At 64.2% G+C, this 115,343-nt stretch carries 99 protein-coding genes and 1 riboswitch (1 of these 100 running past the window's edge); of the genes, 39 read left to right on the forward strand and 60 right to left on the reverse strand.

Annotated features, from left to right (window positions below; translation table 11 throughout):
- Window positions 1–239 precede the first annotated feature (239 nt).
- Window positions 240–995 (forward strand): ArsR/SmtB family transcription factor, encoded by a 756-nt coding sequence (locus AC1DJB_RS16575; protein ID WP_078106162.1) that lies wholly within the window; start codon window positions 240–242, stop codon window positions 993–995.
- A 27-nt stretch (window positions 996–1,022) separates the two neighbouring features.
- Here AC1DJB_RS16575 and AC1DJB_RS16580 read toward each other — a convergent pair whose 3' ends face one another.
- Complete coding sequence (locus AC1DJB_RS16580; protein ID WP_441433311.1) at window positions 1,023–1,376, reverse strand: GNAT family N-acetyltransferase; 354 nt, start codon at window positions 1,374–1,376, stop codon at window positions 1,023–1,025.
- A gap of 113 nt (window positions 1,377–1,489) precedes the next feature.
- On the reverse strand, window positions 1,490–2,314 hold the full coding sequence (locus AC1DJB_RS16585; RefSeq protein ID WP_113990616.1) for a pullulanase X25 domain-containing protein: 825 nt from the start codon (window positions 2,312–2,314) through the stop codon (window positions 1,490–1,492).
- Between the two features lie 293 nt (window positions 2,315–2,607).
- Between AC1DJB_RS16585 and AC1DJB_RS16590 the strand changes: the two genes are divergently transcribed.
- On the forward strand, window positions 2,608–3,321 hold the full coding sequence (locus AC1DJB_RS16590) for a hypothetical protein (RefSeq protein WP_441433312.1): 714 nt from the start codon (window positions 2,608–2,610) through the stop codon (window positions 3,319–3,321).
- Window positions 3,322–3,382: 61 nt separating this feature from the next.
- Here the strand turns inward: AC1DJB_RS16590 and AC1DJB_RS16595 are convergent, their stop codons facing one another.
- The gene (locus AC1DJB_RS16595) at window positions 3,383–4,405 is read right to left on the reverse strand and encodes an adenosine deaminase (protein WP_059388098.1); all 1,023 of its coding nucleotides are present in this window, start codon (window positions 4,403–4,405) and stop codon (window positions 3,383–3,385) included.
- A 142-nt stretch (window positions 4,406–4,547) separates the two neighbouring features.
- Here AC1DJB_RS16595 and AC1DJB_RS16600 point away from each other — a divergent pair, with 142 nt between their 5' ends.
- Together AC1DJB_RS16600 and AC1DJB_RS16605 are read left to right on the forward strand one after the other, a co-directional pair.
- Window positions 4,548–5,453 carry an MSMEG_6728 family protein gene (locus tag AC1DJB_RS16600; protein ID WP_284989727.1) on the forward strand — a complete coding sequence of 302 codons (906 nt, stop codon included), beginning with the start codon at window positions 4,548–4,550 and terminating at the stop codon, window positions 5,451–5,453.
- Window positions 5,454–5,471: 18 nt separating this feature from the next.
- Window positions 5,472–5,876: a DUF1622 domain-containing protein gene (locus tag AC1DJB_RS16605; protein ID WP_307054045.1), complete on the forward strand. Its 405-nt coding sequence runs from the start codon at window positions 5,472–5,474 to the stop codon at window positions 5,874–5,876.
- Between the two features lie 202 nt (window positions 5,877–6,078).
- Here AC1DJB_RS16605 and AC1DJB_RS16610 read toward each other — a convergent pair whose 3' ends face one another.
- From AC1DJB_RS16610 to AC1DJB_RS16625, 4 genes are all read right to left on the reverse strand, one after another.
- Window positions 6,079–7,392: a sensor domain-containing phosphodiesterase gene (locus AC1DJB_RS16610; RefSeq protein ID WP_441433313.1), complete on the reverse strand. Its 1,314-nt coding sequence runs from the start codon at window positions 7,390–7,392 to the stop codon at window positions 6,079–6,081.
- Window positions 7,393–7,558: 166 nt separating this feature from the next.
- The gene (locus tag AC1DJB_RS16615) at window positions 7,559–9,997 is read right to left on the reverse strand and encodes a Tex family protein (RefSeq protein WP_441433314.1); all 2,439 of its coding nucleotides are present in this window, start codon (window positions 9,995–9,997) and stop codon (window positions 7,559–7,561) included.
- Between the two features lie 108 nt (window positions 9,998–10,105).
- Window positions 10,106–10,543, reverse strand: coding sequence for a CBS domain-containing protein (locus AC1DJB_RS16620; protein WP_284989722.1), 438 nt, complete (start codon window positions 10,541–10,543; stop codon window positions 10,106–10,108).
- Window positions 10,544–10,675: 132 nt separating this feature from the next.
- Window positions 10,676–11,134, reverse strand: coding sequence for a nucleoside deaminase (locus AC1DJB_RS16625; protein ID WP_441433315.1), 459 nt, complete (start codon window positions 11,132–11,134; stop codon window positions 10,676–10,678).
- 79 nt (window positions 11,135–11,213) lie between these two features.
- Between AC1DJB_RS16625 and AC1DJB_RS16630 the strand changes: the two genes are divergently transcribed.
- From AC1DJB_RS16630 to AC1DJB_RS16640, 3 genes are all read left to right on the forward strand, one after another.
- A complete protein-coding gene (locus tag AC1DJB_RS16630) occupies window positions 11,214–11,606 on the forward strand; it encodes a GntR family transcriptional regulator (protein ID WP_307054041.1) in 393 nt (130 codons plus the stop codon).
- Window positions 11,607–11,939: 333 nt separating this feature from the next.
- Complete coding sequence (locus AC1DJB_RS16635) at window positions 11,940–12,206, forward strand: DUF5808 domain-containing protein (protein WP_441433316.1); 267 nt, start codon at window positions 11,940–11,942, stop codon at window positions 12,204–12,206.
- A 90-nt stretch (window positions 12,207–12,296) separates the two neighbouring features.
- Window positions 12,297–15,962 carry a TM0106 family RecB-like putative nuclease gene (locus AC1DJB_RS16640; RefSeq protein ID WP_441438450.1) on the forward strand — a complete coding sequence of 1,222 codons (3,666 nt, stop codon included), beginning with the start codon at window positions 12,297–12,299 and terminating at the stop codon, window positions 15,960–15,962.
- 38 nt (window positions 15,963–16,000) lie between these two features.
- On the opposite strand, the gene AC1DJB_RS16645 is transcribed toward AC1DJB_RS16640, so the two are convergent.
- The 12 genes from AC1DJB_RS16645 to AC1DJB_RS16700 form a co-directional block, all read right to left on the reverse strand.
- Window positions 16,001–16,834 (reverse strand): triose-phosphate isomerase family protein, encoded by an 834-nt coding sequence (locus AC1DJB_RS16645; RefSeq protein WP_441433318.1) that lies wholly within the window; start codon window positions 16,832–16,834, stop codon window positions 16,001–16,003.
- Window positions 16,785–18,134 (reverse strand): MFS transporter, encoded by a 1,350-nt coding sequence (locus AC1DJB_RS16650; RefSeq protein WP_059388113.1) that lies wholly within the window; start codon window positions 18,132–18,134, stop codon window positions 16,785–16,787. Before AC1DJB_RS16650 ends, AC1DJB_RS16645 begins: the two co-directional genes overlap by 50 nt.
- Window positions 18,135–18,215: 81 nt before the next feature.
- On the reverse strand, window positions 18,216–18,983 hold the full coding sequence (locus AC1DJB_RS16655) for an SDR family NAD(P)-dependent oxidoreductase (protein ID WP_306962219.1): 768 nt from the start codon (window positions 18,981–18,983) through the stop codon (window positions 18,216–18,218).
- Window positions 18,984–19,006: 23 nt separating this feature from the next.
- Window positions 19,007–19,996: a 3-hydroxyacyl-CoA dehydrogenase family protein gene (locus tag AC1DJB_RS16660; protein ID WP_284989716.1), complete on the reverse strand. Its 990-nt coding sequence runs from the start codon at window positions 19,994–19,996 to the stop codon at window positions 19,007–19,009.
- Between the two features lies 1 nt (window position 19,997).
- Window positions 19,998–20,480, reverse strand: a complete 483-nt coding sequence (locus AC1DJB_RS16665) for a ribose-5-phosphate isomerase (RefSeq protein ID WP_441433319.1) — start codon at window positions 20,478–20,480, stop codon at window positions 19,998–20,000.
- Window positions 20,477–22,216, reverse strand: coding sequence for a dihydroxyacetone kinase subunit DhaL (gene dhaL, locus AC1DJB_RS16670; RefSeq protein WP_441433320.1), 1,740 nt, complete (start codon window positions 22,214–22,216; stop codon window positions 20,477–20,479). Before dhaL ends, AC1DJB_RS16665 begins: the two co-directional genes overlap by 4 nt.
- Window positions 22,217–22,220: 4 nt before the next feature.
- Window positions 22,221–23,252: a sugar phosphate isomerase/epimerase family protein gene (locus AC1DJB_RS16675; protein WP_441433321.1), complete on the reverse strand. Its 1,032-nt coding sequence runs from the start codon at window positions 23,250–23,252 to the stop codon at window positions 22,221–22,223.
- A 283-nt stretch (window positions 23,253–23,535) separates the two neighbouring features.
- A complete protein-coding gene (locus tag AC1DJB_RS16680; RefSeq protein ID WP_284989712.1) occupies window positions 23,536–24,234 on the reverse strand; it encodes a GntR family transcriptional regulator in 699 nt (232 codons plus the stop codon).
- A gap of 132 nt (window positions 24,235–24,366) precedes the next feature.
- Window positions 24,367–25,437 carry an alkene reductase gene (locus tag AC1DJB_RS16685; RefSeq protein WP_441433322.1) on the reverse strand — a complete coding sequence of 357 codons (1,071 nt, stop codon included), beginning with the start codon at window positions 25,435–25,437 and terminating at the stop codon, window positions 24,367–24,369.
- Between the two features lie 89 nt (window positions 25,438–25,526).
- Complete coding sequence (locus tag AC1DJB_RS16690; RefSeq protein ID WP_441433323.1) at window positions 25,527–26,462, reverse strand: hypothetical protein; 936 nt, start codon at window positions 26,460–26,462, stop codon at window positions 25,527–25,529.
- A gap of 6 nt (window positions 26,463–26,468) precedes the next feature.
- Complete coding sequence (locus AC1DJB_RS16695; RefSeq protein WP_441433324.1) at window positions 26,469–27,107, reverse strand: DUF6318 family protein; 639 nt, start codon at window positions 27,105–27,107, stop codon at window positions 26,469–26,471.
- A gap of 232 nt (window positions 27,108–27,339) precedes the next feature.
- Window positions 27,340–29,091 carry a purine-cytosine permease family protein gene (locus AC1DJB_RS16700; protein WP_441433325.1) on the reverse strand — a complete coding sequence of 584 codons (1,752 nt, stop codon included), beginning with the start codon at window positions 29,089–29,091 and terminating at the stop codon, window positions 27,340–27,342.
- Between the two features lie 234 nt (window positions 29,092–29,325).
- Between AC1DJB_RS16700 and bioB the strand changes: the two genes are divergently transcribed.
- Genes bioB through AC1DJB_RS16730 form a run of 6 tightly spaced genes read left to right on the forward strand, consistent with a single transcriptional unit; the run spans window position 29,326 to window position 34,891 of the window.
- Window positions 29,326–30,354 carry a biotin synthase BioB gene (bioB, locus tag AC1DJB_RS16705; protein ID WP_441433326.1) on the forward strand — a complete coding sequence of 343 codons (1,029 nt, stop codon included), beginning with the start codon at window positions 29,326–29,328 and terminating at the stop codon, window positions 30,352–30,354.
- Window positions 30,351–30,602, forward strand: a complete 252-nt coding sequence (gene bsaP / locus AC1DJB_RS16710; protein WP_441433327.1) for a biotin synthase auxiliary protein BsaP — start codon at window positions 30,351–30,353, stop codon at window positions 30,600–30,602. Before bioB ends, bsaP begins: the two co-directional genes overlap by 4 nt.
- A complete protein-coding gene (locus tag AC1DJB_RS16715) occupies window positions 30,599–31,909 on the forward strand; it encodes an adenosylmethionine--8-amino-7-oxononanoate transaminase (protein ID WP_441433328.1) in 1,311 nt (436 codons plus the stop codon). Before bsaP ends, AC1DJB_RS16715 begins: the two co-directional genes overlap by 4 nt.
- Before the next feature lie 8 nt (window positions 31,910–31,917).
- Window positions 31,918–33,093, forward strand: coding sequence for an 8-amino-7-oxononanoate synthase (locus AC1DJB_RS16720; RefSeq protein WP_441433359.1), 1,176 nt, complete (start codon window positions 31,918–31,920; stop codon window positions 33,091–33,093).
- Window positions 33,090–33,770: a dethiobiotin synthase gene (gene bioD / locus AC1DJB_RS16725; protein ID WP_441433329.1), complete on the forward strand. Its 681-nt coding sequence runs from the start codon at window positions 33,090–33,092 to the stop codon at window positions 33,768–33,770. Before AC1DJB_RS16720 ends, bioD begins: the two co-directional genes overlap by 4 nt.
- Window positions 33,767–34,891 (forward strand): cytochrome P450, encoded by a 1,125-nt coding sequence (locus tag AC1DJB_RS16730; protein WP_441433330.1) that lies wholly within the window; start codon window positions 33,767–33,769, stop codon window positions 34,889–34,891. Before bioD ends, AC1DJB_RS16730 begins: the two co-directional genes overlap by 4 nt.
- Here AC1DJB_RS16730 and AC1DJB_RS16735 read toward each other — a convergent pair.
- Together AC1DJB_RS16735 and AC1DJB_RS16740 are read right to left on the reverse strand one after the other, a co-directional pair.
- Window positions 34,875–35,132, reverse strand: coding sequence for a hypothetical protein (locus AC1DJB_RS16735; RefSeq protein ID WP_332601659.1), 258 nt, complete (start codon window positions 35,130–35,132; stop codon window positions 34,875–34,877). The two genes, AC1DJB_RS16730 and AC1DJB_RS16735, sit on opposite strands and share 17 nt — an antisense overlap.
- Window positions 35,133–35,134: 2 nt before the next feature.
- Complete coding sequence (locus AC1DJB_RS16740) at window positions 35,135–36,544, reverse strand: glycosyltransferase family 2 protein (protein ID WP_441433331.1); 1,410 nt, start codon at window positions 36,542–36,544, stop codon at window positions 35,135–35,137.
- Between the two features lie 277 nt (window positions 36,545–36,821).
- On the opposite strand from AC1DJB_RS16740, the gene AC1DJB_RS16745 reads away from it, so the two are divergent.
- A complete protein-coding gene (locus AC1DJB_RS16745; RefSeq protein ID WP_059388124.1) occupies window positions 36,822–37,289 on the forward strand; it encodes a very short patch repair endonuclease in 468 nt (155 codons plus the stop codon).
- On the opposite strand, the gene AC1DJB_RS16750 is transcribed toward AC1DJB_RS16745, so the two are convergent.
- From AC1DJB_RS16750 to AC1DJB_RS16810, 13 genes are all read right to left on the reverse strand, one after another.
- On the reverse strand, window positions 37,231–37,467 hold the full coding sequence (locus tag AC1DJB_RS16750) for a PLDc N-terminal domain-containing protein (protein WP_084784400.1): 237 nt from the start codon (window positions 37,465–37,467) through the stop codon (window positions 37,231–37,233). The genes AC1DJB_RS16745 and AC1DJB_RS16750 overlap by 59 nt on opposite strands.
- A gap of 91 nt (window positions 37,468–37,558) precedes the next feature.
- Window positions 37,559–38,749, reverse strand: a complete 1,191-nt coding sequence (locus AC1DJB_RS16755) for a 5-methylcytosine restriction system specificity protein McrC (RefSeq protein WP_476910586.1) — start codon at window positions 38,747–38,749, stop codon at window positions 37,559–37,561.
- 91 nt (window positions 38,750–38,840) lie between these two features.
- The gene (locus tag AC1DJB_RS16760; RefSeq protein ID WP_284989699.1) at window positions 38,841–41,075 is read right to left on the reverse strand and encodes an McrB family protein; all 2,235 of its coding nucleotides are present in this window, start codon (window positions 41,073–41,075) and stop codon (window positions 38,841–38,843) included.
- A 143-nt stretch (window positions 41,076–41,218) separates the two neighbouring features.
- Window positions 41,219–43,150, reverse strand: a complete 1,932-nt coding sequence (locus AC1DJB_RS16765) for a DUF5107 domain-containing protein (RefSeq protein ID WP_441433332.1) — start codon at window positions 43,148–43,150, stop codon at window positions 41,219–41,221.
- A gap of 151 nt (window positions 43,151–43,301) precedes the next feature.
- A complete protein-coding gene (locus AC1DJB_RS16770; RefSeq protein ID WP_441433333.1) occupies window positions 43,302–44,042 on the reverse strand; it encodes a copper homeostasis protein CutC in 741 nt (246 codons plus the stop codon).
- Window positions 44,043–44,094: 52 nt separating this feature from the next.
- A complete protein-coding gene (locus tag AC1DJB_RS16775) occupies window positions 44,095–44,511 on the reverse strand; it encodes an acyl-CoA thioesterase (protein WP_307054017.1) in 417 nt (138 codons plus the stop codon).
- Window positions 44,512–44,537: 26 nt separating this feature from the next.
- Window positions 44,538–46,634: an ABC transporter ATP-binding protein gene (locus AC1DJB_RS16780; protein ID WP_441433334.1), complete on the reverse strand. Its 2,097-nt coding sequence runs from the start codon at window positions 46,632–46,634 to the stop codon at window positions 44,538–44,540.
- Window positions 46,631–48,364: an ABC transporter ATP-binding protein gene (locus AC1DJB_RS16785; protein WP_284751458.1), complete on the reverse strand. Its 1,734-nt coding sequence runs from the start codon at window positions 48,362–48,364 to the stop codon at window positions 46,631–46,633. Before AC1DJB_RS16785 ends, AC1DJB_RS16780 begins: the two co-directional genes overlap by 4 nt.
- Before the next feature lie 273 nt (window positions 48,365–48,637).
- Window positions 48,638–50,623, reverse strand: coding sequence for an MDR family MFS transporter (locus AC1DJB_RS16790; protein WP_441433361.1), 1,986 nt, complete (start codon window positions 50,621–50,623; stop codon window positions 48,638–48,640).
- 65 nt (window positions 50,624–50,688) lie between these two features.
- Window positions 50,689–51,171, reverse strand: a complete 483-nt coding sequence (locus AC1DJB_RS16795; RefSeq protein WP_059388130.1) for a MarR family winged helix-turn-helix transcriptional regulator — start codon at window positions 51,169–51,171, stop codon at window positions 50,689–50,691.
- Window positions 51,172–51,366: 195 nt separating this feature from the next.
- Complete coding sequence (locus AC1DJB_RS16800) at window positions 51,367–53,097, reverse strand: thiamine pyrophosphate-binding protein (protein WP_441433335.1); 1,731 nt, start codon at window positions 53,095–53,097, stop codon at window positions 51,367–51,369.
- A complete protein-coding gene (gene speB / locus AC1DJB_RS16805; RefSeq protein ID WP_441433336.1) occupies window positions 53,094–54,167 on the reverse strand; it encodes an agmatinase in 1,074 nt (357 codons plus the stop codon). Before speB ends, AC1DJB_RS16800 begins: the two co-directional genes overlap by 4 nt.
- Window positions 54,168–54,349: 182 nt before the next feature.
- Window positions 54,350–57,010 carry an exo-alpha-sialidase gene (locus AC1DJB_RS16810; RefSeq protein ID WP_441433337.1) on the reverse strand — a complete coding sequence of 887 codons (2,661 nt, stop codon included), beginning with the start codon at window positions 57,008–57,010 and terminating at the stop codon, window positions 54,350–54,352.
- 280 nt (window positions 57,011–57,290) lie between these two features.
- Between AC1DJB_RS16810 and AC1DJB_RS16815 the strand changes: the two genes are divergently transcribed.
- A complete protein-coding gene (locus AC1DJB_RS16815; protein WP_441433338.1) occupies window positions 57,291–59,279 on the forward strand; it encodes an APC family permease in 1,989 nt (662 codons plus the stop codon).
- Window positions 59,280–59,354: 75 nt separating this feature from the next.
- Here AC1DJB_RS16815 and AC1DJB_RS16820 read toward each other — a convergent pair whose 3' ends face one another.
- The 3 genes from AC1DJB_RS16820 to AC1DJB_RS16830 form a co-directional block, all read right to left on the reverse strand.
- Window positions 59,355–59,696, reverse strand: a complete 342-nt coding sequence (locus AC1DJB_RS16820) for a P-II family nitrogen regulator (protein ID WP_059388134.1) — start codon at window positions 59,694–59,696, stop codon at window positions 59,355–59,357.
- Entirely contained in the window at window positions 59,693–61,108 is a 1,416-nt protein-coding gene (locus tag AC1DJB_RS16825) for an ammonium transporter (protein WP_441433339.1), read from the reverse strand. The genes AC1DJB_RS16820 and AC1DJB_RS16825 overlap by 4 nt, the downstream gene beginning before the upstream one ends.
- Window positions 61,109–61,378: 270 nt before the next feature.
- Window positions 61,379–61,954 carry a helix-turn-helix domain-containing protein gene (locus tag AC1DJB_RS16830; protein ID WP_059388136.1) on the reverse strand — a complete coding sequence of 192 codons (576 nt, stop codon included), beginning with the start codon at window positions 61,952–61,954 and terminating at the stop codon, window positions 61,379–61,381.
- A 303-nt stretch (window positions 61,955–62,257) separates the two neighbouring features.
- Between AC1DJB_RS16830 and AC1DJB_RS16835 the strand changes: the two genes are divergently transcribed.
- Together AC1DJB_RS16835 and AC1DJB_RS16840 are read left to right on the forward strand one after the other, a co-directional pair.
- Window positions 62,258–63,790: a sodium:solute symporter family protein gene (locus AC1DJB_RS16835; RefSeq protein WP_059388137.1), complete on the forward strand. Its 1,533-nt coding sequence runs from the start codon at window positions 62,258–62,260 to the stop codon at window positions 63,788–63,790.
- Window positions 63,791–63,871: 81 nt separating this feature from the next.
- A riboswitch (SAM riboswitch) is annotated at window positions 63,872–63,991 on the forward strand.
- Between the two features lie 14 nt (window positions 63,992–64,005).
- A complete protein-coding gene (locus AC1DJB_RS16840) occupies window positions 64,006–64,326 on the forward strand; it encodes a hypothetical protein (protein WP_059388138.1) in 321 nt (106 codons plus the stop codon).
- 25 nt (window positions 64,327–64,351) lie between these two features.
- Here AC1DJB_RS16840 and AC1DJB_RS16845 read toward each other — a convergent pair whose 3' ends face one another.
- Window positions 64,352–64,540 carry a hypothetical protein gene (locus AC1DJB_RS16845; protein ID WP_059388139.1) on the reverse strand — a complete coding sequence of 63 codons (189 nt, stop codon included), beginning with the start codon at window positions 64,538–64,540 and terminating at the stop codon, window positions 64,352–64,354.
- A gap of 267 nt (window positions 64,541–64,807) precedes the next feature.
- Between AC1DJB_RS16845 and AC1DJB_RS16850 the strand changes: the two genes are divergently transcribed.
- Window positions 64,808–65,995 (forward strand): VIT1/CCC1 transporter family protein, encoded by a 1,188-nt coding sequence (locus AC1DJB_RS16850; RefSeq protein WP_306962162.1) that lies wholly within the window; start codon window positions 64,808–64,810, stop codon window positions 65,993–65,995.
- 47 nt (window positions 65,996–66,042) lie between these two features.
- Window positions 66,043–66,963: a matrixin family metalloprotease gene (locus tag AC1DJB_RS16855; RefSeq protein WP_370872719.1), complete on the forward strand. Its 921-nt coding sequence runs from the start codon at window positions 66,043–66,045 to the stop codon at window positions 66,961–66,963.
- Between the two features lie 101 nt (window positions 66,964–67,064).
- Here AC1DJB_RS16855 and AC1DJB_RS16860 read toward each other — a convergent pair whose 3' ends face one another.
- Together AC1DJB_RS16860 and AC1DJB_RS16865 are read right to left on the reverse strand one after the other, a co-directional pair.
- Window positions 67,065–68,018 (reverse strand): polysaccharide deacetylase family protein, encoded by a 954-nt coding sequence (locus AC1DJB_RS16860; protein WP_441433340.1) that lies wholly within the window; start codon window positions 68,016–68,018, stop codon window positions 67,065–67,067.
- An 11-nt stretch (window positions 68,019–68,029) separates the two neighbouring features.
- Window positions 68,030–69,541, reverse strand: coding sequence for a purine-cytosine permease family protein (locus AC1DJB_RS16865; RefSeq protein ID WP_306962159.1), 1,512 nt, complete (start codon window positions 69,539–69,541; stop codon window positions 68,030–68,032).
- A gap of 109 nt (window positions 69,542–69,650) precedes the next feature.
- Here AC1DJB_RS16865 and AC1DJB_RS16870 point away from each other — a divergent pair, with 109 nt between their 5' ends.
- Window positions 69,651–71,138 carry a PucR family transcriptional regulator gene (locus AC1DJB_RS16870; RefSeq protein ID WP_441433341.1) on the forward strand — a complete coding sequence of 496 codons (1,488 nt, stop codon included), beginning with the start codon at window positions 69,651–69,653 and terminating at the stop codon, window positions 71,136–71,138.
- A 42-nt stretch (window positions 71,139–71,180) separates the two neighbouring features.
- Here the strand turns inward: AC1DJB_RS16870 and purU are convergent, their stop codons facing one another.
- Genes purU through glyA form a run of 7 tightly spaced genes read right to left on the reverse strand, consistent with a single transcriptional unit; the run spans window position 71,181 to window position 79,979 of the window.
- Complete coding sequence (purU, locus tag AC1DJB_RS16875) at window positions 71,181–72,089, reverse strand: formyltetrahydrofolate deformylase (protein ID WP_059388142.1); 909 nt, start codon at window positions 72,087–72,089, stop codon at window positions 71,181–71,183.
- 2 nt (window positions 72,090–72,091) lie between these two features.
- Window positions 72,092–73,483, reverse strand: a complete 1,392-nt coding sequence (locus AC1DJB_RS16880; RefSeq protein ID WP_441433342.1) for an L-serine ammonia-lyase — start codon at window positions 73,481–73,483, stop codon at window positions 72,092–72,094.
- Window positions 73,483–74,118, reverse strand: coding sequence for a sarcosine oxidase subunit gamma (locus AC1DJB_RS16885; RefSeq protein WP_441433343.1), 636 nt, complete (start codon window positions 74,116–74,118; stop codon window positions 73,483–73,485). Before AC1DJB_RS16885 ends, AC1DJB_RS16880 begins: the two co-directional genes overlap by 1 nt.
- Window positions 74,111–77,056 carry an FAD-dependent oxidoreductase gene (locus AC1DJB_RS16890; protein WP_441437974.1) on the reverse strand — a complete coding sequence of 982 codons (2,946 nt, stop codon included), beginning with the start codon at window positions 77,054–77,056 and terminating at the stop codon, window positions 74,111–74,113. Before AC1DJB_RS16890 ends, AC1DJB_RS16885 begins: the two co-directional genes overlap by 8 nt.
- A complete protein-coding gene (locus AC1DJB_RS16895; protein WP_059390258.1) occupies window positions 77,053–77,367 on the reverse strand; it encodes a sarcosine oxidase subunit delta in 315 nt (104 codons plus the stop codon). The genes AC1DJB_RS16890 and AC1DJB_RS16895 overlap by 4 nt, the downstream gene beginning before the upstream one ends.
- Before the next feature lie 24 nt (window positions 77,368–77,391).
- Window positions 77,392–78,612, reverse strand: coding sequence for a sarcosine oxidase subunit beta family protein (locus AC1DJB_RS16900; protein WP_078106196.1), 1,221 nt, complete (start codon window positions 78,610–78,612; stop codon window positions 77,392–77,394).
- A complete protein-coding gene (glyA, locus tag AC1DJB_RS16905; RefSeq protein ID WP_284989680.1) occupies window positions 78,609–79,979 on the reverse strand; it encodes a serine hydroxymethyltransferase in 1,371 nt (456 codons plus the stop codon). Before glyA ends, AC1DJB_RS16900 begins: the two co-directional genes overlap by 4 nt.
- A gap of 153 nt (window positions 79,980–80,132) precedes the next feature.
- Between glyA and AC1DJB_RS16910 the strand changes: the two genes are divergently transcribed.
- Window positions 80,133–80,804, forward strand: coding sequence for a GntR family transcriptional regulator (locus tag AC1DJB_RS16910; RefSeq protein WP_441433345.1), 672 nt, complete (start codon window positions 80,133–80,135; stop codon window positions 80,802–80,804).
- Between the two features lie 375 nt (window positions 80,805–81,179).
- Here AC1DJB_RS16910 and AC1DJB_RS16915 read toward each other — a convergent pair whose 3' ends face one another.
- Complete coding sequence (locus AC1DJB_RS16915; RefSeq protein ID WP_059388145.1) at window positions 81,180–81,461, reverse strand: hypothetical protein; 282 nt, start codon at window positions 81,459–81,461, stop codon at window positions 81,180–81,182.
- Entirely contained in the window at window positions 81,446–82,297 is an 852-nt protein-coding gene (locus AC1DJB_RS16920; RefSeq protein WP_332601675.1) for a hypothetical protein, read from the reverse strand. The genes AC1DJB_RS16915 and AC1DJB_RS16920 overlap by 16 nt, the downstream gene beginning before the upstream one ends.
- A gap of 410 nt (window positions 82,298–82,707) precedes the next feature.
- Here AC1DJB_RS16920 and AC1DJB_RS16925 point away from each other — a divergent pair, with 410 nt between their 5' ends.
- The gene (locus AC1DJB_RS16925; RefSeq protein WP_332601676.1) at window positions 82,708–84,363 is read left to right on the forward strand and encodes a hypothetical protein; all 1,656 of its coding nucleotides are present in this window, start codon (window positions 82,708–82,710) and stop codon (window positions 84,361–84,363) included.
- Window positions 84,364–84,410: 47 nt separating this feature from the next.
- The gene (locus AC1DJB_RS16930; RefSeq protein ID WP_307052812.1) at window positions 84,411–84,950 is read left to right on the forward strand and encodes a hypothetical protein; all 540 of its coding nucleotides are present in this window, start codon (window positions 84,411–84,413) and stop codon (window positions 84,948–84,950) included.
- 207 nt (window positions 84,951–85,157) lie between these two features.
- Here AC1DJB_RS16930 and AC1DJB_RS16935 read toward each other — a convergent pair whose 3' ends face one another.
- Window positions 85,158–85,895: a VOC family protein gene (locus AC1DJB_RS16935; protein ID WP_441433346.1), complete on the reverse strand. Its 738-nt coding sequence runs from the start codon at window positions 85,893–85,895 to the stop codon at window positions 85,158–85,160.
- A gap of 105 nt (window positions 85,896–86,000) precedes the next feature.
- Here AC1DJB_RS16935 and AC1DJB_RS16940 point away from each other — a divergent pair, with 105 nt between their 5' ends.
- Window positions 86,001–86,825 carry an IclR family transcriptional regulator gene (locus AC1DJB_RS16940; protein ID WP_441433347.1) on the forward strand — a complete coding sequence of 275 codons (825 nt, stop codon included), beginning with the start codon at window positions 86,001–86,003 and terminating at the stop codon, window positions 86,823–86,825.
- Here AC1DJB_RS16940 and AC1DJB_RS16945 read toward each other — a convergent pair.
- From AC1DJB_RS16945 to AC1DJB_RS16960, 4 genes are read right to left on the reverse strand one after another with little or no spacing between them, the layout of a single operon-like run.
- Entirely contained in the window at window positions 86,822–87,463 is a 642-nt protein-coding gene (locus AC1DJB_RS16945) for an MBL fold metallo-hydrolase (protein WP_441433348.1), read from the reverse strand. The two genes, AC1DJB_RS16940 and AC1DJB_RS16945, sit on opposite strands and share 4 nt — an antisense overlap.
- Window positions 87,460–88,548 (reverse strand): S-(hydroxymethyl)mycothiol dehydrogenase, encoded by a 1,089-nt coding sequence (locus tag AC1DJB_RS16950; RefSeq protein ID WP_441437973.1) that lies wholly within the window; start codon window positions 88,546–88,548, stop codon window positions 87,460–87,462. Before AC1DJB_RS16950 ends, AC1DJB_RS16945 begins: the two co-directional genes overlap by 4 nt.
- Window positions 88,549–88,608: 60 nt before the next feature.
- A complete protein-coding gene (locus AC1DJB_RS16955) occupies window positions 88,609–89,745 on the reverse strand; it encodes an aromatic ring-hydroxylating oxygenase subunit alpha (protein ID WP_284989676.1) in 1,137 nt (378 codons plus the stop codon).
- A gap of 44 nt (window positions 89,746–89,789) precedes the next feature.
- Window positions 89,790–90,986 carry an NAD(P)/FAD-dependent oxidoreductase gene (locus AC1DJB_RS16960; protein ID WP_441433350.1) on the reverse strand — a complete coding sequence of 399 codons (1,197 nt, stop codon included), beginning with the start codon at window positions 90,984–90,986 and terminating at the stop codon, window positions 89,790–89,792.
- Window positions 90,987–91,218: 232 nt separating this feature from the next.
- On the opposite strand from AC1DJB_RS16960, the gene AC1DJB_RS16965 reads away from it, so the two are divergent.
- The 10 genes from AC1DJB_RS16965 (at window position 91,219) to AC1DJB_RS17010 (ending at window position 105,485) form a co-directional block, all read left to right on the forward strand.
- Window positions 91,219–91,569, forward strand: coding sequence for a bifunctional 3-phenylpropionate/cinnamic acid dioxygenase ferredoxin subunit (locus AC1DJB_RS16965; RefSeq protein ID WP_306962126.1), 351 nt, complete (start codon window positions 91,219–91,221; stop codon window positions 91,567–91,569).
- Between the two features lie 50 nt (window positions 91,570–91,619).
- Window positions 91,620–94,127 carry a GcvT family protein gene (locus AC1DJB_RS16970; protein WP_441433351.1) on the forward strand — a complete coding sequence of 836 codons (2,508 nt, stop codon included), beginning with the start codon at window positions 91,620–91,622 and terminating at the stop codon, window positions 94,125–94,127.
- Between the two features lie 56 nt (window positions 94,128–94,183).
- Window positions 94,184–95,932, forward strand: coding sequence for a choline dehydrogenase (gene betA / locus AC1DJB_RS16975; RefSeq protein ID WP_306962123.1), 1,749 nt, complete (start codon window positions 94,184–94,186; stop codon window positions 95,930–95,932).
- Window positions 95,929–97,449, forward strand: coding sequence for an aldehyde dehydrogenase family protein (locus tag AC1DJB_RS16980; RefSeq protein WP_476910584.1), 1,521 nt, complete (start codon window positions 95,929–95,931; stop codon window positions 97,447–97,449). Before betA ends, AC1DJB_RS16980 begins: the two co-directional genes overlap by 4 nt.
- Window positions 97,446–98,480, forward strand: a complete 1,035-nt coding sequence (locus AC1DJB_RS16985; protein WP_059388152.1) for a quaternary amine ABC transporter ATP-binding protein — start codon at window positions 97,446–97,448, stop codon at window positions 98,478–98,480. Before AC1DJB_RS16980 ends, AC1DJB_RS16985 begins: the two co-directional genes overlap by 4 nt.
- Window positions 98,480–100,513: an ABC transporter permease gene (locus AC1DJB_RS16990; protein ID WP_441433352.1), complete on the forward strand. Its 2,034-nt coding sequence runs from the start codon at window positions 98,480–98,482 to the stop codon at window positions 100,511–100,513. The genes AC1DJB_RS16985 and AC1DJB_RS16990 overlap by 1 nt, the downstream gene beginning before the upstream one ends.
- Before the next feature lie 38 nt (window positions 100,514–100,551).
- Entirely contained in the window at window positions 100,552–101,526 is a 975-nt protein-coding gene (locus AC1DJB_RS16995) for an ABC transporter substrate-binding protein (protein ID WP_307052805.1), read from the forward strand.
- Window positions 101,527–101,951: 425 nt separating this feature from the next.
- Window positions 101,952–103,247: an MFS transporter gene (locus AC1DJB_RS17000; protein WP_253257232.1), complete on the forward strand. Its 1,296-nt coding sequence runs from the start codon at window positions 101,952–101,954 to the stop codon at window positions 103,245–103,247.
- Window positions 103,248–103,279: 32 nt separating this feature from the next.
- Window positions 103,280–104,536 carry an aminopeptidase P family protein gene (locus AC1DJB_RS17005; RefSeq protein ID WP_441433353.1) on the forward strand — a complete coding sequence of 419 codons (1,257 nt, stop codon included), beginning with the start codon at window positions 103,280–103,282 and terminating at the stop codon, window positions 104,534–104,536.
- 121 nt (window positions 104,537–104,657) lie between these two features.
- Entirely contained in the window at window positions 104,658–105,485 is an 828-nt protein-coding gene (locus tag AC1DJB_RS17010) for an IclR family transcriptional regulator (RefSeq protein WP_059388157.1), read from the forward strand.
- Between the two features lie 51 nt (window positions 105,486–105,536).
- Here AC1DJB_RS17010 and AC1DJB_RS17015 read toward each other — a convergent pair whose 3' ends face one another.
- A complete protein-coding gene (locus tag AC1DJB_RS17015; protein ID WP_441433354.1) occupies window positions 105,537–106,670 on the reverse strand; it encodes an LOG family protein in 1,134 nt (377 codons plus the stop codon).
- Between the two features lie 63 nt (window positions 106,671–106,733).
- Between AC1DJB_RS17015 and AC1DJB_RS17020 the strand changes: the two genes are divergently transcribed.
- The 5 genes from AC1DJB_RS17020 to iolB all read left to right on the forward strand — a co-directional run bounded on the left by AC1DJB_RS17020 (window position 106,734) and on the right by iolB (window position 110,332).
- Window positions 106,734–107,513 (forward strand): gamma-glutamyl-gamma-aminobutyrate hydrolase family protein, encoded by a 780-nt coding sequence (locus tag AC1DJB_RS17020; RefSeq protein ID WP_441433355.1) that lies wholly within the window; start codon window positions 106,734–106,736, stop codon window positions 107,511–107,513.
- Between the two features lie 127 nt (window positions 107,514–107,640).
- The gene (locus AC1DJB_RS17025; RefSeq protein WP_216363150.1) at window positions 107,641–108,045 is read left to right on the forward strand and encodes a cupredoxin domain-containing protein; all 405 of its coding nucleotides are present in this window, start codon (window positions 107,641–107,643) and stop codon (window positions 108,043–108,045) included.
- Between the two features lie 10 nt (window positions 108,046–108,055).
- Entirely contained in the window at window positions 108,056–108,505 is a 450-nt protein-coding gene (locus AC1DJB_RS17030) for a hypothetical protein (RefSeq protein ID WP_306962110.1), read from the forward strand.
- A 175-nt stretch (window positions 108,506–108,680) separates the two neighbouring features.
- Window positions 108,681–109,421 carry a GntR family transcriptional regulator gene (locus AC1DJB_RS17035; RefSeq protein ID WP_059388160.1) on the forward strand — a complete coding sequence of 247 codons (741 nt, stop codon included), beginning with the start codon at window positions 108,681–108,683 and terminating at the stop codon, window positions 109,419–109,421.
- Window positions 109,422–109,438: 17 nt separating this feature from the next.
- On the forward strand, window positions 109,439–110,332 hold the full coding sequence (gene iolB, locus AC1DJB_RS17040; protein WP_307052800.1) for a 5-deoxy-glucuronate isomerase: 894 nt from the start codon (window positions 109,439–109,441) through the stop codon (window positions 110,330–110,332).
- A 199-nt stretch (window positions 110,333–110,531) separates the two neighbouring features.
- On the opposite strand, the gene AC1DJB_RS17045 is transcribed toward iolB, so the two are convergent.
- The 5 genes in view from AC1DJB_RS17045 to AC1DJB_RS17065 are tightly spaced (at most 35 nt apart) and all read right to left on the reverse strand, a layout consistent with a single transcriptional unit that may run on beyond the window.
- Window positions 110,532–111,572 (reverse strand): Gfo/Idh/MocA family oxidoreductase, encoded by a 1,041-nt coding sequence (locus tag AC1DJB_RS17045; RefSeq protein ID WP_059388162.1) that lies wholly within the window; start codon window positions 111,570–111,572, stop codon window positions 110,532–110,534.
- The gene (locus tag AC1DJB_RS17050; protein WP_441433356.1) at window positions 111,569–112,387 is read right to left on the reverse strand and encodes a TIM barrel protein; all 819 of its coding nucleotides are present in this window, start codon (window positions 112,385–112,387) and stop codon (window positions 111,569–111,571) included. The genes AC1DJB_RS17045 and AC1DJB_RS17050 overlap by 4 nt, the downstream gene beginning before the upstream one ends.
- A complete protein-coding gene (locus tag AC1DJB_RS17055) occupies window positions 112,387–113,490 on the reverse strand; it encodes a Gfo/Idh/MocA family oxidoreductase (protein WP_476910585.1) in 1,104 nt (367 codons plus the stop codon). Before AC1DJB_RS17055 ends, AC1DJB_RS17050 begins: the two co-directional genes overlap by 1 nt.
- Before the next feature lie 35 nt (window positions 113,491–113,525).
- Window positions 113,526–114,566, reverse strand: a complete 1,041-nt coding sequence (locus AC1DJB_RS17060) for a Gfo/Idh/MocA family protein (RefSeq protein ID WP_441433357.1) — start codon at window positions 114,564–114,566, stop codon at window positions 113,526–113,528.
- On the reverse strand, window positions 114,566–115,343 hold the 3' portion of the coding sequence (locus tag AC1DJB_RS17065) for a Gfo/Idh/MocA family oxidoreductase (protein ID WP_441437971.1). Its footprint extends 218 nt past the window's final position; the window shows 778 of its 996 coding nt (coding positions 219–996); the start codon falls outside the window, past its right edge — the gene reads right to left on this strand; the stop codon is at window positions 114,566–114,568. The genes AC1DJB_RS17060 and AC1DJB_RS17065 overlap by 1 nt, the downstream gene beginning before the upstream one ends.

The following is a 115,343-nucleotide window of genomic DNA, read 5'->3' on the forward strand; positions in this document are numbered from 1 at the left end:
ACCCACCCTGCTCTGCAGCCACCACCACCACGTCATCCACAAAGAACACTGGACCATCACCCTGGACAACGGCACCGCATGGTTCAAACCACCACCCCACCTCGACCCCCGCCAAACACCCCGACGCAACCACCACTTCAGACCCACCCGGACTTAAACCCGCCCACGCAGGAAATACGCCGGACCCAGTCCGCCAAAATCCGTTGACATGTGACCAAATGGTCACCTATTCTGAATGCATGGACGCCGTCTTCAAGGCACTTTCCGACCCCACCCGCAGGGATCTGCTCGACGAGCTGTTCCGCGAGGACGGGCAGACACTCAGCGCGCTTGAAGCACGGTTCGACATGACCCGTTTCGGGATCATGAAGCACCTCAAGATCCTTGAGGAAGCCGGGCTGGTTGTGACCCGCCGTCGTGGTCGCGAAAAGCTCCACTACCTGAATCCGGTACCCATCAGGCTCGTCCACGACCGCTGGGTGAGCAAATATGCAGAACCATGGGCCGCTGCGTTGAGCGACCTCAAGACCAGATTGGAAAGTCCCGTGGAAAAGATCTTCGAAATCTACATCAAGACCACTCCGGAGCGGCTCTGGGAAGCCATCACGGACAGCGACACCCGCAGCAAGTACCAGTTCGGCAACACCCACACTGCCGACTGGACGCCGGGCGGCCACTACGAGATGCACAATCCCAAGGCGAACGGAATGGTCCTGGGCGAAGGCGAAAACGTGGAAGTCGATCCCCCGCGCCGGCTCGTCCAGACCATGCGCGCGCTCTGGGGTGAAGACGTCAAAGCCGAGGGCACATCACGCGTCACGTGGGAGATCGAACCGGTCGGCGATTCCTGCCACCTGACCGTCACCCACAGCGACCTCCGCGAAGGCGGCAACGACCAGATCTACGGCGGTTGGCCGATGATCCTCTCCGGCCTCAAGACCTGGCTGGAGACCGGCGAAGTCCTGACGACTCCCGGTTCATTGATGTATTCGTGAGGCTCGACGGCGGCGCGACCCGCCGCTTTAGGCCCTGGCAGCGGGGACGAGGGCCGCGTTGAGGTACTCCAGGTGCGCCAGCGTCGGGGCAGTAACGTTCGCCGCGTACTCCGGGTGCTTGGTGAGGAACTTCTTGATGAAAGGGCACACCGGCACGATCCCGAGTCTCTCGCTCATGGTCTCGTTCAGGGCCACTTCGGCGAGCCTGCCCGCAAGCCCTTGTCCACCGAACTCCTCGTTGATCACGGTGTGGTAGAAGATCCGCTGCGGGGACCCGCCGTCGTCGTACGCCTTGTACGCGGCCTTCCCGATTACATGGCCGTCAACGAGCACCTCAAAGCGTTCGCGGTCAACGTTGTGGCGGAAAGTGGCATCGGTCATCGCTAGCTCCTCGGTTAGGTTCTGTTGACCTACCCTAACCTCGGAGCCTGGGCGCTTGTTCCCGCGTTTTCTCCAAGTCGCATGTGGACTTGGAGAAAACGTGGGAGAACCGGCTAAGCCGTGACGATGTCGCGTGTGGCGTGGTCGTACGTGAAGGTGACCTTGCCGCCGTCGTGCTTTAGCTCGTGGTTGGCACCGTCACGTGCGCCGAACGCGCCGTAGTTCTCGTCCCACGATCGGTTCAGCGCGATCTTGTACGTGTAGAAACCGGCAGGCAACGTGGCGGCGAGGGTCCACACCTTGCGACGGGCGTTGAACTTCATCTGCACCTCGTCGTATTGCGGAGCCCAGTCCTCAGGCGCGCCGAGAATCGTGTTGAAGTCACCAGCGATCGCGACGGCGGACGGCTGCTCGAGCTTCTCGACGGCGGCAGCCGCTTTGGGTGCTGCAGCTTTCTTGGGCGTTGCCTTGGCGGCGGGGGCCTTCGTTGCTGCAGCTTTGGCAGCAGGTGCCTTTTCCACTGCGGGAGCCTTCTTGGCCGCGGTCTTCCTGGCGGGAGCCTTCTTGACGGGAGCCGTGGGAAGCGGGGTATCTGCCGGGACGGGGATGCCCTCAGTCAGCGCCGTGACGAACTCGTCCGGCTTGGCGAAAGCGACCGTGGCACGCAGGCCGTCGTCGGTGATGGTCCAGCCTGAACGGCCCTTGACGAGCCAGCCGGCCTTGACCAGCTTCGCGGTCTCCGTCGTCAGGCTCTTATGGCCGCGCGGAATGCCTCCACTGAGCAGCTCACTCTCACGCTCATCCAGCGGGACACGGACAATCGCTTCTGCCAGGATCTCGCCGGCATTCAACGACTTCTCGGACCACGTTCCCTCAGCCAAGACGTCCAGGACGGTCTTGAGACGGGCACTGCTTTTTTCGACGGTGGACTTGGCCACTGGGTCTCCTTCAACGGCGAACATTCCTTCAGCAGTCTGCCAATGTTCTGTAAATTCTGGCGACTGTTCTTGGTAAACACCGTGTGTCGTGACCCACTATTACGCCCAAACGCCGGCAAGTGATGGGCGGCTCTCGGGTACCGGCCGGTAGCTGGCGCTTGGGGTACCCTCGAGGGCCTCCGGAGAGCCCCGGCTAGAATCCGCTTCCTTCCGAGCGGCGCCGTGTGCGCCGATATCCACAACCTTGCTCCTCGGCGGGCATATCCCCTCAGGAATCGGCTAGCTTAAACCCCATGGGGAAAAAGCCTATGCAAGACGAAAACGAGCAATGGACTGCCCGCGACGAGGCACTTTGGACCACCGCGGAATTGGCAGTCCTCACGATGCGCGGCCAGTTGGGGCAACGTCAGCACCTTCCAGTACCGTTCGCCCTTCGGCTGGGCGGACCCGAGGAGAGGATCGTTGCACATGGAGGGTTTCAGCTGCTCTCCTGGCATGCACCCGGTGACGGTAGTTACGCCCACAGCCACGGAATGATGGTTGCCACCGGAAGAGGTGGACTGGCCATGATGGCCGGTTTCGCCGCCGCGCAGGCTATTGGCAACGCATCACGACGCCGGCAGGCAGCTGAAATGGCCCAGCCGCGTTGGGTTCCAATCGACCACGGGACGGTCGCCGTGAGCAACTTTGGGTTTTACCTTCACTCCCCCACTGGCATCCATGCCTGGAACTGGCACAGCATCCATATGGCCTCATTGGTGGGTCCAGGGCAGCTCAGCATCGACGGAGTTTCGGAGAATGGCCCGATCAAGTGGATCCTTCACTCTGATTGGGCCGAACTCGTCTTCATGCTCTGGGCGTCCGTCTGTAATCCGACCCATCCCCAGATGACCGACCGGACATGGCTCCCCCAGGATTGGATGACCAAAGCCATGGTGCATGCAATGAGCAATCAAGGCTATCCAACTCACTTCGCGTTTCAGGAAGTGGTCCGGGAACTTCGATAGGGCTGGTGGGCCGACAGCGAGGGCTTAGCTCCGCGCAGCGCGGTGATCGACCCGCGACCGACTAATTGATGGCAGCCTTCTCCCACTCCGAAACCTCGGCCAGCAGCTCAGCCTTCCGGGCCTCGTCCGCGAACGACGAACGCACCGAGTTCGCGGCCAGGCGTGCCCGGTCCGCAATGGACAACCGGTGCACGGCGACAAGCTGCTCGAAGTTGTCGTCCACATAGCCGCCAAAGTACGCGGGATCGTCCGAGTTCACGCTGACATTCAGCCCGGCTGCCAACATCGCAGGCAAAGGGTGATCAGCCAAGGTGTCCACCGCGCGCAGCCGGACGTTGGACAAGGGACACACGGTCAACGGAATCTGGCCTGCCACCAACCGTTCCACCAGAGCCGTATCTTCCATGCAACGGATGCCGTGGTCGATCCTCTCCGCGCCGAGCAGATCGAGGGCCTCGTAAATATACGAAGCCGGGCCTTCCTCGCCCGCGTGCGCGATCCGTCGCAGTCCGGCCTCCGCCGCGCGGCGGTATAGTCGCTCGAACTTCGACGGCGGATTGCCCACCTCAGCCGAGTCCAGGCCGATGCCGGCAATCGGCGCCTTCATGGTTAGAAGCTGCTCCAAAACCTCCAGCGCAGATTCCTCGGACATGTCCCTCAAGAACGCGGCAATCAGGAGCGTCGAGACGCCGAAGTCCTCTACCGACGTCGCGAGCGCGGACGCCACACCGTTCACGCACGTCTCGAGGGCCACGCCGCGCGAGATGTGCGCCTGCGGATCCATCATGACCTCGACGTGCCGCACGCCACCGGCCGCGGCACGTGCCAAATAGGCCCTGGTCATGTCCGCGAAATCCTGCTCGGTGCGCAACACGGCCATGTTGGCGTAGTACAGATCAAGGAATGACTGCAGATCCGTGAACTCGTACCTTGCGCGCAGCTCGTCCAAATCCGCGTACGGAAGCTCAATCCCGTTCCGTTCCGCGAGCGCGAAAATCAGCTCGGGCTGAAGCGTCCCTTCGATGTGTAGGTGCAGTTCGGCAACCGGAGGTGCCGCCGTCGTCGATTCGCCAAAAGTTTCCACTCGACAAGACTAGGACGAATACTGGACGCGCCCCATCTGAGCGCCCGGCAAACAGCGATCAAAGGGCGCCAATAACACGAGCGAGGGGAAGGCCACACCGCGTCAACTTGGATCTACGCCGTTCGGCCCCCAAACTGAAAGGATGCAGACCTTCCTCCCGTTCCCCGATTTCAAGCAAAGTGCTGCCGTCTTGGACACCGCAAGGCTTGGCAAGCAGCGTGTCGAAGCACTGCAGATCCTTCGCGCACTGGTGATCCCCGAGTTCGGCCGGCCCTCCCACCCCGCTATCCGCATGTGGATGGGCTACGTTCCCGCGCTCACCCTCTACGGCCTGGCCATGGTGGACGAATGGGTCGCCCGCGGCAATCCGGACAACACCCGCGCCAGCATCACCGAGTTCGCACCCCAGGCAGCCCACCCGGACTACGCCTCCAAGATTCCGATGCCGCCGTGGCTGGGCGACGCCGATTTCCACCTGAGCCACCGCTCCAAGCTGCTCCAAAAGGAGCCCCGCTTCTACGCCGAGCTCTTCCCGGACACTCCGAACGACCTCGAGTACCTCTGGCCCGAGCCCAGCCACGAGTTCATCCCCGAAGACCCCTACGACGACTTCATCTGGGTGCTTCGCGCTCCGGTGGGCGACGTCGAACCCGAGAAGATCGACAAGGTGGGGATGCCGGCAGCAGGCAAGGCGAAGGCCGCGAACAGTGAGGGCGACGGCTACCAATTCGTTTATGCCTCGGAAACGTCCCGCCGTCCGGGCAAGACCGCCCGCAAGGCCCCGAAGCAGCTGGTGAAGAAGCCCACGCGCAATCGCCAGCGCCAAGATGAGGCCTTCCGGACGCTCCCCGGCAACACGCCAGTTCTCGTCCCCATCGAGGGCGGCGCCAAGTTCGCCTTGGGGAAGATCCATGGCCGCCCCATCACTTTGGAAGACGGCCGTTTCGGCCGCAACTTCGAGGTCACCAAGATCATCGACCGCACGGACTTCGACTACCCCGCGTTGCTGCAGGATCCTCGGGCGTTCTTCCCGATCCCGGCACCCTAGCCCGGCACAAGGGGACTCATGGATTTCCAGCAAATCATCGAGGCTGTCGGCCGATACATGGACTTTGCGGGAGTCGCGGTGATGGTTGTAGGCGCCATCGCGTCGATCCCCCTTGCCCTGCGCGGCTACAAGCCCAAGCGCCTGCCGGCGAGCTCGGCGCCGCTTTCGGTGTACCGCTCCTACAGGCAGCTCCTGGGACGCTCCATCCTGCTAGGCCTCGAATTTCTGGTGGCCGCGGACATCATTCGTACAGTCGCAGTCACCCCCACCTTTGAGAGCGTGGGGGTCCTGGCGGTCATCGTGCTGATCCGGACGTTCTTGAGCTTCTCCATCGAGCTTGAGATTACCGGGCGTTGGCCGTGGCAGAAGGCTCCCGCTCCCTCCCCGGACTCCGGAGCCCATCCGACATCACCGGCTTCGTGACACACGAGTAGGCGCCGGAGAAGCTACTTCCCCAACCGTGCCGCTCTTGCTTGGGACGAATGAGAACAGTTTCATCGGAGATGCCCGCTTGGCCCTTTGGTGAATACTCTGGTTCCCGATGAGTGCCAGCTCAGGCCATCCCTAACGCAACTAACTCGCAGTAGGTGTCGTTCTCAAGCCTCAAAGCGACAACAAATGCGAGTTAGTTGGGCGCCTCACCCCACCGTGCCCAGTCCTCTGGCCGCACCGAGGGCCGCCCGAGAAGGTAGCCCTGCCCGGCGGTCATGCCGAGCTCCGCCACCGCGCTCAACTCAGCTTCGGTTTCGATCCCCTCGGCGACCAAAGCTGCCCCGATTTCCTTCGCGAAGCCGACCATGGCCGCCCCCAAGGCCCGTTGGCCCGGGTCAGTATCGATGCCAGCAATGATTTCCCTGTCCAGCTTGATCACATCAGGCTTGAGCAACAGGACGTGGCGCATGGAAGCAAAACCCGCACCGGCGTCATCAACTGCGATCCTTAAGCCGCGGCAGCGCAAAGGTGCAAGTGCCGCTGCGAGGGGACCATAGTCAACAACGTGGTGGCGTTCCGTCACCTCGAGCACGATCCGGCTGGTCGATATTCCAGAGTGCTCGAGAGTATCGGAGAGTCTCGCGTCCAGGCATGCCCGGGGTGAGAGATTCACGGAAACCGACAACGAGAGTGGCAGCCCCTTCGCAGCCGCAAGTGCGGTCTCGAGGGCAAGAATCTCAAGCTCAACGTCCAGTTCGACAGCCGTAGCCTCAGCGAACATCACCTCCGGGGAAATATCCGGAGAGCCCGGGAACCGGGTCAAGGCTTCAGCCCCAACGATTGAATCTGATTCCAGGGAGCGGATGGGTTGGAATGCCGTCATCAAGGAACGCCCGGCGAGCACCGCCTCGACCCGGCTCCTGATCTCACCGGTAGCCAGCGTGTCCGCCCTCCCGGGGTCAAGCGCCCTGCTGGTTCCTTCGAAACCAGCAGGGCGTCCCGCGGCGTCGCGAAGCGTTCTTCCGGACACCTCCACCAGAACCCTGCTGCCGTCCTTGTGGCGGCACACGGCGTGAAGTCCGGACCAGCCCGCGGCAGCGTCCTCGGTGGAAGCCCTTCCTTGCAGGGCGTCGGCCAGATCATCAGGGTCAATGATCAGCCGGAAATGCCTGCCTAGTAATTCTGAAGGCTCGTATCCGGTCAACTCCACGCCCGCCGGGCTGGAGAAGGTGAAGCGCCCGTCAGGTCCTATGGCCCACAACCACTCCCGGCTGGTGGTCAGCACCGTATCCATCAAGCGCGTGGTCCGGGACGCTTCAGCCCGCTCCCGGAGCTGCTGGCGTACCAAGGAAAACGATGCGAAAACCACAAGCGGCACCACGAGCAACGAAAAAACGTCCGCAATCCAGACCGGCCATCCCCAGGCCTCCCAAGAGTCATCGCCGAAGAGGTACGGCAGGCCCACCGCCAAGGCAACACACAACTCCATGGCGAAGATGGCGTACAACCACCATCGAGGCCTGAACGTCCGTGTCCTCTTCCTTTGCCCGCGCGTTCGAAACATGGCCCCCCCTGGCACAGGCTAACGCTTCTGATCTCCTACATGATGCCACTCATGCTTCAGGAATCGGCAGCATTGCTTCGAAATCACCGCAGGGGATAGGCGGCCGTGGCTACTTCCCCAGCCCGGCCCGGCGCAACGCTTCCGCCATGGCCGTGTTGACCGGCGCTTGAGGAGCCGCCTTCGCGGGGGCCGCCTTCGCCGGGGCCCCCTTCGCGCCCTGTCCGGCCTGCGGTGCCGGACGCCGCTCGCCGCGCTCGCCACCACGCGGGCCGCGGTCACGCCCGCCGCCCCGGGCACCGGAGCCACCGCGCGAACCGGAGTCACCTGGGGTGCCGGGTTCGTCGTCGAGCCTCAGAGTCAGCGAAATCCGCTTCCGCTCCGGGTCTGCCTCAAGGACCTTCACGCGGACGACCTGTCCGGACTTCACGATCTCCCGGGGATCGGACACGAACTTGTTGGCCAGCGCGGACACGTGGACCAGGCCGTCCTGGTGCACTCCGACATCCACGAAAGCCCCGAACGCCGCCACATTGGTGACCGTGCCTTCCAGGATCATGCCGGGTTTGAGGTCGGAAATCTTCTCGATGCCCTCGGAGAACGTCGCTGCAGCGAAGGCCGGGCGGGGGTCGCGGCCCGGCTTCTCGAGCTCGGACATGATGTCGCGCACGGTGGGCAGGCCGAACGTCCCATCCACGAACACCTGGGGATCGAGCGATGACACGGCAGCTCCACGCGCGGCGGCCACGATCTTCCGGGCCACCGAATACGCTTCCGGGTGGACGCTGGACGCGTCGAGCGGTTCCGCTCCCCCGGTGATCCGCAGGAAGCCCGCACACTGCTCAAATGCTTTCGCACCCAGCCGCGGCACCTTCTTGAGGTCGGCCCGCTTGGCAAAGGGGCCGTTCTCATTGCGGTACGCAACGATGTTCTCGCTCAGGAGCGGCCCGACGCCGGCCACCCGGGCCAGCAGCGCGGGCGACGCCGTGTTCACGTCCACGCCCACCGCATTCACGCAGTCTTCGACGACGGCGTCCAACGAACGGTCCAGCTTCGCCGCCGTGACATCGTGCTGGTACTGACCCACACCGATCGACTTCGGCTCGATCTTCACCAATTCGGCCAGCGGATCCTGCAAACGTCGTGCGATGGAAACGGCCCCGCGCAGGGACACGTCCATGCCCGGCAGTTCCGCGGCCGCGAGCGCGGACGCCGAGTACACCGAGGCGCCCGCCTCGGACACCACGAGCTTCTGCAACGTGGGACCGCCGGACGCAGCCAGCGACTTGATGAGCTGCACCGCGAGCTTGTCCGTCTCGCGCGACGCCGTGCCGTTGCCGATCGCCACGAGTTCGACGCCGTGCTGCCGCGCCAAGCGCTCCAGCGTCACCAAGGCCTCGTCCCACTTCTTGGCCGGGGCGTGCGGATAGATGGTATCGGTGGCGACGACCTTGCCGGTACCATCGACGACGGCCACCTTCACGCCCGTACGCAGTCCCGGGTCCAGGCCCAGCGTTGCGCGGTTTCCGGCCGGGGCTGCAAGGAGCACATCGCGCAGGTTAGCGGCGAAGACCCGCACGGCTTCATCCTCGGCTTGAGCGAACATGCGGCCGCGCAAGTCGTTGCTCAAACGGTCCAGGATCCGCGAGCGCCAGGCGATCTGTGCCGTCTGCACAAGCCACGCATCGGCGGCCCGGCCACGCTCGGCGACCCCGAGGCACTTGGCCACAGCGTTCTCGTAGCGGCCGCGAGCGGCGGCCAGGGCGTCGTCGTCGGCTGGTTCTGCCTCGGCGAGATCAAGCTCCAGGACGCCGTCGTTCTCGCCACGCAATAGCGCGAGTACGCGGTGGCCGGGCATGCCGGAAGGCACTTGGGAGAACTCGAAGTAGTCCTTGAACTTCTGCCCCTCGAGTTCCTTTCCCTTCTTCACACGCGAAACCATCCGCCCTTGAGTCCACAAGCGCTCGCGCAGCGCTTCGGCGAGATCGGGATCTTGGGAGACCCGCTCCACGAGGATCGAGCGCGCACCGGCGAGCGCCGCGGAGGCGTCGTCGATGGAGTGCTCGGCGTTGAGGTACTTCGCGGCCTCGCGCTCAGGTTCGAGCTGCGGGTTCGCGAGAAGCGCCTCGGCAAGCGGCTCGAGGCCGGCCTCGCGGGCGATCTGCGCTTTGGTGCGGCGCTTGGACTTGAAGGGAAGGTAGATGTCTTCCAGCCGCGACTTGGTGTCCGCCCCGACGACGGCGGCCTCCAGTTCGGGAGTCAGCTTGCCTTGGGCGGCGATCGCCTCAAGCACCGTTCGACGGCGGTCCTCCAGGTCCCGCAGGTACCGGAGCCGTTCCTCGAGCTCGCGCAACTGGGTGTCATCGAGCGTCCCGGTGACTTCCTTGCGGTACCGGGCGATGAAGGGGACGGTGGATCCGGCGTCGAGCAAGTCAACCGCGGCCTTGACCTGCCAGGCCTTCACACCGAGCTCTTCGGCGATCAGTGCGTAGATGGCGGCGTCTGCCGACTGGGGCTGTGCTGACGGGCTTTGGGGAAGATGGGTCACCATGACATTTTGCCTTACGGGGTTCGCCGTGGCTAAAGACGGAGCGGAGTACCGCACACGGAAGCGCCACGGCCGGCGGGCCGTGACGCTTGATGGGTGCGAAAGTTGCGGTTAGCCCAGTTGCGCCATGGGGGTCTTGGCGGAGATGTGCTCCACCAATTCGCCTACGCGCTCCTCGGTGTAGTTGCGGGCGATGTCGCCCTGGCTGATGATGCCCACCAACTTGTGGTCGGTGATGACCGGAAGGCGCCGGATCTGGTGCTTTTCCATCAGGTCGATAGCTGCGTCGATGCTGGCGTCGGCATCGATCCAGATCGGCGTGCCCTGGGCGAGATCTGCCGCAGTGAGCCGGTCAGCATCCAGTCCCTCAGCAACGCACCTGACCACAATGTCGCGGTCAGTGATGAATCCTTTGAGTCTTCCATCGTTGCCGCAAATGGGCAGCGAACCGACGTCCAGATCGCGCATCAGGACAGCCGCGTCACGCAGCGACTGCTCTTCTTTGACGCACTGGGCATTGGTGGTCATGAATTCGCGCACAACACTCATGAGTCCTCCTTGATCGATTGGGTATCGACGCGGACCCCCGGCACCGACGCCGATGCTGTCAGCCTACGCTTGGGCCTTGGCTGTGGCCAGATGCCGTTTGATTCGCCGGGTTTCCCGCTGCTCGCGCCGGTCTTATTCGGCGATGTCCTCGGCCCACAGTTCCGGATTCCCTTCCTGGAACGTGCGCATCATGTCCACGCACCGCTGGTCATCGAGGACCACAACCTCTACGCCCCGGGACCGCAGCAGCTCGAATTCGCCGCCGAAGGTGCGGGCCTCCCCCACCACCACGCGCGGGATTTTGAACTGGATGATGGTGCCCGTGCACATGGCACACGGAGCGAGGGTCGTATAGAGGGTGGTGTCCCGGTAGCTCTTCTGCCGGCCGGCTGCGCGGAGGGCCGACATTTCCCCGTGGGCGATGGGATCGCCGTTCTGGACACGTTCGTTGTGCCCGCTCGCGATCACCAGCCCACCACGGGCGAGAGCTGCGCCGATGGGAATGCCGCCTTCGCGAAGGCTCTTTTGGGCTGCCTGGTACGCGGCTTCGAACGCGGGATCTTGGGCGGCTTGGGCGTCAGACTTGGTCATTCGGAGCCTGCTTTCGGGGAGGAGGGGATTTTCCGCTAGTTGTTCTATAACTTATATAATAAAGACGGAGGTGGGAGTCATGATCCTCAACGTAGACCTGGCCAGCGACGTGCCGATCTACCAGCAGCTGCGGGACCAAATCGTGGAGGCAATCGCCGACGGCGTGCTGGTCGAAGGCAGTTCGTTGCCGGCCACCAGGACCCTCGCTGCGGACTTCGGGATCAATTTCCACACCGTGAACAAAGCCTATGACCTGTTGCGCCAGCAGGGCCTGATCCAGCTCAACCGCAAGACCGGCGCGGTGGTGACCCCGGCGGTCGCGGACCCGCCGTTCGACGCGGAGTGGACGGCGAGGGCACGGACCCTGCTCGCCGAAGCCGTCGCCCGCGGACTTTCGGCCGAGGAAGTTCTCACGTCCTGCCGGTCGATACTCGATTCATTTGGAACCACGCAGCCAGAGGAAACACCATGACCGTCGCCATAGTCCTGAGCTCCGCGTTGGCGGCACTGGTGCTCGCCATCGCGCTGGTCCTGCCCGCGATCAACAGCCCGACGGTGCCTTTCGGGGTCCGGGTACCGGCCCGGCGTGCCGAGGACCCTACAGTGGTCAGGCAGACCCGCATCTATCGCTGGCGGGTTCTCCTGAGCGGTATCGTCGCCATCGGGGTCTGCCTTGCCATTTATGGCGTGACCGGCGAAACGTTGCTCTTGCCGCTGTCCGTGCTGGTGCTCGTCGGTGCCTGGTATGGCTGCTTCTTCCTTGCCAACCGCGAGATCCGGGCCGCGAAGGCCGCCGGAGGTTGGTATGAGGGAGCGCACCAAGTCATCGCGGTGGATACCGAACTGCGGACCGATCCACCACGGTTTCCCTGGCTCTGGCTGGCGCCGGGAGGACGACAAATACTGGCGGAGCGGCTTGTTCTACGTCAACCGCGAAGACCACGCGCTCATGGTTCCGCGGCGCTTCGGCCTGGGATGGACCCTCAACTTCGGCAATCCCAGGGCAGCCATGATCCTGGCCGGCGTGGTCGCGCTCATCGGCCTGGTGATCACCATCCGCTTCAGCGGCTGACCCCCACTGCCTTGGTCCCTTGCCGGGGCTGCCTTACTGTCGGACCGCACTGATAGCTTGGCATCATCAGCTCAACGGTCTGGGGGCACGGTGTTTTTTCTCGATTCAGAAGATGCAGGGCAAGCGCAGGACCTGGTGTTTTCCGCCAGCGACCTCGTCACGGCCTCCACCTGCGAGTACCAGTTGCTGCGCAAGTTGGACGAGAAGCTGGGCCTCTCGCAGAAGCCGGCCTTCGACGTCGACGAAATGCTGGAGCGCACCGCCGCGCTCGGCGACGTCCACGAGCACAGGGTGCTGGACCGTTTCGTGGCCGAGTTCGGCACCTGGGATCCGCTCACGCGCAAGGGCGTGTTCGACGTCGTTCCCGCCGAAGCGATGGACCGCGCCACCTTGCAAGCCAAGCATGCGGAATCGATCGAGGCTTTGCGATCGGGCGCGGATGTGGTCTTCCAAGCCGCGTTCTTCGACGGCCAGTTTCACGGACGGTCCGATTTCCTCGTCAAGCAGCCGGATGGCAGCTACACGGTGTACGACACCAAGCTCGCCCGCCACGCCAAGGTCACGGCCCTGCTGCAATTGGCTGCCTACGGCGATCAGCTGCTCAAGGCGGGAATCACACCGGCCCCGGATCTGACCCTTGTCCTCGGGGCTACGATTCAGCGGGAGTCTGCTGGATCGGACGGCCGGGGCGGCTTCGACTACGTGCACACCGACCACCGGCTCGCCGACGTCTTGCCGGTCTTCCGCGAACGCCGGGACCGCTTCCTCGCTTTGACGGACACGCACCGATCGCGGCTGGAGCCTATCGAATGGGGCGCGCCCGGAGTCACCGCATGCGGCCGCTGCGACTACTGCAAAGAACAAGTGCGCCTCCACCGGGACCTGCTGATGGTGGCGGGCATGAGAATCACGCGGCGCAAGAAGCTCATGGAAAACGGCATCTTCACCATTGATGCCCTCGCCCAGATGCCCGACGCCGCCGATTCCGCGACGCGGCGCCTGCAGGAACAGGCCCGACTACAGACCAGAACAGCCACCCCCGATGGCACCGTCACGTACACCGACAAGACCGGCGCAGCCAAGAGCATCAGCTATTCCGTTCTCGAGTCCAACTCCTTGGCCCGGCTCCCCCGGCCGGACGCGGGAGACATCTTCTTTGACTTCGAGGGAGACCCCCTGTGGCAGGACCCGGTAACGGGCCGCTGGGGACTGGAGTACTTGTTCGGGGTGATCGAAAATCCGGCCGAGCCGGGCGGAACTCCCGTGTTCAAGCCGTTCTGGGCACACTCCCGGGCTGAAGAACGGCAGGCGTTCATCGATTTCCTCGACTACGTGGAAGAACGCCGCATGAAGTATCCGGACATGCGGATCTACCACTACGCGGCCTATGAGAAAACAGCGCTGCGGAACCTGTCTGTCATCCATACCGTTGGCGAAGCCGCCGTGGACAACCTCCTCCGCGAAGGCGTGTTGGTTGACCTCTACGACACCGTGCGGCACAGCATCCGTATCTCCGAAGACTCCTACAGCATCAAGAAACTCGAGCCCCTGTACATGGGCGAACATTTGCGCTCGGGTGACGTGACCGACGCCGGGGCCTCCGTGGTTGCCTATGCCAACTACTGCACGGCCAGGGACGCGCACCGCGAAGAGGAAGCGGCAACGATCCTGGCGGGCATCTCCGACTACAACGAATATGACTGCCTCTCCACTCTGGAACTGCGGAATTGGCTGCTGGGCCTGGCAGCCGAACGCTCCATTGAACCCGGTTTTCCGGGTACCTCGGGACCCGGGCTACCCGCGGAGACCGAGCCGGACAAGTACCAGGCCGCGCCCGAGGAAACAGCCCTCCTCGAGTACCTTGCCGACTTGCCGGACGATGCCCTCCGCTCCGACAACAACAGGGCGGTGGCCTTGGTGGCGGCCGCAGTCGGCTTTCACCGGCGTGAGGACAAGCAATTCTGGTGGGGACACTTCGACCGCCTGGACCGGCCAGTCTCCGAATGGGAGGACACCAGGGACTGCTTCATCGTGGAGGGCGGCGACGTGCTGGAGGACTGGGCCAAGCCGACGCCCCGAAGCAACCCGGCACGGAAGGTAAGGCTGTTCGGCCACGCAGCCGATGGCTCCGGTTTCGCGCCCGGCAAGAAGTACTTCCGGATGTACGAGCCACCCGTGCCGGAGGCTTTCGACGGTAAGGCAGTCAGCGCCCTGGGCAGGTCGGGAATGTCCGGCACGGAGGTGACCGAGGTCGGCGATCCAGAGGGCCTCGATGACGGCGGCCTGCTTTCAGGTCCCGACGACGGCGCTTCGGATGCCGTGACCATTTCGGAGCGGCTGCCCAAGGGTGCCGAGGAATACTCCCAGCTTCCCATGGCCCTGACGCCCGATGCTCCGGTCAACACCGACGGGCAGAGGAAGGCCTTGAGCGAACTGGCCATCAGGGTGCGTTCCAGTCTGCCGTCGTGGCCCAAGGATCCGGCGCTGGACCTGTTGCGCCGCGTCCCACCGAGGCTGGCCACGCTTGCGGAACTGCCCGCCGTCGGGCCTGGCGACGATGCATATGTGGACGCCATCACCGCCGCCGTGTCGGATCTTGACCAGTCATATCTCGCTGTCCAAGGCCCGCCGGGAACGGGCAAAACCTACGTTGGTTCGCATGTTGTCGAGCGCCTGGTGCGTGCGGGCTGGAAGGTAGGGGTTGTTGCGCAGTCCCATGCCGTCGTCGAGAACATGCTGCACGCCGCAGTGAAGGCCGGGGTGGATCCTTCGCTCATCGCCAAGGAAATGAAGCATGACGACCCCGTTCCCTGGGACCAGCAGGCCAAGGACGACATTGAGCGGCTGCTTGGATCGCGGGGAGGCTGCTTGGTAGGCGGCACGGCATGGACCATGACGGGCCGCACCGTTCCTCCGGGATCCCTGGACTTGCTGGTGATCGACGAAGCCGGTCAGTTCTCGCTCGCCAACACCCTCGCCGTGAGCCGGGCAACGAAGCGGCTCCTGCTCCTTGGCGACCCCCAGCAACTTCCCCAGGTCACCCAGGGCAAGCACCCGGAACCCGTCGATGAATCCGCTCTCGGCTGGCTGGCCCACGGCGCGCACACGCTGCCCGCAAAGCTCGGCTACTTCCTGGCGACGTCGTGGCGCATGCACCCGGATTTGTGCGCCGCGGTATCGGAACTGTCCTACGATGGTCGGCTGCATTCAGCACCGGCTGCTTCCAAGCGGCGGCTCTCCGGAGCTCGGGCCGGCGTCGAATGCGTCTACGTCCCGCACGGCGGCAACTCCACCCAGTCTCCCGAGGAAGCCGCGGAGGTAGTCCGGCAAGTCAGGGCGCACCTCGGGCTGGCTTGGCTGGACCCCCGGGAATCAACCGAGGAGCAGCCGCTGGCCGAAAAGGACATCCTCGTGGTGGCTGCCTACAACGCCCAGGTCCAGCTCATTCAGCACGAACTAAGGGCAGCCGGACTTCGCGGTGTGCGGGTGGGGACCGTGGACAAGTTCCAGGGGCAGGAAGCTCCCGTGGTGATTGTGTCCATGGCTGCGTCCGCAGCCGCCGAGGTGCCGCGCGGCATGGAGTTCCTGCTCTCGCGCAACCGGATCAATGTGGCGGTGTCGCGCGGTCAGTGGCGCGCCGTCGTCGTTCGCTCACCGGAGCTGACAAACTACCTGCCGACCCGGCCGGAAGGGCTGGAGCAGCTGGGCGGCTTTGTGGGCCTGTGCCAGCGTGGAGACCCAACTGACTGGCAGTAGTTGTCGTTTTGAGGGCTGAAAACGACAACTACTGCGAGTTAGTTGGGCAATCCCAGGGCCTCGGGCAAGCCCAGCGCCTCGTCCAGCCGCAGCGCCTCATCCAGTACCGCCCCGAAGTTCGCGGCGTCGTGGGCGAAGCGGCCTAGGAAGAGGCCTGACACGCCCCGCAGTTCGGGCAGGAGACCCGGTTTGGCCGAGCCACCGTAAATGATCGGCAGCCCGGCGAGGCCAAGTTCGGCGAGCAAGTCCCGGAGATGGGCGACGACATCGGACACGTAGGCTGCGCCGGCTGGCTCGGCAGCGCCGATGGCCCACACCGGTTCGTACGCAATAACCAGGCGGGCGGCGGTCGCCCAGTCGTCCCGGACGGCGGCAGAGATCTGCCGGAACACGAACGACGCCGACACCGCCGGATCGGCGACGGCCTCCTCGCCGACACACAGCAGCGGGGTCAACCCTGCCTCCACGGCGGCCCGGACCTTCAACGCGACCACGGCGTCGTCCTCGGCGAAGTGCCGGCGTCGTTCAGCGTGTCCGATCTCCACGAGCCGCACACCGAGCTCCGCCAGCAACGACGGTGACACTTCCCCCGTCCATGGACCCTCGGCCCAGCCGCAGTTCTGCGCACCCAGGTGGACAGGAGAGCCGTCCAGAATCCGGGCCGCCTCAGGCAACATGGGGAACGACGGGATCACAAACGGGACCACCCGCCCGGCCACGAGGGCCGGACGGGCGTCCACTTCGCTTCGGAGTTGCTCCAGCCAAGACATGCTGTGCCGGTACCCCATGTACATCTTGGTGCTGACCCCGATGTACAACGGGCTACTTGTCCAGGAGATCGTCGGCCTTGTTCCTAAACGCCCGGGTGCCATACATCATGGCGGCCGCCAGGAAGGGCAGGATGCCGAGCGCATAGACCCCGGCGGATCCGGTGGGGTCCGCCGTGGCGCTGTTGACCGCGGTCCGAAGGATCGGGGCCACGAAGCCGCCCAGGTTGCCCAGCGAGTTGATCAGGCCGATGCCCGCCGCGGCTGCCGAACCCGCAAGGAACGCCGTAGGGTAGGCCCAGACCACCGGCCCGACGGCGAGGAAGCTACAGACCGCGAGGGTGATGAAGATCAGTCCGAGGACCGGCTGGTGGTTGGTGCCGGCCCATGCCGAACCGAGGATGCACACACCGGTGGAAACGAACAGCACCGTGCCGAACATGCGGCGCTTGGCTACGGTGTTGGCGGCCCGGCCAATCAGGTAGCAGGAGAAGATGCCAAAGAACCACGGCACCGCGATCAGGAGCCCGACGGCGAGGCCCACCTTCTGGCCTGTCAGCGAGGACACCTGCTGCGGGAGGAAGAAGGTCACGCCGTAGACGGCGATCTGCAGGCAGAAGTAGATGAGGGTGAAGTACCAGACGCGGCCGTTGCGCATCGCAGCGAAGACTCCCCGCGGCCCGGTTTCATCCTTGACCGTGTCTTCCTGCGTCATGATCTCCTTGAGCGCGAACTTCTCGTCGACGTTGAGGAACTTGGCCTTCTCCGGCCCGTTGATCAGGAAGAAGAACGCCGCAACGCCGGCGAGTACCGCCAGGATGCCCTCGGTGAAGAACATGACCTGCCAGCCACGGACGCCAGGAAGCTGGTCGCCGATGTTGATGAGCCAGCCGGAGAGCGGGTTGCCGATCATCTGGGAGAACGGCTGGGCGAGGTAGAAGATCGCGAACATCTGCACGCGCACCTTGTTCGGGAACCACTCGGCCAAGTACATGATGACGCCGGGGAACAGGCCCGCCTCCGTCACGCCGAGCAGGAACCGCAGGATCACGAAGGACGTCTCACCCTGCACGAACGCAAAGCAGGCAGAGACGATGCCCCACGTGATCGCGATGCGTGCGAGCCAGACCTTCGCGCCGACCTTCTTGAGCAGCAGGTTGCTGGGGATTTCAAAGATCGCGTAACCGATGAAGAAAATACCGGCACCGAGCGCGAACGCCCCGGCCGAGACGCCTTTGTCGGCGCCGAGTGCAGCTTCGGCGAATCCGACGTTGGTGCGGTCGAGGAAGGAAACCACATAGAGGATGACCAGCATCGGCATGAGCCGGAAGGCAGCCTTGCGGATCGCCGATTTCAGGACCGGCGAATCCAGCATCTCCTTCGTGGACGTTGTTACAGCGGACATCGAAACTCCTCGTTGAGTAATCAGTGTTGAGAAATCAGTGTTGAGTAGTCAGGGTTTGGGCAACGGTGGTGGAGCCGCGCTTTAGTGCATGTACAAACCGCCGTCGACATTCAGCGTCTGGCCCGAGATGTAGCCGGAGTCTTCGCTGATGAGGAAGGCGATGGCGGCGGCGATGTCCCGCGTGGAGCCCACGCGGTTCACCACGAGGTCCTTGGTGAGTTCGTCCTTGCGTTCCTCGCTGAGGGTGCCGCCCATGATGTCGGTGTCGATGGGGCCGGGAGAGATGGCGTTGACGGTGATGTCGTATTCCCCCAGTTCGCGCGCTGTGGCGCGGGTCAAACCGATGACGCCGGCCTTGGCCACCGAATACGGGGTCTTGGAGAACGTCCCGCCGCCGCGCTGGGCGGAAACAGAGGAGATGTTCACGATGCGTCCGATCCGGTTCCTGACCATGGATTCGGCCACGCGGCGGGTGGCGAAGTGGACGCCGTTGAGGTTGATGTTCAGGACGCGGTCCCATTCAGCGGGCTCGAGTTCCAGGTACGGAACCGGTGAGCTGACGCCGGCAACGTTGGCCAGTGCGACGATCTGCGGCAACTCGGCCTCGAGGGTGTCGATCGCCGACCGTACCTCGGCTTCGGAAGCCACGTTGGCGCCGACGCCGTAGGCCTGGACTCCATATTCGGCGGCGATTTCCTTGGCGGTGCTCTTGCAGAGGGCGTCGTCGAGGTCGATGATGCCGATATTCCAGCCCTGTGCTGCGAGGTAGTTGACGGTGGCCCGGCCGATGCCGCGCTCGGAGACAGCGCCGGTGACGATTGCGGTGCGTTCTGCGGGGAAGGTGCTCATGGGTATTCTCCTGTGAATGTGGGCTAGTTGATCGGTGCCGGGCCAAGCTCATCAAGGAGCTTCTGCATGGCCACGTAGGCCTTGTTCCGGTAAGCGATGAGTTCGGGCGTGCGTTCCGCCGGGACGTTGAGGAAGCCCGCGCCGGTCTTGGTGCCCAGCTTCCCCGCCTCCACGAGGTCGCTCAGGATCTTCGGGGTCGCGAAGCGTTCCGGGAATCCGGTCTGCAGGGATTTGTAGCAGAAGTTGTAGACGTCCAGTCCGGCCATGTCCGCGATCGCGAATGGGCCAAAGAACGGCAAGCGGAAGCCGAACGTCGTACGGACCAGGGTGTCGACGTCGTCCGCTGTTGCGATCCCCTGCTCCACCAACTGGGCGGCCTCGTGGAAAAGCGCGTACTGAAGCCGGTTGAGCACGAAACCGGTGACGTCCTTGACGACGGCGGTTTGCTTGCCGGCCGCGTGGACCAGTTCGCGGGCCGCAGCCACGGTCTCCGGCGTGGTGCCGGCGTGGGGGATGATCTCGACGCCGGGGATGAACGGCGACGGGTTGGAGAAGTGCACTCCCAGGAATCGCTCGGGGCCGACAACGGCCTCGGCGAGATCGGCGATGGAAATGGTAGAGGTGTTGGAGCCGATCAGCGCGTCGGGACGGGCGGCCGCGCTGATGCGGGCCAGGGTCTGGTGCTTGATGTCGAGGACCTCGGGGACGGCTTCTTCGATGAAGTCGGCGTCCGCCACCGCCTCTTCGATGTCCTTGGCGGCCCACAGATTGGCTTTCAGGATTGCCGTGGAACCTTCCGGAAAGAGACCTGCGGCCACGAATTCGTCCGACTCCACCAGCAGGCGGTCGTAGTTCTTCTGCGCGATTTCGGCGGACACATCCGCCAACGCCACGCGCGCTCCCCCGAGGGCCAGGACCTGCGCGATCCCGCCGCCCATGTAACCGGAGCCGACGACGGCGATCTTCCGGGCCGCGCTTCCGTCGCCTGTGGCGCTGCTTGCTGATTCAGTCATGTCACACTGCCTTTGTGTAATCGGGCTCGTAGGAGCAAATGGCGTCCACCTTGGCGGCGGAAGATGATGTTTCGTCGAAGTGGTGGCCCAGCCATTCGCCCACCAGTTTCTTGGCCAGTTCCAAGCCAATCACCCGCTGTCCCAAGGTCAGGATCTGGGCGTTGTTGCTGAGGACCGAGCGTTCCACGGAGTAGCTGTCGTGCGCGGTGACGGCCCGGATTCCGGGAACCTTGTTGGCCGCGATGGCCACGCCCAGGCCCGTGCCGCAGATCAGGAGGGCGCGATCTGCCTCGCCCTCGGCAACTTTGCGCGCTGCATCCACGGCAACGTGCGGGTAGGCCGTGGAGTCGTTGGCGCCTACGCCCACGTCGGTGACCGACGCCACCCGGGGATCGGCCTCAAGCAGCGCCATGAGTGCCTGCTTGTATTCGACGCCCGCTTCGTCATTGCCGACGATGATCCGCCAGCCCTCTGATGTGCTCATGCTTGAACTCCGTTTCCTGCCGGGGACGCCAGCTGCGCGTCGATATGTTGTGAGATCCTCGCCGTGATCAGCCCGAAGGAGACCGCTCCGGGATCGGGGTGGCCCAGGCTCTTCTCCGCGAGCGGACGGGCCCTGCCCTTGAGCGGACGCAACCGCGCCGTGTCAGCTGCCGCGGACTCGGCCGCCGCAGCAGCAGCCGCGAGGGCCCGGTCAACCGGGGCTCCGGCGTCGAACTCTGTGAGGAACGCATCCCGGAACGGCAGCAGCGCGTCCACCATGGTCTTGTCGCCGGGCTCGGCCTTGCCGAGTTCCGTGATCGCGTCCACAAAGCCAGTGACAGCGGCCGCGGCATCCTCGCCCGAGTAGCCTGCTTTGTTGCCGAGCGCCTGTCCGGCCGCAATGATCGCCGAGCCCCACAGCGCGCCCGAGGTACCGCCGGCGCGTTCGCTCCAGGCCTCCCCCGCCGCCGTCAGGACCCGACCCACAGAGGCTCCGCTTGCCGCCTCTGCTGCGCTGAATGCCGCTTCAACGCCGCGTCGCATACCGATGCCGTGGTCGCCGTCGCCGGCAATCGCGTCCAGCTTGCCGAGCTCTTCTTCATGTTCGACGACGACGTCCCGCACCTGGGCGAGCACGTCTACGGCCTGCCGGCCGAGTTCGGCAGCGGCCGCGGTGGGCTGCTCGACGTCGGACTCGTCCACCGCGGTGACGCTCGCCAAGTTGCGGGGCGGGCGGGGCGCGAGGTTGCCCTTGCCGAACGCCGGAGTGTCCGCGGGTGCTGCCCAATACTGTTCGAGCTCCTCGTCCAGCCAGAGCAGCGTGAGTGAAAGACCGGACATGTCCAGGCTTGTCACGAGCTCGCCGCACTCGGGTTCGACTACCGTGAGGCCAGCCTTGCCGAGGAGCTTTTCGATCTTGCCGAAGAGCAGGAAGAGTTCGTCGTACTTGACCGTGCCGAGGCCGTTGACAAGAGCCACCACGCGGTCTCCGGCGTCGTCCGGTTTGTCGTTGAGGAGCTTGGAGACGAGCAGTTCGGCGAGCTCGGAAGCGGTGGGCATTTTGTGCTCGGAAATGCCCGGTTCGCCGTGGATGCCCAGGCCGAGGGACATCTGGCCGGCCGGAACGTGGAACAGCGGATCCGAGGCGCCTGGGAGTGTACAACCGTCGAAGGCCACCCCGAGCGAACGCGTGCGGTAGTTCGTTTTGATGGCCAAGCGCTCGACGGCGTCCAGGTCCAGTCCCGCTTCGGCCGCGGCCCCGGCGATCTTGAAGACCGTGAGGTCGCCCGCGATCCCGCGCCGCTTTTCGATCTGGTCCAGCGGCGCGCTGGCGATGTCGTCGGTAACAGTCACGGTGCGGGTTTCGATGCCTTCGGCGTTGAGCCGCAACTGGGCCTGGCCGAAGTGCAGCACGTCGCCGGCGTAGTTGCCGTAGCTGAGCAGGACTCCGCCGCCCGCGTTGGCTGCTTTGGCCACGCGATACACCTGGCCGGCCGCCGGGGAAGCGAACATGTTGCCGCACGCCGAGGCAGTTGCCAGGCCCGGTCCCACCAGTCCGGCGAAAGCAGGGTAGTGTCCCGAGCCGCCGCCCACCACAAGGGCAACTTGTCCGGCGGGGACTTCGGTGGAACGGACCACTCCGCCGTCCACCCGGGCAACATAGCCGCGGTTGGCGGCGACGAATCCGTCGAGGGCATCGTCCGCGAAGTCTGCGGGGTTGTCGAAAATCCTTGTCATGATCCTAGACACCAGCCAGCTGGGAGGTTGCTGGCTGGGTGGAGCCGGTCCGGCCGGAAGGCTGCTGCCGGCCCTGGGCTACCTGGCTCTGGCCGAGGACGTAGTTCTCTGTCTTCGGAAGAACCTGCCGCCGGAGGTATTCCTGGTTGCTCGCCGTGACGCTGAGCCCGTCGCCGCCGTAGTGCTCGGTGCACAAGATGCCCTGGAAGCCTACCGACAGCGCGAGTTTGAAAGCCTCGCGGTAGTTGATCAGGCCGCTCTCCATCGGCGCAGGCATGGTGATGTAGCTGTCCCGGGCCACGTCTTCGTCGCGGATGTAGTTCTTCATGTGCCAGTAGTTGGAGTACGGCAGGGTCTTGGCCACCATCTCGCGCCAGTCCTCGATGGGACGGTGGAGGCGGATGAGGTTGCCAAGGTCCGGGTTGAGGCCAACGTTGTCCAGCCCGATGTCCTGGACCAGCCGGACCGAGGAATCGGCGGTGCCGAGGTAGGTGTCCTCATACATTTCCAGGGAGAGGAGGATGCCGGCTTCCGCGGCGTGCTCACCGAGTTCCCGCAAGCGGGCGACCGCCTTGCCCCAGGCTTCCTTGTCCCCCGCCGGATCCTTGTAGCCTTCCACCGTCCAGAACCACAGCTGCTTTTGCTGCTCGGCGGTGATGGCCTGGTGGAGTCCGAAGGAGACAACCTCGCAGCCGAGTTCGGCTGCGGCATCGATGGTCCGGTGGCTGTACGCCAGGTTCTCGGCCCAGTCGCCGGTGTGGATGATGCTGCGGCGGATAGCCGAGATGACCGGGATGCCAATGCCAACGTGCTCCGCGGTCTGCTTGAACTCGGCGAGGCGTTCCTTGCTGAGGTCGCCCGGGCGGACCCAGCTGTCCGTGAGGTCTGCGTTGGCAAACCCTGCGTCCTTGACTTCCTGCAGGACCTCGGCCCAAGCGGAAGCGTCGGCGTCGTTGATGTGCTGTCCTGTGGCGTCGGTGCCGGGGAACTGGAGCAAGGCCGCAGTGATGGGCCAGGTTTCGGCGGTGTAAGCCATAGTTTTCACTCCTTCGTGGAATCCTGTTTCCTATAGGATTTACTATTCAGGCAAGGCTGTCAACATATTTATTCGGACTTCCGTGGGCTGGCCCCGCCTCTTCGCACCCTAGCTCCGCGTCATCAAAGATCCTATATGTCTTACATATGTTTGTGAAGTGGGTCACCGGAACGCCGCGTTCGCCGCGCACGCAGAAGGCCCGCCGTTAGGCGGGCCTTCGGGGTCTGGCGGCGTCGAGTCGCCGTCCTGGATCGCCGTCGGACTCGGCTTGGGCGGCGGGAGATCAGTCAGCGGGTGCGTCGGCGATGGCCCGGGCGCGGACCTTGTGCACGTGGTCGGCCATGGCGGCCGCGGCCTGTTCCGGGTCACCGCTCGCCAGCGCGTCGAGCACTGCTTGGTGTTCCGCAATGGCCTGGTCTGCGTCGGTGATGCCCACTCCCCCGAACAGCCGGAACCGCTGGACCTGGCCACCCAGCGCGGCGTAGGCAGCAAGCATGAATTGGTTGCCGGACTGCTCGGCGATCAGCTTATGGAAGCGCTCATCGGCGTCGAGATAGTCCCGGAATTCCACGAAAGACGGGCCTCGAGGAGCAGTCTCCAGGTCCTTCACAGCCTCCCGCAAATCCGCCAAACCCTCCGGGGTAATCCGGCTGCACGCCAAGCGCGCATTCACCGGCTCAATCGCGAGCCGGGCCTCCATGAGTTCGGCAAAATCCTCGCGCGTGAAAACCGGGGCCACCCTGTACCCCTTGAGGGCAACCCGGCGGACCATGCCTGTGTGCTCCAGCCGCGCCAGTGCCTCGCGCACCGGCGTAGGCGAAACGTCCAATTCCCGCGCCGTCCCGTCGATGCTGACCGCGGCTCCCGGTTCGAGCCGGCCGTCCATGAGCCACGCGAGAAGTTCCTCATACACGTGGTCGGCGAGAACCTGGCGGCTGACGGGCCGGCCGGGGGCGCGGTCCCGGGAGGAAGCGAGTTTCATAGACAAATCCTATAGGAATGGTCTCTTTGTGGCGGCTTCGGACGCCCTATGCGGACTCTGAAGCCTCGCGCGCACGGTTAAACCCCGACGGCGGCACCTTTCGCAGGTGCCGCCGTCGGGGTTTCGGGGGTTCTAGTTGGCGTAGAACGGGTAGTCGGTGTACCCCTTGGCGCCTTCGCCGTAGAACGTGGACGGATCCGGTTCGTTGAGCGGGAGGCCTTCACGCCACCTGCGCGCAAGGTCCGGGTTGGCGATGGCCGGGCGTCCGACCACGACGGCGTCGGCATGGCCGTCGGCCACGAGCGCCAGAGCTTCATCCCGGGTGGTCACTACACCGAAGCCGGTGTTGACGAGGAAGGTGCCGTTGAAGCGCTCGCGCAGGTCCTGGACGAGCTCACCCTTGGGATCATGGTGGAGGATGCTGAGGTACGCGAGGTTGAGCGAGGCGATGGTGTCCACCAGGACTTCATAGGTGGCGCGGACATCCGTGGGGTCGGTCTCGGCGATTCCCTGGACCGAGTGCTCAGGGGAAATCCGGATGCCGACCCGGTTGGCGCCCAAGGCTTCTACCACCGCGTTGACGGTCTCGATCACAAAGCGTGCACGGTTTTCCGGCGAACCGCCGTAGCTGTCAGTGCGGACGTTGGTGTTGGGTGCCAGGAATTCGTGCAGCAGGTAGCCATTCGCCGAGTGGAGTTCGACGCCGTCGAATCCTGCCTCGACGGCGTTCCGGGAAGCTGTGACGATTTCCTGGATCACCGAGGGGAGTTCATCGGTACTCAGTTCGCGGGGCACCGGATAGGGCTTCTTGCCGTTCGGAGTGCGGACTTCGCCGTCGATGGCCACGGCACTGGGTGCCACGATCTCGTGACCGCCGGCGATGTCCGAGTGGGAAACGCGGCCACCGTGCATGACTTGGGCGAAAATCCGGCCACCCTCGGCATGGACGGCGTCCGTTACCTTCTTCCAGCCCGCGATCTGTTCCTCGGTGACGAGGCCGGGCTGTCCCGGGTAGGACTGCCCTGCCGGCGTCGGGTAGGTGCCCTCGCTGACGATCAGCCCGAGGGAAGCACGCTGCCGATAGTGCTCCGCGACCAGCGGACCGGGAACGCCTTCGATGCCCGAACGGAGGCGGGTCAGCGGCGCCATGACCAAGCGGTTGGGAATTTCAATCTCGCCGAGAGTCAAAGGGGAAAACAACATGGGCAGTGCCTTTCAAACGGGAACAGGTCCACTGGGGGCAACTGCCGCGCGCCTGCAACTATTCCTGTTGAGACGCGGATCACACGCCCTTAGGGAACGCCCGGGCAGCCTTCGCCCCGCGGATTCACGATGCAGTTGTCGGCGTAGTTGCGCGTGATCGACCTCCAGACGCTCACCTTCTGGGACGGCGACGCAAATTGTCCTGTGCCGGGAATCGGCATGTCCGGACCGCCGTTCACGGAGTAGGTGCCGCGGAAGGTGGTGGTCAGGGAGATCTGAAAGTCACCGGTCTGTTGATACACGTGGCTTGTTCTGGTCTTTTGGCCCCATTCGGACTCCGGAAGCGGCCCGCCAGCAAACGGTGTCGGCCCGAGGCTGCTGCCGTCCCCGTAGGCATAGGTGTACTCCATGGGGGTTGCGACTATGTGGACTCGCTGGCCGAGGATCGTGACATCGAATTGCTGCTCAACGGCGTCCGCGAAGATGTTTGTTTCAGCGCCCTTGAGCGTGTGCGGGCTTGGTTGAGCGGTAAGGCTAGCCGGTTTGATGGGAAGGTTGCGGAAGTCGCTCTCGATTCTCGCTGCAATCCTCTCCAAGACATCTTCGGGCTTTTCGTCGTACAGGCACGACGGACCGTTGTTACCCGATTTCCAGTCGACCCACGTGGGATTTGAAAGCGCTCTGGGCGCTACCTTCCAGATGACGGGCGTTCCGGACTTCCCACCGGGCTCGCGGGGCGGGCACTGCACTTGACCGGGAAGGCACTTCTTGTCCAAGGCATTCTCGTCAACCTGGCATTGGAGCTCTGCCTTGTATTGGTTGGGGTCGTCGCTGACAAAGTTTGGCGGGGCGAGCATGAATTCGCCGGTCTGGGGGTCACGGATCCACCTAACCAGGACCTCGATTCCTCTTTTTTGAAATCCCGCAGATACAGGATCGTCCTGTGTGGCGGCCGCGCGTTCGATCGGGGCGACCAAACTGACCACAAGTACCAAAACCGGAACTGCCCAATATCTCGGTTTCATTGTGTTCTACTGGATCAGTCCGAGGTCTGAGACTTTCCAAGCGTCTGATTCGAAAACTGCAATCATGACTGTTGCCGAGTTAGATGGAGGCGTTGGAGGCTGGCTAATGCTTCCATCGGCTTCGAAGTAGTCGATTTGGTCCTGGATAGTTTGAATCTCCACCTGCTGAGAAGGTGCATCCGGTTTGTATAGCGCCCTAATTGATGGTGTCGTCATCTTGCCGCCGACAAGCCATCGTCCTTTGGAGTATCCGGAATCTAGCCCTTTTTTGAGACTTGCACGGAAGACGCATTGAGAAGCGGTCTTCGGCGACCAGTGTTCAGTGTCCCCAGTCTCATAGGCATATGAAAGCGCCTGGAACCAGTACCTCGCAAACGCCTCCACGCCTTCCTTCGTGTTCGCCTTCGCGGCCTCCGGCAACACGGGAACCGGGACGTTCTCAGCTTTCCCCTTGGCGTCCGCGGGTTTGTAAACAGCCGTCGAGGTCGGAGAGGGAGCACCAGTGACGCTGGCTGAAGCTGAAGCAGAATCTGTAGGCGACGCAGACTGCGGCTGGGTAGTGTTCCCGCACGCAGTCAGCGTCAACGCCGTGCCAAGGCTGACAATCATGAAAAAGCGAGCAGAAACCGAGGTGCGTGGAGTCATGGTTTGCTATCCCCAAATAGTTTTCAAGACTAAACGTTTCCAAAAAGGGTAGCTTAATTGCCCGTCGTGGCGGGAAAGTTATCCACAGGCTCCGGTTCATTACACACGATCGCTTCACCAGCGCGGCCCACCACAGGCCCACCACAACAAACACAAACCAAAGGCCCCGACGACGGGACCGCGGCCAGGCCGCCCATCCGTCGTCGAGGCCTATGGGACCTTGAGCACCCGCCTACTTTTGGGCCGGCAGGACCAACCCGCCCGACTTATCCGTCGACAAAGCGAGCGAAGAGATGAACTGCGGCTCGCCGTCGGGCCCGTCCTGGGCCGAGCGGACCATATCCGGGCGCTCGAACTCCAGTCCGGTCACGTGGCACAGCAGCTTGGCGTCGCTCGGGTTGCCGTCGGCGTCGAACATCGGCAGATCGATTCCGTCGTCGGAGCGGCGTAGGTAGTACTTCCCGCGGGTCAACACGGCCAGCGCTGGCGGCAGCACAAGCGCCAGCCCAACGGCGAAGATCGGCGAATATGGCTGCACAGCTGAACCGAAAGCGCCGAAGAACACCGCAATCGAGACAACGGCCGAAACCAACATCGAGATAAAGCCCACCGGGTTGACGGCGTAAAGCATGCCTCGGCGGAATTCGGGAACCTTGGGCGAAATCTTGAGCAAATACTTGTTGATGGCAATATCGGACGCAACGGTAACCACCCATGCCATGGCGCAATTCGCGTAGAACCCAAGGATGGTGTTCAGGAACTCGAACATGTTCGCTTCCATCAGCACCAGCGCAATCACCAGGTTCACCACCACGAACACCATGCGCCCCGGGTAACTCTTGGTGATACGCGTGAAGCTGTTGGTCCACGCGAGCGAGCCGGAGTAGGCATTGGTCACGTTGATCTTGATTTGCGAAATGACCACAAGCACCACGGCCAAGGTCATCGCCAGCCAAGCCGGCATCATTTCCTGGTACACGCCAAGGAATTGATGCACCGGCTCGTTGGCATGCGCGGAGGCGGCTGGATCCAGGGTCGCAATCAGGTAGATGGCAATGAACATGCCCACGATCTGCTTGATCGCGCCGAAAATCACCCAGCCCGGCCCCGCCAGGATCACGGCACGCCACCAAGCACCACGGTTCTCGGCGGTCTTGGGAGGCATGAAACGCAAATAGTCAATCTGCTCCGCGATCTGCGCCATGAGCGACAGGCAGACACCCGCGGCCAGCATCACGGAGGCCAGGTTGGTGCCTTCAGCGCCGGATTTGCCCGTGAACGCGAAGAATTCCCCGATGCTGTCCGGGTGCGAAATCACCAAATACCCCACGGGAACCACCATGAGCAGGAGCCACAAAGGAGTGGTCCACACCTGCAACTTGGACAAGGCCTTCATCCCGTAAATCACCAAGGGAATCACAATAAGCGTGGACGCCGCATAACCGAGCCACTGCGGGATGCCCAGCCCAAGTTCCAGGCCTTGAGCCATGATGGAACCCTCAAGCGCGAAGAAGATGAACGTGAACGTCGCGAAAATGACGTTGGTGACCACCGAGCCGTAATAGCCGAATCCGGAACCCCGCGTGATGAGGTCAAGATCAATGTTGTACCGGGCCGCGTAGTAGGCCAAGGGAAATCCGGTGGCGAAAATGACCACGGCCGCCACGACGATTCCGAAAATAGCGTTCACGGTGCCGTACGAAATACCGATGTTCGCACCGATCGAGAAATCAGCCAAATACGCGATTCCACCGAGCGCACTCGTCGCCACCACACCCGCACCCCATTTGCGGTAGGACCGTGGCGCGAACCTGAGGGTGTAGTCCTCCAGGCTCTCCTTCGCTGCGCTCATCGCATCGGCATTACCAGCCGTGCGGCTCCCTGCGCCTAGCGCCTCCGAAGGTTCGACGACGGCGACCCCCACCGGGGAGCCACCCGCCGTCAGGGGTTCAAGCACTTGCGTTGTCTTCGAATCGTCAGTCATCCCCGCAACTTTCCTCGTCTCGACATCTTTCCCCGATGAACATGGGCTCGACGCTATCGGCGGGATGGAACCACGGAGTCACCACGATGTTTCCGCGCTGTAACTTATCCAGCGAGTTGGACGCCAAGATTGCGGCTCCGGGTTTGTGGACGTCCAACAAAATCGCGGTCCCGCAGGCCCACTACCGTCGTGAAGGAACGCACCATCCCCTGCAAGTAACGGCCGAGGAGCATCATGACCACCCAGCCAAACCCAAGGCGTACGTCCACCTATCCGATTCTGGAAACAGCCCGCGAGCAAGTCCTCGCGAAAGGCGAAGGACTCAGCGAAGCCCAACTGCTCGAGATCCTCGAGCTCCCGGACGAGGCCATTCCCGAAGCCCTGCAGCTTGCCCACGAAGTCCGCCTGGAGCACTGCGGCGAGGACGTCGAAGTGGAGGGAATCATCTCCATCAAGACCGGAGGATGCCCTGAGGACTGCCATTTCTGCAGCCAGTCGGGATTGTTCGACAGTCCGGTCCGGGGCGTCTGGCTCGACATCCCCGAGCTCGTCAAGGCCGCCAAGGAAACCGCCGCCACCGGGGCCACCGAGTTCTGCATCGTCGCAGCCGTCCGAGGGCCGGACATCAAGCTCATGAACCAGATCAAGTTCGCGATCGACCGCATCAACGCAGAAGTGGACATCAACATCGCGTGCTCGCTGGGCATGCTCACCCAGCGCCAAGTGGACCAACTCGCCGAATGGGGCGTCCACCGCTACAACCACAACCTCGAAACCGCGCGCAGCTACTTCCCCGAAGTCGTCACCACGCACTCCTACGAGGAACGCCTCGACACTTGCAACATGGTCAAGGCGGCCGGCATGGAACTGTGCTGCGGTGCCCTGATCGGCATGGGCGAAACCACCGCCCAGCGCGCCGAACTCGCCAGCCAGCTCGCGGCCCTCGAACCCCACGAAGTCCCGCTGAACTTCCTCAATCCGCGCCCGGGAACGCCCCTCGAAAACCAAGGAATCATGGACGGCAAGGACGCCCTCCGCGCAATCGCCGCGTTCCGCCTCGCCATGCCGCGGACCGTACTGCGTTACGCCGGCGGACGGGAACTGACCCTGGGCGACCTCGGAACGCGCGAAGGCCTCATGGGCGGCATCAACGCCGTGATCGTCGGCAACTACCTCACCACACTCGGCCGACCCGCCGACGCCGACCTCAACCTCCTCGTGGAGCTGAACATGCCCATCAAGGAACTCCAGAAGTCGCTGTGAGCACTGTTGAGACGGCATGCTTCTGCGGGCACTGCGGCGGACCCGCCACGCAAGCCGGACCCGCCATGCAGAGCGACCCGGTACCCCAAGGTGAGCGCCCGACGTCGGACGCCCACCTGGGCTGCCAGCAGCGCCTCGCGATGGAGCCTCCCCGCTATTGCGCTGTCTGCCGGCGCCGCATGAAAGTCCAGGTCACGCCGCTCGGCTGGACCGCTGAATGCTCGCGCCACGGCCGGGTTACGCCATGAGCGTCATCCAGCGTGACCGGGCAAGCCTGTGGCATCCCTACGCTCCGGCGTCGGGGACGCTGCCGTTGTGGGAAGTCGAAGACGCCGACGGCGTGACGCTGCGGCTCCGCGACGAAACCGGCCAACGCCACGAGGTGCTCGATGCCATGTCCTCCTGGTGGTCGGTCATCCACGGGTACCGGAATTCCGTCCTGGATGGCGCGGCGAAGCGCCAACTAGCTACGTTCAGCCATGTGATGTTCGGTGGCCTCACCCATGAACCCGCCGTCGAATTGGCCGAACGGCTGGTCGCCATGGCCCCTTCCGCGGCGGATCGGCCGAGGTTGGAGCGGGTTTTCCTGGCGGATTCTGGATCGGTGTCCGTGGAGGTGGCGCTCAAGCTCGCGGTACAGTTCCAGACTGCGTCGGGGTTCCCCAAGAGGCAACGCTTCCTCAGCATCCGCGGCGGTTACCATGGCGACACCTTCGCGGCGATGGGGGTCTGCGACCCCGTCGACGGCATGCACTCGGCCTTCCCCGGGCTGCTCGGAGCCAATGTGTTCGCCGCGAGGCCACCCGCCGCGGGCGCGCCGCCCGAGGAAATCGCGGAATGGCAGGCGTGCACCGAAGCCCTCGCCCAAGAACACGCCAACGAACTGGCCGCGATCATCGTGGAACCCGTGCTTCAAGGCGCCGGCGGCATGTTCGTTTACGCCGCCGCATGCCTGCGCATCCTCCGCGACATCGCCGATCGGCACGGGATCCTCCTGATCCTCGACGAGATCGCCACCGGTTTCGGCCGCACGGGCGAGCTCTTCGCCGCGCAGCATGCAGGCGTGGTTCCAGACATCATGTGCGTCGGCAAAGCCCTCACGGGCGGTTACCTCACGCTCGCGGCGATGCTCTGCACGGGCGAAGTGGCGGCCCGCGTTTCGAACGGCGGTGCCGGCGCCTTGCTGCACGGACCGACGTTCATGGGCAATCCGCTCGCGTGTTCCGTGGCCAATGCGAGCCTGGGAATTCTCGACGGCGGCGGGTGGCGCAGCGATGTGGCCCGGATCGGCTCGGGCCTGGCGGCCGGCCTCGAAGCTGCAAATGCGTTCGACGCCGTCAAGGACGTCCGCACCATCGGCGCCGTGGGCGTCATCGAGTTGAACACGGAAGTGGACGTCGCCGCAGCGACGAGTGCCGCCGTCGGGCATGGAGTGTGGGTGCGGCCGTTCCGGACCCTTGTTTACGCGATGCCGCCCTACATCAGCACCGCCGAGGAGATCCGGCGGATCGCAGAGGGTATGGTGGCGGCCGTGGCCGAGGTGCACGGGCCATGAGCAGGTCAATGACCGCGTGGTTGGAACAGCAGGCCGCGGTCCGCGAGCGCCGCGGCCTCGTCCGTTCGCCCTTGACGCGCCTCGGTCCGGACGCTGCGGTGGACCTGGCGAGCAACGACTATCTTGGACTCGCGACGGACCCGAGGCTGGCAGAGGCCGCCCGCGAAGCGATTGGCCGTTGGGGAACCGGTGCCACGTCCTCGCGGCTGGTTGCCGGTACCACGGCGCTGCACCTCGAGCTCGAATCCGAGCTCGCGAGCCTCACCGGCATGGAATCCGCGTTGGTCTTCTCGTCCGGATACTTGGCGAATCTAGGGGTCACTACGGCGCTCGGCGGCCCCGGGACGCTCATCGTGGCCGACGAGCATTGCCATGCTTCGCTGATTGACGGTTTCCGCTTGAGCCGTTCGAGGGTGGCAACGGTCCCGCACAACGACCTCAGCGCAACCGAGCACTGTCTGCGGACCCGTACAGAGCCCAGGGCCCTGATCGCCGTCGAGTCCATCTACAGTGTCTTCGGCGATGCCGCCCCGCTCCCCCGGCTGTTGGCGCTGGCCGAAGAGCACGACGCGGTGCTCCTCGTGGACGAAGCCCATAGCCTCGGCGTTTCGGGCCGTGGCGCGTTCGAGGGCCACGGCGCAGTGGCCGGAACGGATCTCTCGGGCCACCCCAACGTGGTGCTGACTGCGACCCTTTCCAAGTCGCTCGGCAGCCAAGGGGGTGCCGTGCTTGGCAGCGCGCTGCTCCGCGAGCACCTCGTCAACCGGGCCCGCAGCTTCATCTTCGACACCGGGCTCGCACCGTCGTCCGCGGCGGCCGCGCTGGCCGCCGTCGGGATCATCCGCACTGAACCGTGGCGTGCGGCGGCAGTTCACCACAACGCCGCCAGCCTCAGCGCCGGACTGGCGACGGTGCAACGTGAGCCGGGCATCGCCGTCGTGCCCGTTGGCGCGCCGCTTCAGACGGCAGGTGCCGTTCAGTCCGTTCCCATGCCCTCCGCTGCGGCCGCACTTGCGGCGAGCCAGGCGGCGCACGGGGCGGGTGTCCGCGTCGGCTGCTTCCGCCCGCCCTCGGTGCCCGACGGCGTCTCGCGCCTCAGGCTGACGGCCCGCGCCACCCTCACTCCCCGCGACATCGACTACGCGTGCGCAACGTTGCGCCGCATCCTGGAGGAAATGCCATGAAACTGCCACCCATAGTGCTGGTCACCGGAACGGACACCGGCGTCGGCAAGACCGTCACGACGGCGGCGCTTGCGTCCGCGCTGCAGGCGGACGGTCGCTCGGTGGCCGTGTACAAGCCGTGCCAGAGCGGCGCCGTGACGGGCGATTCCGATTGCGCCGAAATCACCCGCTTGGCCGGACCGCTCACAGCCGAGGCCGGCGTCGTGCTCCAAGAACCCCTCGCCCCGGTGCCCGCGGCCGCGCTGGACGGCGTCACGCTGCCTCAGCTTGCGGCATATGCCGCGCGCGTCCGCGAACTTGCCGGCACGCATGACCATGTTCTCGTGGAGGGTGCCGGCGGTCTCCTCGTGGAGTTGGACCCCGACGGCGGCACGCTGGCGGATCTGGGCAGCCGCCTTGGCAGTGACGCGACTTTTGTGGTGGTTGCCCGCCCCGCGTTGGGAACCCTGAACCACACGGCGCTGACGCTCGAAGCCCTGGAACGCAGGGATTTGGCTGTGCATGGAGTGATCCTGGGAACCTGGCCGGACGACCCGGGCGTGCTGGAACACGGCAACCGGGCGGCGCTCGGCACGTTGCGGCCGCTTCTTGGGGTGCTCCCCGAGCGCGCCGCGGACCTCCCACCGGTGACGTTCCGGGCGGCGAGTGTGCACTGGCTGAGCGGGGCTTGGTCATGAACACCACTACTGCCGGCGCCCAGACGTGCCCGTATCTGGTGCTGCGGGATCCCGCGGCTGTGCGGGAAGTCCTGCACCGCCCGGAAGACTTCAGCCCGGCGAATGCCCTCATCGCTGTGACACCTTTGTCCGGACCATCGTTGCGGGTCCTGCAACGCGCCCGCTTCGCGCTGCCGCCGGTGCTGGCCAGCAATGACACGGCTTCCCACGCTGGCATTCGCAAGGTGGTGGCCGGGTTCTTTACCCCGGCAACGGTGGGTGCTTTTGAGCCGCGCATCCGCGGCATCGCGCGGGATGCCGCTGCCGCCGCTGTTGGCCTGCTGGAAACGGGTGGGCAAGCGGATCTGGTGCAGGCCGTGGCAGCGTACCCGCCGGCGATCGTGATGTTGGAGCTTCTGGGACTCCCTGTCCGTGATCTTCCGGAGCTAAAAGCCTGGAGCCTGGACTCTCTCGAGCTCTTCTGGGGCTGGCCGGATCCCGAGCGGCAACTGGAACTGGCGCACAGCGCGGTCGGGTTCTACAGCTGGCTGCGGGAACTCGTCCTCGAAGCCGTGGCATCCCCCGGACGCAATCTCTTTCGCTCCTTGGCGGAGCACGGCCTCAGCACGCCGGAGATCTGTTCCCTCGGCTACTTCCTGCTCATCGCAGGGCAGGAAACCACCACCCAGCTCATCAGCACGGCGCTATTCCGGCTTGCCGAGGGATCAGTGGGCTTTGACTGGAAAAACGCGGCCTCCGGAACCACTGCACGGGACCTCATCCGGCACGTCCTGGCTACGGAATCCTCCGTTCCCACATGGCGCCGGGTTGCCGCCCAGGACACAGTGCTCGACGGCGAGCGCGTCCCCGCCGGTGCCGAAATCCTCCTGGAACTCACGGGCAACCACGCGTCATCCGGCCGGGCTTCGGCGGCCCACGAGCAGGGTCCCACGGCCTACGGGCTGGCCTTCGGCTCAGGGATTCACCGTTGCCTTGGTGCGAAGCTCGCGGAACTGGAGGCCGCCGTCGTCGTGCAGGAAACCGCGGCAGCGATGCAATGCGTCCGTTTGGCAGAGCCGAACCCCGAGTGGCTGCGCCTGCTGTCCTTCCAAGCTCCGCGGACGGTCAGCGTCGGGATTTGAGGAAGTCGGTGGCTTCGTTCACGGCCGGCGCATCGGGGTGGATGCTGCGGGTTTCCGATCGCTGGTTCCGGATGCGAACCCAATCGCCGGGGTGCAGTTTCGGCAAGATTTTGGCGATGGCCAGCGCGCCATACATCAACGTATTAATCGCGACGAAGGTCGCCAAGACGGCAAACCAATCGGAATGCAGAATTCCCTCAGGAAACAAAATTCCGGTGGGAAGGGAGGCGGAAATAGCCATGATTACCCTGCCTTCGATGGTTCGCCAGTTGGTGAATGGTTGAGGTGTTTCCAGGTGGCTTGCCGGGCGAGGGAAATGTCGATGATTCCCTTGACGTAGACCACGTTGAGGAACATATCGAAGAACAACTCCGGAAAGAGCGTGACTGCCAAGAGGCGTGCCCGCCAGCCACCCTTCCACACGGTGACGACGCGTTCGATGGAGAAGACGACGCCGATTCCCAGCCAGAACGGGAACCAGACCCAGTTGTCCAGGGACAAAACCATAAGGAGGATCAGCAGGAGGTAGGCGCTGAGGGCAATCACTCCGTAGCCAATGCCGAACTGCTGCGCCCAGTAGCGGAGCGTCTGGGGTGTGGCCCCGTAAGCCCCAAGGTTTTCCAGGGCACCCCGCTGCCAACGGAGTCGTTGCGCCCACAAGGTGCGGAAATTCGGCATCAACTCGGTGACCACGGTGCATTGCATGGGGGAAATCATGAGGCCGCCGAGGGATTTCAAGGCAATCGTGAGCTCATTGTCCTCGGTCAACGATGCCGTGTCGTAAACGTCTCCCCGAATTCCCGGGATCGATTCGCCCCGGCTCTGGGCAACAGTGCGCAAGGCACGGGGACGGAAAAGCGAGGCCGTCCCGGTCAGCACAAAAACGCGGCCACGCCGTCGTCCGATTTCCCGGGAATACCGGATATATTCGTTGCGCTGGAATTGGCCGACAATTCCGTGTCCCTCTTCCCCGTAGAAAAGACCACCTACAGCCATCAGTGCCCGGTCATTGCTCATCCGCGCAACCGCGACTTCCAGGAATCCATCGTCAAGGCGGGTGTCGGCATCCATGACCATGACGACGTCGTTATCGCCTTGGCCTGGTAGCAGCCACTTCAGTGCCTGGTTGAGTGCGCCGGCCTTCTTCTTCGTGTTGTCCACCGATTCGAAGACCTCAACCCCGGCCTCGCGGGCAAGCGCAATAGTTGCATCCGTGCAGTTGTCGGCAACCACAACCACGCGTTCCGGGCGGTGCGATTGGGACAAAAGCGAAGACATGGTGGCGGGCAGCGAGGCTTCTTCATTGTGCGCAGGGATCAAGACGGTCACCGTGACCGGGCCAGCATACACACCGCGGGTTTCGGCCATGACGATCTTTGGCGCCAGTGGTGTCCGGGGATGCGCGGAGCGGCGTGATCTGTTGGCAATGCGCTGCTCCAGCACAGCCACGCCAGCGGATAGCAGAAGGGCAAAGGCTATGGCCACGAGAATCACGCGGGGCTGCGGCGCCACTGAATCGTAGAGAATCCTCCAGACACCGAGGACAATCCCCTCAGCCCGCGATTCGACCGCTGAATTCCCTGTCGAGGCAATAGCGAACCACAAGAGGGCCGCTGCACCGCCGACTGTTACCGCGATCACAATGCCGACCATGCGCTGAAATATCCCTCGACCCACCGGCGAATGCTATCAGTCGTTCGCGGCGCGAGGCCGACGCTCGCTCACATCATGGGCATTTCCGGCCGACCCTCGCTCACAAACAAGCCCTTTCCGGCCAACGCCCGCTCACAAACAAACCCTTTCCGGCCAACGCCCGCTCACATCATGTGATCGAGGGTTCTAGTTTTGGGCGCCATACGTGAGCGGGCGTCCACGGAAAAACCCACATACGTGAGCGAGCGTTGGAGGGGGTGCTGCGTAGACTGAGGATATGGGCGAGAGCCGCGACCTGCTGACGCCTGAGCAACGCAGCCTGAACATGTCCAAGATCCGGGGCAAGAACACCAAGCCCGAGCTCTTGGTCCGTCGGCTACTGCATGCCAAGGGTTACCGCTACCGGCTCCATGGCCGGGCTGCGGGCGGGAAATTGCCAGGCAGCCCGGATCTCGTGTTTGCCGGCCGGCGCAAGGTGATTTTCGTGAACGGATGCTTCTGGCACTTCCACGATTGCAAGGCAGGCCAGCACTCACCGACCGGCAACGCGGATTTCTGGGCAGCCAAGCGCAACCGCACCCGGGAGCGCGACGCCGGACAGCGCGAATTGCTGAGGGCCTCGGGATGGGAGGTTCTCACCGTGTGGGAATGCGAACTGCGGGACCGTTCGGCTTTGGAGAGTCAGCTCACGCAGTTCCTCGACGGCGGCCGAACAGGAAGTAGCTCAGCGGCCCGAAGAAATTGATGAAGCTTGCAGCCCGCCAAACAGCTTTGTTCCCCCTGATCTGGGCCGCGGGGGTCTTGGAAATGCTACGCTGTGCCGCGATGAGCAACGCCATCTGTCCCGCACCCATCACAAGCACGCCTACCCGCTGCCCCGGAGTCATGTCCTTCCAGGACTTCTTCTTTTTCTTGCCGTGCATGATGCCTCCATCTGCAGTGACTTGCCCTCTCAGGCTAGTCTGCCGGCCGCCCGGACGGAACAGGACGGAACAGGACGGAACCGGATGCCCCTCATAGCCGAGCCTGGCGCACCACTTCGCCCCAGGACTGCTGGGCCAGGTCCGTGACGGCGGCAAGGATCTCCGCCGGTGGCCGCGACAAGTCCAGCGGGTACTCCACAATGTCGATATCCGTGTTGAGGATCCGTCGCAGCTTCATCTCGCCCTTGCCCGCGTAGACCAGCCACGCCGTGGGCACTTGCAACGCCGTGCAGTAGGCCAGGAGTTGATAGTGGTCCGCGTTGAGCGATGCCCCGGAATCGGTGGCCGAGGCGTATTTCGAGTCGTACACCACCACGGGCCGGCCACCCAGGAAATGCACGGCGTCGGGGCGCACGGTGAGCCGGTCCGAATCCCGCACAGCTTCGTTGAGGGTGGCGCCGTATTGAAGCCGCATTTCACCCGGATGTGCCCGCATGGCCGCCCGCAAAGCCACACCCACGAATTCCTCAAACACAGTGGACATGTCCACTACAAACGAGGCGGTCTGCTGCTTCCCCTCGCCCGCTTCCGCAGAGGCATTCCGCAGGATGAGCTCGGCCAAGCGGAGGACAGGGTGGTAGCGGAGGTTCATCCGGTTGGCCTGCCACTTCGGCAGCGGCGCTCCGGACTGCAGCCGCGTGACGGCGTCGAGCTTTCCCTTGAGCTGCCGCAAGCGGCTCAGGACGTTTTGCCGCACGCCGGGAACCTTGCCCATCCGCTCAAGGGCGGCACGGAGAATGCGGTTCTCGGCAATGTCCTCGGTGAATTCGTCGTAGGAGACTTCCAGCGGTACCAGCATTCCGGGGCGCCGGGAGATCTGGTCCGAGATCCGGATACGGCCCTTGACCGTCCGGAGCGACTCGTCCACAGTGAGATAGCCCTGCAGCGGACCTCGGCTGAGCGCCCGCTCCGCCAACTGGGCGAGGGACTCGGCCAGGGCGCTCCACAGGTCCTTGTGCTCGACGGCGGCCACGGAATCCTCGCGGAATCCTTGGTCCCCGGCGTAGATGAGGAGGAAGAGGAGCCGACTCAAGCCAAGGCGGTCCTTGGGCCGCACGTCGATTTGGACGGTGGGCGTCCGCACCGACCCCACCTTGCCCACAGGCTCGATGCGATAGAGCCCCATCCCCATCGCCGAGGCCTTCGCGAGTCCGCTCGAGTTGAGCAGGGCGGCCGTGTCCGGATCAAGCTTATCCACGATGCCACCGGAGAGCTCGTCCATGACGATGTGCCGCACCGCCGGTGCCTTGGTTGAAGCGCGGACCGCAGGCTTTCCAATGCCCGGGGGGCGGGCCGGCCGCGGTGGCGCGGTCTTAGCGGACCGCAAGTCGACCCAACAACTGGTCCAGCCCGAAGCGCTCCTCCAGCTGGGCCCGGTTCAACTGACCGTGGTAGTGCTCTTCCAGGAGTGGCATGAGTTCGTACTTCCAGATCCGGCGCAGCCCTGCGGGGTTCTGGGCCGCGTTCTTCATGAAGTAGGAGGGACCGATCATCAGGTCCCGGTCCCAATCGTCGATGGAGTCGTTCAAGGCGTCAAGCAGGTCCGCGTTGAGGGTGTCCAGGCCGCGGGCCGCGAGGAACCGCCGGAGCGAACCGCGGATCGGTTCCACCTTCGGATGCAACTCCACGAATGCGAAGCGGCGGCGGATGGCCGCGTCCATCATGGCGATGGAGCGGTCCGCCGTGTTCATGGTGCCGATGATGTAGAGGTTGTCCGGCAGGCTGAACGGTTCGTTGGGGCTGTACTGGAGGTAGATGCGGTCGTCACGGTATTCCAGCAGGAAGTACAACTCACCGAACACTTTCGCCAGGTTGGCCCGGTTCATCTCGTCGATGATGAGGAAGTACGGCTTGTTGGAGTTCCCGGGCTTCGCTGCTTCTTCCGCGAGTCGACGCAACGGTCCGGCCACCAACTTGAACGAAACCTGGCCGTCGTCGGTCTTGTCCGGCCGGTACCCCTCGAAGAAGTCCTCATACGCGTAAGACGGGTGGAACTGCACCAGCTTGACGCGCTCATCGGTGCTGTCGCCCGCGAGCTCGGCCGCCAAGTGCTTGGCGAGGTAGGTCTTTCCCGTTCCCGGAGGGCCGTAGAGCACCAATTGGCGGTTCTCCTCCAGGAGTTCGGCGATCTCCTTGAGCGGCTCGAGCTCCATGTGAAGGGACGCTGCGAACTCTTCCGTGAGGGGGCGGAACCCTTCAATCACGGGCTCGACGACGGCGTCCGGGGCGGCGGTTTCCTCGCCGTCGGACTCCGCTTCGGCCGGCAGGAGGGACTGCAGAGACTGGATGACCCTTGTAACGTCCACGACGATCCCCGACGTGGAGAGTTGGCGCTGGACGTGCCGCGGAGCCTCGGCAATCGGGTGGGTCTCATCGAACCAACGCACTTTACGGCGGAGCCGACGGTTGTCCTCATTGTGTTCCGGCTCGCCCAGGACCACTCCGATCCTGATGGCCCCGGAATTCTGGAACAGCGCGAGGTCGCCGGGCTTCATCACAGTCAGGAACGCGAAAACGGCAGTCTTGGTGTCCTCCCGCTCCACGTAGCCGAGGTGCTTGTAGTCCTCGTCCACGGCGTGCTGGACCACCCCGGCCGTCACCCCGGGAGTGAGTTCGCGGAGGTGTTCGACGTCGAGCGTCGCCTTTTCCTCGTCCCGCCACGCGGCGAGGAGCTCGGCGGAGTCCTGGTGCGTGCGCAGCAGCCACGCCCGGCGGCCAGGATCTCCCACTTTGCGCCACTGGCTGACGAGCTGGCGGTCGTACCAATCGATGCGCTGGCCGGCCTGTTCGTCCAGGTGAAGCCGGATGCGGTGGACATCCGCGGTGATGTCGGCTTCCGTTTCGCCGTGGGCACCGCCAACGAGCGAGGCGAAGGCGTCCCTGATTTCGCGCCGCTCAACGTCCGCGACCACGGGCTCGAAGTAACTGGGCCACGCCAAGTATTCGATGCTGCGCCGGATGGCCGGCTGGTCCTCGGGGGTTGCCGCCGCGAGTTCGTGGAATTTCAGCGGGTCCTTGAGGGCTTTGTTGATGCTCGCGTTGGACTGGCCATCGACGTGCGCCACGAACCGGCACAACCAGGTCAGGTGGTCCCAGATCGTCCAGTTGAACTCAGCGGTCCTGTCACGGATGACGCCGTGATCGGTCATCCCTTGGTACAGCTCCTTGGGGAGCTCGAGCTCGGGATCGAGCCAGGACGCGGCTTCGGCGACGCGGGCGCGCTTCACCTTGAGCGATTTGACCTCGTGCGCCAGGGGCAGGGACTGCAGGAAGAGAAGCTCGACGGCGAGCAACTTGGCCTCGCGGGAAGCCCCTTCCAGGTTCTGGCGCAGGTTGGTCATCATGGGCGCCTTGGCATCTCCGACGCCGCGTTCCAGGCGCTCCAGGAGCTCGCCGGCGGCGTCCACCGTCCAAGTGCGGGTACTGGCGTCGAGCGCCGAAGCCTTGCCTTGCAGCCCCGGGCCCAGCACGAACCACGCCGCATCTTCGATCTCCTTCGAGATACCGGGGGCACGGGTCAGTGGGGTTTTGGTGGAGGGAGTCACCATGCCAACTTACATGGTTTCTCTTGGTGCTGGCATCAAGAAAGCCGGCACCCCCGCCACAGGCGTCCCGCCTCTCATGTTCTGCCACATGCGTCCCACAACGTGCTTCCCGACGCATGCGCCCCGGGCCGATGCGCCCGGGAAGTTCAGTGCATCCCGAAGCGATAGCCGGCAGGCACCGGCTCCCCGGGACACACTTCCTGCCACAGCTCGGCGATCCCGTCCTCGCCTTCCCGGATGTCCGGTATTTCGACGCCGTCCCGCAGCATCGCTGCTGCCTCCCGGCCTTGGCCGACACCCGCGAGGGCGAGCGCCGTCAGGAAACGGACGCGTCCGACGTCGGACATTCCGGCAGGTGCCTCGCTCGCCAGGGCGAGTGCTTGGGCGGGGTCTCCGTGCCGGATGCTGAGGGTCATGGCTTCGCTGAGCAAGGGGAGATTGGACGGTTCCAGCCGGCTCGCGGCGGCAAGTTCCGCCAAGCCGTTGTCAGTCTTGTTGGTGGCGAGAAGCGCCAGGGCCCGGCCCCTTGTGGCGAGGACCTTGGAACGGGGCGAGAGGTCCTCGGCAATCAGCGCGGCGCCGTATCCGGCGATCGCACCGCCAAGATCCTGGCGGGCGTGCTTCATCGTGGCCAGGTGGAACTGTGCCTCGGCTCCGCCATCCTTGGCCAGCAGCTCTTCCCAATCGGCTCCGGCCACAAAGGTCCCGGCGCCCAGGAAGCTGGCCCCGTCCAGCAGGCTGTGCCACGGACCCGTTTCCTCGATGGCCTCAGGGGTTGCGTCATCCGCGAAGGGAGTGCCGATTTCGTCCAGCCACCCGCGGCCTGAGTGCCGCCGTCGGGCACTTTCCAAAGCACCCCAAGCACTGCCGCGGACCAGCATCTCGTCCGGAGGCAGGGCATAGTTCCGCGCGGCTTCGGCAAGGGCGACTTCGAGCTCCGCGTCCGGGACGAGGTCTTCGAGCCGGGCGCTGGCGTGGGTCACGGCCGCATCCCAATCCTGGCCGTGGGAGGTTGCGGGATCCAGCTTCGCGTTGCCGTAGGCCTCTACCCAACTCCACTCGGCGCCGGCAGGCATGGCCAGATGCTCGAACTGTGTCTGCGCGAGCCCAGCCTGGATCTCCGCGTAGGGGCCAGCGCCCGGGCTGAGCCATTCCTGCCAGCGCTTCCCGCCGTCGCCCTGGCCCCAGACGAACAGCTTCTTGCCCCGCAGGAGGCTCGTGGACAGCATGGCCAGGCCGTCGCCGTCGTGGTCTACCGCGGCGATCCAATGCCGGTGCCCAGGCTGGATGTCGAAGAAGAAGTCCGCGGCGTGCGGGCTGTTGACCAGCCAGGTGGCGTCCATGCCTTGGTGTTCCGTGGGCCGGACGCGGGCGATGTCGGTGGTGTAATCGCTACCGAAAGCCTCGGAGGCGGGCGCGATCACGCGCGTTTCCGCCGTCTCGGGAACCGCGGCGTTGCTCCACCAGTACATGGGGACCTCGTGGTCATGCGGGTTCCTGATCCGGACCGCTGTGAGTAGGACGTCCGAGTCCTCCGGAAGCCACATGTCCACTTGGAAGACCACTTCGCGGAGGCGTTCGAACTCCCACATGCGCAGAATGTCGTGGCCTTCGGGGGACTTGACGATCGCCGTGTGCAGCGGATCGCACGTGGTGGGCGAGTGACCGCGCGTGCCGATGTTCCATTCGAGCCCGCCGGCGAACCACGCCTTGCGCAGGGCGATGTTGGCGAACTGCAGTGTCCCATGGGTGTGGAGGAGCTGCTTTCCCGAGGCCTTGTCGAAGAGCTGCCAGAGCCGGCCGCCCAAGGTGGGGAGGACAACGGCACGCAGCTTGTTGTTCTCGAGCACGACGGCGGGCACCTCGTGGGCAGTCCGCTCGCGGGAGTAGCCGTCCTGCATCAGGTACGGGAACATGTTCGGCACCTGGCCATAGCGAGCCGCCGCCCGCAGCTCCTCCGGGACGCCGTCGCCGATTCTGTACGGCTGGTCCAACTCAGCCATGACCACCGGCAGGGGGCTATTGGGACCCAACTCCGCCATGTTCAGGGTGATGGTGGAGAAGCTCACGTTTTGCATCTTTATGACTCCTGGAGGCTATTTTCGATCGTAAGACTTCACCCATCTTTGACCCAAGTCGCCGCTGTGTAAAGGGAGCCACCCAACTAGCTCGCATTTGATGTCGTTTTGAGGGCCCAAAACGACATCAACTGCCAGTCAGTTGGGATTGTCAGCGGGAGACGGCGCGGGCGGCCCTCACCAGGTCCCGGTTGGTGACCATGTACGCCGTCGGGTCTGAATCGCCGGGTGTGCCGAAGGAGTCCCCACGGTCCTTCCGCGTGGAAACCGTGGCCTTGGCGGACAAATGGACCGCGCTCAATCCTGCGGCGTGCAGGGCGGGGATATCGTCCAAGGCGAGTCCGCCGCCAGCCATGACCTCAAGCCGCCCCGCCGCCCGCTGGACCATGCGCTCGAGGGTCTCGATCCCCGCTCCCACCGTCGCGGCGCCCCCGGAGCTGAGCACCCGCGTGAAACCAAGTTCCACGAGTTGCTCGACGGCGGCCGCCGGGTCCGGGGTTTGGTCGATGGCCCGGTGGAAGGTCAGTTGGGCATTGGGGTTGGTCCGCAGAGCCGTGTTGGCGAGCTTTCGCGTGGCTTGGACGTCGATGTGACCGGCGGCCGTGAGGACTCCGATCACCACGCCGTGGGCCCCTTGCCCGAGCAGGAACCGGATCTCGCGGTCCATGGTGTCCAAGTCCGCGTCGGAGTACAGGAAGTCTCCTGGCCGGTTGCGGATCAGCGGGTGGATCTCCAGCCGTCCGTCGGCGGCTTCCTGCGCGGCTTCCATCAGCCCTTGGCTCGGGGTCAGTCCCCCGAGCTCCAAGGCGCTGCAAAGTTCAATCCGGTCCGCGCCTTCTTCAGCGGCAACGGCAGCGCCCTGGGCACCGACGGCGACGATCTCGAGTTTCATGGGAAAACTCTAACGGCCACCGCAGTGCCCAGGGCGCTGCTGCAATGCTTCGCTAGGCCCGATAGGGCTCCAGCTGCTCCTTCTGTTCGGGAGTGAGCCTGCGGACACGGCCGGTGGACTCGTCGACGAACGCCAGATGGGTACTCGCGTTGACGCAATCCTGGCCCGTCACGGGATCTTTGATGACGTAGTGAAGGTCAAAACTTGCCCCCTTCACGGCCCCTACCCAGATCTCAACCAGTGCGGGAATGTTCCGGTACTCCAAGGTCCGGACGTACCGGACCTTGTGCTCCACCACGAGGGTCATGACCCCATCCTCAACGGAGTCGAAAACAGAGACCGGTGGTTCCACTCCGGGGAGTCCGGCACCCCGCGGCGGACCGAAGGCCGCGATGCGGGCCTCTTCGAGCATGCGCACGATCTGGACGTTGTTGATGTGCCCGTACGCGTCCATGTCTCCCCAACGCATGGGTACTTGGACCGAAATTCGCTCGCTCAGCTGTGCACCGCCGTCGAGTCATCCACAACCGTCTCCTCGGCATCCTCACCGGCGAACTGCGACATGTAGAGGCGGTAGTACGCACCCTGCAATGCGAGCAATTGGTTGTGGTTGCCCTGCTCCACGATGCTGCCGTTTTCCATCACCAGGATGGTGTCGGCGTCGCGGATGGTGGACAAGCGGTGGGCGATGACAAAGCTGGTGCGATCCGTGCGGAGGGCAGCCATGGCCTTCTGCAAGAGCAGCTCCGTACGGGTGTCCACGGAGCTTGTGGCCTCGTCCAGGATCAACAGCGAAGGATCGGAAACGAAGGCCCTCGCGATGGTGATCAGCTGCTTCTCGCCCGCACTGACGTTGTTGCCTTCCTCGTCGATGATGGTCTGGTAGCCATCCGGTAGCGCACGCACGAAGCGGTCCACGTAGGTGGCCTTGGCCGCCTCCATGATCTGCTCCTCGGTGGCATCGAGGTTGCCGTACTTGATGTTGTCATAGATGGTCCCGCCGAACAGCCAAGCGTCCTGCAGCACCATGCCCACCTTGGAACGAAGCTCGGAACGGCTCAGCTCCTTGATGTCCACCCCGTCCAGGGTGATACGGCCCGCATTGAGCTCGTAGAACCGCATAACGAGGTTGACGAGGGTGGTCTTGCCCGCGCCTGTGGGTCCGACAATCGCGACGGTGTGTCCGGGCTCCGCACTAAGGGAAAGGTTCTCGATGAGCGGCTTGTCGGCCACGTAGCTGAAGGACACGTTCTCGAACTCGACGTGGCCGTCCGTGCGCGGGGGCAGGTGGCGGGCCGCGTTCTCCGGCATTTCCTCGTCTGCATCCAAGAACTCGAAAACGCGCTCAGCAGAGGCCACGCCGGACTGGAGCATGTTGGCCATGCCGGCGATCTGGCCAAGCGGCTGGGTGAATTCACGCGAGTACTGGATGAACGCCGTGGCGTCGCCAAGGCTCATGGACCCGGAGGCCACACGCAAACCACCGACGACGGCGATGCCCACGTAGCTCAGGTAGGACACGAAGTTCATGGCCGGGAAGATGATGCCGGAAACGAACTGTGCCCCGAACGAGGCCTTGTACAGGGCTTCGTTGCGTTCGTCGAAGCGCTCCAGCATGTCCGCGTCGCGCCCGAAGACCTTGACCAGCTCGTGGCCGGAGAACGATTCCTCGATCTGGCCGTTGAGAGAGCCGGTGTTCTTCCATTGGGCGGCGAAGAGCTTCTGGCTGCGCGAGCCGATCACGCCGGCAAGGACGCCGGAGAGCGGCAAGGCAACCAGCGCAATGAGGGCCAGCTGCCAGGACACGATGAACATCATGATGGTGATGCCGAAAACCGTCAGCACCGAGCTGACCAGCTGGGCGAACGCCTGCTGCAGCCCTTGCTGGACGTTGTCGACGTCGTTGGTCACGCGGGAGAGGATGTCGCCGCGCTGGCGGGTGTCGAAGTAGTTCAGGGGCAAGCGGTTGAGCTTGGCCTGGACGTCATTGCGGAGCCGGTTGATGACTTTCATGACGATCTTGTTCAGGATGTAGCCCTGGGCCCACAGGAAGATGTTGGCCACGAAGTACATCAAGAGCACGATCGAGATCAGGAACGTGAGCTTGGAGAAGTTGATCCCGTTGGTGAGCTCCATCTTGGAGACCATGTCCGCGAAGTTGTTCTGGCCGGCTTGGCGGAGTCCTTCGGCGAAGGCGGCCTGGCTCACGCCGGGAGGCAATTGCTTGCCCATGACGCCGCCGAAGATGACGTCCATGGCGCTGCCGAGGATCTTCGGGGCGATGACGTTCAGGACGACCGAGACCACCACGAGGCCGATGACGAAGACGACTCCGGCAGCCTCCGGCTTGAGCAGCCCGAGGAGCCGCTTGGCCGACGGTCCGAAGGCCTTTGCCTTCTTGGCCGGCAGGTTGCCGAACATGCCGCCGTCGGCTTCGCCCGGGGTGTATTCGGTTTCCTCGATGTCGTCATCGTCCACCGCCGTTACGGCACCGGCGGCGTCCGCATCCTTCACTTCCGCAGCGTCGCGCGCGGCCTTCGCTGCTTCGGCCTTCGCGGCCCAGCCGCGCTTTTGCTGATTCTGTTCGCTCATGCCACTTCCTCCGCGCTCAGCTGGGATTCGACGATCTCCTGGTACGTGGGTGATGTTTCCAGGAGTTCTTCATGGGTGCCGCGGTCGACGATTCTGCCGTTGTCCAGGACCAGGATCTGGTCCGCGTCCGCAATGGTTGAGACGCGCTGGGCCACGATGATGACCGTGGCATCCTGCGTCTTTTCCTTGAGCGCCCTGCGAAGGCGGGCGTCCGTGGCCACATCCAAGGCCGAGAAGGAGTCGTCAAAGAGATAGACCTTGGGCTGCGTCACCAGCGCCCGGGCGATGCAGAGGCGCTGCCTCTGGCCACCGGAGACGTTGGTGCCGCCCTGGGCCACACGACGGTTGAGGCCGGAGGACTTTTCCATGACGAAGTCCTTGGCCTGTGCGGTTTCCAGCGCATCCCAGAGTTCCTGGTCCGTGGCGTCGGTCTTGCCGAAGCGCAGGTTGTGCTCGATGGTTCCGGAGAACAGGTACGGCTTCTGCGGCACGGTGGCCACGCGGCTGGTGATCTCGTCGCGGTCCAGGCTGGTGACTGGAACGCCGTCGAGCAATACATCGCCGGACGCGACGTCGTACAGGCGCGGAAGCAGCGACACCAAGGTGGTCTTGCCTGCGCCGGTGGAGCCGATGATCGCGAGGGTCTGGCCCGGCTCCGCGGTGAAGGAGATGTTGCTCAGCACGGGAGCTTCAGCGCCGGGGTATTTGAAGGTGACATCGCGGAATTCGACGCGACCCTTCTTTTCCGCGGGCGCCACGGGCGCCTTCGGATCGTGGATGGAGGGTTCGACGTCGAGGACCTCGCCGATGCGGTCCGCGCACACGGACGCGCGCGGGATCATCATGGCCATGAAGGTACCCATCATGACGGCCATGAGGATCTGCAGGAGGTACTGCAGGAATGCCGTCAGGGAACCCACCTGCATGTTGCCCGCGTCCACCCTTTGGCCGCCAAACCACAGCACTGCCGCCGTGGAAAGGTGCAGGATCATTCCGATGGCCGGGAACATCAGGACAAACAGGTTGCCGATCTTGACCGACACCAGGGTGAGGTCCTTGTTGGCATCGCCGAAGCGCTTGGCCTCGTACGGTTCACGAACGAACGCCCGTACCACACGGATGCCGATGATCTGCTCGCGCAGGACACCGTTGATGGCGTCGATCTTCTTCTGCATGGAACGGAAGAGCGGCATGAGCCGGACCACGAGGTAACCAACCACGGCCACGAGGACGGGAACCGAGACCCAGACGAGCCACGAGAGGCTGAGGTCCTCGCGCAAGGCCATGATGATGCCGCCGACGCACATGATGGGCGTGGACACCATGAAGTTCAGGCCCATCAGCATGAGCATCTGGACCTGCTGGACGTCGTTGGTGCCACGGGTGATCAACGTGGGTGCGCCGAAGCTGTTGACGTCCTTGGCCGAGAAGCTGCTGACCTTCCGGAAGACGTCCCTGCGCAAGTCGCGGCCCATGGCCATGGCCACGCGGGATCCGAAATAGACACCGGCAATGGCCGCGACGACCTGGCCGAGCGCGACCGCGAGCATCAGGGCGCCGGTTTGCCAGATGTAGTTGGTATCCCCCCGGGACACCCCTTCATCGATGATTTTTGCGTTGAGGCTTGGAAGGTAAAGGGTGGCAATGGTAGACGCCAGCTGGAAGATGATGACGGCTAGTATCTGCGGCAAATACGGCTTGGAGTAGCGCCGTATCAGGGTGACAAGCATGCCCACGGATCCTTAATGAGAGTGCGCGAATGAATTACTGCGAATGACTAAATACTGCGAATGACTAAATACATGGATAGCAGCAGGCGCTGACAGTATTAGTCCCTCAACTCTACGAAATCCGTTGCCCCAGCGAAATATCGATAGCCAAATATCATCCTTGCGGCGTAGCTGAGCCGCTGCAGCGCTTCAAAACTCGCTGCAGCGGCTCCCGTCGCCAGCCTGGCAGGCTCCCGGCCCGCGTCCCGCGGGCGCGGAGGAGGCGGACTCCCCCTAGCCCGCGTGCCGCCCGGTTTCGCCCGCCCGTGAGGCATCACCGGCGAGGAGCAGCAAGGCAGCCCGTTCCTGGCGGCGGCGTTCCCGCTTGAGTTCCTTGCGCAGCGCGGCCAACTCCTCGGCGATCCGCGACTGCTCGACGGCGGTGGCAAGTTGTTCTTGCACGCGTACTTGGAGCTCGCGCTGCGCCTTGCTCAACTGAAGCTGTTGCTCGGCCAGCAACCGTTGGGTGCGGGCCAGCTGGTCCTGGACTTCGCGCAGGCCAGCTGCCGGATCGGGCCGTTCCTGCGTCAGGATGCGGGCGAACTCAAGGTCCAGCTCATCGTGCTCCTTCTCGGCTGCCGCTCGGGCGCGGCTGGCACCCAAGGGGGTGCCGGCGTCGTCGGCTGCTGGGACAAACCCAGCGGACTCGATAACCGGCAGGGTGGAGGTGTCCAGAGTCATCCCGGCCTCGCCGGAAGCGTTTGCCAGCAATTCCCTCTCAGGCGTTGCGTCCACGGTTTTCCGCAGTGGAACTTCCTTGATGAAGAGCACTGCTATGAACGCGACCAGGGCAATCGCCGCGGAGATCATGAAGATCTGGGCGGTGGCATCGCCGTAGGCGGCCCGCATAATGTCGCGGATCGGGGCCGGCAAATCCGTCAGGTCCATGCTCGCATTGCTGGAGCCGCCGCTCACCGGGATGTGTGCCGCGGCGAGGCCTTGGGTGGCAAGGTCCTTGACGTGCGTGGCCATGATGGCACCGAGCACCGAAACACCGATCGCACCGCCGACGGAGCGGAAGAATGCCACGGACGCGCTGGCGGTGCCGATGTCCTGCGCGCGGACGGTGTTCTGGACCGCGAGGACCAGGTTCTGCATGAGCAAGCCAAGGCCCAGCCCGAAAATGGCGGTGTAGCAGCAGGTGATCCACAGTTCGGTGGTGTGGTCGATGGTGCCGGTGAAGGCAAGGCCACCGGCCAGGAACACGGTACCCGCCAGGAGGAAGCGCTTCCACTTTCCGAAGCGGCTGATCAGCTGGCCGGATGCCACCGAGCCCAAGAGATTGCCCGCAATCATGGGCAGCGTCAGGAGGCCGGCCTCGGTAGGCGTGGCGCCACGGGCTACCTGGAAGTACTGGCCAAGGAACGTGGAGGAGCTGAACATCGCGATACCGACGGCGACGGAGGCCAGGATCGCCAAAGCCGTGGTGCGCTGGGAGATGATCTTCAGCGGAATGATGGGCTGGGCCACCTTGGATTCGACCACTACCAGCAGGGCCAGGAGAAGCACGCCGCCGCCTACCATGAGGGCGGACTGCCAGGAGATCCAGTCGTAATAGTCCGGGTTGCCGGCGAAGGAAACCCAGATCAGGAGCAGGCTCACGCCCGAGGTCAGCAGGATGGAGCCGAGCCAGTCGATCTTGGCGGGGCGCTTGATGTGCTGGATCTTGAGGGTCACCTGGAGCAGGATGAGTGCGACGACGGCGAGCGGCACGCAGACGAAGAACGTCCAGCGCCAGCCGAGCGGGCTGTCAACGATGAAGCCGCCGAGCAGCGGGCCACCTGCGGTACCGACCGCCATGACGGCGCCCATGTAACCCGAGTACTTGCCGCGGTCCCGCGGCGGAATCATGGTGCCGATGATGGCCTGGGCCAAGGCGGTGAGGCCGCCCATCGCGATGCCCTGGATGACGCGGGCGGTGAGCAGGAAGGGAATGCTCGTGGAGAAGCCCGCCATGACCGAGCCGGCCACGAAGACCACGATGCTCAGCTGGACCAGGAGCTTCTTGTCGAAGAGATCGGCGAGCTTGCCCCAGATCGGGGTAGTTGCGGCGTTGGCCAGCAGTGCGGCCGTGATGACCCACGCGAAGTCCGTTTGCGTGCCGTGGAGATCGGACATGATGGTCGGGAGGGCGTTGGCCACGATGGTGCTGCTCAGGATGGCGGTGAAGAATGCCGCGAGGAGGCCCGTCAGGGCCTCCATGATCTGGCGGTGCGTCATGGGCGCGGATGACGCCGGTACCGCCGTCGAACGTTCTTGTATTCGGGTTGCCAATGCTGCTGCTCCTAAGCTGTGTGGTTCAAGTGGTGGGAGCCGGCCGCCGTTGCCCGGACTGAGTGGTTGAGTGATGTGGTCAATTTCTCCAGGACCTGCCCTGCTTCCAAGGCGTCTTCCTCGCTCCACTCCGCGAGGTAGGCCCGCAAATTGAGGCTGCGCTGTTCTTCGAAGTTCCGGACCTTTTCGATGCCGGCTTCGGAGAGGGCCACCAATTGGGCCCTGCCGTCGGCAGGATCGGGACGGCGGACCACCAAACCGAGTTCCTCCAGTTCGGCGATGTGCCTGCTGAGGACCGGTGGGCTGACGCCGAGCCGGGATGCGAGCTTCGTGGCCCGGGACTCCCCCTCGCCGATGAAGCGCATGACGCCCTGCAAGGCGAACCCGACGTCGGCATCCTTCGCGATGTTCGCGGTCACGATGCAACGCAGCACCCGCTGGAGATCGAAAATCTGATGGACGAGTTCGGTTGCTGTGCTGGATGCTACAGCCATGGAAGACACCTCACTTTTGTTTGCCTAAAGCAACTATACGCCCAAATGATTGCTTTGGGAAACTAATGATGTGTGAGATGCGTTAAACACCTAGCGCGAGCTGGCAGTTAATGCCCTCATCTTTCGAAAAATGGGTCATTACCTGCCAGCTCGCGCTGGGGTGTGAAGCGTCTGGGGTGTGAAGCGTCTGGGGTGTCAGTCGCCCAAGTGCGTCGGGCCGAACATCTTCAGGAGGGTTTCAACCACGACGACGTTGGGGCCGTCCGCGGCGAAGCCCTCTTTGAGCGCGTCCCCGACGTCCTCCGGGGCCACCCTGCGGGCCGGGACGCCGAAGGCCTCGGCAAGCTTGACGAAGTCCGGGCGGGCGAGCTCGGTGGCCGTGGCCTTGCCGAAGGCGCCCACCATGTATTCGCGCAGGATGCCGTAACCGCCGTCGTCCACGATCAGCCATGTGACCGGGACGTTGTGCTGCTTGGCGGTGGCCAGCTCGGAGATCGAGTACATGGAGGACCCGTCACCGGAGACGGCCAGCACGCGGCTCGGCTTGCCCACGGTTTCCAGTCCCACGGCACCGCCGATGGCCGCCGGGAAGCCGTAGCCGAGGCCGCCGGCGCCCTGGGCCGAGTGGAACTGGCCTTCGCGGGAATCCCAGCAGCTCCAGCCCCAGTACGCGGAAATCGTCATGTCCCAGAAGGTCTGCATGTCCGCCGGAACGGCCTCGCGGATATCGGCCATGAACTTCAGTTCCTTGCCGAGGTCCTGCTCTTCAAGCCGTGCCTTGACCTTGGCGAGGGACTCCTTGACGAGGTCCTCGGGCGTGATGCCGTGCCAATCCGGTGCCGCAGCCGTCGCAGCAAGTGCCTCATCCAAGGCAGAATCGAGGGCGGCGAGGGCCTGGCCGGCGTCGGCGCGGATGCCCAGGCCGGGCCGGTTGGACTCGAGGACCCGGGGTTCGGCGTCGATCTGGATGATGCGACCGCGCGGCTCGAAGGTGAAGTAGTTGGACGTCACCTCGCCCAGGGAGGAACCAATGACGATCAGCACGTCGGCGTCCTCGAGGACATCGGTCATGTGGCGGTCTTCGATCCAGGACTGCAGGGACAGCTCGTGGGTCCAGGGGAACGCCCCGTTGCCACCGGGCGTGCAGATCACCGGGGCGCGGAGTTTCTCGGCGATAGACAGGAGCGACTTCTCGGCCCGGCCACGGCGCGTGCCGCCGCCGGCGATGATCGCCGGACGCTCCGCCGTCGAGAGCCATTTGACGGCTTCGCGGATCAGTTCCACACGTGGCGGGTTGTCGGCCGCTTCGGCGAGGGCGTCCTCCACCGGCGGGACCATGATGGGGTCCAGGAGCACGTTCTGCGGAATTTCGATCCACACCGGGCCCTGCGGAGAGGAAATGGCCTCGGTCCAGGCATCCTGGATGGCCGAGGGAATCCCGGACGCGTGCTGGATGAGGCGCTGGCTCTTGGTGACGTTCGCGGCCGAGGCTTTCTGGTCATCGAGCTGGTGGAGCATGCCCTTCCGGCGCGCCCCCAGACCTTCCAACGGGATCTGGCTCGCGACGACGACCATCGGCACGCCGCTCGCGTACGCTTCCTGCAATCCCGCCAGGGACGTCAGCGCCCCCGGACCGGTGGAGAGGAACAGCACCCCGACCTCGCCGGTGGCACGGGAGTACCCGTCCGCGGCGAACGCCGAGTTGTTTTCCACGCGGGAGGACACGAAGTGAAGCTTGCCGCGGCCCATGGCGTCGAACAGGCCCAGGGCGTGCTGGCCGGGGATCCCAAAGACGGTCTTCGCACCGAGCGCCTCGAGGGTCTCGACGACGAGGTCCCCGCCGTTGCGGACAGGCCTGCCAGGGGCCTCAGGCCGCGAGGGGCCCCCGGCCGAGCTTGCGAGGGTGGGGAGCGGCTGGGGATTCACTTGAGGGCCTCCGCAGCGTTGGCGACGAAACCGGCCGGGCGCCGGGATTCCTGGCCAAGCGCCTGGGCAGCGTAGCCATTAAGGGCGCCGTGGCGGCTGCCTTCGACGGCGTTGTCCGCCATGAGGGTGACGAGCTCGTAGGCAACGTGGCTGGCCGCGACGCCCGTGATCTCGGCGTGGTCGTAGGCCGGTGCGACCTCGACGATGTCCGCGCCCACGAGGTTCATGCCGCGGAAGCCACGGATGATTTCGAGGAGCTCGCGGCTGGTGATGCCGCCGGCTTCAGGCGTGCCGGTACCCGGAGCGTGGGCCGGATCGAGGACGTCGATGTCCACCGAAATGTACAGCGGACGGTTGCCGATGCGGTCCCGGATCTTGGCCACGGTTTCGAGGACGCCCTGGTAGTAGACGTCCGCCGAGGTGACGATGCCGAAGCCGAAGCGGTGGTCGTCGTCGAGGTCCTTCTTGCCGTAGAGCGGGCCGCGGGTGCCGACGTGGCTGATGGCCTCGGTGTCCAGGATGCCTTCTTCGACGGCGCGGCGGAACGGGGTGCCGTGGGTGTACTCGGCGCCGAAGTAAGTGTCCCAGGTGTCCAGGTGGGCGTCGAAGTGAAGCATGGCAACGGGCTCGCCGGCGCGTTCGGCGGCGGCGCGGAGCAGCGGCAGGGCGATGGTGTGGTCGCCACCGAGCGTCACGAGCTTGCTTCCATTGGCGGTCAGGTCCAGCGCGTTCTGCTGGATGGTCTCGATAGCCTCGTTGATGTTGAACGGGTTCACGGCCATGTCGCCGGCGTCGGCAACCTGGATATTCTCAAAGGGGCTGACGTCCCAGGCCGGGTTGTACGGGCGCAGCAAACGGCTGGCTTCACGCACGTGGTTGGCGCCGAAGCGGGCGCCGGGGCGGTAGGAAACACCGGAGTCGAAGGGGACGCCGACCACCGTGACATCGGCCTTGGCAACCTGGTCCAGTCGCGGCAAGCGGGCATAGGTGGCAGCACCGGCATAGCGCGGGATTCGGGCCGAATCAATGGGACCGAGGTTGCCGTTGGCCTCAATACGAAGCTCTTCCAAAATGCGCCACTCCTTTGTGAATAGGTGGATCGGACAGTGACTGTGACACCAATCATACACTCAAAGTTGTCTTATATGCATCACTTGTTTACATCAGCAAAAACCGCCATTGTCCCCTCAACAAGACCGGGCCGGGCGCCTTTGCGCCCGGCCCAGCTTGTCATCTCATGCCTCCTCCCGGGCTACTTGTTCCCGAAGGGCGTCACGTGGAAGTCTCCAAACGACACTTGATGGCCGTCCGTATCCAGCACAACGAGGCTGTCCATTCCGTTTTTCACATCGTCGGGCAGCACGAAGGTCAGGGTATTTTGCTGCGTCGGGAAGAACCAGCCCAAACGGTAGCTGCGCTTGTTCAGGTAGACGTAGTACCACTGGCCGTACTCCACGTTGTGGACCGTCACGGTCTGCCCGCTGCGGTACTTATCCGTTCCGAGCCCCAAGTCCAGCGGCGGAGTCGCGCCGATCAACTCCTGGGAAGCCACGGCAGGCTCCGAACCAGGCTTCGCAGGCTTGACCTTCAGCTCGACCGCTGGCCTGGCCAACTGAAGGGACGCAAGCTTGGCACCGTTGTTTGCGCTGACCGGGATGGTGATTGCCGGGATCTGCTTGGCCGCGATGTCGGCGTCGGCCAGCGTGTAGGTGGAGGTGAGGTTGACCGACTCGCCCACGGCCAGGGTTGGCTTGGACAAACCAATGGCCGCAGCCGAAAGGTCCGTCAACGCCACATTGCCGCTGTTGCTCACCGTGTAGGCGAAGGTGACGGTATCGCCCGGACCGGCAAATCCATCCCCGTCAACATCATTGAAGGTGGGAACCACCGATCCGTTCACTTGGGGATGACGGACCATCAGATCCACCTCGTCACCCGTGACCGTGTAGTTCTGGGTGGCAGCCCCACTACCGGTCACCTGCCAGCCGGTGCTGGGGACGAAGAATCCCTGGGCCGCTTCGTCTGCCGTCACGGTGTGCTGCGGGGTGCCGCAGAGGTAATTGCCCCACACGCTAAGGGCGCTGAACCGGCAGTTGCCCGAGCCTGGCGGCAGGAACGGTTGGAAGTTGCCGGACTGCGGGACAACGGATTCCGTGACGTTGCCCGTGCTGTACACCCGGAACTTGTAAGGCACCGTACTACCTACGGCGTACGGGTGGCTTGCCAGGTCCCGTCCGGCGTCATTGCGGGCGCCGAAAATGTAGGCGCCCACCACGTTGCTGGCGGAACCACCCGAAACCGTCACGGACACGGGTGCGGTAATCGACGACCCGCCCACGTTCAACCTGGCGGTCAGGGGAACCGCACCTGCCTTGGCGTACGACGGCGCCGCGACAGTCAGCTGGACAGTCGCCGAGGCGCCCGGATCGAGGGAGGCGAGCTGCGCCGTCGTCGACGTCCAATCCTGCAAGGCATCAAGGCTGACGGTCGAAGCGGGAAGCGGTGAACTGTCGTTGTTGGTGACGGTCACGCTGAGCTGGGCGCTGCCACCGTTCGTGACGGTGGAGGCACCGGGGACGACGACGGCGGCAACCGGGCTCAGCCAGGCCGTGTCGAATTTCCCGAAGGTGATGGTGTTGCTGTCACCTTCGTACAGGACGCCGAAAGTCCCGTCCGAAAGGGCACTCAGGGTGGAGTAGGACATGCTTCCGGGCTTGAAGACGCGCGAGGAGCCCCACGTCTTGCCGTCGTCGGCAGAGTAGCGGACAGTACCGTCCACCCGCGCGCCGCCGGCGGTAGGAGTGGGCGAATTGGAGAAGAGCAGCTTCTTGGCATCCGCCGATCCTTGAGCCGCGTCCGGATACATCCTGGTGATCGAGCCGTTGTTCCGCGGATCCGGGAGTTGCGTCTCGGCAACAGGCGTGCTGTACGTGACACCGCCGTCGGAGGAATACCCCACCTTCCGGAAATGCGGATTGGCGCCGGTGCTGTCCCGCGAGTTCAACATGACGCGGCCGTCGGAGAGTTCCACCGCCTTGTTCTCGTCCATGCCCGTTCCGGTGGGCTTACCCATGTTCCACGTCTTGCCGTGGTCATCGGAGTAGACGCTGTACGCCTGGATCTGGCGGCTCCCGTCGGGCTGGACAATGGTTCCGGCAAACTGCTGGATGAGCCTTCCGGCGTGCGCTCCGTACTTGAGCTGGATGCCCTCGCCGGACGAAGCGAACATGCTGACCACGCCGCCAACGTTGGGGACGCCGTTGACAGTGCTGCCGTTTGGCTTGACGGTACTGGTGACCAGCGGACCTGCAAACCCGGCGTAGGCGGAACCCGCAGCGTAGCTGGAGGGCACAGGCAGGGTGGTCTGATTGGCCGGATCCGTGGACCACGTGAGTCCGCGGTCGGTGGAGACGGACACTTGCGAGCTGATCACGTTGGGGTCGGTGTCGTCGTTGCCGAGCACGCTGCCCGCAAATCCCTGGTTCTTCGAGTAGACGTGGAAGTTGAACACCGTCCCGGTGACTTTGTCCACGACGTAGCTGGGGTCGCTGAAACCGTATTTCTGTACGCCCGCTGAGCCCATCTGTCCCCGCGCGATGAAGGTGGGACTGCCCCACGTCTTTCCGCTGTCGGTGCTGCGCCGCTGGACGATCGAGTTGGCCGAGGGTGAATCGCCCCCATCGGGACGGCCATCGTAGGAAGCCAGGAGGACTCCGTCGCCCAAGTCCGCGAGCGCGACGATCCGGTAATACTTGCCGAGCACGGGGTCGATGGCGTTGTCACCGTTGGAAGCCAGGACCTGCTCGGCGTAGCTTCCCGGAGGGTTGGAGGGAACGTTGGGACTCGGGAATGGATCCAACGCGGCGTAGGCGGGCACAACGGTTGACGTCACGAGAACTGCGGCGGCTGCCAAGGAGACGGCTAGTCTGCCCCGACTCCATCCCGGCCGCCTCCTGACCCTGTCACTGAGTAGCGGGTTATTCATGCGTAGCCCTTTCGTTTTTGGTCACATCCAACATAGGACGTTCTATATGCTACGTGATGCCGCTCACATGCCAAATGCTTGAATGCGTCTTTCCTGGAAGTGACCCGCCTCACAAGCGGCGTAAAGATTCCATAAAGACGGGCATCCACTCCCCGGTACACCCGTACGCTCCATCTGGAGCAGCTTCCAGGCTGCGCGAAAGGACCATGTGACAACGCTGACCAGGCCGCCGGCCGAACCCTCTGACCGGCACAAGCCCGCGGGCGACATCAAACAGGGGCAATTCAAGCGATGGCTGCTCGACGGAATGCCTGAGACCTCGGGAAAACGCCAGGGTCCACACGGCAAGCCGGACGAGGGCCACACTCCCCAGTCCTGGTGGAAGGTCATGTGCCTCACGGGCGTCGACTACTTCTCCACCCTCGGCTACCAGCCCGCCATTGCGGCGCTCGCCGCGGGTATCGTTTCGCCGCTCGCCACGATTGTCCTGGTGGCCGTCACCTTGCTCGGCGCCCTGCCGGTCTACCGCCGGGTGGCTTCCGAAAGCGCCCGCGGCGAAGGCTCCATCGCGATGCTTGAGCGGCTCCTCCCCCGGTGGGGCGGCAAACTCTTCGTCCTCGCCTTGCTGGGATTCGCCGCCACGGACTTCATGATCACCATGACGCTCTCCGCCGCGGATGCGAGCGCCCACGCCATCGAAAACCCTTTTGCACCGGAATGGCTCCATGGGCAGGAAATCACCATCACCCTGGCGCTCATCGCCGGCCTTGGCGTGGTGTTCCTCAGGGGATTCAAGGAGGCCATCAACGTCGCCGTCGTGTTGGTGGGCGTCTATCTGGTGCTGAACGCCGTCGTCGTCGCGGTCGGCTTGGCGCACGTGGTGACCGAGGCGCATGTGGCGACCGATTGGTGGGCTGCATTGAACCAGCAGCACGGCAACCCGTTGATCATGGTGGGCATCGCGCTCCTGGTCTTCCCGAAACTTGCCCTGGGGCTCTCAGGGTTCGAGACCGGCGTCGCGGTCATGCCCCAGATCAAGGGCAGCCCGAGCGACACGGAGGAAAATCCCGCGGGCCGCATCCGCGGCACCCACAAACTGCTCACGACGGCGGCACTCATCATGAGTGCCTTCCTGGTGGCCTCGAGCTTCATCACCACGTTCCTGATTCCGGCCGCTGAATTCCAGCCGGGAGGGAAAGCCGACGGTCGAGCCCTCGCATTCCTTGCGCACCAATTCCTGGGCGACGGCTTCGGCACGGTGTATGACATCAGCACCATCGCCATCTTGTGGTTTGCCGGGGCCTCCGCCATGGCCGGCTTGTTGAACCTCGTGCCGCGCTATTTGCCGCGTTTCGGCATGGCCCCGGCGTGGACCAAAGCCGTCCGCCCGCTGGTCCTGGTCTTCACGGCGGTTGGATTCATCATCACGTTGGTCTTCGAGGCAAACGTGGAGGCCCAAGGCGGTGCCTACGCCACCGGCGTCCTGGTCCTCATGACCTCGGCCTCGATCGCAGTCACCCTGTCCGCGCGCCGGAAGAAGCAACGGGGCAAGGCCCTCGCTTTCGGTGCTGTCGCGGTGGTCTTCGCCTACACCACGGTGGCCAATGTGGTGGAACGCCCGGACGGTATCAGGATCGCTGCCCTGTTCATCCTCGGCATTGTCCTGGTGAGCTTCGCGTCGCGGGTACGCCGGTCCTTCGAACTGCGGGCTACCCACATCAAGATGGACCAGATGGCCCTCGAGTTCACGGCATCGAACGAGGAAGGCCCCATCCGGATCATCGCCCACGAGCCCAAGCGGCTGAGCGCCGACCGGTACGAGTTGAAGCTGCAGCATGCCCAGCAAGCCAACCACTTGCCGGTGGACAGCCACGCGATCTTCATCGAGATCATCGTGGATGACAGCTCAGATTTCGAGCAGGAACTCCTCGTGGAAGGCAAGGTCCGGCACGGCTTCAAGATCCTGGAGATCCACAGCAACAACGTGCCCAACACGCTGGCCGCGGTACTCCTCCACATCCGCGACGTCACGGGACTCATGCCGCACATCTATTTCCGCTGGACCGAAGGCAATCCGATCGCCAATCTGAGCAAGTTCCTCTTCTTCGGCGAGGGCGAGATTGCACCGGTGACCCGCGAAGTGCTGCGCGAAGCCGAACCGGACATCACGCGCAGGCCATGGGTGCACGTGGGCTGAAATGGGCTGAACATGGCAGTGTTGGTGCCGCTCGCCGCAGAGCGGCACCAACAGAGCGGCACCAACACAGTCTTCCTAGCTGATCGCGGAGGCGCCACGCTCCCCGGTCCGGACCCGGACGGCTTGCGAAACGTCGACCGTCCAGATCTTCCCGTCTCCGAACTGGCCCGTACTTGCACCGGAGATGATGGCGTCCACTATTCCGTCCACGAGATCGTCCGTGGCCAGGACCTCCACCCGGATTTTGGGAAGGAGATCGGAATTGTATTCCGCGCCCCGGTACACCTCCACGAAGCCCCGTTGCTGGCCGTAACCGTTGGCTTGGCTCACGGTCATCCCGTTGACTCCAAAGTGTTCCAAAGCTTCCCGGACCTCGTCGATCCGCTCCGGCCTCACGATGGCCGTGACCAGTTTCACGTCGACGCCTTGCTGCGCATCCGATCTGTTTTCCCGTTGGAGCTGGCTTCTGGGTCACCGCTGGAACTCGACGGAGCTTTGCCGTTCTGCGGTTCTCCCGGATTGAAGGACCCGCCAATCATGGCCAGCTCGTAGGCTGTTTCCGCGTGCTCCGTGATGTCGATGCCGGCCAGCTCTTCGTGCTCCTTGACGCGCATGCCCACCGTCTTGTGGATGGCGAGCCCGATGAGCGTCGTCATGATCGCCGTCCACGCAGTGACCACCAAGGCCGTCAATATTTGGGGCCAGAATTGGCTCAGGCCGCCGCCGTAGAAAAGGCCGCCTTCAGTCTTTGCCGAGGGTACCGCGAAGAATCCGAGGGACAGGGTCCCCCACAGGCCGCCGACAAAGTGGACGGCAACAACATCCAAGGAGTCGTCAAGGCCGATCTTGAACTTCAGTCCGATGGCCAGTGCACAGACGGCACCCGCGATGACGCCGATGACGATGGCGCCAATGGGGTCCACGAATCCACAGGCCGGGGTGACCGCCACCAAGCCGGCGACCGCGCCGGATGCGGCACCAAGGGACGTCGCGTGGCCGTCGCGCAGCCTTTCGACAAGCAGCCAACCGAGGAGCGCCGCGCTTGTGGCCAAGAGGGTATTCGTCCAGGCGAGCGCGGCAATTCCATCAGCGGCCAGTTCCGAACCGGCGTTGAATCCGAACCACCCGAACCACAACAGGCCTGCCCCGAGCATCACGAAGGGGAGGTTGTGCGGCCGGATGTTGGGGTCTTTCATGAATCCGAGCCGCTTGCCGAGCACTACCGCAAGCATCAGCCCTGCCATGCCGGCGTTCATGTGGACGACGGTGCCACCGGCAAAGTCGAGGGCCGAGATCTTGCTGCCGATGATCCCTGTGGATCCGAAGAGGCCGCCGCCCCAAACCCAGTGGGCAATAGGAGCGTAGACAATGGTGACCCAGAGGCCGGCAAACAGCAGCCAGGGGCCAAACCTGACCCGTTCGGCCACCGCGCCACTGATCAGTGCCACCGTGATGATGGCGAAGGTGGCTTGGAACCCTATGAAGACCATGTCCGGCAACCCCGGGGCTTTCCCGCCGATGACGCTGGCCAGTCCGCTGAGTCCGAAGTTCGCGAAGGGATCTCCGATGAATCCGCCAAGGGTATCCGGGCCGAACGCGAGTCCGTAACCCCACAGGGCCCAGACCACCGCGACAACGCCGATGGCGCCAAAGCTCATCATCATGATGTTGAGGACGGACTTCATCCTGACCAGGCCGCCGTAGAAGAACGCCAAACCTGGCGTCATGAGAAGGACGAGGGCGGAAGCTGCAAGCATCCAGGCTGTTGCGCCTGGATCGAGGGTCTGGGGGTTCACATCCAGCCCTACGCTGAAGAATACTGGGGTCATTTCGGGAGCCTTCCTGCATATACGGCGCTCCATGGCGCCCGCACGGCGAGACCATTTTTAAAACGAACAGGTCCTGGTACCCCACGGGATACCGACCTTGACGAGTTGCCTTGACTCGAAGGTACAGTCGCCCTGTTTCAGCAGTCGGCACGGATCATTTCAGGCACGTAACACCGAAGGCCCCAGGGTTAAATCCCGGAGTCAGTCATGTTTCAGGCGTGTTACGCCGCGTGTCGGCCACATGCGGTCCCGTATCGCAAAGTGCCGGCGTCAGCGGCTGGCTGCCGGCACCAGGATCCAGAGCACCTCAACGGGCTCGTCGGTTGGATTGACCCAGGTGTGCGGCTCGCGGCCCGGGAAGGACAGCGTGTCCCCCTCTTCGAGTTCGTACTCCTCGTTGGTGAGGATCAATTTGATGCGGCCCTTGACCACGTGCAGGACGTCGACGTCGCAATCGACGGCGTAAAGCTCGGCTTCTCCCCGGCCGCGGGGCTCGATGGAAGCCTGTAGGATCTGCAGCCGTCGTTCCGACCGGGCGGTCAGGAGCCGCTCCACGATTCCCTGGCCGCCAAGCGAAATCCGCGGCCCATCGTCGCGCCGCGTCAGGTGCGTCTCAGGTGCGGCGAAAAGATCGCCGATGGAGACTGAAAGAACTTGGCAAAGCGTCACAAGGGAAGCGACCGACGGCGATGTCAGGTCACGTTCCACCCGGCTCAGGAACCCTTTGGTCAGGCCGGTGGCGTCGGCAACCTGCTCGATGGTGAGCCGCTGCGATTGGCGGGCGGCACGGATTCTGGAACCGATGGCAACGGGGACATTGCTCGGTTCAACGGGGAGAGCCTTCATTCACGAACCTTTCAGGCCGTTTCTGCGGCCCTGTCATTGCAGCAATAGTAGCCGGATCGCCCGCGCGGCAGGGCCTTTGGCAAGCTGGAGGAGCGCCGATGAGTCCGCTGGGCGAGACAGCACCTTGACTGTTACTCGCATCACTACGTATCCTCATAGGCAACAAGTGTTGTTTGTGAGGCATACATCACAGACTACTCTCCCCAATCACCAGCGCAGAGACCTTCCGCAACCCGCAACGAAACCCAGCGGACCGGCGTCGGAATCCCCAAGGGCTCTGCGCATCACTTTCAGGAGCCAACCGTGGACTCTTCGTTCATCAATATTGCGATCGTGGTGGTGTATTTGCTCGCCATGCTGGCCTTCGGCTGGTGGGGCAAGTCGCGCACCAAGAACAACAGCGACTTCCTCGTGGCAGGACGCCGCCTCGGTCCGATGCTCTACACCGGCACCATGGCCGCAGTCGTCCTCGGCGGCGCATCGACGGTTGGCGGCGTCGGCCTCGGCTACAAGTTCGGCGTCTCCGGCATGTGGCTGGTTGTCGCGATCGGTTCGGGCGTGCTCCTCCTGAGCCTGCTTTTCGCCGGCACCATCCAGCGGCTGAAGATCTACACGGTCTCCCAGATGCTGAGCCTGCGTTACGGACAGCGCGCCACACAGACTTCCGGCATCGTCATGCTCGCCTACACCCTGATGCTGTGCGCCACGTCCACGGGCGCCTACGCCACCATCTTCGTTGTACTCTTCGGCTGGGAGCGCTGGCTCGCCATCGCCGTCGGCGGCGCAATCGTCCTGGTCTACTCAACGATCGGCGGCATGTGGTCCATCACCCTCGCCGACCAGGTGCAGTTCATCATCAAGACCGTGGGCATCTTCTTCCTCATGCTCCCGTTCGTCCTGAACGCCGCAGGCGGCTTCGATGGCATCCGTGCCCGCGTTGACGCCAGCTTCTTCCAGTTGGACGGCATCGGGGCACAAACCATCATCACGTACTTCGTGGTCTACACCCTGGGCCTGCTGATCGGCCAGGACATCTGGCAGCGCGTCTTCACCGCCAAGACTCCCAAGGTGGCACGTTGGGGCGGTGCCACCGCGGGTATCTACTGCGTCCTGTACGGCGTCGCCGGCGCATTGATCGGCCTTGCCGCCCGCGTGGCACTGCCCAACATCGACGTGAAGGCCCTCGGCAAGGACGTCGTCTACGCCGAGGTTGCAACGCACATCCTGCCGATCGGCATCGGCGGCCTCGTGATGGCCGCTGCGGTCGCGGCCATGATGTCCACGGCTTCCGGAGCCCTCATCGCCGCGGCCACCGTTGCCCGCGCCGACGTGGTCCCGTTCGTGGCCAGCTGGTTCGGCAAGACCATCAACACCGACGACACCGAGAACCCCGAGCACGACGTCAAGGCCAACCGCTACTGGGTCCTCGGACTGGGCATCGTGGCCGTGTTGATATCCATGGCGGCGCAAGACGTCGTGGTCGCCCTGACCATCGCCTACGACATCCTGGTGGGCGGCCTGCTGGTTGCCATCCTGGGTGGCCTGGTCTGGAAGCGGGGCACCGGTATTGCCGCGGCCTGGTCCATGGCCGTGGGGTCCGTACTCACACTGGCCCTGCTGATCGCCTATGCCACGGGAATCATTCCCAGCGAAGACGGCGTCTACGCCAACGATCCCATCTACTGGGGCCTCGGAGCCTCGTTGCTGGTGTACGTCGTGGTCTCGCTGCTGACGCCTCCCACGGAGCCCCAGGTCCGCGAAGCATGGGACCGTCGCGTCGCCGGAGGAGTCACCGAGGAACTCCCGCTGGAGGCCCACCCGGTGGCCAGCCACTAAGTTTCACAGAGTCAAGTACGACGGCGGCGCCGCMCCTTTTTCCGGGGTGCGGCGCCGCCGTCGCATGTACAGTAGGAAGAGCTTCAAGAGATCTGGCGCCAAGCTCCGACTTGCCACACGCCAACCCCATGTTCACGGGTGGTTCGGATGAAGAAGCGGCCCGGCTCGGACCAGAGACAACCGAACGGGCAAGAGCAACTCCACAGGAGAAGGCCATGCCTTTCGAAAACGGCGCCACCGCCATAGCCGACCGCACCACCCAGCCCAGCACCCTCTTGTCGCCCCGTCCCCGCCGGGTGGACGAATTCGTCCGGGTGATTCCCGGCGTCGACCTCTCCCAAGGCTCCGTCACGTTCGTCGTGGACGGAAACCTGGAACGCTATTGGCACCATGAGCCGCGGCTCATCACCCAAGCCCTTTCAAAAGCGGTCCAGCCCGCCCGCTGGTTCCCCGCCACACGGAAACTCACCCTGACGGTGGCGGCAACCGGGCACCGGGCAGGCGTGCAGAGGCACTTCATCCTGAGCGCGTTTTAGCGCCCAGGGTTTAGCGAGCCCGGGGCTATTCGAACTCTTCGTCCTCGCGGTGTTCCTCTGCGTCGAGCGGAACCACCCGTTCGTCGTCGTCGAGGACCTCGGATTGTTCCTCCCAGTCCTCGTCCACCTCAAGGTCTTCGCTGTAGTCGTAGGCGGGATCGGCCTCGACCGTGGGACGGTCGGGGTGACGGGCGTGGGTTTCGGTGCTGTCCATGGTGCAACCTCCGTTCGACGTGCCGCTGAGCCCATCGCACAGGCACATGAGGCAGCCGGTCACCACGCTACCCCGCCAATTCGTGGACCCTGTCCATCCATCCCAGCACTGCCCCCAGCCGCGGTCAAGGCCTCCCGGGAGCCTCCCGTTTTTGAGGCGCGCCTAAAATGTCCAGTGAGGATTGCCAGCCGAAAAACCGCGGAAATTGGCGATAGAGTGGAGCCGCAATGAGGCGATGAAGCCCGCCCCAGCAACCCAGGAGTCCCGGTGCACCCGCACGCAGATCCACAGAACCCGACAGATCCAGACAACGCGCATCCCGACAATCCCTCGGACCAAAGCAGTCCATCGCAAGATGAAGCGGCCCCCAAGACTCCCCCGTCGTCGTCGGACATCAAGCGCTGGCGTCAGTACTTGGCGGACGAGCGGGCCGAGGCCGCCGTGTACCGCCAACTGGCGCAGCGCCGCGACGGCGAGGAACGCGAAATCCTGTTGGCACTCGCAGAGGCCGAGGGCCGCCACGAGGCACACTGGCTCAAGCTCCTCGGGGAACATGCCGGCATGCCGAAGGCGGCCTCGATCCGAAGCCAAATGCTCGGCTTCCTCGCCCGGAACTTTGGATCAGTGTTCGTGTTGGCCCTCGCCCAAAGGGCTGAAGGCCGCTCGCCTTACGCGAAGGATCCAGCAGCGACCCGCGCCATGGCGGCTGACGAACAGATCCACGAGGAAGTAGTCCGCGGCCTGGCGACGCGCGGCCGCAACAGGTTGTCCGGCACTTTCCGCGCGGCCGTATTCGGCGCCAACGACGGCCTTGTCAGCAACCTCTCACTCGTGATGGGCATGGCGGCCACCGGCGTCCCCGCCACTGTGGTCCTGTTCAGCGGCATCGCAGGCCTGCTGGCAGGCGCGCTGTCCATGGGTGCCGGCGAATATGTCTCTGTCCGCTCGCAGCTCGAGCTCCTCAAGGCCACCCGCCCCACCCAGGCCACGCTGACCGCAGCCCCGGCCCTGGACATCGAGCACAACGAGCTGGTTCTCGTGTATCTGGCCCGGGGCATGTCCCGCGAAGCCGCCGAACACCGGGCCGCTGAACGCATGGGCGTCTACAGCTGCGATTGCGATCCCAGCCTCTCCCTGCACCCCGAAGTGGAAGAAACCGTCAATGAGCACGAGGCCGTGGGCTCCGCTTGGGGCGCCGCGATCTCGAGCTTCTGCTTCTTCGCTTCGGGCGCCATTGTGCCCATCCTGCCGTTCATCTTCGGCATGACCGGCTTCGCGGCGCTTGCTGTGGCCGGTACGCTGGTGGGCATCGCGCTTCTGTCGACCGGCGCCGTCGTCGGCTTGTTGTCCGGAACCTCGCCGCTGACCCGCGGCCTCCGGCAGCTCGCCATCGGTCTCGGCGCGGCCGCGGCCACGTATGGGCTGGGCTTCGTCTTCGGCGCTGTCATCGGTTAGTACCGCCGGCCCGCTGGGGTGCCGGGTACGGGGATTTGGGGGAAGACTTGCATTCAAACTACGGGTACGACGGCGGCCCGCCGCCCAAGCGCCCCAGCACCGCGCTCGCGCTGTTCCGAAATTTGATGCTGGTGGCGGTGGTCGCTGCCGTAGCGGTGTTGGTCAGTGGATTCCTCCGGGGCGACCCTGGAATCACCGGCTTGCTTCCGAACCTGGCCCCGTCCGCCCACGCCACGGCAAGTAGCTCCGGGCCGGGCGGGGCTCCCGGACAAAGTCAGCCGAAGGCGGCCCGCGCGCCGGATACACCGCCGCCTGGCCTGGAAGAAGCCGGCCACCCGCTTGGCTCCCCCGCCAAGCCTGCGGTGGCCAGCAACTCCTTCAAGTTCCTGGCCACCAATGCCGACGGCACCCCCGTGGGCTACTCTCCGTGCCGGCCACTGCACTACGTGGTCAACGCGGCTCTCGCCCCGGCCGGATCCGAGGGGCTCATCGCCGACGCCATTGCAAAGATTGCCGCTGCTACGGGCCTCACATTCGTTGACGACGGCACCAGCAAGGAAACCCCCTCCGAGAAGCGCAAGCCGTACCAGCCCGCGCTCTACGGAGACCGTTGGGCACCGCTGCTGATTTCCTGGACCACTCCCGAGGCGGCTCCCGCATTGACAGGATCCGTCATCGGAACCGGCGGCAGCACCATGTACAGCTTCGGCACCGGACCCAAGAGCTACGTTTCGGGAAGCCTGGACTTGGACGCCCCGCAAATCACGGAACTGCTGGGCGTCTCCGGCGGCGCCCATTACGTCTCCGCGGTGATCCAACACGAACTTGGCCACGTGGTTGGCCTTGACCACGTAGACGATCCGATCCAGCTCATGTACCCGGAGATCGGCGCCCCTGATGGTTTGGCGGCCGGAGACCTGAATGGACTCTACAAACTCCACACCGCTCTGTGCCGCACCGACCTGTAGCCCGGCCCACCCTTAGCCCGCCCACCCAACTAGCTCGCATTAGGTGTCGTTTTGGGCCCTGATAACGACAACAACTGCGAGTCAGTTGGGTGGGGACGGGCTTAGTTGGGGGCGGGTAGTAGGACGCGGGCGGACGTGAAGCTGGCTCCTGCGCCCGGGTAGGACGGGACCTCGATCCGGGCGTGGCTGTGGATCTCGTTCACCGTGGCCTTGGTGTGCTCGGCGATCCGTTCCAAGGTGGTCACCCACATCCCGTCCATGGCCTTGACTCGTCCGATCAGCTGCTCCAAGGCAACCGCCTTGGACGGACGGCCGGAGATGAAGGGGTGGTTGGTCAAGACGAAACAGCTGCCTTGGGTGTGGTGCGCTTCGGCTTCGAGGGTCCACATCTCCAACACCTTGGCCGGACTCTCGATGACCCCGCTGCCTGTCACTCCCGGATAGAACGCGTATTGTTCCCAATCGTCCAAGGCCCAATCCACCGGGATCTCCACGATGTCCCGCGAATCACCCGAATCCGAGGCAACCGCCATGCGGTAGGGGGCATCGCCGTCGAGCAGGCTTGAATCGTAGAGGAAGCCACGGTCCGCGAGCAGCGCCGGCGAATGCCAGTTGAGCTCCCACCACGGTGCCCTGTAGCCGACCGGCCTGACCCCGGCTACCTTCGCGAGCGCGTCGAGCCCGCGGTCCAGGTAGTTGGCCTCGGTGGCGGCGTCGATTCCCTGCATTGGCTCGTGCAGGTAGCCGTGGTGGGCGACTTCATGGCCGCCGTCGACGATCCGCCGCACCACGTCCGGGTAGCTTTCCGCCGTGAATCCCGGGATGAAGAAGGTTCCCTGGATCTCTTGGCGCTCGAGGATCTTCAAGAGTCGCGGAACAGCAACCCTCGGGCCATACGACTGGTGGCTCATGAGGGACATGCGCCTGGTGCTCGTGGGATCGTGCGCGATGGTGCAGGATTCGGCGTCGACGTCGAACGTGAAGGACGCCGCTGCCCTGAAGCCTTCAGGCCAAGTGATCGAGTGTGCCTCGTCGGGGAAAGCGTTGGTGGTCATCAGGTTTCCTTTCAGTCGTTGACCAGATTGGCGACGGCGTCTTCCGCAACGGGCTGCGGCGCCGCGGTCTCGGAAGACAGCGGAAGGTACCGGGCATGGACCCGTGGGCCCAGCGCGCCATAGACTGCCGCGGCAACAAGTCCGCCGGCCAGCCAGGACAAGTCGATCCCGCCCATGGCCGTGGCGATGGGGCCTTGCATGATCGGCAGGACGCCGTACATGAACAGCCACGTGGCAAAGATGCCTACCAGGAGCGCGGTGATCCCGGCCCAGTTGAACGCCGGGAGCCGGCGGGTACCCACAGGGTCGAAGAGCCGGTCGACTGCTACGGGGCTGCGCTTGTCCACCCAGAAGTAGTGCACCAACATGATGCCTCCCCACGCGGCTACCCACGCCACGAGCCCGCCGAGCCACGTGCTCAGCGTTGACGCGAAATCCTCCTGCAGGATGAAGAACACGACGCCGACCAGGGCCAGGAGTCCGACGAAGAGGTTCAAGGAGCGACGCTTGGCCTTGATGTCCAGGGCCTGGGCGGCCACCGAAAAGGTGTAGATGTTCAGGATGTTCGTCGCGATGGGACCGTGCAGCACCAGGAAGAGCACCGGGATGGCCAGCACGCCGAAGTTGTCCACGATGAGGTGGCCGGGATCGGCCGTGCCGCTCTTCGTTGCCAAGCTGGCGCCAAGGATGCCGAGCCACACCACCGGGAGGAACTGGCCGAATACGGAGGCCAGGTAGACCTTGTGCTTGGGGACGGACTTGCTGACGAAGCGTGAATAGTCCGCCGCGTAGGTGAACCAGGTGATCCCCCAGCCGATGCCGATAACCGTCATCACGGTGGTCATGGCCGCGATTCGTGCGCCGCCTTCAAGGACAGCACCGGGAGGGCCAGCGTAGCCCCAATCGATGTTCATGCCGAACCAGGCCACGGCGGACATCGCGATCAGCACCACGATGGTGGGCGGGACGGTCCACTTCTCGAAGGCCGCGATGGCCTTGTAGCCGAACCAGGCGATGGTGACCTGGGCGGACATGATCAGGAAGGCCACCAGGATCTTGGGGCCTACGTTGGGCTGCTCGGGATCGACCATGCCGAGCTTGCCGAGGAGTGCCATCACGAGGTCCAGGATGATCCAGGTGTTGACGGCGCACCAACCGATTCCGAGGAGCGCCTGGATGGCGCTCGGGAGGTAGTTGCCGCGGCGGCCGAAGACGGCCCGGGCCAGGACCATGCCGGTGGCACCGGTCCTCTGGCCCAGGAGGACAAACAAGCCAAAGAGCGCCATGCCGATCAGGTTTCCCACCACCAGGACCGTGACGGTATCGGCAAAGCCCAGTCCAAGCTGGACGCCGAGGGCCCCGAGGACCCAGTTGATGGGGGCAAGGTTTGCGCCTGCCCAGATCCAGAATTGGCCCGCTACGCTGCGGGTACGCGCTGATTCGGGAATGGACTGCAGGTTCTGTTCGACGTCGGTCTGCGCCGTTGCAGCCCCAGGCGTCGCAGTGGATAAGTTCTCGTGCATTGGGGGGATCCTCCGTGTAGGAAAGGGACTCCTTCAATGTATGTGCCCCACATCACAGCAACAAGATACGATGTGTACGATAGATTCCAATAATTAGTTACGGAGTGTCATGTCTTTGCTCCTTGCCGACGCCTTCGAACACGAAAGCCTGAAAGCCGCCGAAGCAGTTCTCCGGACGGATGTGCCCGAGGCACTGTCCCGGCAGCTCCGTTGGGTCCATTCAAGCGAAGTGCTGGACATCGCTCCGTTGCTCCGGGGCGGAGAGCTGCTCCTGAGCGGCGGGCAGGCCCTCGCCACCGCCTCGGACGAGCGGCGCGTGGACTACGTCCGCCAACTGGCGGCGCGCGGCATCACCGCTTTGGCGATCGAAACGGGTCCCGAGCTGCCCGCAATTCCGGAGTCCATGATCGACGCCGGCCAGGACGCCGGGCTGCCCATCATCGAGTTGTGCAAAGTGGCCCCTTTCGTCGGCATCATGCAAGCCATCAACTCGCTCCTTGTCAGTGAGTCGGTCGCACAATTGCAGTTCGGCGACGAAACGAGCCATGCCATGGCGGCGGAACTCGCGCACGGAGGCGGACTGGATCAACTCCTCGCGGTGCTGGCAGGCCGGACGGGTTCCAGCGCGAGGCTCGTCTCGCCGTCGGGCATCACTTTGGGAAGCGCGACGGCGGCCGCGCAGCCCGAGTCCGGGACCGTCACCACCGTCGATGTGCCCGTCCGCGGCGTCCTTGCGGCCCGGCTGGAGTTGGAAGTGCCCGACGACGGCGACGCCAACCTCGCGCAGGTGGCCGGCGAGCGGTGCGTCGATATCCTCGGCTTGGCCCTGCTGCAACGCATGCCGCCGGGACTCAAGGAACTTGCCGGCATCGAACTCATGCGGGCCGTCAGTTCGGGTACGCAGTCATGGCGACTGCAGCAATTGGGACCGGCGTCGGGGTTTCCCGCCAGCGGCCCGGTGGCCGCCGTCGTGGTGCGTTCCCCTGCGGCTGGGCAGCTCCGGACACGGCTCGACGGCATCCTGGACGGCACGGTTCCGCAAAGCGCGAGCTACGCGGACAACGCGGAATTGATTGCCTTGGCCGCGCTTCCCCGCACCAGGGCAGTGGCTTCGCGCATCGCGCTCATCCATGCGCTTGAGGCCCTGGAGGTCCCCGACGGCTCGGTCACCGCCGTGGGTCCGCTGGCGCAGGGAATCGGCGAGGCGCCGTGGTCGCTGGCAGAGGCGCGCCGGACGCTCGAGCTCATGCCGGGGTCCGGGCCGGGAGCCGCGAACGGCGTGGTCGATACCGAGGACTTCGCCGTCGAGCGACTGGCACAAGGAAGCCTCGACGCGGCAGTCCGTGAAGGATTCGTGCGGCGGCAGCTCGGCGCCGTCGTCGAGCATGACGAGCTGCGGCGCTCGGAGCTGATGCGGACGTTGGCCGTCTGGCTGGATACGGGGTGCAATACCGCTCACGCGGCACGGGAACTGCACTTGGAACGGCAGTCGATGCACCACAGGCTCCAGCGGATTTTCGAGTTGTGCGGCGGGGACCCCCGGGGAACGGGCAGGCTCGTCGCGCTTCACGTGGCAACACGCTTGGCGCGGCTTTAGGCAACGCCTGAACGGCCCACCGTTGGGTGGGCCGTTCAAACGCTACTTGAGCACTACGGTTCTGCTGCCTTGCAGGATCACGCGCCCTTCGCAATGCCAGCGGACGGCGTTGCTGAGTGCTTTGCACTCGGTGTCGCGGCCGGCTGCCACGAGGTCGTCCGGACCGAAGGTGTGGTCAACTTCTACCACTTGCTGGGCGATGATCGGTCCCTCATCCAACTCACCGTTGACGTAGTGCGCGGTGGCACCCACGGTCTTGACGCCCCGGGCGTAAGCCTGGTGGTACGGCTTGGCACCTTTGAAGCTGGGCAGGAATGAATGGTGGATGTTGATGGCCCGGCCGTCGAGCTTGCGGGCAAGATCGTCGCTGAGGACCTGCATGTAGCGGGCCAGGACCACCAGTTCGACGTCCAGGCGATCGATCAGGTCAAGGAGTTGTCCTTCAGCCGCCGCCTTGGTGTCCGCGGTGACGGGCACGTGGAAGAACGGAATGCCGTGCCATTCGACCGTCCGCCTGTGGTCCGGATGGTTGGAGACCACCCCGACAATCTCGACCGGCAGTTCCCCGATACGGGCCCGGAACAGGAGATCGTTGAGGCAGTGCTCGAACTTCGAGACCATGATCAGGACGCGCCGCTTGGCACCGTGGCGTTGCAACTGCCAGCGCATGCCGAACTTTTCGGCAACAGGCGCAAAGGCTTCCCGGAGCGAGTCGATCGTCGATTCGTCACCTTCCGATGCGAAGTGGATCCGCATGAAGAAATGGTGATCCAGTTGGGAGTCGAATTGCTTGTTGTCGATGATGTCGCAGCCGTGTTCCAGGAGGAAGCCGGAGACGGCGTGCACGATGCCCCGCGTTTCCGGGCAATCGAGCGTCAGGACATGCTCAACGGTGGTAGCCGGCAGGGCCGCTCCAGGCCGCGGGGCGGATTCATTCTGTGTGACAGTCATGGCTAGCACTCCACTACGTTGACGGCGAGGCCTCCGCGGGAGGTCTCCTTGTACTTGCTTTTCATGTCCGCTCCTGTCTCTCGCATGGTTTTGATGGCTTTATCAAGGGACACTTTGTGGCTGCCGTCGCCGTGCAGGGCAAGACGGGCAGCGTTGATGGCCTTCACGCTGGCGATGGCGTTGCGTTCGATGCACGGGATCTGCACCAGCCCGCCTACGGGATCGCACGTGAGGCCAAGGTTGTGTTCGATGCCCACTTCCGCGGCGTTCTCCACTTGTTTGGGAGTGCCTCCAAGGACCTCGCACAGACCAGCGGCAGCCATCGAACAGGCTGAGCCCACTTCACCCTGGCAGCCGACTTCGGCGCCGGAAATGGAGGCGTTGATCTTGAACAGGATCCCGACGGCGGCCGCCGCGAGCAGGAAGCGGACCACGCCGTCGTCGTCGGCGCCCTGCACGAATTTCGTGTAATAGTGCAGCACCGCCGGAACAATGCCCGCCGCACCGTTGGTGGGCGCCGTGACAATGCGGCCACCCGCGGCGTTTTCCTCGTTCACGGCCAGCGCGAACAGGTTCACCCATTCCATGGCGACCAGCGGGTCTGCCGAGCTTGAGCCTTGCAGACCGGCGTCGGTGGCCTTGAGCGACTTGAACAACGACGGCGCCCGTCGCCTGACGTTCAAGCCTCCCGGGAGGATTCCTTCCGCGGCGCAGCCATTGTCGACGCATTCGCGCATGACGGCCCAGATCTGCAGCAGCCGCTCGCGAAGTTCGGCCTCGCTGCGCCACACGAGTTCGTTGGCGAGCATGACATCGGAAATGGACATGCCCTCCCGTGCGCAGATCGCCAGGAGCTCGTCTGCAGTGCTGAACGGATAGGGCAGCACGGTGCTGTCAGCGACCACTTTGTCGTTTCCGGACGCGTCACCGTCCACCACGAAGCCGCCGCCGATCGAATAGTAGCTCCGTTCGCGGAGCACTTCCCCGGTGTGGTCGAGGGCACGGAAGGTCATGCCGTTGGGGTGGGCAGGCAGGGATTTGCGTCGGTGCAGGACCACGTCTTCATCCCAGTTGAAGTCCACGCGGTGATGTCCGGCTATCCGCAATTCGGCGTCGAGGGCGGCCGCGGCAACCTGGTCATCGGCAGTGGACGTGTCCACCGTTTCCGGTGATTGGCCCTGTAGTCCCAGCACCACGGCTTTGTCCGAACCGTGGCCGCGGCCGGTGGCGCCCAGCGAGCCGAAAAGCTCTGCCTGGACGCGCACCGTTGCCGCGAGTTGCCCGGAGGATTCCAGGCCGTCGGTGAACTGCTTCGCCGCCCGCATCGGGCCGACCGTGTGCGAAGACGACGGCCCGATGCCAATGGAAAACAGGTCAAGCACGCTCAATGCCATCAGGGGACCTCAGGAGAGGCGTATTCCCTCATGCCGTCAAGCAGCCAGCGGCCCAGGAAGTCGGCGAACGACGCCCTCGGGAAGATCCGGAAGCTGTCCTCGCCGGTCTTGAACAGCATGGCGGGGATGTTGCCGATTTCCGTGGCCAGGGCCGTTCCGGTGCGGAAGGCGCGGGGGTGCAGGTCCAGCGAACAACCCTTCTCCAGGACGTCTCGCGCCCGGATCCCGGACAGTTCGAAGGTGGTGCGGTTGGCGGACAAGTCCACCACCTGTCCAGGGTTGTCGCCCAAGGCCTCCACCAGGGCGCGGACAAGGTCTCCGCCCAGTGAATCGTGGGCCGATTCCGGTGCGACCACCAGGAATTCTTCCGGCCCAAGCCACAGGGTGGTGGCCCTCTCACCCCCGCTGATGTCACCGCAGGCAGCCGGCAGGCCGCCTGTCACGGACGCGAGGCGGGCTCCGGCGTCGGAATTCCTGTCAACCCGGATCCCCACCATGGTTTGGAACGGGATCTCCTTCAACGCCACGGTTCCAGCCACGGAGCCGGACTCGAAGGTCGGTGCCAAGTGCGACGCCGGGCTGCGGCGTGCCGCACGGAGCGTCTCAGGGTTTGCGGGGGTTGCTGTTTCAGCCATCTTTACGGGTCCCTTCTGCGTCGAAAAGTACGGTTTCTCCGACAACGACGTCCAGCAACTGGTCGCCGACGGAGGCCACCAAGGTCTCGCCGATGCGGTTGCGGCCGTTGGTGATCAGAGCCAGGCCGAAGGAACGGCCCAATGCGGCACTGTGGTAGCTCGAGGTCACGAAGCCCTGCATCGGCACGGGGCCGTAAGCCGGGTTGACCGGGATTCCCTTTTCCACGAGCTGGGTGCCTTCCGGAAGACGGAACGAGCCGTCCGCCGGCAGGACGCTGACCAGGTGCTTGCGGTCAGTGCGGACCGCGTCCTCGCGGCTGTACGAACGCTTGCCGATGAAGTCCTTGGCTTTGGAAACGATCCACTCCATCCCGGCATCCTGCGGGGTGACAGTCCCGTCCGTGTCCTGCCCGACGATCGGGTAGCCCTTCTCGGCACGCAGCACGTGCATGGTTTCCGTGCCGTACGGGGTGATGTTGAACTCGGCACCTGCGGCAGCAACGGCTTCCCAGGTGTTGAGCCCGTACCAGGACGGAACATTGATTTCGTAGGCAAGCTCACCGGAGAACGAGATCCGGCAAACCCGTGCCTGGACTCCGGAGGCCAGCGTGGTCTCGCGGAACGTCATGAACGGGAACGCTTCGGCATCCAGCCCGCCGTCGGCCGCCAGTTGCGGGGCGACTTTGGCGATCACGGCGCGGGATTTCGGCCCGACGACGGCAATCGTCGTCCACTGTTCGGTCACCGACGTGCACACGACGTCGAGTTCGGGCCACTCGGTCTGGTGCCATTCCTCGAGCCAGTCGAGGACCTTGGCTGCGCCGCCGGTGGTGGTGGTCATGAAGTAGCGGCCCTCGTCGAGGCGCAGGGTCACGCCGTCGTCGAAGATCATGCCGTCCGGGGTGCACATGACCCCGTAGCGGGCGGAACCGGGGGCAAGCTTCTTGAACGCGTTGGTGTAGATGCGGTTCAGGAACTCACCGGCGTCCTTGCCACGGATCTCGATCTTGCCGAGCGTGGTGGCGTCCATGAAGCCCACGGATTCGCGGACTGCGGCGCATTCGCGGAGCACCGCGGCGTCCATGTCCTCGCCCGCTTGCGGGTAGTACCACGGCCGCTTCCACTGGCCGACGTCCTCGAAGAGCGCTCCCTGGGCAACGTGCCAGGGGTGGATGGAGGTCACGCGGGCGGGATCGAACAGCTCGCCGCGCTGGCGTCCGGCCAACGCCGCGAAGGCCACCGGCGTGAACGGGGCACGGTAGGTCGTGGTTCCGATGTCCCCGATGCCACGGGCTGCCTCGCCCGCCTGCTTGAGGGCCGCCGCGATCACGCCGATGGCGTTGACCCCGGAGGTCTTGCCCTGGTCGTTGGCCGTGCTGATGGAGGTGTACCGCTTGATGTGTTCCACCGAGCGCATGCCGGCCCCGGTGGAACGGAGCACGTCGGCCACGGACTGGTCGCGCTGGAAGTCGACGAAGTGGTGGTGCCACTCCCCCGCGTTTCCGCTCTGCCCCGGCACCAGCCACAACTGGCGGGTCGGGGCGGAGGCCACGGGCGCCTTCAACTCGACAGGCACCGTCTGGGTGCTGAAGCCTGCGGCGATAGCGGCCGCGGCACCGGCGGATGCGCCTTCGCTCAGGCAATCCTCGAGCTCGTAGCTGCCACGGCCTGAACCGGCAACATGCTGGTCCCTGACCACGGAGCTCGGCACGAAGCCGGCCAGGTCATCGTCCCAACGCAACTTGCCCTGGCGCTGGCTGTGGAGGTGGACCACGGGACTCCAGCCACCGGAAACCGCCAGCAGATCGCAAGCGATCCGTTCGACGCCGGAGGTGACTTCGCCGTCGTCGTTGAGGCTGCGGATGGTGACGCCGTCGATCCGGCCGTTTTCCCCCGCGCCGGAGGTATCGGCGACGGCGCTGCCGACGAGGACGCGGAGGCCGCTTTCGACGGCGGTTGCCGCTTTCTCGCTGAGCTTGGGGCGGGCGTCGACGACGGCGGCGACCTTGACGCCTGCGGCCAGCAAATCCGCAGCGAGCAAGTAGGCCGAATCGTTGGTGGTGCCGATGACGACCCGCCGTCCGGCGGCGACTGCGTAGCGGTTGAGGTAGCTACGGACAGCCGAGGCCAGCATGATGCCGGGCCGGTCGTTGTTCTCGAAGACGAGCGGACGCTCGTGGGCACCGGGGGCCAGGACCACCTGCTTGGCACGGATGTGCCAAATTCGCTGGCGGGAGACGCCGTCCGCGGCCGGGCTGCCGAGGTGGTCGGTGCGGTTCTGTGCCGCGATCACATAGTTCGCGTCGTAGGAGCCGAACGCCGTGGTGCGGTTGAGGACGGTGCATTCGGCGGCGGAGACGAGCTCCGCCTCGACATCGGCGATCCATTCGAGCGCCGGCTTGCCTTCGATCACTTCGGCGAGTTCCGGGGCAGCGGAGCCGGAAAGCAGCGAGCCGCCGAGTTCGGGCTGGTCATCGATCAGGATGACCCTGGCCCCGGTGCGGACGGCTTCGCGGGCTGCCGCGAGGCCGGAAACGCCGCCGCCAACCACCAGGACGTCTGTGTGGACGTACTTCTTGTCGTACTCGGCGCGGTCCTCGTTGGGATCGAGCTTGCCGAGGCCGTTCAGGAACTCAACGTTGAGCCCGTCCACGAGAGACACGGTGGTCGCCGGAAGCATCGACTCGGCGACATGGCCGGGGAAGCGGGCAGCCACCTTGACCAGGGCGTTGGATTCTTCCACGCCGGCGGACATGATGCCGCGGGGCCGGTCCTCGTAGAGGGAGTTGCCTGCGTTGATGCGGCCGTTGGCCAGCAGAGCGGAAGCAACAGTGTCCCCCGGGTGGCCGGTGTATTCCTGGCCGTCCACGGTGAACCGCCAGGAGATGCTGCGGTCGATGCGGCCGCCGGTGGCGAGGCGGGCGTTCTGCGGGGTCACTTCGTTGCTCCTTCCGGAGTGGTGGCTGCTGTGGGGTTCACATCAGGGCGCGGTTCGCCCATCTTGTAGATGGCCTGGATGTCATAGCTGACGGTGTCACGGAGCATGTTGAACCATTGGCGGCAACCGGTGCTGTGTACCCAGCGTTCGGCGAAGGCGCCTTTCGTGTTGTCGCGGTAGAACAAGTACTCGGCCCACTGGCGGTCCGTTAGCGCGTCCGGGTTTTCCGGGTAGGCCACGTGGGCCTGGCCGCCGTAGTGGAATTCGGTTTCGTCTCGTGGCCCGCAATTGGGGCAGCTGATGAGCAGCATGGTTGGTCTCCTAAAAGGCTGCGGCTAGTGGGCGACGGCGGCGGCGCCGTGTTCGTCGATCAGGGCACCGGTCTCGAAGCGTTCCAGTGAAAAGGGCTTGTTGAGCTCGTGCGGCGTTCCCGTGGCGATGGTGTGGGCGAAGGTCAGGCCCGCAGCGGGCGTGCCCTTGAAGCCGCCCGTTCCCCATCCACAGTTGACGAACATGTTCTCAACCGGCGAGAGTCCGACGATCGGCGAGGCATCCATGGTGGTGTCCACAATTCCGCCCCAAGTCCGGAGCACATGGGCCCGGGCGAAGATCGGGAACAGTTCGACGGCGGCAGCCATCTGGTGCTCGATCACGTGGAAGGAGCCGCGCTGGCCATAGCCGTTGTAAGAGTCGACGCCGGCGCCCATGACCAACTCGCCCTTGTGCGCCTGGGAAACATAGACATGCACGTGGTTGGACATGACCACCGTGGGGTGGACCGGCTCATGCAGCTCCGATACCAGCGCCTGGAGGGGGTGGGACTGGATCGGGAGGCGGAAGCCGGCCATTTCGGCGAGGACCGAGCTGTGGCCGGCGGCCGCGAGGCCAACCTTTTCGGTGTGGATGGTTCCCTGGTTGGTCTTGACGCCCACCACGCGGTTGCCGTCCTTCAGGAAGCCCGTTACTTCGCAGTTCTGGATGATATCCACGCCGAGCTCGTCGCACTTGCGGGCGAAAGCCCAGGCGACGTGGTCGTGCTTCGCGATGCCAGCCCGGGGCTGGTAAGTAGCGCCCATCACCGGGTAGCGGATGTTGTCGCTGATGTTCAGGATGGGGCAGAGTTCCTTGACCTGCTGCGGGTCCAGCCATTCGGCGTCGACCCCGTTGAGCTTGTTCGCGCCGACGCGGCGGACGCTTTCGCGGACGTCGCCGAGGGTGTGGGCGAGGTTCATGACGCCGCGCTGGCTGAAGAGGAAATCGTATTCGAGTTCCTCGGGCAGGATCTCCCAGAGCTTAAGGGCGTGCTCGTAGATGGCGGCGCTCTCGTCCCACAGGTAGTTGGAACGGATGATGGTGGTGTTGCGCGCCATGTTGCCGCCGGCCAGCCAGCCCTTTTCCAGGACGGCGATGTTGGTCATGCCGTGGTTCTTGGCCAGGAAGTACGCGGTGGCCAAGCCGTGGCCGCCACCACCCACGATCACGGCATCGTAGGAAGCCTTGGGCTCCGGGTTACGCCACAGGAAATCCGGGTGTTCGGGGAGTTGGTCTGCGCTCACTGGGCTGCTCCAATCATTTCTGCCTCAAGTTCGGTGGAAGCGGCGTCGTTGCCGCTGCCAGCCTGGGAAAGGTGCGGGTAAAGCGGGAATTGCTCGGCGAGCGCGGTAACCCTCCCCCGGAGTTCGACGGCGGCCTCGTCTCCCAAGGTGCCGCTGCTGTTTGTGCCAGTGCTGGCGGAGGCGATCAACGCCGTCGCGATGATGTCCGCGACCTCCGCGAATTCCTTGGCACCGAAGCCGCGTGCGGCGAGCGCCGGGGTGCCGATGCGGAGTCCGGAGGAAACCATCGGCGGCCGGGGGTCGAAAGGGACGGCGTTGCGGTTCACGGTGATGCCGATGCGGTGCAAGGTGTCCTCGGCCTGCTGGCCGTCCAGTTCCGAGTGGCGCAGGTCAACGAGGACCAAGTGGACGTCGGTGCCTCCGTTGACCACCGAGATCCCTGCTGCGGCCACGTCGTCCTTCAGGAGTCGTTCGGCCAGGAGCTTGGCGCCTTCCAGCACCCGTGCTTGGCGTTCCTGGAATTCAGGCTCAGCCGCCATCTTGAACGCCACGGCCTTGGCCGCGATCACATGCTCCAGCGGGCCGCCTTGCTGGCCGGGGAAAACCGCGCTGTTGATCTTGCGTGCGTATTGTTCCTTCGACAGGATGACTCCGCCGCGCGGGCCGCCGAGTGTCTTGTGGGTTGTGGTGGTCACGACGTCGGCATACGGCACCGGGTTGGGGTGCAGTCCCGCTGCGACGAGGCCGGCGAAGTGGGCCATGTCCACCATGAGGTAGGCGCCCACGAGGTCGGCGATGCGGCGGAATTCTGCGAAATCCAAGTGGCGCGAGTAGGCGGACCAACCGGCAACGATCAGCTTCGGGCGGTGTTCCAGGGCGAGGGCTTCCACTTCCGCCATATCCACCCGGAGGTCGGATTCGCTGACGTGGTACGGGATGACGTTGTACAGCTTGCCGGAGAAGTTGATGCGCATGCCGTGGGTCAGGTGGCCACCGTGCGCGAGGTCGAGGCCCATGATGGTGTCCCCCGGTTCAAGGAGCGCGAACATGGCTGCGGCGTTGGCCTGGGCGCCGGAGTGCGGCTGGACATTTGCGGCTTCGGCGCCGAAGAGGGCCTTGACGCGATCGATGGCCAGCTGCTCGATGACGTCCACATGCTCGCAGCCGCCGTAGTAGCGCTTGCCGGGGTAGCCTTCCGCGTACTTGTTGGTCAGGACCGAGCCCTGTGCCTGCATGACGGCTGCAGGAGCGAAGTTTTCGGAGGCGATCATTTCCAGCGTGGACTGCTGGCGGATGAGTTCCTGGGCGATCGCCTGCTCAACCTCCGGGTCCGCCTGGGCGAGTGGGCGGATCAGCGGTTCAACCATCGTGGTCTCCTTTTGAGATACTTATATTTACTGACTAATCAGCAACTGATATATTAGAACTGTTGCCATAGTATGTTGAAGATCACACAGCCGTCAACAGTCCGGCGGCAACTGAACCGCCAGACTTGGAATTGTGGCAAACGGGAGAGGCACATGAGCACTGCACTGGAAGCACCGGACACAGGCACGCAGGGAACGTCCTTGGCGGAAAACGCCTACCTGCTCCTGCGCGACCGGCTCATCATGCTGGACATCAAACCCGGAGACCCCATCAACGACGGGCAGGTCGCCGCGGAGCTCGGCATCGGACGGACACCCGTGCGCGAGGCCATCAAGCGGCTGGAAAGCGACCACCTTGTGGTCTCATATCCCCGCCGCGGAACCTTCGCCACCGGCGTCGACATCACCCAACTCGCGGACGTCTCGGAAATCCGCGAGCTGCTTGAGCCCTTGGCGTCACGGCGGGCTGCCCGCATGGCCAGCCCGAAGCTGAGGGAAGAACTGCGCGAGGTCGCCGCAGCCATCAGCGGCCTGGAGGCACACGACGCCGGCCAGCAGGACCTCATGCGCTACGACATCCAGGTGCACCGGCTCATCTACAGGGCCGCGGCCAATCCGCACCTTGAGGACGTGCTGATCCGCTACGACAACCTGGCAACCCGCATCTGGTGCCACATGCTGGACAAGATGCCTTCTGTGACGGGCCACGTCGCAGAGCACGCTGAGCTGCTCACCGCAATCGCCGACGGCGACGAGGACCGGGCGGCAGCGCTCGCCCTGCACCACGTGGCGAGTTTCGAAGAGTCGATCCGCAAGGTGCTCTAGGTTCGTGGGATACCGCTGCCCTTAGCCGTTTCTCTTCCAGTGCTTCGGCCACTTCACGTTAAACAGCAGCAGCCCCAGCAAGAGCGCATCAACCGTCATTACTCCCGCCATGAAGTAAGCCCAACCGATGATCATGGCTCGATCACCACCAGTCGGCCGCCCGAGGTGCGGGGTTGCATCAGAACACTCATACCAATCTCCTGACCCGGATCCCCCAGTCAATCGATAGTCCACCAAGTGTGGCACGACGGCGCCCAAGAAGGAACGGCTTTGGCGATCGACGGCGGGCCGCACTAAAGGAATTGACAACGACGGCGACGTGTCCTTTTCGGGGCGTGTCGCCGTCGTGCGCGCCTGAGCATTGAACAGCGGGAGCTACACTTTCGAGACCTCGCCGCTGTGGGGGCCAATGGTTCCCGTCTGCAGGCTCAGGAGCGTCAAGAGGATGACCATTCCGAGCAGCACAACGGCCGTGGCCAAGGTGAGGGTGCGGTTCCGACTCGGGGCTTCTCTGGCTGCAAGAAAGAGGGCAGATCCTGACAGGACAGCAGAGATAGCTGTGAATGGATAGAGCGGCAAAATCAACAAGATGGCCGCTCCCAGCAGGAAAAATCTGGAGAGCGCAACGCCTGAGCGCTTCCTTACCAAGGGCTGCATGATTGGTCATCTCCTTTTTGACCATTGCCGTGACCTATGATCCGCACGCAGGGGCGAGGCGACGACACGTCCCAACCCCCGACACCGAGTTTGAATTCGCGCTGTCCGACAATTTTAGCCGAGCCGCCCGAGATGATTGCGTGCCTGGAGACCTGGCCATTGTCGCGCCACCCGATTGCAAACGTCTCACCCCACGTGCCGTTGAACCATGATTGTGTTGCTGACGAACCGTTGCCACACCATCCGCCACTAACGGTCAGCTTGTAAAGCCACCCTCCAAAGGCATTCGTGCCTATCACCCAGGATGAAGTGTTCCAGCATCCGGAAGCCAGAGTGCCGAACTGAGCCGGCGTTATTCCCTTCAATGTGGATTTCTTGGCCAGACTATCTGCCGGCGCGTAGCTTTTCGGCGAACTGATGACATTCGCGACCGCGCTATAGGCCTCAAACAAACCAAGCTCTTCCGAGCCGAGCGATTTGGCCGCAAGCTCGGGATTGTCGGACTCAAAGACCTTGCGCGCTACGGCCTCAGCCTTCGCAGCTTCCTTGGGTGCGTTTTCCACTCTCGCCGGAGCGCCTCCCGCGTTGGCATCGACGTCAGCTATGGCGGGTGTCGCTGTTGAAGCGGCTAGGAGCGCAGCCATGGCCAGACAGGCCAGGATCCTTTTGATAATCATTTGGTCCCCAATCGTGAAACTGTCATGGGCGTGGTCGACGACCCGCCTCACGAAGGCCTCATCGATGTTCCTTTTCGGTAATCGAAAGAACAGATACACCGAGTTCTTTAAGGCGCGACGGGGGCCTTCATCGCAAACGCTAACAAGGGAAAACTGCACTGAGTGGTCTTCCGAATCAAAATGAGTGGCGAATCGCCCATATTTGAGTGGTAGCGAGGGGAAGCACGTTAGAACGTTCGTAGCCGCCGTGCTTCGACGATACGACCACCATCCTTGGGAACTGGTTCTGTCAGAGCTTCATCGCGTTACCGGAACTTCACGGAGCAGCACTGCAGACGATGCAGCGGTTGGGCCAAACGCTCGGCGGGGGCCTCTTCCGGGGTGCCGGTTGGGCAGCCGCCGATCTGAGCAAGGTGGATCCTGACGCCGGGCGGAGATGGAAAGCATTCCTCGCGACCTCAATTCACGGTCACTCTGCGCCGGTTGCCACCGAGACATTTTTGTCGTATCAGCCGAACAGCCGCCCTGAAGACCCTACGGTGCTCAGGGCGGCTCTCAGGCCTTACCTCGTGCTCAAGCGACGATGGTCCCTTGATGGCTCCGAGGATCTGACAACTCTCCCCGACGCCGAAGTGCATTGGAACACCAAGGAGCGCAGTCTCACCAAGCACGTCTTGAAGGTCATCGAGGCGACCGTACCCGGCGACTTGATGCTGGGAGCGGTACTCGAAGACTCACTGAGCGCCGCTTACGACCTTCTCGACGCTTATCACGGCCTACGCTCGTGGGATCCGCTCAACTTTCGTCGCTCGGCAATCGAACCGCACGGGCAGGATCGGTTTCGCCATCCCGTGGACGCAGTCATCGATGGGCTGCGAGCGTACGGCGAGAAAGCCCTGCTCGCACGGCCGGACCTGCCCGAACGGTGGTGGTCGATCGGTCGAGACCTCTTCCGACGTCTCGCGCTACATTTGGTCGCACTTGACGCCTCGCGGTCGTACGACGAGAAGATCTCGTGGCTGCTAGAACGATCTGCTCTCTACGAAACTACTCTCAAACACGAGACTTATCGCATCCTCAAAGTGTCGGCGGAAAAAGCATCGAAAGAAGCACGAGATCACCTCCTTTCGGCCGCACAAGCCGGGCCTAGCCTTCCCAAAGACGTCACGGAAGACATCCTCGACCGTGAACAGCACACCAAATACGCAACCTACAACTTGCTTGTATGGCTGACCCAAGTTGCGCCCGGATGGGCTGAGGCCGGCACAGCCCTTGCAGAGGCACAGGACGCAAACCATGTTTTCGCCCCGCGGGAGAATCCCGACTTCGACAAGTGGATGACGACCGGCACCTGGGGCGGAAAACTGCCGATGGAACTGGATGACTTTATCGGGTCCCTTGAAAAGGATCCCGCTGGTACCGTCGATGACCTCCTAGCCGGGGACTACTCGGAACGGAGCTTGAACGAACCAGAGTGGCGCGACGCTCTTTCTCTCGTGAGCCAAGTGGCTGAGTCCCGCCCCGACCTCGGCGAACAACTTTGGGCCCTCGTCGATGATCGGCCAGACCGCGGTTCTCAGGCCGACGACCTTCGCCGAGCTATTGTCGATGGTTGGGCGGAATCGGCTCTGGGTGCGATTGCCAACACCGTCGTCGCACGAGTTACAACACAAGTCGCAAGTTTAGAATCCGCTCGCTCAGTCGGCCGATTCCTGCTGGAGCAGGTTCGAAAGCAGATCGAGAGTGACGAGACACCGGCTCTCGCGGCGATGCGCCGCATCGCCCTCGACCTTTGGAGGAAGCATGGCCACTCGTTCACGCATTCCGAGGCAGCGGACCCGAACTCGATGGCACCGCTTACCTCAATTCTTGGCCAGGAGACCTCGCCCAGTACTGGATGGCTGAGGTTGATCGACGATGGCGGAAACATCGTGATGACTGGTTGGGCCTCAGCGATGACGAGCACGAGGCTCTTACGCAGCTTCTCTGCGGGCCGGCGCACGCGTTCGATGCCACAGGACCCGCTCTGGCGAGCCACTTGTTCTTCTTATTCGCTGCCGACCCGGCCTTCGCGACAGAGCACCTGCTCCCGTTATTCCGTGCTGACGCGACCGCGCCGTTGTTTTGGCCTCCCTACCTTCGCCACCCTCGCTACAACGACAAGCTGCTCGCCGCTGGTTTCCTGGACAGTATCATCGCAGAGTGGGCGCGGCTCGACTCGCTAAGGGTCAACGAGCTCCAGAATCAATTCTTCGGCCTGGTCATCTCGATCGTGTCCTTCGCTGGTATCGCCCCGGAGTCGCGCCAAACCCTGCTCGATCAGAGCGTTCTTGCCGCCGACGGAGCGCACGAAGCGGAGTTTGCTCAGGCGGTGGTGTATTTCCTTCGTGCAGACGGGGTCGACGGTGCTGAAGTGTGGAAGCGATGGCTTCGCGCCCACCTGACATCTCGACTGAACGGCGTGCCGAGAAGGCTGAACGTCGAAGAACTATCCTGCTGGGCTGACACCGTCTCTTACCTCGGCGATGGCATTCCCGAGGCGACCGAGATGCTCCGCAACCGCAGCATCGGTCTCGGCGATCGGTTCATCCGTCCGGACTTCCCGGAAGGAGCGCTCACCCTTTACGGCCCGGTTCTGGCATCGCACTTCGCGGAACGCATTCGCAACTCGTCACCCGGCGACTATTTCACCGTCCACCAAGTGAACGAGCTGATCGATGCGATGCGAAATACCCTCGGCGACGCAGGGGTACAACCGTTAGTGCACGCGGTGACGACGAGAGGATTCATTGGCGGCAGCACCGACCAGTGACGCTCGTGAGGGGCGCTTCCTCATCATCGTTGTCGAGCTCGGCCGGACGCATGGCTGCGGCTCGATACCGATCTCGCCGACGCGCAACGGGCGAAGCCGATGTGAGTGATCGCGGAGGCGAGCGTCCACAAGTCAGCGGCCATGAGGAGCACTGGAAGACCCCTGCATACTCTGCACTGGACGCGCCTTGGAAGCCGAAGCGCTGCGTCAGCCGGGGCTGAGAACGCAGAACTCGTTGCCCTCCGTGTCGGCGAGGCACACCCATGGCACGTCGCCCTGGCCGACGTCGGCGTCCGTGGCGCCCAGGTCCCGCAACCGGGCCACCTCCGCCGCTTGATCATCTCCGGGGTACGGCCTCAGGTCGAGATGGACCCGGCCGCGCGCGGCATTCGCGGCGGGAGTCCGGACGAATTCCAAATACGGCCCAACGCCCTTGGCCGAACGCAGCCTCGCAAAATCATCAGTCTCCTCGTGCACAGTCCAGTCCATCGCCCCGCTCCAGAACCGCACCATGGCCCGCGGATCCGCACAATTGACCACCACCGCGGCGATCGGCCCGGTGTCCTGGTAGATCGGCCGAGGCTCCAACACGCAGAACACGTTGCCCTCCGGATCGGCCAGGACCGTCCACGGCACATCGCCCTGGCCGATATCGGCAGGCGTCGCGCCGAGCTTCACCAGGCGCGCCACAAGCTCCGCTTGATGGGCCTCAGAGGCGGTGGCGAGGTCGAGGTGGGCGCGATACCTCACCGTTTCGGGGTCAGGCACAGTGACGACATCGACGCAGACGGCGGCGGGGTCCGGCCCGGTGAAGCCCGCGGGTTCAACATTGCTCACACCGGGGCCTTCGCTGGAAATATCCCAACCAAGCGCCTCCGCCCAAAACCGGCCCAGAGCCGAGTCGTCCCGGGCCTTGAAATTCACTTGAACAAGTCGCAGTGCCATACCGCCCGATCCTATAACCAGGCAATACCCGGCTGAGCGGCAACATCCCAGGACACGCTGACCGGAGAGGCCGCGCATTTGACCGTGTTTGAGACGATGAACCACATGGACGCTGATGCTAGCCCTGCCAACGACCCCGATTCCGATCCGGCCGGCGCACACCACGCGGGTGTGCAGTCCGTTGACCGGGCCATCACCGTGCTCGAAATCATCGCCCGCAACGGCGATGCCGGCGTGAGTGAGATCGCTGAGGAAATGGGCGTCCACAAGTCAACGGCATCGCGACTGCTGAGCGCCCTGGACGCCCGTGGAATGGTTCAGCAGAACCACGAGCGCGGAAAATACCAACTCGGATTCAACATCCTGCGCCTGGCCAGCGCCATTCCGGCCCGCCTCAGCTTGGTAAAGGAAGCCCGGGAAGATCTCGAAGCCCTTGCGGAGAAGTTCGCCGAGACCGCCAACCTGGCCGTGCTTCGGTCAAATTTCGCGGTCAACGTGGACCAGGCCATTGGCCCCAACACGCTTGGCACGCAGGACTGGATCGGCGGGCTCACCCCGCTCCACGCCACGTCCAGCGGCAAGGTCATGCTTGCAGCGCTGCCGCCTGGGACACGTGACCGAATTCTCAGGGAATCCGGCCAGGCACGATACACTCCGCAGACCATCACCGACCGCGACGAGCTGGAGCGGCAAATGCCGGTCATTGCGGAGGCCGGGTACGCCGCCACGTATGAAGAACTCGAGCGCGGACTCAACGCCGTCGCCGTTCCGATCCGCAACCACAGCGGCACGGTGATCGGAGCCATCAGCCTTTCCGGGCCGGCCTTCCGTTTCGAGCCGGAAAAAATACCCGGCCTGCTCGATGCGCTCAAGCAAGCCGGGTATTCAATCAGCGTCAAGATGGGTTACACAGCAGCCGGCGGCGCCTAAGCGCCGTCGGCCTGGCGATCCAGCGCTGCCTGGGCGAGGTTTTCCGCCTCGGCTTTGATGGTGGTGTTGTCGCCGTGACCGGTCCGGACCACGGTTTCCGGCGGAAGCGTCAGGAGGCGTTCCCGGATCGAGGCCAGGATGGTCGGATAGTCGCTGTGGGACCTTCCGGTTGCTCCCGGGCCGCCGTTGAAGAGGGTGTCGCCGGTGAACACCGTGCCTTCGCTTTCGAGGTAGAAGCACGTGGAACCCGGTGAGTGGCCGGGGGTGTGGATGGCTTGCAGTGCCGTGCCGGCCACTTCGAAGACGTCGCCGTCCGTGATGTAACGGTCCGGGCCGGCGTCCGGGTACACCTGCTCCCACAGGACCATGTCTGCCGGGTGAAGGTGGATCGGCGCGTTCACTGCCTTCGCGACGTCGAGCGCTGCTCCGATGTGATCGTTGTGCGCGTGGGTGAGCAGGATGGCGCGCACCTTCCGGCCACGGACCTGGCCGATGATTGCCTCCGCGTCGTGCGGCGAATCGATGATCACGCATTCGTCGTCGTTGCCGACGATCCAGACATTGTTGTCCACGTCCCACGTACCGCCGTCGAGCGAAAACGTGCCCGAGGTGACGAGGTTCTCAATGGCGACGCTCATCCGATTTCCACCACCGAACGGAGCACTTTGCCCTCGTGCATCTTGGCGAACGCCTCTTCCACCTGGTCGATGGTGATCCGTTCGGACACGAATGCGTCCAGGTCCAGGTTGCCTTGCTTGTAGTGCGCCACGAGCATCGGGAAGTCGCGGGAAGGCAGGCAGTCGCCATACCAGGAGGACTTCAGCGAACCGCCGCGGCCGAAGACATCCAGCAAGGGCAGCTCAAGCAACATGCCCGGCGTCGGGACGCCCACCAGCACTACGCGGCCGGCGAGGTCGCGCGCGTAGAAGGCCTGCTTGTAGGTCTCCGGGCGCCCGACGGCGTCAATCACCACATCGGCGCCGTTGCCGCCGGTCAGGGCCCGGATGGCCTCGACGGGGTCCTCCTGGCTGGAGTTGACACCGTGTGTGGCTCCCAGGGACATGGCCATCCCGATTTTGTTGGCGTCGATGTCCACGGCGATGATCGTCGTGGCGCCGGCGAGCTTTGCCCCGGCAATAGCGGCGATGCCGACGCCGCCGCAACCGATCACGGCCACGGACTCGCCCCGCTTGACCTCACCGGTGTTGATCGCGGCACCGATGCCTGCCATCACACCGCAGCCGAGCAGCCCGACGGCGGCGGGATCGACGTCGTCGTCCACTTTGGTGCACTGCCCGGCGGCCACGAGGGTCTTCTCCGCGAAGGCGCCGATCCCCAGTGCCGGGGTCAGTTCCGTGCCGTCCTCCAGGGTCATCTTCTGGGTGGCATTGTGCGTGTTGAAGCAGTACTGCGGCTGGCCCTTGGCGCACGCACGGCAGTGGCCGCACACGGCGCGCCAGTTCAGGATGACCCTGTCCCCCGGCGCCACATCGGTGACGTCCGGGCCAACGGCGCTGACCACGCCGGTGGCTTCGTGGCCGAGCAGGATGGGGAAATCATCGGTGATGCCGCCCTGCTTGTAGTGCAGGTCGGTGTGGCAGACACCGCAGGTGAGGATGTCCACCAGAGCCTCCCCCGGACCAGGGTCCGGCACCATGATGGTCTCCAGCGTGACCGGGGCGTTCTTTTCCTTGGCGATGACGGCTTTTACTTTATGAACCATTGGCTTGCGTCCCTTTCCTAGGTTCCTGGTTACTCGTTACGACGACAGACATTCCTCAGGCTAGCTGTCGGCGGGGACGTCGGCGATCTTGCTCGTGACCCAGCTGTGGAACGCCTCAATGTGGTGCTCGCTCGGTACCAGGACGCCGCCCTTGGCGTAGATCTTGGAGCCCATGGCCGGCTGGCAGCGTTCGCAGGCGTCGAAGTCCTGCTCGTTGACCCGGTGGAAGAGCTCCACCGAAGCGCTCACGTCCTTGCCGGATTCCACGACGCTGGGCAGGTACAGCCAGTCGCATTCGACGATCGTGTGGTCGGCAGCCAGCGGGAACATGCGGTGGATGATGACGTGGTCCGGAACAAGGTTGACGAAGACATTCGGCTTGATGGTCACTGCGTAGTACCGGCGGTCGTGGTCGTCGCCGACTCCGGGAATCCGATCCAGGCCTTCGGAACCATCAATCGTGAAGCCCTTGATGTCGTCACCGAACTCCGCGCCGTGGCCCACAAAATACTGCGCCGCCAGGCCGTCGGCGAACTCGGGCAGGACTTCGGTGAGTTCGGGGTGGATCGTGGCGCAGTGGTAGCACTCCATGAAGTTTTCGATGATGAGCTTCCAGTTGGCCTTCACGTCGTACTTGATGCGCCGGCCAAGGCTCAGGTTCGCGATGTCATAGTCGTCGACAGCCCGCAGATCCCCGAGGCGCTCCTCGATCGCGCCCATGACGTCTTCCTCGAACGACGGTGGCTCATCCGCGAGGCTGACCCAGACGTAGCCCATGTATTCCCGGACGTGGACCTTGACCAGCCCGTATTCGTTTCGATCGATATCCGGCATCTTGGTGAGGTTCGGGGCCGCGATGAGCTTCCCCTCAAGATCGTAGGTCCAGGCGTGGTACGGGCACTGGAACGAGCGGTTGGCCTCGCCGGACTCCTCCATGCACAGCTTCACGCCACGGTGCCGGCAGATGTTGTAGAACGCGCGGATCTCGCCCTTGCGGGTGCGGTTGATGAGTACGCTCTCACGGCCGATCTGCACGGTTTTGAACGAGCCGGCCTTTTCCAGGTCCGCGGTCCGCACAGCGCAGAACCACATTTGTTCGAAGATGTGTTCCTGCTCGGCACGGAAGATGTCTTCACTGACATAAGTGTGGCCGGGGAGAGTGGGGATCAGGCTGGGGGAAACAACTTCAGTGGTCATGCTGACTCCTATTCAGTGATGAACGTGGTTGGCGCTCGAGAGGACTAAGGGGTTGCCAGGACGGGCGGGGCATTGCGGGCGTTGAGTTGCCGGCGCCAACGGGTGAACAGTCGCGGCTGGTTCACACCTAGTACGCCCACCGGTTCCTCGCCCCGGTAATACACGGCCAGGAAGCTGTGGTTCTCGAGCTGCCCTGCCTCAATTTCGACGCGCTCCGCGTCCCGCGCATGGCCGGCGAACTGGAGCGTTACTCCGTACTGGTCCGACCAGAAGTACGGCAGGTTGAGCGGTTGGGGTGCTGCTGAGTGATCCAAGAGCCCTGTCACGGCAAGGGCGGCACGTTCCTGGGCGCCGCTCCAATGCTCCACGCGATGGTGCTGCCCGCTGCGTTCGTCGTACCAGGCCGCGCAGTCTCCCACGGCGACCACGCCGGGGACGTTTGTCCGTCCCATCGAATCGCACGTGACGCCGTCGTCGATCGCCAGCCCCGAACCGGCCAGCCACCCGACGTTGGGGACCGCACCGATTCCGAGAAGTACGACGTCGGCGGAACGGTACTGTCCATCGCTGAGCCGGACGCCGGTCACATTTCCTTCGTAGCTGTAATACGAGTCGATTCCCGTGTCACAAATCAGTTCCACTCCATTGATCCCATGGAGCGTGGCCATGACGCCAGCCATCTCCGGACCGATCGGAGCGCTTAGCGGGATCGGGCTCTTGCAGATAATGGTCACGTCCATTCCCAGGCCCTTGGCCGTTGACGCCACTTCCGCGCCGATGAAGCCTGCGCCAACCACCAACAGGCGGCCGCCCGGAACGAGTTCCGGAGCCAGGTCCTGCGCATCCTCGAGAGTCCGCAGAGTAAAGACGTTGGATAGGCCCGCAAGTTCGGGCAGGGTGCGGGCCGAAGCTCCGGTGGCGATCACGACGCCGTCGGCCACCACCGTGCGTCCGTTGCCTAGGGTGATGGTCCTGCTGGCCGCGTCAAAGCTCTTCGCAGGCGAGCCCAACATCCATTCAGCCTGCAGGGGATCCGCCATTCCCCCCTCTTCCGCTTCCAACATCAAGTGCTTGATGCCGATCTTTCCTGCCAGGAACTCCTTGGACAGGGGCGGACGGTCATAGGGCCGCTGCTGCTCATCTCCAATGATGATCAGCCGGCCACAAAAACCCTGCGCGCGGGCAGCGCGGGCGGCGGAAAGTCCAGCCAATGAAGCGCCCACGATCGCCAATGTCTCCATGGCTTCCTCCTCGTTGAGCCGTTCGAAATTTTATTGCGCATTACGCAACGAACTTCGTTATGCGAAACAGTGTGACGGCCTTCACATCGCCTGTCAAGCAATCTGCGCAGTAATTTCCACCTCTTGACAAGCCCCTGTGAGGTCCATCACTCTGTTGCGTATTGTGATCTTCGTTGATCATGAGACAACCGCCCCCAGGTTTTCGACCAATCCGGTGAAAGAGGTTCGTGAGATGCACAGTGCTTGTCCGCTTAGCTCGTTGGCTCCGGGGGACGCGATTCGACTCGAGACGTCTCCGCCGATTGCCGTATTCCACACCGAAGACGGCGAACTCTTTGCCCTCGACGACACCTGCACGCACCAAGACGCCTCACTCGCCGACGGCTGGGTGGAGGACTGCTGGGTGGAGTGCCCCCTCCATGCTTCAAAGTTCAATCTCCGCACGGGAGCCGCCGATGCGCCTCCCGCCAAACTGCCCGTCAGGGTCCACGAAGTCCTGGTAGTGGACGGCCAGATCATGGTCAAGGAATCCGAGGACGAGCCCAACCTGCCGCCCGGGTTGACCGTCGACGGCCACGTCTAGCTTCCGGCGAGCCCCAAACTTCGATACGACTTACCTCAGGAGCAACACGCATGTCCACATCACCCCGCGTCGTCATTATCGGAGCCGGCATCGTCGGCGCCAATCTTGCGGATGAGCTGTCCACCCGCGGCTGGACCAACATCACCGTGGTCGAGCAGGGCCCGTTGACGTTGGCGGGTGGCTCAACCTCGCACGCCCCCGGCCTCGTGTTCCAGACCAACGCCTCCAAGGCCATGACCGAATTCGCTTCCTACACCGCGGACAAGCTGCTCTCCCTCAGCGATTCCGGCGTCTCCTGCTTCAACCAGGTGGGCGGCCTCGAGGTCGCCACCACGCCAGGGCGCCTGGAGGACCTCAAGCGCAAGCTGGGCTACGCGGCGTCGTGGGGTGTGGAAGGCCGGCTCATCGATCCGGACGAGTGCGCCAAGCACTACCCGCTGCTCAACCAGGAGAAAGTACTCGGCGGACTCTACGTCCCCTCCGACGGCCTGGCCTCCGCAGCCCGCGCCGTCGGCCTGCTCATCGCCAAGGCGAGCGCCGCAGGCGTCACGTTCCGCGGTTCCACTCCCGTCACCGGCATTGAACAGACAGGCGGCAAAGTCACGGGAGTCGAAACGCCCGACGGTGTGATCCCTGCGGACATCGTTGTTTCCTGCGCCGGGTTCTGGGGACCCAAGATCGGCGCCATGGTGGGCATGTCCGTGCCACTCCTCCCGCTGGCCCACCAATACGTCAAGACCACCTCCGTACCGGAGCTCGTGGGCCGGAACGATGCCTCGCGGCTGCTTGATCCCGCCAACGGCGCGTGGATGCCCATCCTTCGCCACCAGGACAAAGACCTCTATTACCGCGAGCACGGGGACCGGATGGGCATTGGTTCCTACGCCCACAAGCCCATGCCCGTGGACCTCCGGGAGCTCCCCGAGGTTGCCGCGGCGGACATGTCCGAGCACCGCATGCCATCCCGCCTGGCGTTCACCGAAGAGGACTTCCTGCCGAGTTGGGAGGACTCCAAGGAACTCCTTCCGGCACTTGCCGGCGCGGGGATTGCAAATGGCTTCAACGGCATCTTCTCCTTCACCCCCGACGGCGGTCCCTTGGTGGGCGAGTCCAAGGAGGTTGAGGGGTTCTTCGTTGCCGAGGCCGTGTGGGTGACGCACTCCGCCGGCGTGGCCAGGGCAGTGGCCGAGCTCTTGATCGAGGGCCAATCCCGGATTCCGCTCCACGAATGCGAAGTCTCCCGCTTCGAAGAGATCCAGACCGCGGAGAGCTACGTCAGCGAAACCTCCCAGCAGAACTTCGTAGAGATCTACGATGTCCTGCACCCGCTGCAGCCACGCGTCTCGCCCCGCGAACTGCGCGTGAGCCCATTCAATGCCCGGCAGAAGGAGCTCGGGGCGTTCTTCCTCGAAGCCCAGGGTTGGGAGCGCCCGCACTGGTTCGAGGCAAACCGCGGCTTGCTGGAGATCCTCCCGGAAGAATGGCGCGCACCTGAACGCGAACCGTGGGCCGCAATGTTCCACTCCCCCATTTCCGCTGCCGAAGCGTGGAAGACGCGCACCGCCGTCGCGCTCTATGACATGACGCCGCTCAAGCGGCTGGAGGTTTCCGGCCCTGGCGCCGAAGCCCTCTTGCAGCGCCTCAGCGCCGGGAAGGTCGACAAGAAGCCGGGTGCGGTGACGTACTGCCTACTCCTCAACGGCGACGGCGGCATCCGCAGCGACATTACGGTGGCCCGCCTCGACGAAACCACGTTCCAGGTAGGCGCGAACGGCAACATCGACTTCGCCTACCTCACCACCGAAGCCCGCAAACAGACCGCTGGGGACGTCACCCAGTGGGTCCAGGTCAGGGACATCACGGGTTCCACGTGCTGCGTGGGGCTTTGGGGGCCGCTCGCCCGCGAGGTCATGGCCAAGGTGAGCGACGACGATTTCAGCAACGACGGATTGAAGTACTTCCGCACCAAGAAAGTCCGGATCGGCGGGATCCCTGTCCTCGCGATGCGCCTGTCCTACGTCGGCGAGTTGGGCTGGGAGCTGTACACGACGGCGGAAAACGGCCAAAAGCTCTGGGACCTTTTGTTCGAGGCCGGCCAGGAGCAGGGCATCATCGCGGCCGGCCGCGGCGCGTTCAACAGCCTCCGCCTCGAGAAGGGCTACCGGCTGTGGGGCACCGACATGACCCCCGAGCACGAGCCCTTCCAAGCGGGCCTTGGCTTCTCCGTCGGCAAGGACAAGGAAGGATACATCGGTGCCGAGGCCCTCAAAGCCCGCCGCGAACTGCCCATCAACCGCCGCTTGCGTTGCCTGACGGTCGACGACGGCACGTCCGTTGTGTTAGGCAAGGAACCTGTGTATTTCAAGGGAGAGCCCGCCGGCTACGTCACAAGCGCCGCCTACGGCTACACCGTCCGAAAGCCCATCGCCTACGCTTGGCTGCCCGCCGAAGCGGGCGAGGGTGACACCGTCGAGATCGAATACTTCGGGAAGCGGATCCCGGCCACCATCTCTGCCGATCCCCTCGTGGATCCAACCATGGAAAAGCTACGGGGCTGACGCCCCTCCTGGCTACTCGACACAGCAATGGGGATCACTTCAAAGGAGTTCAACTAATGGCCAACGAAAAGTTTGACTACGTCATTGTGGGTGGGGGCAGCGCCGGATCGGTGCTGGCGGACAGGCTCAGCGCAGACCGCACCAAGACCGTCCTGGTCCTGGAGGCCGGCCGCAGCGACTACCCCTGGGACCTGTTCATCCAGATGCCCGCGGCGCTCACCTTCCCCAGCGGGAACAGGTTCTATGACTGGCGCTACCAGTCCGACCCTGAGCCGCACATGCACGGACGCCGGATCGCCCACACCCGCGGCAAGGTCCTGGGCGGCTCCAGTTCCATCAACGGGATGATCTTCCAGCGCGGCAACCCCTTGGACTACGAACGCTGGGGAGCCGACGCCGGGATGGAGACCTGGGACTTCGCTCACTGCCTCCCCTACTTCAACCGCATGGAGACCGCGCTGGCCGCGGAACCCGACGATGAACTGCGCGGACACGACGGACCGCTGGTCCTTGAACGCGGTCCGGCGCGCAATCCCCTCTTCCAAGCCTTCTTCCGCGCGGCCCAACAAGCCGGATTCGCACGGACCAACGATGTCAACGGGTACCGGCAGGAGGGCTTCGGTCCCTTCGACCGCAATGTGCACAAGGGCCAGCGGCTCTCGGCCTCCCGGGCTTACTTGCGGCCGCACCTCGACCGGCCCAACCTCACGGTCAGGACCCGGGCACTCGTCTCGAAAATCAACTTCGACGGCATTGGAACGTCCGATGTCAGGGCCACGGGCGTGAGCTATCGACGCAACGGCAAGCAGCACAGCGTGGATGCCCAGGAAGTAGTCCTGTGCGGAGGGGCCATCAACACCCCGCAGCTCCTGCAGTTGTCCGGCGTCGGGGACTCCACGCACCTCACGTCCCTCGGCATCAAACCCGTAGTTGACCTGCCCGGCGTCGGCGAAAACCTGCAGGACCACCTGGAGGTCTACATCCAGCACGCCTGCACCCAGCCGGTGTCCATGCAACCCAGCCTGAGCCTGTGGCGCTACCCGTGGATCGGCCTGCAGTGGCTGTTCGGGCGCAAGGGACCTGCTGCCACCAACCACTTCGAGGGCGGCGGCTTTGTGCGCTCCAACGAGGACGTGGCCTACCCCAACCTCATGTTCCACTTCCTGCCGGTGGCCGTCCGCTACGACGGCCAGAAGGCCGATGCCAAGCATGGCTACCAAGTGCACATCGGGCCCATGTACTCCGATGCGCGCGGCAGCCTGAAGATCACCTCCACGGACCCCACCGTCCACCCGTCCATGAAATTCAACTACCTTTCCACGGAGCAGGACCGGCGCGAGTGGGTCGAAGCCATCCGGATTTCCCGGCAGATCCTCGAGCAGTCGGCCATGGCGCCTTTCGATGGCGGGGAGCTCTCCCCCGGTCCAACCGTCCAGACGGACGAGGAAATCCTCGACTGGGTAGCCCGCGACGCAGAAACCGCGCTGCACCCGTCCTGCACGGCCAAGATGGGCCCGGCCACCGATCCGATGTCCGTGGTGGACCCGCTCAGCATGAGGGTGCACGGCACCTCGGGCCTGCGGGTGGCTGACGCTTCGGCAATGCCCTACGTGACCAACGGCAACATCTACGCGCCGGTCATGATGCTGGCCGAGAAAGCCGCTGACCTGATCCAGGGCCGCGAACCCCTCGCTCCGATCGCCGCCGAGTTCTACCGGCACGGCAGCAGCCCGGTTCCGGACAGCCTGGAAGGCCTGGACAGCCGGCCCCAGGTCACTCCCGCGAGGAACCAAGGAGCGGCATGAACAGCCCACAACTTTCCCAGACCCACACGGTGCGCGGCAGCTACGTTGACGGCGGCTGGCGGCAGTCCGCCGGAGGAATCCGCAGCATCAACTGCCCGGCGGACGGAACGCACGTTGCCGACGTCGCGGAATGCACCTCGGCCGACGCCGAGGCAGCGGTGGCGAGTGCCCGGAAGGCGTTCGACGACGGCGGCTGGCCGGGCACTCCGGAACTGGAACGCGGCGCGATCCTGCTCCGCGTGGCCGGGCTGCTCCAGCGGGACAAAGCCGGCTACGCCGCGGCCGAAGCCCTCGACACCGGCAAGCGACTGGTCGAAGCCGAATACGACATCGACGACGTCATCGCCTGCTTCCGTTACTACGGCAGCGTGGCAGGCACGGACGCAGGCCGCGTGATCGATACCGGCCGGCCCGGCGCCATCAGCCGGGTCGTCCATGCACCCGTGGGCGTCTGCGGCCTCATCACGCCGTGGAACTATCCGCTTCTGCAGGCTTCATGGAAGGTTGCGCCGGCACTGCTCGCCGGGAACACCTTTGTCCTCAAGCCCAGTGAGCTGACGCCTTCGACGTCGATCCTGCTCATGGACACGCTGCGCGAAGCCGGCGTGCCCGACGGCGTCGCGAACCTCGTGACGGGAACGGGACCGGAAGTGGGGGCTGTGCTCAGCTCGGATCCGCGGGTCGATCTGGTCTCCTTCACGGGCGGACTGGAGACCGGCAAGCGGATCATGGTGGCCGCGGCGGAGACGGTCAAGCGCGTGGCCCTCGAACTCGTCGGCAAGAACCCGAATGTGGTCTTTGCCGACGCTGACCGTGAGGCCGCCATCGACAACGCCCTGACGGCTGTCTTCCTGAACTCCGGCCAAGTTTGCTCGGCCGGGGCGCGGCTCATTGTCGAAGAGTCCATTCACGAAGAGTTCGTGGCCGAGGTGGTTCGCCGTGCACGCCAGATCCGGCTGGGCGGCCCCTTCGACCAGGAGGCCCAGACCGGCCCGCTGATCTCCACGGCCCACCGGGACAAGGTCCACGCCTACGTGCAGGCCGGGGTTGCGGAGGGCGCCCGGTTGCTGTGCGGAGGCTTCATTCCGGACACCCCGGAACTGGGGCGTGGCAGTTTCTACCCGCCCACCGTATTGGACGGGTGCAAGACCTCGATGCGCGTGGTCCAGGAGGAATCCTTTGGCCCCGTCATGACGGTGGAAACATTCACCACCGAGGAAGAGACCGTCCGGCTGGCCAACGATACCGTCTACGGACTGGCCGGCGCCGTGTGGACGGCAGACGCCTCGAAGGCCCAGCGGGTCTCCGAAGCGCTGCGCCACGGGACGGTCTGGATCAACGACTACCACCCATACGTTCCGCAAGCCGAATGGGGCGGCTTCGGACAATCAGGCAACGGCCGCGAATTGGGGCTCGCGGGCTTGGCCGAATACCGAGAAACAAAGCACATCTGGCAAAACATCAGCCCCGGGCCCAGCCATTGGTTCGAGCCGTCACAGGCAGGAGTACAGCAATGAGCAGTCCTGACATATCAGTGCGCAACCTCTGGAAGGTCTTCGGACCCGGAGGTGAAAAGATCCCCAAGAATCCCGAGCTGTCGAGCTTGAGCTCCGGCGAATTGCTTGAACGCACCGGCTGCAATGCTGCCGTGCGGGACATGAACTTCGACGTCGCCAAGGGCGAGGTGTTCGTCGTCATGGGCCTCTCCGGATCAGGAAAATCCACCCTGATCCGATGCCTCACCCGGCTGATCGAACCGACGTCGGGAAGCGTCCTGGTGGACGGAAAAGACGTGTTGGATGCGGGAACCACCGAACTTCGGGAACTGCGCCGGAGGAAGATGTCCATGGTCTTCCAGCACTTCGGCCTCCTACCGCACCGCACCGTGCTGGACAACGTGTCCTACGGCTTGCAGATCCGCGGGGCGTCGAAAAACGAGCGTTACGCCAAATCCCGCGAAATCATCGAACTGGTAGGCCTCAAGGGCTACGAGCAGCATTTCCCCGATCAGCTTTCCGGCGGAATGCAGCAGCGTGTTGGGCTTGGCCGCGCCTTGGCGGGCGATCCGGACACCATCCTCTTCGACGAGCCGTTCTCGGCCCTGGATCCCCTCATCCGGCGCGATATGCAGGCCGAAGTCATCCGGCTGCACAAAGAGATGGGCAAGACGATGGTGTTCGTTACCCACGACCTATCCGAAGCGCTCAAACTCGGGGACCGCATCCTGATCATGCGGAACGGCGAGACTGTCCAGTGCGGCACCGGCGATGATCTTGTCGGTTCGCCAGCGGACAAGTACATAGCCGACTTCGTCTCGGAAGTACCCCGCGCGGATGTCCTGACGCTCAAATGGATCACCGATCCGGTAGCTTTGGGCACTCCCGGGGATGCTCCCGTCCTGAGCGCAGGCACCATTATCCGCGACGCCATCCCCACGGTCATGAACTCGACGTGTCCCGTGCTCGTGGAAGAGTCCGGCAAAATCACGGGCCAGATCGACCGCGACAGCATCTTGTCGGTCATCCGCAGCACGGAAGTTGCGGCGTGATGTCCACTCTAGTTCGTGATCGCGCCCCGGTTCAGGCCGGCGCCAACACCCTCCGCCCGCCGCGCAAGCGGCTGAGTCGCCGAGTTTTCCTCCTGGGTGCCGCCGGAGTCCTCTGGCTCCTCGGTTTCTTGTTCCTGCACGGCACATCGACCCTCACGCTGCCGGCGTCGGAATTGACTGACCTGCACCGTTCGCTCAACCAATTCAATGCCTGGGTCGCATCGAACCGGGCGGACAATCCCGTTTTCCAGTACGTCTTCACTCCCTTCCGTTCCGCCGTCGATTCAGTCGCAAATCTGTTCACCAGCACTTTTGCCGCCAGCTCCACCGGGCTTCGCCTACCGGAAATCGGCTGGCTGGGAACTGTCGGCCTGCTCAGCTGGATCGCTTTTGCGGTCGGCAATGCCCGGGTGGGATTGCTGACGGCGGCCGCATTCACGTTCTTCGGGCTCCAGGGCCTGTTTACGGAAGCGGCTTACACCTTCGCCCTCGTCCTCACAGCCGTGCTGTTCAGCCTGCTGATCGGCATCCCGCTCGGAGTCTTGGCCGGGATCTCGGGCCGGGTTTCCCAAGTGATCACTCCGGTCCTCGACTTCATGCAAATCCTCCCCACGTTCGTCTATCTGGCTCCTTTGGCCCTTATCTTCCTGATCGGCCCTGCCTCCGCCGTCATCGCCACGGTGATCTACGCGGTGCCTCCTCTCATCCGACTGACGGCACACGGAATCCGGAACATCCCGGAGAACACCAGGGAAGCCTCCGATTCCTTGGGCACCACAGGGTTGCAGCGGCTTCTCACCCTGCAACTTCCCCTGGCACGGCGCACCATCGTGATGGGGATCAACCAAAGCACCATGGCTGCTTTGTCCATGGTCACCATCGCAGCGCTGATCGCGGCGCCGGGGCTGGGACAAGTGGTTGTGCGTGCCTTGCAGTCGCTCGACGTCGGGACAGCAGTCAACGCAGGTCTGTCGATCGTCCTCCTGGCCATTGTGCTGGACCGGGTCACCACGGCCGCCAGCCGCCGGGCCGAACCCGGAGCAGCCCGCAAGCGCCGGATATCGCGGAAAAGCAGGTACATCCTGCTCGCTGCCAGCCTCGCCGTTGTCCTTGCCATGGTCCAGCTTTCCCGGACGATGCTCTGGGCCGCAGCCTTTCCGAAGAACCTCAACTTTGGCCCGGACATCGTCAGTGGAGTCAGCGCTGCCAGCGCATGGCTGCAGACAAATCTTTCCCTGTTTACGGTGTCGTTCCGCGAGGCCCTGACCAACGGAATCCTCAACCCGTTCCAATCCCTTCTGACCGAGACCCCCTTCTACCTCCTCGTCGCGGTTGTCCTCGTGGCGGCTTACGCACTTGGCGGTTGGAAACTGGCACTGGTCACCGCCTCATGCCTGGCCGCGATCATTTACCTGGGCCTGTGGAGCGATGCCATGGTCACCCTGGCCAGCACCCTTGTTGCCACGGCCGTGGTCATGGTGCTGGGCATCATCTTCGGTGTGGCGATGGGCAGGTCCAACAAGGTGGACCAGATCATGCGGCCCATGCTGGATGCGGGCCAGACCATGCCTGCCTTCGTCTACTTGGTTCCATTCCTAGGCCTCTTCGGCGCAACGAGATTCACGGCCATCGTCGCTGGAATTATCTACGCAGCGCCTGTGGCCATCAAGATCACGGCCGACGGCATCGCGGCGATCTCCCCGACCGTCATGGAGGCTGCGGTATCCAGCGGGTCAACCCCGTGGCAGGTCATCACCAAGGTCCAGCTCCCCATGGCCAGGAAATCCCTGGCCCTCGCCGCAAACCAAGGCTTGATCTACGTCTTGGCCATGGTAGTCGTCGGAGCCCTGGTCGGTGCAGGCGGCCTGGGATACGACGTCGTCGCCGGCTTTGTCCAGAGCTCGCTGTTCGGCAAGGGCCTCGCCGCCGGCCTGGCCATCGTCTTCCTCGGCATCCTGCTGGACCGCATCACCCAGGCTGCGGCAGCCGACCCGGTCCGCAAAATCCGCTCAGCAAAATCGAGCGCGCACTAGTCCTCCCCGTTCACCGCCCCAACAAGGAGACCCCAACCATGAGTAGAACCAGACAGCTTTTGAAACGAACAATTCCCGTACTGGCCGGAACCGTTACCGCAGCCCTCTTGCTAGCTGGCTGCGGAGGCGCTTCCGTGAACCAAGCGGCAGCCGCAGGCTCCTCGGAAACGCCCTGCGGAACCGTCAATGTCGCCCTCAACGCGTGGGTCGGTTACACGGCAAATGCGGCCGTCTACAGCTACGTAGCCCAAAACAAGCTCGGTTGCACAGTAGTCCAGAAGGACCTGTCGGAGCAGATCTCCTGGCAGGGCTTTGGTTCCGGTGAAGTCGATGTCATCCTCGAGAACTGGGGTCACGCCGACCTCACGAAGCAGTACATCACGGACCAAAAAGTGGCTGTGGACGCCGGCCCGACGGGCAACGAAGGGCACATCGGCTGGTACGTACCACCATGGATGGTCCAGAAGTACCCGGACATCCTGGACAGCAAGAACTTGAACAAGTACGCCTCACTCTTTGCCACCTCCGAATCAGGCGGCAAAGGCCAGGTCCTGGACGGCGACCCCGCCTTCGTGACCAACGACGAAGCCCTGGTCAAGAACCTTGGCCTCGACTACAAAGTGGTCTTCTCGGGCTCGGAAGCAGCTCTCATCCAGTCGTTCCGTACGGCCGAAAAGAACAAGACACCGCTGCTTGGCTACTTCTACGAACCGCAATGGTTCCTCTCCGAGGTCCCCCTCAAGAAGGTCAGCCTGCCCGCCTACACCCCGGGCTGCGATGCCGACGCCGAGAAGGTGGCCTGTGACTACCCCGACTACAAACTGAACAAAGTGATGGCCAAGAAGTTTGCGGACAGCGGTTCTCCCGCGGCGAAACTGCTCAAGGCCTTCTCGTGGACCAACGCCGACCAGGACTCGGTCGCAACGGACATCCAGGGCGGCATGAAGCCGGATGCCGCCGCCAAGAAATGGGTGGATGCCCACCCCGATGTGGTGGCTGCCTGGCTCAAATAGCCCCTGACGTTTGCTTTGAAGCTCCCCGGATCCTGCGATCCGGGGAGCTTCTTTTTTGCCTTTCCGGCCGGGGGCTTCATCCCCGTCGCGCCATTCCATGCAACCACGTTGCAGTGGTTGCGCCATCCACCCCACCTAGCTCCCACCCACCCTCCCAACGAGCTAGCACTTGTTGTCGTTTAGCGCCCTCAAAACGACAACAAGTGCGAGTCAGTTGGGCGACAGCCGAAGACTCTTGACGGTGACGCGCAACACATCTATTCTGGTGCAACAGCGTTGCGTTGAATGCAACCCCAAAAGTTCTTGGTGGATTCATGAAAAACGAAACATCCTCCGTGGCAGCCATCCCGGGAAGCGCTCCTGCCGGATCCAAAGGCGGATCCGGCGACCTTCCCGACGAAGCAGCCATCCAAGGCGGCACATCGATGCCAGCCAATAGCCACACAGTCAGCAAAGACACCCGGCGACGGGTCATCACTGCAAGCTTCATCGGCAATTTCGTCGAATGGTTCGACTACGCCGTCTACGGCTACCTTGCCGGGATCATCTCGACCGTCTTCTTCCCCGCATCGGACCGGCAGACCGCACTGCTCGCCACGTTTGGCGTCTTCGCCGTCTCCTTCTTTGTCCGTCCATTGGGCGGATTCATTTGGGGCCACATCGGTGACCGCCTCGGACGCAAACAAGCACTCTCCCTCTCGATCGTGCTCATGTCCGTGGCTACGTTCTGCATCGCCCTCATCCCCGGCTACAACACCATCGGCGTCATGGCGCCGGTCCTCCTGCTGCTCGTCCGGGTTGTCCAGGGCTTTTCGGCGGCCGGCGAATACGCAGGTGCCTCAGCCTTCCTGGTGGAGTACGCGCCGGCCAATCGGCGCGGACTCTATGCCGCCGTCGTACCTGCCAGCACGGCGGCAGGCCTGCTGCTCGGTTCCCTTCTGGCGGCACTTCTCAGTTCGGTACTGAGCGCCGAGCAGCTCGGCGAATGGGGCTGGCGATTGCCCTTCCTCCTGGCCGCCCCGATGGGCCTGATTGGCCGCTACATCCGTACCAAACTCGAGGACACCCCGGCCTTCCGCGAAATGGCCGCGAAGGACACCGCGGTCAAGGCTCCGGCCTTCGCGATGTTCAAGACGTACCGCAAGCAGCTGATCATCGCGACGGGCGCGGTGCTGCTCAACGCCGTCGGCTTCTACGTGATCCTCAGCTACATGCCGACGTACCTTTCCGAGGAGCTTCATTTCGGTGCAGCCGAATCGTTCCTGGCCACCACCATTGCCCTCCTCAGCTACATCGGATTCATCTTCCTGACGGGTATCGCCTCGGACAGGTTCGGCCGCAAGCGCATGCTCATCACGGCTTCCGTACTGTTCGTGGTGCTGACCGTTCCGGCGTTCATGCTCCTCGACACCGGAAATTTCCTGGTCATTGTCCTGGTCCAGATCCTGCTGGGCGCCATGCTCACCCTCAACGACGGCACCCTGCCCAGCTTCCTTGCCGAGCTCTTCCCCACGAGGGTCCGCTACAGCGGCTTCGCCGTCAGCTTCAATCTCTCCAACGCCCTGTTCGGCGGCACCGCCCCGTTCATGGCAACACTCCTCATCGGCCTGACCCACAACCAGCTGGCCCCCGGCTGGTACCTCGTAGCAGCCTCCGTCATTTCCCTCATCGCGGTCCTCTTCGCTGTGGAGACTTCCAAGAAGCCCCTCCAGCAGGACTGAAAACAACCCACCCATTGAAAGGAACACCACCCATGACCATCACCGAGAATGAAGCCGTAAGCGACGTCGCCAAGCTGGAGCGCCTCAAGGTCCTCAACAACGGAGAGAAAGTCTCCCTGACGTTCTCCGACACAGAGTTTGAACGACGCCTCGCGGGTCTTCGCCGGATCATGGCCGAGAAGGATCTGGACGCCGTTGTCCTGACCAGCTACCACTCCATCAAGTACTACTCCGACTTCCTGTTCACCTACTTCGGCCGTTCCTACGCCATGGTGGTCACGGCCGACGACACCGTCACCGTTACCGCCAACATCGACGCCGGAATGCCGTGGCGCCGCAGCTACGGGGACAACCTTGTCTACACGGACTGGCGCCGGGACAACTACATCTTCGGTATCCAGGAAGTGCTGCGAACCCGCGGGATCACCGTCCGCCGCCTGGGTGTCGAGGACGATTCCCTTCCCCTGGACAACCGCAACAAGATCCAGGCCGCCTTCTCCGGGGCGACGCTAGTGGACGTCGCCCAGGCCGCCATGCGCCAGCGCATGATCAAATCGGCCGAAGAGATCGAGGTCATCAAGCACGGCGCCCGGATCGGCGACCTCGGCGGCGAGGCCATTCGCAACGCCATCACGGCAGGAATCACCGAGTACGAGGTTGCCCTGATCGGCACCGAAGCCATGGTGCACGAGATCGCCCGGACGTTCCCGGACTCCGAGATCCGCGACACCTGGGTGTGGTTCCAGTCCGGCATCAACACGGACGGCGCCCACAACTGGGCCACCACCCGCAAGATCCAGGAACACGACATCCTGTCCCTGAACTGCTTCCCCATGACCTCGGGCTACTACACGGCCCTGGAGCGCACCCTGTTCTACGGCGAACCCGATGCCCGCTCCCTGGAACTGTGGAACATCAACGTGGAGGTCCACAAGCGTGGCCTCGAGCTCATCAAGCCCGGGGCGGTCTGCAAGGACATCGCTGCTGAGCTCAACGAGATCTATGTTTCGCACGGTCTTCTCGCCAACCGCACCTTCGGCTACGGACACTCCTTCGGGGTCCTCTCGCACTATTACGGCCGTGAAGCCGGACTGGAGCTGCGCGAGGACATCGACACGGTCCTGGAGCCCGGCATGGTGGTCTCCATGGAACCGATGATCACCGTCCTCGATGGCGAGCCGGGTGCAGGCGGGTACCGGGAGCACGACATCCTGGTGGTCGGTGAAGACGGTGCCGAGAACATCACCAAGTTCCCGTTCGGCCCGGAATACAACATCATCGGCGCCTAACCCCCACTTCCCGTGGACATGCCCAGCCTTGCGTCCGAGCAATGGACATATGACTCATATGCTCATTGCTCTCGGCCAAGGCTGGGCATGTCCCCATTAAAAGAGCCATATAGTGACCATCATGACCCCAGCAGAACCGCGTGCAGAACGGCGTGCAACCACCAGCGAAACCCCGGCCAACGGCGATTCCAAAGGCGCTTCGGTACTCGAGAATGCCATTGCCGTGCTCCGCAGCTTCACCGCCGAAGAACCCTTGCTGGGAGTCACCGAGATCGCCGGCAGGATCGGCTTGCACAAGAGCACCGTGTCCCGGATCCTGGCAACCTTCGAACAAGAACATCTGGTGGAGCGCGACCCCGAGTCCCGCCGCTTCCGGCTCGGCTTGGGGATGATCGCCCTTGCCGGCCCCCTCCTTGCCGAACTGGAAGAGCGCCGCGTGGCCTATCCCGTGCTGCGTGAGCTGAGCGAACGGACAGGCGAGACGAGCGCGCTCATGGTGTGGAACGGGAGCGAATCCATGTGCGTAGAGCAAATCGCCAGCCGCCACCAAGTCAAGCACCTCGCTCCGCTGGGTGCCCGCTACAACGAGGCGCTCAGCTCCTCGGTGCAGGTCTTCCTCGCCGCCGAAGACGCCGACCGTGTCCGCAAGCTCCTCCGCAGCGGCTCCATTACATTGCCCGGTCTCGACGAGGAAGCAATCGAGGCCTACCTTCTTCGGCTGCAGGAGTCCGTGACCCGGGGCTGGGCCTTCAATTTCGGCGAAACGTCCATCGAAGAAGTCGGCGTCGCATCGCCCGTCTTTGACCACCGCGGAGACATCGTTGCCTCCGTCCTGATCCCGGCGCCGAAGTTTCGGGTCTCGCAGGACACGCTCGCCAGCCTCGGCGAGGCATGCCAAGACGCAGCCCGCAAAGTCACCACGCGCCTGGGCGGCCGCGCCCCGCACTAACTCCCAAGTAGCTCGCATTTGTTGTCGTTACGAACCGCCATAACCAAGCAGTTAGCCCGCGACCACGGCGAGCGCTTCCTCGACGCTGTCCACCAGGAAGATCCGGCCCTCCATCACCTTCCCGGCAGCAAGGCTCTGCAACATGGGCCACGCGGGATACTTGTGCTCCCAATGATCGCGCCCTACGAGCACCATGGGCGTGACGGTTCCCGGGGCGCCGTAGAAGTTCTCGCACGCGTCCTGGAAGATTTCCTGCACGGTGCCGGCTGAGCCCGGAAGGAACACGATCCCGCCGTTGCATAGCTCCAGCAGGATCGCTTCGCGCACGGAGTTGGCGAAGTACTTGGCGATGTGGGTGGCGAAGAGGTTGGGCGGCTCGTGTCCGTAGAACCAGGTGGGGATGCCCAGCGACGTCCTTCCGCTCGGATGGTGCCCGACGACGGCGGCCGCCGCCCGCGCCCACGCCGTCACCGAGGGACGGAAACCCGGCACCGCCGCGAGCGACTGCAGCGCGGAGGCGAAATCGGCGTCGGGCAGTCCGCTCAAGTAGGCGCCCAAATTGGCGGCTTCCATGGCACCGGGCCCTCCCCCGGTGGCTACCGTGAAGCCGGACAAGGCCAAGAGCCGGCCCAGGCGCGCCGCGTCGTCGAAGTCCTGTGTTCCGCGTTGCGCGACGTGGCCGCCCACGACTCCCACGATCTTGTTCCCCGCGAAATCCCCGTTGCCCAGGAGCTCGTCCAAGGCGTCCCCGATAGCGTGGTCGTGCAGGGCTGCGGCGAGGGTGGCGTCCAGGCTGGTCCGTTGCCCCGGCATGATGCTCCAGTGGTAGACCTGGGCATCCAAGGTGGCTTCGTATTCCGTGGAGTCAATGTCCTCGTACAGTTCGGCGGCGCTGTAGAGGCTGCCCCGGTACGGGTTGAACGGCACCCCGCGCAGCTTCGGAAAGATGAGTGCGCCTCGGCTCCGCAGGGAGTCCTCGACGCCGTCGTCGAAAGTACAGCCCAGGAAGATGGCGCCTTGGGGATCCAGCCGCTGCAGGTCCGCCCGCCGGCCCCGTAAGTCAAGCGACTGGGCGTGCCAACCGTGCATCGTTGCGGCACCGGAGCTCAGGAGCCGGTCGAAATGGGCCACGCTCTCAATGTCGAGCGTGCGGGGACTGGGAGTCAGTGCGCGCGACGGATTCATGGCATCAGCGTAAGCCCGCGGTTCCCGTTGCGCAGGAGTCTCCCGTCCAGTGCATCATGGAGCATGCAGACTTCCGAACAGCAGAGCAGCGTCCGGCCCCGGATCGGCATTCCCGTCCGCCTCAGCAGCTCCGAAAGCACGGATCCCCGCGTGGGAGAGGCGAATGAACTCTTCGACTTCATCGTCGAACTGGTGCGCGACTCCGGTGCGGAGCCTGTACTCCTGGACGCCTCCTTTACCGACGAAGCCGGTCCGCTGGCCGCCGAGCTTCGCTCCCTCAACGGGGTCCTGCTGCCCGGCGGCGGAGACCTGGATCCGCGGCTCTACGGTGAAGAAGCGACTGACGCCTGCTACGACGTCAACCCTGACCAGGATCGCTTGGACTTGGCGGTGGCCCGTGGATCGCTCGACGCCGGTTTGCCCACCCTCGGAATCTGCCGCGGCCACCAGCTCCTCAACGTGGTCTACGGCGGGACGCTCATCCAGGACATGCGCCCCTCATCGGTCGAGCACAACGGCCTCAGCCCGGCGGAAGGCGAGCTCAGCGCCTGGGCGTGGCACGACGTCGAACTTTCACCGGAATCCAAAGTGGCTGGACTCTACAACGCACGGGGCTCGGTGCGGATTGCTTCGGGACATCACCAAGCCGTGGCCCGGATAGGCGATGGCTTGGTGGTGACGGCGGTCGCGGAGGACGGGACCGTGGAAGCCCTCGAGGATCCGCAGCGCTGGGTGGCATCCGTGCAATGGCATCCCGAGGCCTCGCAGCTGCCCGACGAGGAACGGCTCGCCCCGTTCAAGGCGTTCGTGGAGGTCTGCAGGACGCTGCGTCCGGTGGGGTGATGGAGCGGGACGCCCCCGCTCGCCGGAAACAATTTCCCGCGCCCGTGAACCTGACCGCTCCGGAATTCGTCTCATCAATGTGGCAAGCACTTTCGCGCCACCGGACACGAGAAGCGGGGAACCAAACATGAGGAGCAACCCCAAGGCCATGATGGTCATCGTTGGAGCGGCTGCCCTGATTGCCGTGAGCGGTTGCGGGGCGTCCGGAACCGGCTACCAGGGCGCATCGTCGAGCCCACCTTCCGCCGCGTCGTCGACTGCTCCGCCGTCCGGGACCTCGCAATCGCTCACTATCACCATCAAGGACTTCGGTTATCAAGGACCTGTCTCGGTCAGCCCGGGCGCCAAAATCACCGTGAAGAACGAGGACACGCAGGCCCACACGGTCACCTCGGACGACGGAAAGGCGTTCGACGCCGCCGTCGACGGCGCAGGCGGAACGGTCCAGTTCACGGCGCCCACCACACCGGGCAGCTACCCCTACCACTGCGCGTACCACTCCAACATGCACGGAACGCTGGTCGTGAAATGAGCACAGCAAAATGAGCACCCGTGAAGCGGCCCGCCGCAAGCCGATGAGCCGCAGGCCGAGGGACATCCTGCTGCGGCTGCTTGTGGCGGCGGCCCTGGTCGTCGACGCCGTGGTGCACTTCGATCTCGCCTCCGGCTACCAGTTGGGTGCCCCTGGCGGAATCGGTGAAGGCAATCTGTTCCGCCTTGAGGGCGCGGTCGCAATCCTCGTCGCCCTGTATGTCCTGGTCCGCGGCAGTCGGCCTGCCTACGCCGCCGCGGTGGTCGTCGCTGGAAGCGCCTTCATTGCGGTCCTCCTCTACCGCTATGTCGACATACCTGCCATCGGTCCGCTCCCGTCCATGTACGAGCCCGTATGGTTTTTCGAGAAGACCCTCAGCGCAGTCGCCGAGGGACTGGGCGCCGTGCTTGCCGCCGTCGGCTACGTCCGTCAACGCAGCAGCGCCAGACGCTCGTCCTGATGTCTGGACATGTCCCAAACAAGACCCCTGAAACGGCGCAATAGACGCGCCTCCAGCACCCTTGACCCGCGCAATGCTCCTGCTATCATCAGTAAAGCAGTATGTCCTATCAAGCGAACATGAACGGACATGCTTGCAACTTCCGGGACGGTCCTGGAATGCGAGGGAGCATGCAATGGCGAATCAACTTGGCCTCACTATCGACCGTTCTTCCCCTGTGCCCTTGTACCACCAGGTGGTCCAGGGCATCGAGGCCGCCATCCACAGCGGAGTGCTCGAGCCCGGAAGCCGTTTGGACAACGAGATAGACCTCGCCGCACAGCTCAACCTGTCCCGGCCCACCATGCGCAAGGCCATGGACGAGCTCGTCCGCTCGGGCCTGTTGGTCCGCAAGCGCGGCGTCGGCACACAGGTGGTGTCGAGCCAGGTCCGCCGGCCCCTGGAGCTCTCCAGCCTCTACGACGACCTGACCAACAACGGCAAGAAGCCCACGACGCAGGTCCTGAGCTTCTCGCACATGGAGGCCGACGCTGCGACGCTGACTGCCCTCCAGCTTCCGGCCGGTTCAAAGGTGTACCACTTCACGCGCTTGCGCAAAGTGGGCGGCAAGCCCCTGGCGCTCATGGAGAACTGGGTCCGCGACGACATCGCCACCATGGACGAGGCCATGCTCGCGGAAGAAGGCCTCTACGCCATCCTCCGCCGCGGCGGCGTCAATTTCCGGCTCGCTTCGCAGCGGATCGGCGCCATGATCGCCAATGACTACCAGGCACCGCTCTTGGAGGCGGAAGTCGGCTCGGCATTGGTCACCATGGAACGGACCGCCGTCGACGACACCGGACGCATGGTGGAAACCGGCCACCACGTGTACCGGGCCGATTCCTACAGCTTTGAAATGACACTCGTACAGCGCTAACGCAAGGACACAACTTCATGGCCAACTGGGTCTATCCACTGGGAACCGCCAACGACGGCGATTGGGACATCTCGCTCGGAACCTCCGATTCCGCGTTGACTGTGGACGGGTGGGCCCACACCGGGCTCAAGGTGGCCACGCTCGCCGCGGGCGCCGCCGTCGAACTCCCCGCCGCAGCTGAGGAGCGGATCATTGTGCCGCTCAACGGCGCCTTCACGGTGACGGTCGACGACGTCGAGTATCCCCTCGCGGGGCGGGCGTCGGTATTCCATGGCCCCAGCGATGTCCTGTATTCCGGCACGAACGCCGCGGTCACCATCAGTTCGCCCGACGGTGGCCGAGTCGCCGTCGCGACTGCCCCCGCCAATGCGTCGTACCCCACCAGGCTCGTGACCGCGGCCGAAACCCCTGTGGAGCTGCGCGGAGCAGGCAACTGCTCCCGCCAGGTCCACAACTTCGGCACTCCCGCCGCCCTTGAGGCCGACCGTTTCATCGTCTGCGAAGTGCTGACGCCCGCAGGCAACTGGTCCTCCTATCCTCCGCACAAGCATGACGAGGAAAAGGACGGCGAAACGGAGCTTGAGGAAATCTACTACTTCGAGACCCGCGTGGCTCAAGGGTCGGGTGCACCCGCCGACGCCGATGCAATCGGCTATCAGCGTGTCTACGCCTCAGATGAACGGCCGATCGATGTGGCCGCGGAGGTTCGCACGGGCGACGTCGTTCTTGTTCCCTACGGCTGGCACGGCCCCGCCATGGCCGCTCCCGGCTACGACTTGTACTACCTGAACGTCATGGCCGGCCCGGGACCTGTGCGGGAATGGCTCATCAGCGACGACCCCCACCACGGGTGGGTGCGGCAGAGCTGGGACGGACAGGACATCGACCCCCGCCTGCCGTTCGGCGCCTAAGGAGCCGCACACCCAATCCCCACCGCCACCCTCGCCTCGCAAGTCCCCGCCGGCTCCCAACCTTCGCAAGCTCAGGCTGGGGCCCTCGCCGGCGGGGCCCCACGGCCAGGGAACCCTGGCGGCGTGGGCCCAAGCAGTTGTTGTCGTTCTGGGCCGTCAAAACGACAACAACTGCGAGCTAGTTGGGACCTGTAATCGCCTAACTCGCCTTCGCCCCCACTAGCGCCACTCTGACGGGAACTCCGCTTGCCAGCGACTCCTGCGCGGCATCCGCCACACGGGAAGCTGCGACGGCGTCCTCGGGGGTGCACGGGTTTTCCCGTTGGCCCAGGACCAGTTCAACGAAGGCCGCCATTTCCGAGCGGTAGGCCTGGTCGAAGCGTTCGGCGAAGGTCTTGTGGGGTTCTCCGGACGGGAAGGCGATCCCGGCCTCGGCTGATTCCATGGCTGTCTTGTCGTCCAGGCCAACCATGACGGAACGCTTGGAGCCTTGGATTTCGAGGCGAACGTCATGCCCTGCACCGTTGTAGCGGGTTGCCGAGACTGTGCCGACCGTCCCGTCGTCGAAGGTGATCAGAGCTAAGGCGGTGTCCACATCGCCCACTTCTCCGATGGCGGGATCGCCGTTGTTGGAACCCTTGGCATAGACCTCTACGATCTCGCGGCCGGTCAGCCAGCGCAGGATGTCGAAGTCGTGGACCGAGCAATCGCGGAACAACCCGCCGGACGTTGCCAGGAACTCCACGGGCGGCGGTGCCATGTCGCAGGTCACGGCGCGCAGTGAGTGGATCCAGCCGAGCTCCCCCGCTTGGTACGCACGCCTGGCTTCAAGGTAGCCGGCATCGAAGCGACGCTGGTGGCCGATCTGCACCACGCCATCGTTGGCACGGATATGTTCCAGGACAGGCAGCGAATCGGCCACATTCATGGCTACAGGCTTCTCGCAGAACACCGGGATACCGGCGTCCACCCCAGCTCGGATTAGTTCCGGGTGCGTACCCGTGCCGGTTGCGATCACCAGCCCATCCACGCCGGAGGCGATCAACGCCTCCACCGAGGGCAGGAACTCGGCGCCGAGACCAGCTGCGACTCGACGGGCATGGTCTTCAGCCACGTCCGTGAGCCGCAACTCCACGTTGATGCCTTGTCCATTCAATTCCCCGTTGAGGGCCGCGATGTTGCTGGCATGCATGACGCCGATCCGCCCTACTCCAACCAGCCCGAGAACGACGTCCTTCATAGTGCTACCTCCGTTGAAAAAGCTGAGCTGTTGCGGGATTCCGCGGCCTCAACCGTGAACGCCCGCCGGAATGCCTCGAGCGCCTCCATGTCGTCTCCGCTGGCCCAGGCCTCCATGCCGACGGTGCCTTCGTAGCCCGCGGCGACGAGCGCCCGAGCCACAGCCAGGTAATTGATTTCGCCGGTGCCGGGTTCACAGCGGCCGGGGACGTCCGCCACCTGGATCTCGCCGATGTGCGGCAAGGCGGTACGCACCAGTTCAATGAGGTTCCCCTCCCCCAATTGAGCGTGGTACAGGTCCAGCATCATCTTCACGTTGGGATGTCCGGCCGCCTCCACGAGCGCCAAAGTGTCCTTGGCCCGTGCGAGCGGAATTCCGGGGTGGTCCAGCACGGTGTTGAGGTTTTCGAGGCAAAACGTCAGTCCGTGCTTTTCCCCGAGCGCGCCAAGGCGTTCAAGGGTCCGGGCACCCGTGATCCACATACTGCCGTTGGCCCGGTAGGCGGGACGGGCTGCTTTGCCGTCGATCAGCTCCGCCGAGTGCACCACCATGCGGCTGACGCCGAGTTCCAAAGCGGTCGGAACCAGCGTCTCGGCCGTCCTCACCACATCATCGGCGGTGTCCGCGTCAACCAGGCTGCCGGAGGTGTAGCCGGTCATGGAGGAAAAGACCGCACCGCTCGCCTTGAGTGCGGCAATGTCCTTGCTCCTCGAATCCCAGAGTTCGACGTCGAATCCGGCCTCATGGATCCGACGTACCCGCTCGGCGAACGGCAGTTCCGTGAAGACCATTTCGGCGCAGACAGCCAGCCGCATCAGACACCGGCCTTGCTGTTGCTCGAAACTGCAGGTACCGCCACCGGTCCGCCTTGCTGGACCGATTCGATGCAGGCCAGCGCCACCGCGAGGGCGCGCCGCGCATCCGCGGCTCCCGGGGTGAGGGTGAAAGCGCCCGACGGCGGTTGCGTGCCATCGCGGCGCGCGCGGACTGCCGCCGCGAAGTCCACGAGCTCAGCGGTGTAGGCTTCGCGGAACAGTTCCACGTTGAGCCTCGGAGTCTCAGCGGAGAGGCCCTCTGCCGTGTACCTCAGGGCAGCCGTTTCAGTGGGCCGTCCGGCCTGCACCATGCCCTTGGAGCCGAAGACTTCGCCCCTGACGTCATAGCCGTACAGCGCACTGAAGTTGGCTTCCGCCACCGCCAGGGCGCCATTGCTGTAGCGGATGGTGACCACGGCGGTGTCCAGGAATCCCTGGTCACGAAGGCTCGGCTCAACCAGTGCGTCCGCGACGGCGTAGACCTCCACCGGTTCGGCGCCTTCGTTGAACCAGTTCAGAGTGTCGAAATCGTGGATGAGGGTTTCCAGGAAAATCGTCCAGGCCGGAATCCTGGCTGCATGTCCGATGCTCCCGGTACCCGGATCCCTTGTCAACGAGCGGAAGAGCTGCGGCTCCCCTACAATTCCTTCGGCCAGGTCCTTCTTCGCGGCTTGGAAGTCGGTGGCGTAACGGCGATTGAAGCCGATCTGGAAATGTACCCCGGCGGTTTCGACGGCGAGGAGGGCGGCGTCGAGCTCTTCGAGGCTCTGCGCGGCAGGCTTCTCGCAAAATACGTGCTTGCCGGCGGCCGCGGCCTGGGCGATCAGGGAAGCGTGAAAACGCGCGGGACTGGCGATGATGACGGCATCGATGTCAGGATCGGCCAGGATGTCCGCGGCGTCGGGGGTGACCTTCGCCGTACCAAGCTGGGAAGCCACGGACGCGGCGGAGTCCACGTTGGGATCGGCGACGGCGGCCAGGACCGCACCCGGAACCCTGCGAGCTATGCTTTCGCCGTGAAACGCTCCCATCCAGCCGGACCCTATGAGTCCAAGCCGCACAGGCGTGGGGAGACTGGAGGAGTGCTGTTCGATGTAGGCCATGGGCCCGTCCTTTCGATAGTCAGTACAACAATTGCTCAGGCGGCATTGCCTTCGCCCTGGAATTCAATGCCCACTTGGCGGCGGATTTCATCGGCAACATCCATCGTCCGGATGGAGGAGGCCAGGGGCCGTTGTTGGGTTTCCGTCTCACCCGCGGCGACGGCGCGGGCCACCGCTGCGGCTTCGAAGTGCAAGCCTTCCACATGCCCGCCCACAGCCTCGTTGTGGCGAAGCCGCGTGCCGTCCGGGAAACGGAGCTCGAAACCGCCGGGCATATTGAAGGGGCCGTCGATGGTCAATGTGGCCTCGGAGCCAACGATCGTCGCCGCGGTGGGGGTGAAATTATGCAAGTGCGTATTCATCACGGCCTGGCCCCCGCCCGTGAATTGCATGATGGCGGAGAGTTGGCCGTTGACACCCGATTCGTGGGGCTCGCCGAAAGCGCTCAAGCGTTCCGGGGCGCCGAGGACTTCGGTGATGAGGGCCAGAGGGTAGGTGCCGAGGTCCAGCAATGGCCCGCCAGCCAGAGCGGGATCGAAGATGCGGTGGCCTCGTTCAAAGTGCTCACCGTATTCCGCCAGGACCGTCGTTACGGTACCCAGCGTCCCGGCGTCGAGCACTTGCCGGATCACGTCGAACTTCGGAAGGAAGAAGCTCCACATAGCCTCGGCGGCGAAAACGCCGGCTGCCTTGGCCCGCGCGGCGATATCCCGTGCCTGCGCGGCATTCAGGCCGATCGGTTTCTCGACCAGGACGTGTTTGCCGGCCTCGATGGCCATCAAAGCAGCCGCATGGTGGAAGTTGTGCGGAGTGCACACGTACACAATGTCTATGTCCGGAGCCGCGGCCAGCTCTTCGTAGCTTCCATAGGCGGCGGGCACGCCGAAAGCATCCGCGAACGCCTTGGAGCGGTCCAGGGAGCGGGAGCCGACGGCGGCGATCACTTGCGTTGAGTGGGCCTGCACCGATTCCGCGAAGCGTTCGGCAATCCACCCCGGACCCATGATCCCCCAGCGCAACGCCGGAGCGTCGCACGAATCCGGCACCCTTGATACTGGCAGACCGGATGAAACCATCAGTAGATCACCTTTGTGTAGGCTCCGTCGCTGTGGAGCGAGCGGATCATCGCTTGTGCGAGCTGCGACGCGCGCAGGCCATCCTCACCCGTGGCGAGCGGCGCTGGCTCTCCCTTTTCGAGGGCGGAGATCCAGGCCTGAAGTTGCAGGCGGTACGCGTCGGCGAAACGTGGACGCCAGTCTGCGGGGATTTCGGAGCTGCGCTTCCCTTCCTGCCGGACATCGAGGGCGGCCGGTTCCGGGAGCGCGGCAGTGCCGAACTCCGAAACAACCTCGCACCGGGTGGTGTAACCGTACTGGGCGTTGAGGAAGAGTTCGAGCGTTGCCAGGGTGCCGTCGGCTGCGCGTAGGAGCATGAAGGCCGGGTCCCGCAGGTCACCGGTGCTGTACCGGGAGCTCCGCCCCGCTTGCCAGGACACCTCAGTGATAGGCGAATCCAACAGCCAGGGGATGATGTCCAGCTCGTGGATGGCCGAGTTGGTGATGGCGGATTCCGAGCTCGCGCCCGGTCCCGCGGATACGGTCCGGCTGGTGCAGTGGACCTGCAAAGGCTCGCCTTGCGTGCGTGCCCGGGTGGCTTCGCGCAAGGCGACATAGCCGGGATCGAAGCGCCTCATGAAGCCCATCGACAGCAGCCGGGCACCCGTTGCGGCCAAGAGGTCGGCTTCGGCTTCCACCGCTTCGCGGCCTTCCAGGAGCGTGGGAGCCAACGGCTTTTCGCACAATACCGGGGTCATCGCTTCGAAGCATTCCAGCACCAGTCCCGCATGGGTGGAG

It is taken from the genome of Arthrobacter sp. 01T428 (assembly GCF_056398685.1).

Bases quoted from the DNA above. Each gene is read 5' to 3' on its own strand.
- AC1DJB_RS16755 (WP_476910586.1), bottom strand. From the start codon at position 38,749: ATGGACGAGCTCTCCGGTGGCATCGTGGATAAGCTTGATCCGGACACG.
- AC1DJB_RS16880 (WP_441433342.1), bottom strand. From the start codon at position 73,483: ATGGCATTGAGCGTGCTTGACCTGTTTTCCATTGGCATCGGGCCGTCG.
- AC1DJB_RS17055 (WP_476910585.1), bottom strand. From the start codon at position 113,490: ATGGCCTACATCGAACAGCACTCCTCCAGTCTCCCCACGCCTGTGCGG.
- purU (WP_059388142.1), bottom strand. From the start codon at position 72,089: ATGACTGTCACACAGAATGAATCCGCCCCGCGGCCTGGAGCGGCCCTG.
- AC1DJB_RS16940 (WP_441433347.1), top strand. From the start codon at position 86,001: ATGGACGCTGATGCTAGCCCTGCCAACGACCCCGATTCCGATCCGGCC.
- AC1DJB_RS16795 (WP_059388130.1), bottom strand. From the start codon at position 51,171: ATGGCTGTAGCATCCAGCACAGCAACCGAACTCGTCCATCAGATTTTC.
- AC1DJB_RS16625 (WP_441433315.1), bottom strand. From the start codon at position 11,134: ATGACCAAGTCTGACGCCCAAGCCGCCCAAGATCCCGCGTTCGAAGCC.
- AC1DJB_RS16790 (WP_441433361.1), bottom strand. From the start codon at position 50,623: ATGACGCACCGCCAGATCATGGAGGCCCTGACGGGCCTCCTCGCGGCA.
- glyA (WP_284989680.1), bottom strand. From the start codon at position 79,979: ATGGTTGAACCGCTGATCCGCCCACTCGCCCAGGCGGACCCGGAGGTT.
- AC1DJB_RS16575 (WP_078106162.1), top strand. From the start codon at position 240: ATGGACGCCGTCTTCAAGGCACTTTCCGACCCCACCCGCAGGGATCTG.
- AC1DJB_RS17030 (WP_306962110.1), top strand. From the start codon at position 108,056: ATGAGCACCCGTGAAGCGGCCCGCCGCAAGCCGATGAGCCGCAGGCCG.
- AC1DJB_RS16965 (WP_306962126.1), top strand. From the start codon at position 91,219: ATGCACAGTGCTTGTCCGCTTAGCTCGTTGGCTCCGGGGGACGCGATT.
- AC1DJB_RS16860 (WP_441433340.1), bottom strand. From the start codon at position 68,018: ATGACCACCAACGCTTTCCCCGACGAGGCACACTCGATCACTTGGCCT.
- dhaL (WP_441433320.1), bottom strand. From the start codon at position 22,216: ATGACAAGGATTTTCGACAACCCCGCAGACTTCGCGGACGATGCCCTC.
- AC1DJB_RS16765 (WP_441433332.1), bottom strand. From the start codon at position 43,150: ATGCAAAACGTGAGCTTCTCCACCATCACCCTGAACATGGCGGAGTTG.
- AC1DJB_RS16590 (WP_441433312.1), top strand. From the start codon at position 2,608: ATGGGGAAAAAGCCTATGCAAGACGAAAACGAGCAATGGACTGCCCGC.
- AC1DJB_RS16715 (WP_441433328.1), top strand. From the start codon at position 30,599: ATGAGCGTCATCCAGCGTGACCGGGCAAGCCTGTGGCATCCCTACGCT.
- AC1DJB_RS16735 (WP_332601659.1), bottom strand. From the start codon at position 35,132: ATGGCTATTTCCGCCTCCCTTCCCACCGGAATTTTGTTTCCTGAGGGA.
- AC1DJB_RS16635 (WP_441433316.1), top strand. From the start codon at position 11,940: ATGAGGGAGCGCACCAAGTCATCGCGGTGGATACCGAACTGCGGACCG.
- AC1DJB_RS16760 (WP_284989699.1), bottom strand. From the start codon at position 41,075: ATGGTGACTCCCTCCACCAAAACCCCACTGACCCGTGCCCCCGGTATC.
- AC1DJB_RS17020 (WP_441433355.1), top strand. From the start codon at position 106,734: ATGCAGACTTCCGAACAGCAGAGCAGCGTCCGGCCCCGGATCGGCATT.
- AC1DJB_RS16615 (WP_441433314.1), bottom strand. From the start codon at position 9,997: ATGGTGACCCATCTTCCCCAAAGCCCGTCAGCACAGCCCCAGTCGGCA.
- AC1DJB_RS16600 (WP_284989727.1), top strand. From the start codon at position 4,548: ATGCAGACCTTCCTCCCGTTCCCCGATTTCAAGCAAAGTGCTGCCGTC.
- AC1DJB_RS16750 (WP_084784400.1), bottom strand. From the start codon at position 37,467: ATGCACGGCAAGAAAAAGAAGAAGTCCTGGAAGGACATGACTCCGGGG.
- AC1DJB_RS16950 (WP_441437973.1), bottom strand. From the start codon at position 88,548: ATGGTTCATAAAGTAAAAGCCGTCATCGCCAAGGAAAAGAACGCCCCG.
- iolB (WP_307052800.1), top strand. From the start codon at position 109,439: ATGGCCAACTGGGTCTATCCACTGGGAACCGCCAACGACGGCGATTGG.
- betA (WP_306962123.1), top strand. From the start codon at position 94,184: ATGGCCAACGAAAAGTTTGACTACGTCATTGTGGGTGGGGGCAGCGCC.
- bioB (WP_441433326.1), top strand. From the start codon at position 29,326: ATGACCACCCAGCCAAACCCAAGGCGTACGTCCACCTATCCGATTCTG.
- AC1DJB_RS16845 (WP_059388139.1), bottom strand. From the start codon at position 64,540: ATGGACAGCACCGAAACCCACGCCCGTCACCCCGACCGTCCCACGGTC.
- AC1DJB_RS17000 (WP_253257232.1), top strand. From the start codon at position 101,952: ATGCCAGCCAATAGCCACACAGTCAGCAAAGACACCCGGCGACGGGTC.
- AC1DJB_RS16830 (WP_059388136.1), bottom strand. From the start codon at position 61,954: ATGAAGGCTCTCCCCGTTGAACCGAGCAATGTCCCCGTTGCCATCGGT.
- AC1DJB_RS16780 (WP_441433334.1), bottom strand. From the start codon at position 46,634: ATGAGCGAACAGAATCAGCAAAAGCGCGGCTGGGCCGCGAAGGCCGAA.
- AC1DJB_RS16865 (WP_306962159.1), bottom strand. From the start codon at position 69,541: ATGCACGAGAACTTATCCACTGCGACGCCTGGGGCTGCAACGGCGCAG.
- AC1DJB_RS17060 (WP_441433357.1), bottom strand. From the start codon at position 114,566: ATGGTTTCATCCGGTCTGCCAGTATCAAGGGTGCCGGATTCGTGCGAC.
- AC1DJB_RS16660 (WP_284989716.1), bottom strand. From the start codon at position 19,996: ATGACTGAATCAGCAAGCAGCGCCACAGGCGACGGAAGCGCGGCCCGG.
- AC1DJB_RS16885 (WP_441433343.1), bottom strand. From the start codon at position 74,118: ATGGCTGAAACAGCAACCCCCGCAAACCCTGAGACGCTCCGTGCGGCA.
- AC1DJB_RS16945 (WP_441433348.1), bottom strand. From the start codon at position 87,463: ATGAGCGTCGCCATTGAGAACCTCGTCACCTCGGGCACGTTTTCGCTC.
- AC1DJB_RS16580 (WP_441433311.1), bottom strand. From the start codon at position 1,376: ATGACCGATGCCACTTTCCGCCACAACGTTGACCGCGAACGCTTTGAG.
- AC1DJB_RS16685 (WP_441433322.1), bottom strand. From the start codon at position 25,437: ATGTTGTTTTCCCCTTTGACTCTCGGCGAGATTGAAATTCCCAACCGC.
- AC1DJB_RS16895 (WP_059390258.1), bottom strand. From the start codon at position 77,367: ATGCTGCTCATCAGCTGCCCCAATTGCGGGCCACGAGACGAAACCGAA.
- AC1DJB_RS16980 (WP_476910584.1), top strand. From the start codon at position 95,929: ATGAACAGCCCACAACTTTCCCAGACCCACACGGTGCGCGGCAGCTAC.
- AC1DJB_RS16970 (WP_441433351.1), top strand. From the start codon at position 91,620: ATGTCCACATCACCCCGCGTCGTCATTATCGGAGCCGGCATCGTCGGC.
- AC1DJB_RS16695 (WP_441433324.1), bottom strand. From the start codon at position 27,107: ATGACTCCACGCACCTCGGTTTCTGCTCGCTTTTTCATGATTGTCAGC.
- AC1DJB_RS16675 (WP_441433321.1), bottom strand. From the start codon at position 23,252: ATGGCTTACACCGCCGAAACCTGGCCCATCACTGCGGCCTTGCTCCAG.
- AC1DJB_RS16730 (WP_441433330.1), top strand. From the start codon at position 33,767: ATGAACACCACTACTGCCGGCGCCCAGACGTGCCCGTATCTGGTGCTG.
- AC1DJB_RS16995 (WP_307052805.1), top strand. From the start codon at position 100,552: ATGAGTAGAACCAGACAGCTTTTGAAACGAACAATTCCCGTACTGGCC.
- AC1DJB_RS17025 (WP_216363150.1), top strand. From the start codon at position 107,641: ATGAGGAGCAACCCCAAGGCCATGATGGTCATCGTTGGAGCGGCTGCC.
- AC1DJB_RS16650 (WP_059388113.1), bottom strand. From the start codon at position 18,134: ATGTCCGCTGTAACAACGTCCACGAAGGAGATGCTGGATTCGCCGGTC.
- AC1DJB_RS17050 (WP_441433356.1), bottom strand. From the start codon at position 112,387: ATGCGGCTGGCTGTCTGCGCCGAAATGGTCTTCACGGAACTGCCGTTC.
- AC1DJB_RS16990 (WP_441433352.1), top strand. From the start codon at position 98,480: ATGTCCACTCTAGTTCGTGATCGCGCCCCGGTTCAGGCCGGCGCCAAC.
- AC1DJB_RS16910 (WP_441433345.1), top strand. From the start codon at position 80,133: ATGAGCACTGCACTGGAAGCACCGGACACAGGCACGCAGGGAACGTCC.
- AC1DJB_RS16870 (WP_441433341.1), top strand. From the start codon at position 69,651: ATGTCTTTGCTCCTTGCCGACGCCTTCGAACACGAAAGCCTGAAAGCC.
- AC1DJB_RS16740 (WP_441433331.1), bottom strand. From the start codon at position 36,544: ATGGTCGGCATTGTGATCGCGGTAACAGTCGGCGGTGCAGCGGCCCTC.
- AC1DJB_RS17015 (WP_441433354.1), bottom strand. From the start codon at position 106,670: ATGAATCCGTCGCGCGCACTGACTCCCAGTCCCCGCACGCTCGACATT.
- bioD (WP_441433329.1), top strand. From the start codon at position 33,090: ATGAAACTGCCACCCATAGTGCTGGTCACCGGAACGGACACCGGCGTC.
- AC1DJB_RS16985 (WP_059388152.1), top strand. From the start codon at position 97,446: ATGAGCAGTCCTGACATATCAGTGCGCAACCTCTGGAAGGTCTTCGGA.
- AC1DJB_RS16770 (WP_441433333.1), bottom strand. From the start codon at position 44,042: ATGAAACTCGAGATCGTCGCCGTCGGTGCCCAGGGCGCTGCCGTTGCC.
- AC1DJB_RS16620 (WP_284989722.1), bottom strand. From the start codon at position 10,543: ATGAGTGTTGTGCGCGAATTCATGACCACCAATGCCCAGTGCGTCAAA.
- AC1DJB_RS16665 (WP_441433319.1), bottom strand. From the start codon at position 20,480: ATGAGCACATCAGAGGGCTGGCGGATCATCGTCGGCAATGACGAAGCG.
- AC1DJB_RS16915 (WP_059388145.1), bottom strand. From the start codon at position 81,461: ATGCAGCCCTTGGTAAGGAAGCGCTCAGGCGTTGCGCTCTCCAGATTT.
- AC1DJB_RS16605 (WP_307054045.1), top strand. From the start codon at position 5,472: ATGGATTTCCAGCAAATCATCGAGGCTGTCGGCCGATACATGGACTTT.
- AC1DJB_RS16720 (WP_441433359.1), top strand. From the start codon at position 31,918: ATGACCGCGTGGTTGGAACAGCAGGCCGCGGTCCGCGAGCGCCGCGGC.
- AC1DJB_RS16745 (WP_059388124.1), top strand. From the start codon at position 36,822: ATGGGCGAGAGCCGCGACCTGCTGACGCCTGAGCAACGCAGCCTGAAC.
- AC1DJB_RS16960 (WP_441433350.1), bottom strand. From the start codon at position 90,986: ATGGAGACATTGGCGATCGTGGGCGCTTCATTGGCTGGACTTTCCGCC.
- AC1DJB_RS16690 (WP_441433323.1), bottom strand. From the start codon at position 26,462: ATGAAACCGAGATATTGGGCAGTTCCGGTTTTGGTACTTGTGGTCAGT.
- AC1DJB_RS17035 (WP_059388160.1), top strand. From the start codon at position 108,681: ATGGCGAATCAACTTGGCCTCACTATCGACCGTTCTTCCCCTGTGCCC.
- AC1DJB_RS16680 (WP_284989712.1), bottom strand. From the start codon at position 24,234: ATGAAACTCGCTTCCTCCCGGGACCGCGCCCCCGGCCGGCCCGTCAGC.
- AC1DJB_RS16840 (WP_059388138.1), top strand. From the start codon at position 64,006: ATGCCTTTCGAAAACGGCGCCACCGCCATAGCCGACCGCACCACCCAG.
- AC1DJB_RS16645 (WP_441433318.1), bottom strand. From the start codon at position 16,834: ATGGCACCCGGGCGTTTAGGAACAAGGCCGACGATCTCCTGGACAAGT.
- AC1DJB_RS16935 (WP_441433346.1), bottom strand. From the start codon at position 85,895: ATGGCACTGCGACTTGTTCAAGTGAATTTCAAGGCCCGGGACGACTCG.
- AC1DJB_RS16955 (WP_284989676.1), bottom strand. From the start codon at position 89,745: ATGACCACTGAAGTTGTTTCCCCCAGCCTGATCCCCACTCTCCCCGGC.
- AC1DJB_RS16700 (WP_441433325.1), bottom strand. From the start codon at position 29,091: ATGACTGACGATTCGAAGACAACGCAAGTGCTTGAACCCCTGACGGCG.
- AC1DJB_RS17045 (WP_059388162.1), bottom strand. From the start codon at position 111,572: ATGAAGGACGTCGTTCTCGGGCTGGTTGGAGTAGGGCGGATCGGCGTC.
- AC1DJB_RS16630 (WP_307054041.1), top strand. From the start codon at position 11,214: ATGATCCTCAACGTAGACCTGGCCAGCGACGTGCCGATCTACCAGCAG.
- AC1DJB_RS17010 (WP_059388157.1), top strand. From the start codon at position 104,658: ATGACCCCAGCAGAACCGCGTGCAGAACGGCGTGCAACCACCAGCGAA.
- AC1DJB_RS16825 (WP_441433339.1), bottom strand. From the start codon at position 61,108: ATGACCCCAGTATTCTTCAGCGTAGGGCTGGATGTGAACCCCCAGACC.
- AC1DJB_RS16655 (WP_306962219.1), bottom strand. From the start codon at position 18,983: ATGAGCACCTTCCCCGCAGAACGCACCGCAATCGTCACCGGCGCTGTC.
- AC1DJB_RS16775 (WP_307054017.1), bottom strand. From the start codon at position 44,511: ATGCGTTGGGGAGACATGGACGCGTACGGGCACATCAACAACGTCCAG.
- AC1DJB_RS16785 (WP_284751458.1), bottom strand. From the start codon at position 48,364: ATGCTTGTCACCCTGATACGGCGCTACTCCAAGCCGTATTTGCCGCAG.
- AC1DJB_RS17005 (WP_441433353.1), top strand. From the start codon at position 103,280: ATGACCATCACCGAGAATGAAGCCGTAAGCGACGTCGCCAAGCTGGAG.